Origin of the sequence: Micromonospora sp. NBRC 110009 (genome assembly GCF_030518795.1) — a bacterium.
Lineage (GTDB): Bacteria > Actinomycetota > Actinomycetes > Mycobacteriales > Micromonosporaceae > Micromonospora.
In genome coordinates, this window is the sequence record NZ_CP130427.1 from 4,742,491 (window position 1) to 4,857,833 (window position 115,343).

A 115,343-nucleotide genomic window follows, 5' to 3' on the forward strand; every position below is an offset into this window, starting at 1 on the left:
AACCGTTTCCTGCCGTTGACCTTCTTACCCGCGTCGTAACCACGCGTCTGCTGCCCGACGGTGTCGGCGCCCTTGACCGACTGCGAGTCGATGATCCCCGCCGACGGCTCCGGATTCCGCCCGTCCTGCACCCGCGCCTTGACCCGCAGCGTGGCCAGCAGGTTCTCGGTCACACCGGCGTCCTCCCAGCGCACGAAATACCAGTACACCGTCTGCCACGGCGGCAGATCCGCCGGCAGGTACCGCCACGGACACCCCGAGCGGACCACGTACAAGATCGCGTTGACGATCTCCCGACGAGGGTGCTTCTCCCGCCGCCCGTCCGTGCTGGGCTCCGGCAACAACCCTTCGATCAACGCCCACTGGGCATCGGTCAGGTCCGACGGGTAACCACGACGAGGCGACGACACCCAGACACCCTGCCCGCCCCGGCGGCCATCGTCACGCCGCCACACCGTCCACACCCGACCTTCTCAAACACGCACTGAGTCTGTACTTCTACGAGCTGCACGGCGTGGAGAAGTGCGCCCACTTCATCCATCGGGGGCAGGTGCTCGAGAGGTCGATGGGCCTGCGGGGCGCCTTCAGAGACCGCCCGCAGCACATTTTCGGGGTCGTGAGCGAACTGCTCCCGACGACGGTCATCTACCCGGCCAGCCTGGCCGGCTGGCTGTTCGTCGCGTTGGAAGGCCTTCACGGAGAGTGGCTCGGACTGCCGAGCCGACCGCTCGTCACGCTCGCGGCGCTCATCTTGGGCATTGCAGGTTCGGCGATCGCCGTGCGCGTCATGGAAAGAACCCGTCCCGCCCGCCGCAAGAGCCTCGAACTACGTGAGGCGGCAATGCCGCCGTCGTAGGGAACGTCATGGGCGCTGTTGCGTTGGCTAACTCGGGGTGAGGTGTTCGGATGGGTGAAGCTGCTGCGCGAATCTCGGCCGCCCACGCCGATACCGCCGATCTCACCCCGGCCGGCGACGACTGGGCGGTCGTGTCCGGCGTGCCGTGTCAGCACATCGCGCTGCCCTACCCGTGGGCCACCACCGGGCGCGTCCTGGCGTTGCCCGGTCCGCCCACCGCCGACCAGGTGACTCAGGTGGCCGCCTGGCTGCGCGCCAGATCACCGCAGTGGACGCTCATGGTCCGTGCCGAGGACGAGCACCAGGTCGCCGGCTTCCAGCGGTGGGACCTGATGCCCGTACTCGCCCTGCAAGGTCAGCCTCCATCGCGCCCGCGATCGGTGGCCGCCATCGGACCGGCCCGTGACCGCGACGAGTTCCTCGTCCCCTATGGAGCCGAACTGGCACCGCTGGTCACCGACGCCCACCTTGCCGCCGGACGGATGCATCACCTGGTAGCGCGGGTCGGCGGCGAACCAGTCGGCTGCGCGCGGGTGAGGCTCATGGCCGACACCGCGTACCTGGGAGCCATCACCCTGCTTCCCGCCCGGCAGTGCAAGGGACTCGGCACCGCGCTGACCATCGCCGCGGGAGAACTCGCCGCCAGGTACTCAGACCTGGTCTGGCTGCACTGCACCCCAGGTTCACGGGCCCTCTACGAACGGCTCGGGTACCGCCACGTCGACGACCATGCCCTACTCGTACCCGTACCAGGGACCTAGTTGGTGGATCGCGGGCCGACGCCCTACCTTCGTACGAGGGTGAAGCCGCCGGGCAGCACCACCGCCGTCACGGTGGTGCTCCGCGCGTAGGCGCGGCGCCGCAGAACGCCCGCTGCGTCGTACGTTTCGATCTCAGCGGCCCCCGAACCGGGAACGGTGACCGTCAGGGTCCGCGGCGCGTGAGCGGCACTGCGCAGCATTGCCGTTGTGTGCCCGCCGCCCCCAATGACGTACCGGGAGACCAGCGGTTCGAGCATGACCGCGTCCACGACGGCGTCGCCGCCGGTCGAGGTGGCGACCAGCTCGGTAGCGCCGGAAGGTAGCTCTCCGGATCCGGTCAGCGCCACGGGGAGCAGCGCCCCGGGCGCCGGTGAGGTGCCCTGGGCGCCGATCCGTCCATGTGGGACCCTGCCCAGGGCTTGGCCGGCGCCACGCGTCGGGGTCGACCATTCGGTGACGGCCGGGCTGCCGGGCCGCAGATCGACGACGGGAAGCACCAGCTGGGGCTGGGCGGCCGCGGGCACCTGCCAGTGGGTGCTCGCGCCGGTGGGCATCACGACGTAACTGCCGCCGCTGAAGGACGACTCTCCGGTCCACGCCGAGTCCGGGGTGACCACGGTTGCGCCGCCAGTGAGCACGGCCTGCTCGGCCTCCACCGTCGTCGTGCCGATCCGCTCCACGATGTGGCCCTGCCTGGCGAGCGCGGCCACGTCTGGTCGGGCGTCCAGCGCCAGCATGCTGAGCAGGCCATGGATCGTGGACTCCGCGCCGGAGTTGCGGTTGACCGTTCCGTCGCCGCCGATGCCGTCGACGGTGCGCCCGGTGGCAGGGTCGTACGTGGCTGTGCCGGCCCCGTTGGCACCGAAATACCAGGCGGCAGTGATTCCGGCAAGGTGACGGAATCCGGCACGGCCGGTGGAGTCGGCGACGGCGAGCAGCGACTGCACCCGAGAGTCCACCCCGTAGGCGATCTGCGACCGGTCCACCCGGGTGGGCAGCCGCCCGTTGTCCGGGCCACCAGAGGTGAGCAGCCACGGAGTGAACACGGCCGAGTCCGTGACCGCCGGCCGGATCAGCCGACGATCACCGAGGACCTGGCCCGCTCGCGCCAGCGCGGCGGGCATCTGCGACGCCCAGCCATGCCAGATCGACAGGGACAGCGCCCACGGGCGTACCGCGCCGAACGGCCACTCGCGGGCGTCGCCGTCGGAGAGAGCCGCGATGCCCTCGGCGAACTGGCGCAACGCGTGCCGAGCAGCTGTGGTGCCGCCCGCCTCCACGTACGCGGCCAACCCGAGGACGGCCTCCGCGGTGGCGTCCGCACCGTCCACGACAAGCCATGCTGGTGTCCGTTCGCCGTCGATCATCTGCCAGGTGCCGTACCGGACGAGCACTTGGCGCTGCAGCGCGGCGATGGCGAGGTCGAGCCGTTGCCGCAGGAACGACGCGAACTCCGGGTCGGCGGTGCGCCAGGCGGCGTACCCCTCGCCTAGGGCCCAGACGGTGCGCGCCAGCCAGTACGAGGGGCCGCTGTCGGACGGGTCGGGCAGTTCCTTCGGCTCCGCACTGGGGTTGAGCGTCCCGTCCGGCTGCATCCACAGCACGTCGTTGCCGGCGTTCGGCCCGGTCGCCGTCTGCAGGTATGTCAGCCCGCGCAGCAGCGCGTAGGAAGCGTCGCGGCTGGCGGCGGCGCCGGTCTGCCGCCAGTGCCGCAGGTATACGACGGCGGCGCGGGAAATGTCGTCGGCGTTGTAGGCGCCCTGGCCCCACGTGTTGGTGGCCGCGTCATACCGGCCACCGCCCACCCGGCGGAAGGTCCCGTCCGAATTCGGCTCGGCGTACGTCCAGAGCACCCCGATCTCGGGAGATTCGGCGAGCCGGTAGGTGGTATGTCCTTCCTGGGTGGGCGGGCTGACCCGGTCGCGAAGGAAGTCCAGGTGAGCCAGGTTGGTCAGGGGTTCCGCGGGGGCGTATCCGGCGACGCCGGCTTGCCGGGGGTGGGTGGTGGCGGCCTCAGCTGGTGCCGACGTCAGCAGGGGAGTGGTCAGGGCGAGGCTCCCCAGCAGCAGCGAGCGACGGTTCATGGCGGACTCCTCGGTCAAAACGGTTGGTGGGCTGGGGGAAGACCGGTCCCGCGGAGGCGATCGCCTCCGTTGCCTGGCCCCCGATGTGAACGGTGCGGTCCTCACGGGCGGAGCGGCGAGCGGCGACGGCGACCGACACTGCCGCGGATCCCTCGGCGACGCCGGCCGCGGGCCGTTCTCCGGTCCGGATGCAGCGAACGAAGTCGACCATCGCGGCCCGCACGCTCTCGGCGTAGACCTGCTGTTTGGCGGCTTCGCCCCCGAGGTCGATGGTGACCCGGCAGTGGTGCGGCAGCCGATGCTCGCGGCCCCGCTCCCGGGCCGCCTCCGGCCCGGCGTTGCGGTGCACGGTCACCTCGATGGTGGCGCGGGAGTTGAGCCGGTAACCGTCGACGGCGAGCAGTTCCCCGGTCCGGGCCGGCAGGCCCTGGACCAGCACCGCGCCGCTGTCGTCGGTCCACAGGTCGAGTGCGGCGTGCACCGGAATCCACCCGCTGATTCGCGCCTCGGCGACGCCGAAGTCGATTCGCATGAGCTGGCGCTCGCAGCGGTGGGCATGGCTGAAGCCGTGGGCGAAGGTCGCCAAGGCGCCGTCGGGGTGCCGCGTGGTCGCCACAGCGAGGTCAACGAGGTCTGTCCCTGGGCGTCGCCCGACCATGCCCTGGACCGCCTCGGGCGGTGCACCGATCAGTGCGATGGCCGCGTCGAAGAAGTGCACGCCGTGCTCGACGAAGATGCCGCCGCTGACCCTCTCGTCCCAGAACCAGTGGTCAGGGCCGAGGTCCTCGTCACTCGCGTCGTTCTCGAACGCCAGCCGCCGCACCGGGCCGAGCAGGTGCCCCCGCAGCCGCACCAGCGCACAAAGGATCGGGTTGTAGCGCAACACGTGATCGACGACCAGAGCGCGCCCGCTGGCGGTGACCGCGGCTTGCACCTCGGCGGCAGCGGCTTCGTCGGTGGCCAGCGGCTTCTCGCAGAATACGTGTCGACCGGCGCGCAGCGCAGCGAGGGCTAGCGCGGCGTGGGTCGCCGGCGGGCTGGCGATGACCACGGCGTCCACGTCGTCGGAGCCGATCAGGTCCCGCCAGTCGGTCAGCGGCCGGGCCGTCAGCGCGGTGGCCAGCTGGGTGGCCCGCTGGGCGTCCGGGTCGGCGACGGCGGTGAATCGAATGTCGGGCAGGTCATGTACGACGCCGGTGACGAACGCGGCGAACCGGCCGGCCCCGACGACCCCGATGCGCAGAGCTGTCGGCCCGGTCACGGCAGGTGCCCCGTCGGGTCGAGGTCGCTCATGGGCGGCGCTCCAGCCGGGCGACGCCGATCGTCGTGTCCGCCATTCCATAGAAGACGAAATGCACTCCGTCGACCTGCTCGATCGCGGTGGGAAAGACGACATTGGGCACCGTGCCGGTGCGTTCGGCTTCGGTCTCCGGCAAGAGGATCGGCTCGGCGGTGCGGGCGAGCACCCCACCGGGGTCGGCCGGGTCGAGCAGCATCGCCCCGGCACCGTACTCGACACGTTGCGCTGCGGGGTCGAAGCCCTGCGGGATGTGCCCGGTCACTCCGTGGTGGATGAGCAACCAGCCTTCCGGGACCCGCAGCGGTGGCGGACCGGCTCCGATCTTCAGCGCTTCAAAGGGGAACTGCGGCAGTGCGACGCACCGATGATCGCGGGGGCGAGCCAGCGCCGTGAGGTCAGCGTGCACCTCGTCGGCCGGAATGTAGGAGATCCAGATGCCGGGCCGCTCATCGGTGATTCCGGCCGGCAGGTGCACTCCCTCGCCCGGACGGAACCAGCCCAAGTCCCACATCGGCCGGTGAAGCAGGGCGTAGCAGGGCCGGCCGCCCGGGCCCGGCACCGGTTCCGGAAAGAAGACGGCATCCTTGTTGGGGAACAGGTTGAGGTCCGTGTCCAGGTCGGGTTGGTAGGCGAATTGCACCGGCCCCAGCCGCTGCCACGAACGTAGATCGGTGGAGACCGCTAGGGCCAGGCGGGGACCGAGAGGGCCGTACGCGACGTACGTCATCAGATGCCTGCCCAGACTGGGCACCCAGGTCGTGCGCGGATCCTCCACCCCGGCGTTGTGCAAGCCTCGTTCCCAGCCCTCGTCCGGTGCCAGGACGACACCCTGCCGGCGGACCCCGACCGGTATGCCGTCACGCAACTCGACCTCGGCCAGCCCGACCCGGGACACGTTGCCGGTGGCGACCAGCCGGGGCAGCAGATGCAGCCGACCGTCGGGAGTACGCCCACTCGCCGGATTGAGTACCCCCGCGGCTTCGAACGGCTCTTCGGGATCGGGCGCCATCACCACGCCGAGCCGGACCAAGGTGTACGGGACAGTGGTCGAGAGGTGTGGCATGTCAGCCCTTCACGCCGGAGCCGATGTCGGTGGAGACGAAGTGCCGCTGAAAGGCCACGAAGAGTCCGACCGCCGGCGCGGCCAGGACGCAGGCGCCCGCCAGGATGGCGCCGTACGGGTTGGCGGCCCGCGACGCCACATTGCTGATGTAGTTGGCCAGGGAGACCGCCAGTGGCTGCATGTGCGCCTCCTTGGTTATCAGGAACGGCCAGAGGAACTCGTTCCACGGCCCGATGAAAGTCAGCAGGACGGCAGTCAGCAGCGCCGGGCGTACCAGCGGGAGGGCGACCGACCAGAGGACCCGGAGTTCTCCGGCGCCGTCAATGCGGGCGGCGGCGAACAGGTCGTCGGGTAGTTGCAGGAAGAACTGCCGGAAGACGAAGACGGCGGTGGTGTTGATCGCGAACGGAAGGATCATGCCGAGATAGGAGTCGGCCAGCCCGTAGCCGCGCACGATCAGCACGTAGAGCGGAATGAGCAGCAGTTGGAACGGGATCACCTGGACCAACAGCACCAGGGCGAACAAGGTGCCCCGGCCCCGGAAATGCAGACGGGCCAGCGCGTAGCCGGCGAGCACGCCGAAGACCACGGTGCCGAGAATCACCCCACCGGTGAAGATGCCGGAGTTGACCAGCGAGCGCACCAGATCGACCCGGGAGTTGATGTCCCGGTAGTTGCCCAGGGTGAGCCCGGATGTGGCGAACACTCCGCCTACCGAGGTGTCGGGTTCGGACTGCAGGGAGCCGATCAGCATGTAGTAGAAGGGGAACAGGAACATGAGAGCGCCGGCGAACATGACGGCGTAACGGAGCAGCCTGGGCCATCGCATGCCAGCGCCCCGCTCGGCGGTCGATGATGTCACGTCAGTCCCTCTCGATCAGTCGGCGATTGACGGCCGAGATGATCAGCACCCCGATCACCAAGAGCACACCGATGGCCGCGGCGACGTCCGGCTCGCCCTGTTGGATGCCGCGCTGGTACATCACCAGGACCGGGGAGGCGGACGCCCCGTTCGGCCCACCGCCTCCGGTGAGCAGATAGGGCTCCGTGAACAGGTTGGCGCCGGTGATGGTGGCCAGGATGACCACGAGCGCGGTCGCCGGGCGGACCGCAGGCACGGTCACCGACCGGAACTGGTGCCACCGTGACGCACCATCGACCGCCGCCGACTCGTACAGCTCCTTCGGCACGTTCTGCAGCGCGGCGAGGTAGAGCAGGATGAAGAAGCCAAGCTGCTTCCACACCACGAACACCGCGATGACCGGCATGGCGAGGCTCTCGTTGACCAGCCACGACGGCTCGGGCGCCAACGAGCCGAGCAGGGTGTTGACCAGTCCGTTGGAGTTGAACAGGAAGAGCCACACGCCGACGACGGCGACGCTGGCGGTCACGTACGGGACGTAGAAGGCGACCCGGAGGAACGCTCGAGCATGGACGACCCGGTTCAGCGCGACCGCCAGCAGCAGGGCCAGCGCGGCCGTGAGCGGCACGTTGATAATCAGGAAAATCAGGATGTTGCCGAACGACTGGCGAACGGCCGGGTCGGTCAGCACGGCACGGTAGTTGGCCAGCCCGACGAACGGGCGGTCGACCACGGCGCCGGGCGCGGCGAAGAAGTAGTCGTGGAAGCTCATCCAGACCGCAAAGCCGAGCGGGTAGGCGAACACCACGGCGATGTATACGGCGTACGGCGCGGCCAGGACCATGCCCACCGGGTGGCGGCCGAGCACGGCCGCCACCCGGTTCCGCGAGACACGGAGCGGGCCGCCCACGGCGGAGGATGTGCCGCCGGTACGGGCCGCGGGCCCGGTCGGAGTGGCGGCGCCGGCGTGGGCGGTGGACATCAGGAACCGGCCGCGAGCTGGTCGACCTTCTGCGACGCGGCGGAGAAGGCATCGGGCACCGGCTTCTTACCGAAGATCACCGACTCCGAGTACGCGTCCCGGAACGCCTGCCAGATAGCCACAGAATTCGGCACGTTCGGCACCTCGACGGTGCGGGCCGCCTGCTCGGCAAACTGTTGGTAGGCGGGGTTCTTCGAGAAGTAGTCCGGGTAGACGGTCGGCAGGTCCTTGCGCAGCGGCATCTGGCCGGTCTTGTTCAGCAGCTCGCCGTCCTGCTCCTTGCTCGTGGCGAACTTGAGCACCTCCCAGGCGGTAGCTCGGTTCTTGCAGGCCGAGTACATGGCGACGTTCTTCGCATCGCTGAAGGTCTTGATCTGGTCGGCCGACTTTCCGGCCGAGGTCGGCACCGGCACGGCACCCCACTTGACCTTGCTGCCGTAGACCGCGATCGCCCACGGACCGACGATCGCCATGGCGGACTTGGCGTCGCCGAACGCGTCGCCGTTGTACGCCTCCTTCGGCGCGAGACCCTCGTCGTACAGCGTCTTCCAGAACTCCGCGACCTTCTGACCCTCCGGCGAGTTGAACGTGGCCTTGCCGTTTTCCACCAGTTGCTTGCCATCGGTCTCAGCGGCGTACAGCGGATAAAAGTCGAACCAGGGCTGGAAGAACTCGCTGGCCGGTGAGGGCCAGATCGCAGCCTGGGCGGCCTTCGACGACCTGATCTTTCGAGCGGCCGCGAGGAACTCGTCGTACGTGGACAGCGCTGGCTTTTCCGCGTCGAGGCCGGCCTTCGCGAAGATCTGCTTGTTGTAGAAGATCATGACGGGGTTGGACTTCCAGGGCAGCTGGTAGAACTTGCCGTCCGGGGACTTGTACTGGTCGGCCGTGTCGCCGGTGCGATCCGCGATGTATTGAGTGGCGCCCTCGAAGGAGTCCAGCGCGACCAGGCCACCCTGCTTCTGAAACTGGGGTACGGCCGCAGGGGCCGTGTTGAAGATCAGACACGGTGCGTTGCCGGCGGTGATTGCGGCGCCGATCACTTCCTCCGACGTCTTACCGGCCGGGAGCTCCTGTGCGGTGACCTTCTGGTCGGCGTGCTGCGCGTTCCACGCCTCGACCATGGCGTTGCCCCAGGCCAGCTCCTCCTTGTTGTTGGAGAGCCAGATGGTGATCGGGCCCTTGGCGGCGTTGGCCTTGTCTGCGTTACCGCCGCCACCGCCCCCGTCGCCGCAACCAGCGGTGACGGCGAGGGTGACGGTCAGGACGACTGCGGGGACGGTGCGTCTCATGTCTTCTCCAATCCGGGCGGGTGTGACGGCCGCACGCCGGTCTGGCGGCGCCGCCTGACGGGCTGGGGTGGTGGCGCTGTGGAGCTGCGTACGACCAGCTGCGCGGGAGGCGCCGGGATGTCGGCCCCGGGCCCGCCGTCGATCAGGTCGAGGAGGGCGTCTGCGGCCGCTCGGCCCCAGCCGAACGGGTCGGTGCGGACGGTGGTGAGCGGCGGAGTGACGTACCCGGCCAGTTCGGTGTTGTCGAACCCGGTGACCGACAGCTGACCGGGCACATCGATGCCGTACTCCAGCGCGACGGACAGTCCGGCGATGGCCATCAGATCGTTGGCGTAGACGACGGCGGTCGGCCGGTCGACCTGGTCGAGCAGCGCGCGCGTGGCCTGAGCTCCACCGGCCGCCGAGAAGTCCGCCTCCACCACCATGTCGGTGGGCAGACCGGCATCCGTGAGCGCGCGCTCCCAGGCGAGCCGGCGGACGGTTCCATGCAGGAAGTGGCGGGGTCCGGCAACGTGAGCGATGCGACGGTGCCCGAGCTCGACCAGATGGTTCACCGCGGCGGCGATTCCCGGGCGATCGTCGACCAGTAGAGCAGGGTAGCCGCTGGCCACGTCCGGTCGAGCGATCGTGACGGCCGGCATCTGGAGCTCTTGGAGGAGGGCGATCCGCCCGTCGCTTATCCGCAGGTCGAGGAGGAAGACCCCATCCACCCGTCCATCCGCCGCGAGGCGCCGATAGCTGGCCTCCTCGTCCGATTCCGGCACCATCTGCAGGACCAGGGCCTGTCCCCGGTCGGACAGGGTGCGCTCAACGCCGGCGATGAAGGCGGGGAAGAACGGGTCGGCGCCCAGCAACTCGGGGGGACGGGCGATCACCAGGCCGACCGCGAACGCGCGGGAGGCGGAGAGGGCGCGGGCCCGGTGGCTGGGCGTCCAACCGAGCGCCCGGGCGGCCTCGAGGATGCGGTTCCGGGTCTCCTCGGCCACGCCCGGCCGACCGTTGAGCGCGAACGACACCGCGCCTTTCGACACGCCGGCCGCGCGGGCGACATCGCGGATCGTCGGTCGACCTGGTCGTGCCACCCACGCCTCCTCGGCGACGATGCAATAACCAGAGTGTTGCGTGAACCGCTAAACCGGTTTGTCTACGTACGCTAGACCGGTTTAGCGCAGCCCACAACCGCACAGTCCAAAGCAGAAGATCGATCTCAATGGCACGGGCTGGAGCATGGGGGACTGCTGACGCAGGCGCAGTGGGCCGACCTCAACCCCTACCCCAGCGCTGGTTGGCCGTGATGTGCCGATCGGCTGATACTCGACGGGTGATCTATGCGGCAGCGGATGGACTTGGCCGGCGCCATGGTCTTCCCCGGTCTGACCCTGCCGGACCTCGCCGCTCACCTGCATGACGCCGATGACCCCGACGCCCACCGCTGGCCGCACGACGCCCGGCTGCTGCGTGCCCTCGTCGCCCGGCGAGAGGACCCGTCCGTACCCAGCGTCGGGTCGCTCGTTCCATGCCGCGGGGCAGATGGCCGACGTTAGGAACACTGTCCCCGCCTGACCGTATGGGTCCATGTCGGGCCCGGATCGGGGGAGCGCGTTGGGAGCAGGCGGATGTACTGAACGGCGTTGAACTGCACTCAACGGCACCGAACGACGCCCAACCGCATACGCCCCCACCTGCGGTCTTGCGTTTTCCCAGGTCAGGGTCGGTGCAGCGTCCTGCTTCACATGGAGTGCTCAGCCGTATTGAGAAGCCGTCGACGGCGCTCTATGCCGCCTGGTAGGGGAGTATCCGCAGGTCGCGGCGGTAAGGAGCTCCCAGACTACATGGCCTTGCATTTGGGAGCAGATTGGGTGCAGCTTGGCGAAGTGGTCACCGCATCCGAAGTGCTCACCGCGACCGGGCAAGGGACAGCGCGCTGACCTGCGGCGATGTGGGCGAGCGGGCCGGCGTGACCTCCCAGGGAAGACCGAAGAGGTCAGCCTTCGCCGCTCCCCGCCTGGCCGGTGCCGGCTGTCGTCGTGGAGCCCGCTGACGCCACTCAAGAGAGTCTGCCGCATCGGCGTACGGCTCTGGGGCCGGCCGTGTTGCTGGCGGTGTAGATCCCGGGGGTTGAGACTCGAATCCCACCAGCAGCCTCCTGGCCAGGGCTTCTTGCTTGGTGACCTCTTCGGCGCACCCGAAGTTGTCTTTAACGCGGACCTGGGCGAGGTGCTCGCCATGTATGCCGTCGGAGGCCGGCGTGGTGAAGCATCGCGGGCGGTGACGCTCATTGCAAGATCAGGACAAGGTGAGGGCGGGTGGTGACTGCTGGGCGTCGAGATCGGCGACAGCATGCGGGGCTGGCACAAGACGCACCATCGCGAACCCAGACAGCCCGGCGCGGCGGAGCTTTCAGGTGTTTCCGGGGTTTGGCTGAAGGGTTGAGGGGCTGTGGTGGACGGGGCGGGTCGGGATCGCCGAGGTGACCGGATCGGTGGCGGCCGGGTCCTCGCGTCGCAGGCGTGCTCGTGCTCGTGCGCGGCTTTCGTCTGGGCCCGTCATCGCCCGGGGACGTGGTCCGGTGTGTAGGCGGCGCGGAAGAAGCCACGGACCAGGGTTTCACCGATGCCCAGGTTGTGTTCGAACGTCGTCGGCTTTGTGGGGGCGCCGGTGTCGAAGCTGATGAAGGTGTCGTCGCGGCGGCCCCGGTTGGGGTCGTACACCTGCACCTTGATCCGGGTCCCGGTCACGCTGTAGCCGAAGGCCAATACCTGGTGGTTGAGGGCCAAGTCCCGGGGGTCTGTCGAGGCCACTGTGACGACTCCGAGCGGAACCGGCACGCCGCGATCGAGATCGGTCGAGATCTGTGGCCATTGGACTTTGATCGTGCGCCAGCAGACGCCGCGTTCGATGAGAACGCGGCGGCCGAACATCGTGAAGCTGCGGTCCCCGTCGGGCAGGCTCATCCACTGGTAGTACTGGACGATTCCGGCGGGCACATGCCAGGAATCGACCAGGCGACGGACGAGGAAACCGTAGAGCGGGTCGTCCGGCGCGGGTCGCTCGGGAGGCGTGGCCAAACCGGCGTGCCAGTAGTCCAACGCCGAAAAGACCATTCCCCCGCACAGGCCGGCGGAGGCGTCGCCGAGACGGATGGGGCCCAATGGGGTGGGCAGGACGACCGCCGGCTGCGTCGGCCACGCATTGACGAATGCGAAGCCGTCCCGTGATGGCAGAAAGCTCTCCAGCATCGGACTCTCCCAGGCGCCAGCGCCCGCCGGGGGCGCTGACCGACACTTCGGTCCCTTCAACGCTAGGCGGGGCAATCGATGGGAGCGGTCGCCACCGCGACAAGGTCGCCTTTCCGACCGCCGATACCGGACCTGGGTAGGCCTCTGGACCAGCAGCATGACGGCCTGGTCGCGGGCCGACGGCGCCCGCGCACGAACCGGGGGAAGGTCGTCGTGTTTGGGCGTGCGAGCTACGGGTGTAGCCACTTCCAATGGGCGACGCAGATGTGAGTCTCGAAGATGGTGCCCTTGGCACGTCGATCTCCGTGTACGACCTACCCGCACCTTGACCCAACCGGTACACGATGGTCGTTTAGGTTAGGGTGTGGCGGGCGGAGCAGAACGGATCCGACGCTGCCCGGCGAGCGGCCGGGTCCACCCCCGCTCACCTTCCGCACCCGGCTTGCATGTGCGAGCGGGTGAGTCGCGCATGGCGCGCAAACTTTGGAGCAGCTGTTGACTGATGTAACCGCGCATGACTCAAGTCCGTTCCGTGAAGCTTCGACAGCAGATGCGCCCTTCGACTACACACCTGCCGTCGACGTGAGTCCGGCTGCGATGATCCGTCTGCGCACCCCGTTCGATGCCGAGGGTGACGCCGACCGGAAGCCGGCGGCCGCGCCCATCGCCGCTCGCTAGGCCATCGCGACGCCACGAAGCCCAGCCGGCAAGGGCTACCACGCGCTTCTGCCTGCTGGGCTTCGAACACATGTGACCTGTCCTGAATGTGGCAGCCGAGCCCTCCTCGGAGATTGGCTTGGTCATGGGGACAGATTTGGCGAGTGGACCTTCTACGTCGGCGAGCTGGCCGTCTCGTTCAACAACTGGCCAGCGCTGAGCGAGACCTTCCTCGCCGAGTTGGGCAACCGGCTTGAAGCACGCTGGCGCGTCGTCTCTGAGCACCGATGAACAGAAGGCCAGCTCCCATAGCTGCTATTTGGCACACCGGCAGGACTTCCGGGAGCCCGCCGAGCACGTCGATCAACTGCGACACCGGACACCTCCGGCCAGCGCTCTCAACTGCCGTTGATAAAGCGCGGCGTCCGCGAGTGCGCTCGTCACCTCCGTACCCACCGTCGGGTTGCTCGCTTCCGTGCCGCGGGGCGGACGGCCCTGCGCAACGCAGACTGTCCCGCCTGACCGTCTGGGTCCACGAGGGGCCGGGATCGGGGGAGCACTTTGGGAGCAGTCGGGTGCACTGAACGGCGTTGAACTGCACTCAACGGCACCGAACGGCGTTCAACGGCACCCACCCCGACCTGCGGTCTTGCGTTTTCCCAGGTCAGAGCCCGCGGAGCGTCCTGCTTCACACCGGAGTGCTCAGCTATTTTTCGCTGCAGTCGACGGTGCTCTATGTTGCCTGGCAGGGAGTATGCGCAGGTCAGGGCCGTAAGGAGCCTCTAGGTGGCCCGGCCTTGCATGTGGGAGCAGATTGGGTGCACGTTGGCGAAGTGGTCACCGCGTTCGAAGTGCTCACCGACGCGGGACAGGGAGGACGAGGGCTTTGACCTGCGGTGATGCGGGCGAGCGGCCTGGTGTGACCTCCCAGAGAACACCGAAGAGGTCATGCTTCGCCGCTCCCCGATTGGCCAGTGTCGGTTGTCGTCTCGATCCCGCCGACGCCAGTCACCAGGGTCTCACCGCATCGACGGCGCCGGCGCAAGGGCTGCACGATGCGGGATCCGGCAGCGCAGGCGAGTGCGGACTAAGTGGATGCCGCGCAACCGGAAGAATTTTCTCTTTTCATTCATATTTTCATGCGAGTCTTAGCACCCTTCATCGCTCGACACATGCAGATGTCTCGACTGTCTTCGCGTGTCGCGCCCGGGCAAGGGAGGGAGAACGTCGTGAAACCAGCCAAGCAATGGCCGGCAGTTTCCGGCCTGGTGCTCACACTGGTGTTCGCCGGAGCGTCCGCCGCTGAAGCGAAACCGCCCGCAGGTGACCGGCTTGGTAACACCACCACCGTCGCTCGTACCCACGACGGTCGTGCGGTTACCAGCGCCGCCGTCGCGAATGAGATCGCCGCTTTCTGGACGCCGGAGCGTATGGCGGCGGCCGTCGATCTCGACTTCGCGAGGCCCGCGGGTGCGTCCGCGTCGCCGAGTGCGGCGCCGAAGCCCAGCGGGCCGTCGGGTTCCATCGCCCCGAAGGCACCGACCACCGCGGGCACCGATGAGGTGGGGACTCTGCTCAACGAGTCGCAGGCCGTCGGGAAGGTTTACTTCACCACCCCCGGCGGCGGTCTGGCTTCCTGCTCGGCCAGCACCGTCTCCAGTGGCAAGCGGCGCTTGGTCATGACCGCCGGGCACTGCGTGCACCAAGGCGCTGGCGGCACCTGGTACAGCAACTGGCAGTTCGTCCCCCGCTACCGCAGTGGGGCACGCCCGTTCGGCACGTGGGTCGCCTTGTCGCTGTCAACCCGCACCGCGTGGGCCAACAGCAGCAGCTTCAGCGAGGACATGGGCATCGCCGTCATGAACACCAACGGCTTCGGCCAGCGGATCGTTGACGTGGTCGGCGGCCAAGGTCTCCGCTGGAACTGGGGCTACAACGTCAACGTCACCGCCCTCGGCTACCCATCCAACCTCGGCGGCGGCGAAATCCAGTACTACTGCCAAAGCAGCACCTGGTGGGCCCACGACCAGGTCATCCGCATGTGGTGCAACATGACCTACGGCTCCAGCGGCGGACCCTGGCTCCAGGAATACAACGACACCAACGGCCTCGGCTACATCAACAGCGTCGTAAGCCACGGCGACAACCCGGGCAACGGCCAGTTCGACGGCCCCTACTTCGACAACGACATCAAAAGCCTCTACGACTTCGCGGAAAGCACCTCCCCGTAATCGGGCGTAGCTGCCGCTGGGCCCTGGCCACGGGGTGGTCAGGGCCCAGTCGATATAACCAGCAGAAGAGCAAGATCCCAGCCAGCCGCTAACCTGGCAAATCCTGCCCGTACGGCTCGACCGGGATCATCGAGGACGAGGACGAGGACGGCGGCTGACCGTCGCTACATCAACCAGCGCCAAGCGGCGGTGTGGGGCTGGTCGACCAGGCTCCACACCACCGCTCAGATCGTCCCCCTTCAGCCACATCAGCGCTGGCTGCTCGACTCCTCATCGGCGGCGAGCGTTGCGAGCATCTCGGCGCGCAGCTGCCGACGCACGGCCGGAGCCGCGGCGACGGCGGCCGCGAGCATCTCGGCCAGAATCCGGTGCCGGGGCAACATCCCGCCAAGATCCCGATGCAGCCCATCGACGGCAGCGTCCAGCGCCCCGGCGGCGGCTTCGGACACGTAGATGGTGTGCCGGGTCATGCCCGCCGGGGCCCGACGACCGCCCGTCGTTGGAGGCACGTCCGCGTCGTGTTGTCACCGGCTCAGGTGTCGTACAGCCCGTCCCATGGCTCGTGAAAACCGAGGCGATCTGGATACAGCTCCGCCCAGTCGACGTGGCTACCGTCACCTGCCCGGTCGCCGGACTCATCGACCAGCCCAAAGACGACGTCGTCGTGTTGGGTCTGGAACAGCTGAACTGCGATGTCGCCATACACCTTGCCGGACAGATCCGCGAGCAGTTCTTCGAGCGCGCTACCCAGCACGCCCCGATCCTCAACCCGCACAATCGTCGACCGCCGGTACGCACCATCTCGGTCGAAGAGGTGTACGTATGCGTGGTGACCGTATGCCGAAGCGAGAAACGACCCGCCGTCGTACCGGCCGATCGTACCCGTGCGGTAGTCGGGCTCGTGCGCGATGGGAATCAGCCTCGGTACAGGCACGTGCTCAACGTAACGCAAGACTCGGACTGCTCGGGTTGCGGATCTTCGAAGCCTGCGGTGCCAACATCAGCGACCTCGGAGAGAAACACGGCCACCGCGTCCTACGGGTTCACGGCAAGGGCGGCATGGCCGTCCTCGTCCCGCTGCCCGCCGTGGCCAGGGCCGATCTAGGGTCGGGCTCACCACAGACATCCCGCCCACCGAGCGTTGGCAGAGCGTCGAGAACCTGTCGGCGGAAGCGTCGTGGCCGGGGAGCTCGCCGAGATCGCGGCCTGCCGGATCGTCATTGCGACGGGTCACCATGAGGCCCGGTGCAGCCATCGCTGGATGCGGCCGCCCTGCCGCGAGTGTTCCGCGCCGGGTTGTGTGGACACGAGCTTGGGCTGCCCGGTTCTGGGCAGCCCAAGCGACATTCGGTCTCGCGTCAAGGGTGACGCAATAGGGGGAACCCGTTTTCCGTCAGCCGCGGCGGCTGAGCTGCACGCTGTGCTCCTCGTAGTCGGTGCCGCACTCGAACGGGCCGCAGGCGACCGCGAATGTCACGGACGCGCCCTTGCCGCCGGTGAACTTGGTCCCTGAGAACGGGTAGACCTCGACCGACCAGGGGTGGTCCGCGCCGTCACAGGTCACATCCATCCCGCCGTAGCCGACCACCTCGCCGCGCCCCACTCGCTGGTGCAACTCGACGTCGAGAAACGCGAAGTCGACGACGCCTCTGCAGTTGATCGTGCCGCGCACCGTCGCGGCGCCGGTACGCGAGTTGAAGCCCGCGGTGGGGTCGACCGTGACGTCGATGGTGGGCGGCGGCGGGGCCACGTCGACTGTCATCGCCAGCGATCCCCCGTTGCCGCTGCCGTCGCTCTGGTCGTCGATGACCAGGAGGTGGTAGGTGGTGCCCGCGGTCGTCGGGAAGCCCACGGCACCCGGTCCACATGCCACGATTTCGAACGCCCCCGGGGTGCCCGTCACGACGAGCACCCCGGCCGTGTAAGACGACTTGGAGACGTCCACGACAAGGGCGCCGTCGGCCGTCGGCGTCGTCGAGTACCACACGCTGGCGTCGGTGGCCGGTGCGCCACAGGTCGCGTTCGCGTTGGCGTCGTCCGCGTCGGTGGTCGCCCCGCTCGTGTCAGCCGTCGTGGTGAACGGCACCGAGCCGATGGCGATCGAGCCGCCGAAGGTGTCGTTGGCCGGCGCGGCGGCCTGTGCCGGACCCGCCCCAAACAGGACCGTGCCGGCGGTGAGCAGTGTCGCCCCGATCAGATGGGTGGATTTCCTGACTCGCATGCGGTTCCCCAATCCTTGGGCACTCCGGGTGCCCGCCATGGCCCGCCCCGTGCAGGCGCACATCCGATAGACGCGCGGAAAGGCCAGACAGGCTGCGCGGTGTCGCGTATCCGATCGAAGGCTCGCCCTCTACAGCAGGTAAACCCCCGTTCGGAGGCGCGCCGCAGGGTGGTGTCGGGCTGAGCCGCCGCCATGACGCCGGCCCAGCGGTCACCGCCGCCGATGACACAGCAGGGAATCCCTACAAACCAGTGCAGCATCCGGACATGCCGCGGATAGCGAAAGCCCGCTCTTGCCGAATACAGAGCGTACTCGGGGACCCGTGCCAGGTCGCACGACACCGAAGGTCGGCTCTGGTGCTCGAACGGCGCTACGGTTGAGGAGGCGGCCCGCCCCCTTCGGCGCCCTGTGGGGTTGCACGGACACAAGCAGAAAGAGCGCCGACCCATGATCCTCCCGAAGGTTCGGGACCCTCGCTTCATCACGCTTCGTCGCGGTGGGACCCTCACCGATTCGGATCATCATCTCCTCGCTCTTTGGGCGGCGTCGTGCGCGGAGCACGTCCTTCACCTGTTCGAGTCGGTTCAGCCCGAGGACCCACGACCACGGGAAGCGATCGAGCACGCCCGCGCCTGGGTGCGTGGTGAGGTCAAGATGGTGCAGGCTCGCGCGGCGGGCGGCCGTGCCATGGGCGCGGCCAGAGACCTGCGTGGGGCGGCGCGGCATGCCGCGTACGCTGCCGGCCAGGCCGGGGCCGTCGCACACGTGGCCGCGCACGAACTCGGTGCGGCCGCCTATGCGATCAAGGCCGCACGTGCTGCGGCCCCGGACGGCGAGAGCGATGCCGCAGGGCGACTCGAGTGCCGATGGCAGCGTGACCAACTCCCGGAGGCGATCCGCGAGCTCGTGCTCGATGACCAGCGGCTGCGGAACGAAATCTGCTGGTCGGTGTTTGACTGCTGAGCGGGCATCGGGGTGGGGGTGCGCGCCCCCCATCGAACATCCGCGTCCGCGATGAGCGCGCTACCCGACGTCATCGACCTGGTTGGCGCCGTTGGGGGACCTGCCGTGCTGACACCAGGACGTCGGGCCACGGACGAATGTAGGCCGCCGCCGGTCGTCAGGCCGGTTGCTGCTGCATGACCCAGATGGACAGGGGCTCGGTCAGGGTACGTACGACCTGCCATCCGGCACGGCGGTACACCTCGACGTTGGCCGGGTTGCTGGTCTCTAAAACCGCGGGCAGGCCGTCCGCGGCGGCTCGGCTCAGCCCAGCGTCCATGACAGCGTGACCCCACCGGCGACCGGCGCTGTCCGGGTGAGTGCCGAGGACACCGAGGTACCAGAACGGGGAGGTCGGTAGGGCGGCGTGCACGGCCCGGTCGTAGGCGCGGACGCGGGCGAGCGCGTCGGCGGGTAGGTGAGCGGAGAGGTCGTCGTCCGAGGACGCGTTCCCGGTTGTAGGAGGTTCCCAGATGGCGGTCGATGCGCCGCGCTCTATCGTCCAGATCGTCCCCTTCTGCACACGCTTGTCGAAGAGGTGCCCGAAGAAGGTGGCCGCATACAGCGGGTAGGTACCCTCGTCAGGGAAGAGATACCGCAGGACAGGATCCTTGGGGAACGAGGCGACCAATGAACTGACGACTCGCGCACGGTCCGCCACGGTCGCAACGGTGATTTCGGGGGGTCGCACAGCCTCGGACCTTATCCACTCCGCCGTATCACGCCGACCGGTTATCGACTTGGCCGGAGAGGACGGATTCGCTCGTGCCGCTGACCGCGCGTCACGCAGCGTCATGGTTGGACGACCAAGACGTCGCTCGGTCTTGCAGGTAAGCGGATGTTCAAGGGGCGATCTCCTATGCCGCCTGCACGGCGGAGTGAGGCATGACTGAAACCCGGAAGGTGTCCCGCCGTAGCCCGGCCGCCGAGATCTGACGCGTCATCGCCACTCCACCTGTGCGCGTGAATCGCCGGTCTCCGCTGTCGCGCGCGCATTAGTACGGTTGCTACATGGACGTACCCGGTTTCTCCCGGCAATCGCTGGCGCAACTGCCGATCATCGCCGTCGCCAGCGGCAAAGGCGGCGTGGGAAAGTCGAGCGTCGCGGTCGCGATCGGACGTGAGCTGGCTCGATCCGGCCGCAGGATCGGATTGGTCGACGCCGACATCGCCGGCCCCGACGTGCCGCGCATGCTCGGCCTGCGCCGCGACGTGCCGGCCCAGTCGGTCACCCTCGCGCGGTGGACGCGCGGCGGCCAGGTCGGCTCCGGGCTGGAAGCAATGGAGGTGGGCGGCCTCAAGGTCGCGTCCGTGGGCTTCCTCATGGCAGGCAACCAGGGGCTCCCGCTTGGGTCGGACCTGGGCGACCTCATGCTCGGCCGGTTGATCAAGGAAACGAACTGGGGTGATGTCGAGGCCCTCGTCGTGGATCTGCCGCCCGGCATCAGCTTCACGCAGCAGGGCGTGCTCTCTGGTGCCGGACGGGTGGGAACGATCCTGGTGGTGACGCCGGCCGAGGTCTCCCATCTGGACACGGGTCGGGCCCTCGGCACGCTCCGGGAGGTGCGGACGCCGGTGCTGGGCGGGGTGGAGAACATGGCGTACTTCGAATGCCTGCTGCGGCGAGAAGATCGAGCTGCACGCGCCGGCACCCGACGAGCGCACCATCTGGGCCAGCGGTGTCGAACGGCTCGCGCGGCTCCCGTTCCGGCCCGACGCGGTGATCGACGCCGCGGATCTCGCCCCCGTCCTCGAGGCGGTGGCGACGCACATCGCAGCGTGACCCGCTCCTGAGGCGCCATCCAGGAGATGGCGCCCGAGCGACGTTCCGACGCGGCCACTACGAACTCGCCGTCGACGCCTCGCCCGCGACGCGGGTCGCCGCTGCTTTCACCGAACTCGCCCAAGCGATCTGACCGAGGACCCGACCCGGGTTCAACACGTCCGCCGATCCGATAACGCAACGGCGCCCCTTTGCCTGCTCTCCATCACTGCTTGTAGCAGCAACGCCGATAAGCCGGAAGCCGCTCCGTCCTCGACATCGCCAGCTCCTGCCGCCAGTACGGCGTCGGATGCGGCTGCCAGCCCGACCGCTCAGGCCGCCAGCGAGGAGGCGGAGCTTCGCCAGGCGGTGGTGGCGTACTCGGACGCCTTCCTCGACGCGAAGCCTACGGCCGGCTACGAGCTGTTCGCGGCCAGGTGCAAGGAACGCGTGACCCTCAGCGAGTTCACCGGCATGCTGACGGCCGCCAAGCAGATGTACGGCAAAGGCGATGCCGATCGAGACCTTCGAGGCGCAGATTTCAGGGGATCTGGCCCGAGTGACCTACACCTATGACGTGCCTGCCCTGAACCAGAACAAGGAGCCGCGGGTGCGGGAAGACGGCAAGTGGAAGCAGGACGACTGCTGAGCCTTGCATCACGTTCGGCGCGGGGATAGCGGGGGGAGCAGAGGGACACCGGACCTGTACGCCGGTAAGGGAGGGCCGGCTGCGCGGCACGGGCGCGCACGAGTCCTGGCTAGTGGGACATCTCGTCCATTTGCTGCTCCCGCTGGCCTTGCCGCAGGCGCGGTTCGTTCCCCTGTTCAACCCCGAAAGCGGACAGGCGCCCGTAGGGCGCCCAGTTCAGCGCGTTGATGTAGGCCCGAGCGGCGTACAGAACGTCGTACCCGGCTGACATAGTGACCAGCGGCCTTATGACGGCGGCGCCGGCCATGAGGATGTGGGAGTTGCGAGGGTGGGGGAGTTTGATGACACCGACTGTGCCGCTGGATGTGATCCAGAGCGACCGGGCTGCCGGTGTGCTCCTCGCTGCGGCGTGCGGTGACGCGCTGGGCGTGCCGTACGAGTTCGGACCGCCGCTTCCGGCGAACGAGCAGCCTGAGATGCGCGGTGGGGGACTCGGCCCATACGCGCCGGGTGAGTACAGCGATGACACCCAGATGGCGATGTGCATCGCGGAGGTCTCCGCCACCGGGGCGGACCTGTGCCGCAGCGACTCCCTCGACCGCATCGCTGGCCACTTTCTCCGGTGGAAACGGGAGGGCGCCAGCGACATCGGTGCACAGACCCGCAGGGTCCTGGACGCGGTCTCGCACGTGAGCGGACCGGGCATTGCCGCGGCGATGCGAGACGCAGCCGCTGATCTGCACCGGCGGACTGGCCGCAGCGCCGGCAACGGGTCGCTGATGCGCACCGCGCCGGTTGCGCTGGCCTATCTCGGCGATCCGGAGGCGCTCGCGGAAGCCGCCCGCGCAGTCAGTGAGCTGACCCATTACGACCCCCTGGCCGCGGACGCGTGTGTGCTGTGGTGCGCCGGCATCCGCCGGGCGGTGCTCGACGGGACCTTCGACGGGGTACGCGAGGGTCTGGACCTGCTGCCCGCGCAACGCCGTGACCGATGGTCGGGCTGGTTGACCGAGGCGGAGTCCAAGCCGCCGGAGCAGTTCCGGCCCAACGGGTTCGTGGTCCCCGCGTTGCAAGCCGCCTGGTCGGCGATCACACACACCGACGTTCCGGACCACAACCCACGCCAGGGTAGTTTCCCCTGCCAGCAGCTCGAACGCGCTCTAACCGCGGCGGTCCGTGCCGGCGACGACACCGACACCGTCGCGGCGATCGCCGGCGCACTGCTCGGCGCCCGATGGGGCTCCTCCGCAGTGCCCCTGGCCTGGCAGCGCATCGTTCACGGCTGGCCGAACCGGCACGCCGCGGACCTGATCCGCCTGGCCGTGCTGACCGCCCGAGGCGGCACCACCGACCGCGGCGGATGGCCAGGCTGCGCCCGCGCGCCACGGCAACCGGTCGCGCCGTTGATGCTGGCGCACCCGCACGACCCGGGGGTGATCCTCGGCAACCTCCACACCGACCCGGCCGCGGCCCGCGCCGACGCGGTGGTCTCCCTGTGTCGCGTCGGCTGCGACGACTTCAACGACGTGCCCGTGGCCAACCGGGTGTCGGCGTGGCTGGTCGACCAGCCCGGCGCCAATGCGCAGCCGCACTTCGTCGTCGATCAGGCCGCCCGGATGGTCCTCGAATTGCGCAAGAAGGGCCACGTCGTGCTGCTGCACTGCGCCGCCGGTCAGAGTCGCACGCCCGCGGTCGCCGCCCGCTACACGACCTTGACCACCGGCGCACCGGCGCGCTCCGCGCTGGCTGAACTGCGCGCGCTGCTCGGCACGCACGGCTGGACACTCAACCCGGAACTACTGCAGGTCGTCGAGCAGCTGTGACCGATCACTCCCGCGGGCTTATGGTGGTCAAGCCCGCGCCGTCCGCCCTCAATCTCGCCGTGGCCGATACAGTGCCGCGGAGGTGCTGCCAGACCTGCTGCGTCGCCAGCGGCTCCGGGAAGTTCGAAACTCGGACGGCGCGTTTGCCCGGGTCGAACCCTCCTGCCCCGCTTGAACTGCTTTCACCGGGCGCTGACGGTCGCCGTCGACCCCTCGCTGCCGTCAGACTTGGGGATGTGCATGAGCCAACCCGAGCAATTCCTGCATATCACTTCGAGAGCGACGTCGATGGCGTCCGGCACCTGATCGTCGATGACAGCGATAGCGACTGCACTGGATGGCGCATCGAGGTGGGGGAGCGTGATGGCGAATACCAGTTCTCGTTCGAGCGGTCCGTCGTCTTCGGCGAAGGTGCCGGGGCCAACCTGACGCTTCTATGGCCTGTCAAGTCGTTGCAGCGGCTTCCATAAGTCGGAACATGTGTCGGGCGGTGTAGCGCTTGAGGCATCGGCGGATCTCGGCGTCGGACTTTTGCTGGGCGCGCCGGCGGGTCAGGTAGTGCTGGGTCGGTCCGTGGCCGTGGATCATGCGCCAATTCACGATGGTGTGCAGGGCTCGGTTGAGCTGGCGATCGCCGAAGCGGTTGAGCCGATGACGGGTGATGCGGCCGGAGGAGGCCTGTAGCGGGCTGACCCCGGCCAGGGCAGCAAAGGCGGCTTCGGAGCGGCACCGGCCGGGGTGGGACCAGGCGACGATCAAGTTTGCGGCGCTGACCGGACCAACGCCGGGTTCGGCCAGTAACGCGGGCATGATCGCGTCGACCAGACCGTTGAGTTGGCGCTCGTTGGCGCGGATCTCTCGGTCGAGCTGACGGATGCGTTGGGCCAGACTGCGTAGCGTCTGCCGCAGGATCTGCTCGGTGGGGGTGTGGCGGGCGTGGACGCGCAGCCGGGCGCATGTGGCTGTCTGCTGCGGCGTTGACTGTCGGCGCAGCGGCTCGCGTAGTTGGTCGGGTGCGGTCAGCAGCAATGCCTTGAACACGGGCGGCGGTGCGAGTTGCGTTGGCGTGTTCGCGGGCCACGAGCAGGATGCGTAATGCTTCCCGGTCGCCGTCGCTGCGAGGCTGGGCGTGATGTGCTGCGGCCAGGGCGGTGCGGGCGGCCAGAAGTGCATCGGACGGGTCCGACTTGCCGCCTGGCCGACGACCGGCCCGTTGCGGCCGACCAGCTTCGACAACTTGCTGTCCCGCGGCCAGGAGCGCCCGCAGCAGCCCGGCTCCGTGTGAACGGCAGCCTTCCACCGCCCAGGTCAACCGTGGGCCGGGCGCCTGGTGGGAGGACCAGGCGATCAGTTCGCTGTAGCCGTCCGGGCTCGCCTCGACGGTGACGGTGGCGATCTCCCGGCCAGTGTGATCGACCAGGCAGGCGGTGTGCGTGTCGGTGTGGGTGTCCACGCCGATGATGGCGTCGACCAATTCTGCGAGCATGGGCATTAGGCCGTTGCTCCTTCCCAGGGGCGGTGGTTGACGTTGGCACCGGCCTGGGTGGAGACACCTACGGCACATCTGTGATGAGCCACGCCGCATGGCGGGCAAGCTTCTGATCAGGCCAGACGGTGAGCCAGGCCGGTGCCGGCGATCAAAGACGACAGGTCAAGTGCAGGGCACATCGTGGACGGCCAGATGCGTTAGGAGTCAGCCCTGATCACCGGCACCGATCCTGGCAGCAGTCCACCCAGGACCACCACCGCGAGCCTCACAGATGGGTTATGGTCCTGCTCGAGAGGCATGGACAGTCGCCTTGGACTGGGATGCCGTGTCGACGGAGATCTGCCTGCCGGACGGCTCACGTCACCCGGTGCCCATGTCCATACCCTGACTCTGCGGAAGGTCCAAGACTCCGCCACTGGACTGATCTGTCGGCTCGGACTGGCATGGTAGAGGCATGTGCAGGAACATTCGCGTGCTCCACAACTTCGAACCGCCCGCGACCGGCGATGAAATCGAGGCCGCCGCCCTCCAGTACGTGCGCAAGGTCAGCGGAACGACACGGCCGTCCGCCGCCAACGCGGAGGCGTTCGACGAGGCGGTCCGCGCTGTCACGACGGCCACCCGAACGCTACTGGACAGCCTCGTGACGAAGGCGCCTCCCCGTGACCGCGAGGTGGAGGCCGCGAAGGCCAAGGCGCGCGCGGCCGAAAGGTATGGGCTTCCAGCGGCGGCCTCGGACTGACGGCTCCCGATCTCACGGGCCATGCTTGGTTAGGGCTTCCTGCTCAGTGACCTCTTCGGCGACACCGACAGGTCAAGCTGCCGCAGCTTGGTCATCCGTTCGGTCGCAGATGGACGGCCAGCGCACATCCTGGATCTCGCCCAGGTGCCATTGGGCCGGGCGGCCTCCAAGCGGAGGGCGCCCGGCGAGCCACTGGCCGGGTCCGGAAGTGTTCCTCCTAGATTTCCTGGCGTTGCTCCTGGCTGAGCACGCTGGAGAGGAACGCCCTGGTCCGTTCGTGCCCTGGGGCGGCCAGGAGTTCGCGGGGACGGCCCCGCTCGACGACCACGCCATCGGCGAAGAAGGTCAGCCAGTCGCCGACCTCCCTGGCGAAGGCGATCTCGTGGGTGACCACGACCATCGTCATCCCCTCGGCGGCGAGGCCCTTCATGACCTCCAGGACCTCGTCGACCAGCTCGGGGTCCAGCGCGGAGGTCGGCTCGTCGAACAGCATCAGCGCCGGGTTCATCGCCAGCGCCCTGGCGATGGCCACCCGCTGCTGCTGGCCGCCGGAGAGCTGGTGGGGACGCTTGTGTGCGTGGTCGGCCAGGCCCACGCGCTCCAGGTGCTCCATCGCCAATCTCCTAGCCCGGTCCGGCGGGATGTTCAGCACGTGGACGGGGCCGCAGCTGACGTTCTCCAGCGCGTTCTGGTGGGCGAACAGGTTGAAGCGTTGGAACACCATGCCGATGTTCCGGCGGAAGGTGGCGAACTCCTTGGGCGTCCAGGGGTGGTACCTGCCGTCGCGCAGGGTGTGGCCAACCTCCTCGTCGAGCACCCGCAGGCTTCCGCCCAGCACCGGCTCCAGGCCATTGATGCACCGCAGGAATGTGGACTTACCCGAGCCGGAGGGGCCGATGACGCAGCTCACCTCGCCAGAAGCCACGGTGAGGTCCACGCCGTTGAGCACCTGCACGTCGCCGTAGCTCATCCGGACACCCGAGGCCTGTACGACGGGGTTCACGCGGCCACCTTCGGCAGGATCCGTGCCGCCACGCCACCGCTGCGCACCAGCCGTACGGCGTCCGAGCCGAAGCGGCGTTCCAGCCTGCCCTGCAGGAAGGTCGCCACGGCGGTAATGAGCATGTACCACAGGCTCGCCACGATCAGCAGCTCCATAATCAGGTTGTTCGCCTTGTAGATCTGGCTCGCGTTGGTCATCAGATCGTGCCCGGCGACCACATAGACCAGTGAGGTGGTCTTCAGCATGGAGATGAACTCGTTGCCGGTCGGGGGGATGATGATGCGCAGCGCCTGCGGCAGCACGATGACCCGCATCCGCCTTGCGGGAGTCATGCCCAGCGCGAACGCCGCCTCGGTCTGCCCGCGATCGACGGCCTGGATTCCTGCGCGCACCGTCTCGGCGAAGTAGGCCGCCAGGTTCAGCCCCAGCCCCAGCATGGCCGAGGTGAAGCCGGTCATCACCTGGTTGGTGTCCCACTTGAGGCCGATCATGGTGAACGGGATCTTGAGCACCAGTTCGGGGAACAGGAACGCGAGGTTGTACCAGAAGATGAGCTGCACCAGCACCGGCGTGCCGCGGAAGAACCAGATGTAGAAGGTGGCCAGGCCGCCCAGCACCGGATTGTGCGACAGCCGCAGGATCGCGACCAGCACGCCGAGCACCAGCCCGAGGGCCGTCGCCAGCACCGAGATCTCAATGGTGACCCAGACCCCGTCCAGGATCCGGTTGGCGAACAGGTACTCGGCGACCTTGCCCCAGTCGAGGCGCGGGTTGGCCACGACCAGGTACGCCAGCCGACCGGCGATCGCCAACGCGACGGCCGCGGCCAGCCAGCGGCCCCAGTGCCAGGGACGCGCTACGGGGACCAGCAGGCCCGACGCGTCGGCGATCGGTTCGGTCCGCACGGTCACTTACCGCCATTGATCACGGCGGACTGGACGGCTAGCTTCTCCAGGTTCCACGCCGCCAACAGCTTGCCGTACTCCCCGTTCTGAATGAGTGAGTCCAGCGCGCCCTTGACGGAGTCGATCAGCTCCTTGTTGTCCGGCTTCATCCCGATGCCCCACGGGCTCTCGGTGCCCTCGAGCGCGATCGCCTCCATCGCGAGCTTGGGGTCGGCGGACTTGTGGGCGGCTACCACGTAGTCGGTGATGCTGGCCTGTGCCCGGCCGTTGCTCACCTGGAGCATGGCCTCCGAGTCGCCCGGAAACTTCAGGATGTTCACCGCGGGCTTGCCGCCCTTCTTGCAGTCGGCACCGTAGCTCTCGGCCAGGTCCATCGATGAGCCGTTGTCGACGACGGACACGGTCTTGCCGCACAGATCCCCGGGTCCCGCGATGGCGGCAGGATTGCCCTTCTTGACCAGCATCCCGGCGCCCGCTTGCACGTAGTCGACGAAAGTGACCTGGCCCTGCCGCTCCTGGTTGTCGGTCATCGAGGAGATGACGAAGTCGTAGCGGCCGGTGAGCACACCGGGAATCTGGGAGTTGAACTCCTCGTCGGTGATGGTCACCTTGACGCCGAGCTTCCTGGCGATCGCCCTGGCCAGCGCCGGGTCGAAGCCGATCGGCGTCTTGCCGTCGCTCGCGAACAGCTCCATCGGCGGGTAGCCGATGGAGGAGACGACCTTCAAACCGCCGGACTTCAGGCTCGCCGGCGCCTTGGCCGCGAGGTCCTTGTCGGGGGTGATGGCGTTGATGACGTCGGCCGCCTTCTCTTCGGCGGGAGCCTGGTCGAGGGTGACGGCGGGCATCTTGGCTGCCACGTCGGACGCGTTGCCGTCGTCCAGGCGCTGGGCACCGCAGGCCGCGGTGCCGGCGACCAGCGCGCCGGCAGCGAGCATGGTGAGGATTCGAGTTTTCAACGGGCGCTCCTTCAGGGTCGCTGCCAGCGGATTTCGCCGCCGCCGACGGTCGTCATGACCTTGGTGTGCAGCACCGCGTCCGGCGATTCCCGGTGGGGATCGGTATCCACGGCGATGAAGTCGGCGAGTTTGCCGGGCGCGAGGATGCCCTTGCGGTCTTCCTCGCCAGCGGCGTAGGCCGAGCCCAGGGTGTGGGCGGTGAGGGCCTCGGCCATGCTCAGCCGCTGCTCGGGTTGCCAGCCGCCGGCGGGGGTGCCGTCGGGGCGGGCTCGGGTCACGGCGGCGTACAGCGCGGCGAAGGGGTCGGGACTTTCGACGGGGGCGTCGGAGCCGAACGCCAGCGCGACGCCGACGTTCAGCATCCCGCGCCAGGCGTAGGAGGCCAGATCGTGGCCGGCCAGCAGGGAGTCGACCAGGTCGATGTCGCTGGTGCAGTGCACCGGCTGCATCGAGGCGACGACGCCCAGCCTGGCCATCCTGGTCAGGTCGGCGGGCCGCAGGTGCTGCGCGTGCTCGATGCGGTGGCGCAGCCCCGGCGTCCGGCCGAGCGCCTCGTAGGCGTCGATCACCAGGTGGTTGGCCTGGTCGCCGATGGCGTGTGTGGCCACTGCGATGCCGGCATCCGCGGCGCTGGCGAACAGCTTGACGAGGTCCTCGTACGGGGTGACCGCGATACCCACGTTGTCCTGCTCGCCGGCGAAGGACTTGCTCATGTGGCAGGTGTGCGAGCCGAGCGCCCCGTCGCTGAAGATCTTCACGGGCCCGGTGCGGAACCAGTCGTCGCCCTGCCCGGTGCGGCGGCCTTCGGCGATGGCCGCCTCCAGGTGGACCAGCGGGATCGCCTTGTGGACGCGCAGCTTCAGTTCGTCGGCGTCGCGTAGAGCCAGGTAGGCGGCCCGGCAGTCCTCGCCGTCGATGTCGTGGACGCTGGTCAGGCCGAGCGCGAGCAGTTCCTCCTGGGCGGCGCGCAGCAGGTCGCGCAGGTCGGGGGAGACCATGAGGTTGCGCAGCGGGTACGAGGCCGCCTCCCGCAGGATGCCGGTCGGCTCCCCGTTCGCGTCCCGGACGATCTCGCCGCCCACCGGGTCGGGAGTGCTCGCGTCGATGCCGGCCAGCCCCAGGGCCGCAGAGTTGGCCCACACGGTGTGGCCGTCCACGCTCGGCAACGCGACCGGCAGTTCGGGACAGACCGAGTCCAGCGCGTACCGGTCCGGCTGTGCCGGCGGATCCCAGGTGTTGCTGTTCCACCGGCCGCCGAACAGCCAGGCGCCCGGCCGCAGCCGCGCCGCGTGCGCGGCCACCATGGCGAGGGCGTCGTCCAGGCAGCGCACCTCACGCAGGTCCACGGCGCCCAGGCTCTGCGCGTACTGCGCGGTGTGGATGTGAGCGTCGTAGAGCCCGGGGAGCACCGCCGCTCCCTCCAGGTCGATCAGCTCCGCTTTCCGGCCCGCGGCCTCGCGCACCTCCGCTTCCCCGCCGACGGCCAGCAGGCGGTCGCCGTCCACGGCCATGGCCTCAGCCAAGGGGTTGCCGCTGTCTCCGGTATGGATGGCGGTGTTGCGGTACACGCGGATGCTCATGTGACTCTCACGGTCTCGAGGGGCGTTGGTCCATCACTGTAGGAATGGCGAAATAGAGAGGGAAGCGCTATAAACACGATGCTTTGCAGTCCTGAGAGCAAGGAAAACTGATGCTCAAGCCGGAACACCTGCGTACCCTCTGCGAGGTGATCCAGCTGGGGTCCTTCGCCGCCGCCGCCAACCGGCTCGGCTACACGTCGTCGGCCGTCTCCCAGCAGATAGCTACCCTGGAGCGGCAACTGGGCGTGAAGCTGTTCGACCGCTCGGCGCACAGCGTGGTGCCCACCAGCGCCGCCAGAGTGCTGGCCAGGCACGCGGAGACCGTGCTCACCGACATGGCGCGGATGGTCGCCACCGTTCAGGCGGTCCACCGCAACAGCGGCCGACAGTTCCACCTGGGCGTCTTTCCGAGCTTCGTCGACGTGCTCACCGGCGTGCTGCGGCGGATGGAGCCCCGGGAACGCGCCGGCATCAGGGTCACGGTTGCCGAGTCCTCCCAGCTCATTTCGCGGCTGGGTGCCGGCGGCGAGATTGACGCGGCGATCGTCTACCAGGTGGGGAACGCCGGCCTGTCGTGGCCGTCCGCGCTGGGCCAGCGCTGGATCGCCGAGGACCGCTACAAGGTCGTCCTCCCGCGTGACTGGGCCAGCGAACTGGCGCCCTACCGGGCCGAGCAACTCGTTGATCTGCCATGGATCATGCATCACCCCGGCAGCAGCGACGCCTCCGTCTTCGACGGAGTGTTCTCCCGTTGGAGCCTGCACCCCCGGGTGGCCGGGTACGCGGACGACTTCAAGGTCACGATGGCGATGGTCGAGGCGGGCGTCGGTGCGGCGCTCGTCCCCGACCTCGCGCTGCGAGCGTATGGCCCTGGCGTGGTGGTCGCCGACGTGCCGTGGCTGAACACGAGCCGCACCGTCTTCACCCTCGTCCGGCCCAACCGCGAGACCGACCGCCTGCTGACCCTGCTGGACGCGCTGGCCGTCTGACCTCGGCGCCGGTGCGCCCTTCGCCTTACGCTGTCGATGTCCTTCCCGAACTCGACGCGGCACAGCGAATCTGCCAGCATGTGCCCGATCACGAGGCGGCCGGACCACTCGTCGGGTCACCGCCGGCTGGCTCGACCAGCGCCGGGCAGGTGTCAGGAGGTCCTCGACCATGGAACGTGAGGCGGCGATCGCCAGGTCCGCCGAGGCGATACGCCTCCACAGCGGCTACAACATCCTCATCGAGTCCGGTGCCGAGCCAGTCATCGACCGGCTCGCGGGCCGCGACCTGCCGCTGACCGCCAGACCTGCTGAGCTGTCGGGCTGGACGTTCGTGGTCAAGGACATGATTGACGTCGCGGGGCTCCGCACGACACGCGGCTCCGCCCTGTACGGAAGCGAGGAGGCGCTGGCCACCGCACCGTGCGTCGAGCGGCTGGAGCGCGCCGGAGGGCTCCTTGTCGGCAAGGCGAACCAGCACGAGTTCGCCTGGGGCGTCACGAGCGAGAACCCTCACTGGGGCGACGTGCGCAACCCGCGCCATGAGCATCTGACTCCCGGTGGGTCGAGCGGCGGCACGGCGGCGGCGCTCGCGGCCGGGATCGCCCGGGTCGGCCTCGGCACGGACACCGGCGGCTCCGTGCGGATCCCAGCGGCCTGCTGTGGCGTGGTCGGACTGCGCCCGAGGGTCGGTGCCCTGTCCATCGAGGGAGTCGCGCCCGTCGCCCCGATGTTCGATGTGGTCGGGCCGATGGCCACCTCGGTCGCCGACTGTGCGCGCGTGTGGCGGGCGCTCTCCGGAGAGGTCACCCGGCGGCTGGACTCCCTGTCGGGCCTGGTTGTCGGCGTGGGCGAGGCGTGCAAGCAGGCCGGCGAATTCGCCCACCTGGGCGCCGAGCTCCGCGAGATCACCCTGCCGTACGACATCCTTCCGCCGTACTGGACGATCGTTGGTGCGCAGGCCCGGCGCACCCACGAGGCCACGTACCCGAGGAACGCCACGAGCTACAGCGAGGGCGTCCGACGGAAGCTGGACGACACTGCCGGGATCGGCCATCGGGAGTACCGCCGGGCCGTCGAGGAGCTGGCGGCCGTCCGAGCGAGGTTCTCGGCGGAGATGTCCGGCATCGACATCCTGGTCGCGCCGACGCTCGGCGGCCCGGCACCGCGGCTCGGGTGCGACGAGGCCGCCGTCCGCGGCGAGGTCGGCCGGATCACGGCCGTCGTGTCCGCGCTCGGCCTGCCCGCGCTGGCCATCGGAGACCTGCAATTGGTGGGCCGCTGCGAAGCCGACGTACTGCGGGTCGGCCTATGCCGGGAGGCCGGCGGCGGCGAGATCCCCGCGCCACGCTGAAACCGCGCGACCGCTCGGACGGCTGCCGTCAGGCGTGCGATGACAGGCTCCATGGGTCCACGGGGACGACGCCCGTGCAACGGCCGAAGGGGTCGAGGGCCCGCCCGTACAGCTTCGACTGCCGCAGGACGATCTGCCGGTCGGCGACGATCAGGTACGGGAACCGCTCCTCGAGGCGCACCACCAGCGGATGCAGGTCGGCGACCCCGTGCAGGCCCACGGTGAGGAGCATGTTGCGAGCCCCCGCGAGCGCCGCGCAGGTGCGCGTCTCCGGCCAGTCGAGCAGCGCCCGGCCCGTCTCCTCGAGGAGCCCGTCCGGCATCCGCAGCCACAGCACGGCGGAGGAGTGCCAGCCCGCGTGCGATCGCGCCAGGTCGCAGCGGAAGTCGATGTCGCTGGCCGCGACCAGCCGTGACAGCTTGCGCTGCACCGTGCGCTCGGACATACCGATGACGCCGGCGAGCTCAGCGTAGCCGGCGCGGCCGTCCGCGAGCAGGGCCTGGAACAGCAGCCGGTCGATATCGTCCATGCGGCTGGTGGACGCAGGCGGTATGGGCCGCCTAGCCAGTCGGTTCGCGGATCGAGGCGACAGGACGCGTAGCCGCCAGCGGCAGGAGGCCTCAAAGATGCGCGTCGCGACGTGGGTGCGCACCTTCGCCACGCCAGGCACCCGTGGCAGGTCCGTGAGCAGGTAGTCCGCCAGCGCCGGCATAGACGCGGCGACGGCGATCACGAACAGGTCGTGATCGGCGGCGACGTGCTGGACGGTGATGAGGTGTCCCGCCGTCGCAAGCGCGTCGGCGACCTCGACCGCCGTTCCGGCCTCGCAGTCGATCTCCAGGAACGCCATGCTCATCGCGTGCATCTGGCGCTGGCCCAGGGCGACGGTGGTCCACGCCTGCCCGGTGTTGGTCAGCCGCTGCCAGCGCCGCGACGCCGTCACCGGGTCCGCGCCGATCGCGGCCCCGACGTCCACCCAGCTCGCTCGCGGATTGATCTGAAGGGCGTCGATGAGTTCGAGGTCGGTCTCCGACAGCAGCGCCGGAGGCGTGACGCCGGAATCCTGCAAGCTCAGTCCTTCACTGTCGTATTGCTGCGTCTGGAGACGGGGATGACCTTATACCTCGATCCTTGTCCGGACGGCCGCCAGTGGCTCTCCGTCGGCCAGCTGTCCTCGCGCGCCGATTGCCCGTCTCCGGCTCATGACAGGAGGAGAGGACGCCGTGACTTGCTTCCGCGACTGCGACCTGGTGCTGGCCGGGGGACGGGTCGTCGACCCCGAATCCGGCCTGGACGCGGTAACGGACGTCGCGGTCAGCGGCGGTACGGTCGCGGCGGTCGGCGACACGTCGGGCTTCCGGCCGGCGCAGACGCTCGACGTGTCCGGTCACGTCGTCACCGCCGGATTCATCGACCTGCACAGCCACGCGCAGACCATCCCCTCCCTGCGGCTCCAGGCGCTGGACGGGGTCACCACCGCCTTGGAGCTGGAGTCCGGCGTGGGCGATGTGGCTCGGGCGCTCGCGACCGCGGCGGCGGAGGGCCGCCCGGTCAACTACGGCTACTCGGCCTCCTGGGCACGTTCCAGGATGAGTGCCCTGGACGGCGTGACGCCGAGCCACGGGCCTCTCGGCTTCGCGGCGGGCATCGGGGAGAGCACCGGCTGGCAGCGGCCCGCGGATCACGCCGAGGTCACGCGGATCGCGGGGCGCCTGGAGGAGGAGATCGGCGCGGGTGCGCTCGGCATCGGCGTACTGCTCGGATACGCCCCAGGGACCGGACGGGACGAATACCTGCGTGTGGCGAGCACGGCCGCACGCCTTGGCGTACCGACCTTCACGCACGCTCGCTTCAAGAACCGACACGAGCCCGAGTCAGCGCTGGAAGGCGTGGCCGAGGTCGTCGCGGCGGCGGCCGAGACCGGCGCGCACATGCACCTGTGTCACCTGAACTCCACCGCGCTGCGGGCCGTCGACGAGATCGCTGACCTGGTCAGCGGCGCACGCGCGCGCGGGCTCGCCATCACGACCGAGGCCTATCCGTACGGCGCAGGGATGACCGCCGTCGGGGCGCCTTTCCTGAGCCCGGACCGCCTACCCCGTCTCGGCCTGCGCACGTCAGACCTGGTCGTCGTGGCCACGGGCGAACGCCCCGCCGACGAGGACCGCCTCCTGCAGATTCGACGCGACATCCCTGGCGCGCTGGTCGTCGTCCACTACCTCGACGAGGGATCGGCACCGGACCTGGCCTTGATCCGTCGGGCGTTGCTGCTCGACGACACCGCCGTCGCCTCGGACGCCGTCCCCTTCATGGACGTGGACGGCACGCTCATCGACGGCGACCGTCCCATGCCGCCCGGCGCCCTCTCGCATCCCCGCAGCTCCGGCACCTTCTCGCGATTCCTGCGCACAATGGTGCGGGAGACCGCGACGTTGTCGCTGAGCGAGGCGTTGCGCCGCTGTTCACTGCTGCCCGCCACGTTCCTCCAGGCCGCCAGCCCGGCGATGGCGCGCAAGGGCCGCGTACAGGCGGGCCACGACGCCGACCTCGTGGTCTTCAACCTCGCCGAAGTCGCCGACCGGTCGACTTACCAGATCCCGGCGGCGTCGTCGATCGGGTTCAAACACGTGCTCGTCGGCGGGGAGCCCGTGGTACGCGACGGCGCCCTGGTGCCCTCCGCGCTGCCCGGCCGCGCCATCGTCGGCGGTGCCCGGTGAGCGCACCCAGGATGGTCGGCGTCCTGGGCGGCATGGGACCGGCGGCCACCGTCGACTTCTACGGCAAGCTCGTGGAGGAGACGGCCGCCACCTGCGATCAGGAGCACGTCCCCGTCGTCATCTGGGGCAACCCCCGCGTCCCCGACCGTTCCCTGAGCCTGCTGGGCGGCGAGGACCCCACCCCGTACTTGCGGCGCGGCATCGAGGCGCTAAAGCAGGCGGGGTGCGAGGTGCTCGCCGTGCCCTGCAACACCGCTCACGCCTTCGTCCCGCGGCTGGCAGACGTGGCCGGGCTGGAGCTGGTGAGCATCATCGAGGTCACCGCAGACGCCCTCGCTGCCGACGGCGTACGTAGGGCTGGTGTGCTGGCCACTACCGGAACCCGGCAGGCGGGCCTGTACGCGGACGCCCTGCGGCAGCGGGGCGTGACGGTGATCGAGCCCGACGAGCCCGGCCAGCGGCACGTCACGGCGGCCATCGGCGCCGTCAAGAGTGGCGGAGTCCGACCAGTCCACACGCGCGCGCTGGCGGAGGTCTCCCGTTCCCTGGCCGACCGCGGCGCGGAGCGGGTCGTCACCGCGTGCACCGAGCTCGTCCTCGCCCTGGACAGCTCCCGTGTCCCCGTCCCGGTGCTCGACCCCGCTCGCCTGTTGGCCCGCCGGGTCGCCGCCGTGGCGCTTGGCTGAGGAACAGCAGACAGCTCCACCGAGGGCATCTCACCGAACGGTAGATACCCGGTTTGCGACGACAGGACGCTCGTGGCAACGATGTCGTCCTCGACGCCTTGCTGCTGCGCGTGCACACCGAAACCGCGTGCCGTCGCGGCGGCGCCCTCGGCCGGCGCCTGGCTGACCTGGACACCCGACACGCCCCGTGGTTTGGTGCCGGGGCTGAAGAGCGCGGAGAAGGACTGGCCGCAGCGAAGCGACGGATCGCCCAACTCGAGATTGGGCTGCAGGCCACCCGCCGTGCGACCGAGCTGGCGTGGGAGGTGGTGGCCCCACGGCGCTACGAGGTGGGTCAAGGTAATGGCTGCCGAAGGCACTCCGGTCGAGGTGGCGTGTCGGGTGGTAGACGTGTCGACGTCGGACGACTACGAGTGGCTGACTCGATGTCGGCGTGTTCGGTCGGGGGATGCCTGGCTGACCGGCCTGATCACCGAGATGCATCAGCGGCGCAGCGGGTGAGCGCAGTCCCGTTCGAGGCGCCAAGTCGCAAGGATGCCGGAGAGGTCCGGCGCTAGGGGGGCCCTGACCAGGGCACCTGGCTTACTCGGCAGGGACAGGGTGACGCCACTCTCCCGGCAGATCCGGTCGAACATCACCTCCCCAACCACCTTGGTTGAAGCGGGCGGTGAACTGCTTGCCGTTGAATGTCGAGCAGCTCATCCGGAACGCCGTACTCCCACAGAGCGGGCGCCACGGCCACCGCCCCCACATCGAAGATCTTGGTCGATCCCGATGATCAGGCGGTGGCCGTTCCACGTCAACGTCAACACACCGAACCACCCGGCGGCCACCGGCACCATCCCGACTCGGGAGCTAAGCCCCAGGTCCGCGAGAACCCCGGCTCGGGCACAGCAGTCGCTCCTTACGCGCACATCGCAATCACGATGGCGGGTAAGCCTCCAACTCGTAGATGCGGGCCGTGGGATCAGTGGTCTGTGTCGGCGTGGTGACGGTGAGGCGGACGTAGCGGCCGAATGCGTCCACGTAGTGGGTACTGACGTTCGCCGTATTCGCGGTTACGGTGACAACCGTCCACCACTGTATGGCATCAGCGCTCATCTCAATGGTGAAGGCGCGGGTGTTGAACGACGCCGACTCGCCACCGGCGCCAGCATGACGCAGCACAAACTTCCTGATGTTCACAAGCGATCCGGGGGATGCGAGATCGACGCGCAGCCAGGTGCCGGCCCCCGTGGAGCACCACCTGTTCGACGTGCCGCCCGAGCTGCCGTTGACCGCCTTCTCCGGGCCTTCGGTCGGAGAGCACTGGCCGGCCGCGGTCGCGGGCTTGTTCAGCGCGAGATTGACTTCCGGCGGCAGCGACCCGACCTGGCCGTAGACCTCCAGCTCGTAGATGCGGGCCGCGGGATCAGTGGTCTGTGTCGGCGTGGTGACGTTGAGGCGGACGTAGCGGCCAGTTGCCCTCACGTCGTGGGTAGTGACGCTCGCCGTATTCGCGGCCACGGTGACGACCGTCGTCCACGTTGTGCCGTCAGCGCTCACCTGGATGTTGAAGGCGCGGGTGTTCCACGACGTCGGCTCCCCACCGGCGCCAGCATGACGCACCACAAACCGCCTGATGGTCGCGGTAGATCCGAGATCGACGCGCAGCCACTTGCTGGCCCCCTTGGAGCACCACTTGTTCGACGCGCCGCTCCAGCTACCGTTGACCGCCTTCTCCGGGCCTTCGGTCGCCGCGCACTGGCTGTCCGCGGTCGCGGGCTTGTTCAGCGCGAGATTGACCCCGCCGTAGACCTCCAACTCGTAGATGCGGGCCGAGGGATCGGTGGTCTGTGTCGGGGTGGTGACGTTGAGGCGGACGTAGCGGCCGGCTGCCGCCACATCGTGGGTGGTGACGCTCGCCGTGTTCCCGGTGACTGTGACGGCCGTCGTCCACGTTGTGCTGTCAGCGCTCACCTGGATGTTGTAGGCGCGGGTGTTGTACGACGTCGGCTCCCCACCGGCGCCAGCATGACGCACCACAAACTGCCTGATGTTCGTACTGGATCCGAGATCGACGCGCAGCCACTTGCTGGCCCCCTTGGAGCACCACTTGTCCGACGCGCCGTACCAGCCACCGTTGACCGCCTTCTCCGGGCCCTCGGTCGGCGCGCACTGGCTGTCCGCGGTCGCAGGCTTGTTCCACGCGAGATTGACGTCGGGCGTGGGCGGAATCGCCAAACAGGTCTCGGACACGGTGAAGTCGGCTACTGGTTCGCCCGTGATCTCGGCGCTGCCGCTGATGATCTGGGACCCGGCCGGCACCCTGGCCCGCGCCTGCCGGGTGCTAGGGATGATGTCACCGTCGGGTCCGGGAACGCTGATCGGGGGGAGTTGTTGGCCTTCCGGCGTCCAGAAGGTCAGGGTCAGCGCCGTGAACTCGCCCTGCTCGGGCAGTACCAGGCCGAAGGTCCAGACATCCAGGCCGACGAAGGGTCCATTTCCGAGCGCTTGGCAGTTCTGTGGGAAGCCTAACGCGGGGCGCCCCACCTGCTCCTGCCACAGGAAGATTTGAGTGCTGGGCTGGGCCAAAGCCGGTGTGGCGACCGACAGGCCGATCATGCAGACCAGTAACGCCGCGGCGAAACGGACTAAATTGGGTATACGCATAGGAATCACGATTGCCTTTATAGATGTCCGGTAGCAATTTTCCACAATTCGTGGTGCTGCCTATCGCGGGCAGCTAACGCGCAGGGCCGCATGCGGTCATGCCCGAAAAATGGTTATAAGGAGATATGCCTATCGCCTGCTGCGACGGCTGGCCGTTCTGCCCGAGCCGGGGCTGACTGTCCGGACGCAGGTCAGCGTCGTCGTGCCATCGGCGCAGGTCAAGGCCTCATTCCGGCCAGAAGCAGCATCTGAAACAACGCCGCTTTCGGTCAGGCGACAGGGAGCGGCTGAAGCGCGTTGCCCCGCATGGGATCCGCCAGATTTCCCGTGGCCAACGCCGCCGTTCCAGCAACTCGATCAGATCACTTTTGAGCACCAATGCGGATTAGCGGATCTGTTGCGGCTCGAGGACGAAGAGACGGATGCGCATCTAGCCTGACCTTGGCACCATCACGTCCAGTTCGTGCCGGCGAGCTGCCTCTCATGGCATCGTCATGTCGGGCGGGCCGGCGACCGGTCGACGCCGATGAGCGAGGAACTGCGTCAGCCGCGGAAGAAGGTCGCCGAGCTGAAGGTCGAGAAGGAGATCCTGCGCCGCATCCACTGCGCCCAAAGACACCGGCGATCCCGAGCCCTGCAGCAGGAACACATGAAACGGGTGCCGTGTCCGCGAAGAGGTCGCGGAGTTCTGCCGGCGGCGCGTCGGACGCCGGAGTTCACCCTGCAGGCACCCACGCTGCCCAGAAAAATGACGACCCAGGCCACACCGAGGCCTCCGACCCAACAGGCTCATTTCGAGTTTGGCACGCGGACGGATCCTGCGCGCGTCAGCAGCACTACCCGCACGCCCTGAAACTGCTGAGGAGCCGAAGCGGTGAACTGGCCGCGCAGTAGTGCTTTGCGTGGGTCGCTCAGTCCGTCGAACGGGTCACGGGAGGTCGTGGTGCTGACCAGCCAGAGCCGCTGCGTGTCGCCGAGGCAGGCCGACCAGTCGTCGCACTCGCGGCCGGAGAACGACCCGCGTACGGCCGCTGACACCTCCAGGAACACGTCGCGGGGCGCGTCGTCGTGGCGTAGCTCGTATCGGGTCGCCTTGCGGCCGAGGCCGGACAGTTCGCCGAACACGTCGTTGTAGGCGATACCGTCGCCAGGCTGCGCCTGGTCCCGGATGGCGAGGATCGCGCCTCGGTAGTCCGGCTGGCCGACCACCGGCGACCGGCGGACCTCGCGTTGGTCGGGGAGCCCGATGTAGGCGACCGTCGCCACTGCGGTAATGCCGATGATGACGGAGGCGACGGTCGTTGTGCGCCGGGCCGGCAACGCGATGACGAGGGCGTTGACGGTGACTGCGGCGAGCAGCGCCCATGCGGGCAGAGTGAACAGCAGGTAGCGGGCCAGGAGTAGGTGCAGCATGTCGAATGTCGCGTAGCAGAACGCTGGCGGCAGTACGGTCCAGGCCAGCAGGACGGCGAGGTTGAAGCGGTGTGCCCAGTGGAGCACGAGCGCGCCGACTGCGGCCGCGGCGAGCACGATGACGGCGATGGTCTGCGATGCGAACAGCGACTGCGGCAGGTCGAGAAGAGGCTTGGCCTTGATCCAGCTGATCTGCCCGGACTGCTGCGACGCCCTCGACAGTAGCGGTAGCGCCGCCACGACCAGGACGGTCACGGCGGCGAGGCCGCGCCACACCCGCAGGTTCTGGGCGCGGTGGGCGGCGCGCCAGAACAGCAGCCCGTGGGGCGCGAGGACCAGCAGCGCCACGAAGTTCAGCCATGCGAGCGCGGCCACGGTCACGCCGTACAGGAACCACCGCCCCCACCTCGGGCATTCAAGGGCGCGGAGCAGCAGGACGGTGGCGACGACAGCGACGGCGGTGACCGCGGCGTACGACCGGGCCTCCTGGGCATAGCGGGACACCGACGGGATGATCGCGAACAGCAGTCCGGCGGTGAGGCCGACCGGGGCGCTGAACAGCCGCCGGCCGAGCAGGGTGAGCACGCCGGCCGTGATGGCGGTGGCGGCGATGGAAGGGCCGCGCAGCGCGAGCGGAGAGTCCCCGAACGCAGCGATCCACGCGTGCATGAACACGTAGTAGAGCGCGTGGACAGTGTCCACCTTCTGCAGCAGCCTGACGAAGTCGTCGATCCCCAGAGTGCTCGCGTGCCAGGTGGCGTACTCGTCGTTCCACATCTGCCGATCGGCGGCGCCGACGACGCCCAGGGCGGTCGCGGTGATGCCCGCGGGCGTGGCGAGCAGCACAGTGCGCACAACGCCGAGGCGGCGGATCGAGCTGGCCTCGGGCCCGTCGAGCCCATCGGGCCGGATGCGGTCGATCAGGACGGTAGCGTCATCGCGTACAACGGGCCTGTCGAAGTTGACGGTGGCGTCGTTGAGCGGCTTGGGCCCATCGAACATGACAGTGGCGTCGGGGGCGCTGTTCCTCATTGGTGGGCCTCTCACGGTTGGCACGGCACGCGGCCGGCCGAAAGGGTGGCCTTGAACGCGGCGAGGTTGGCCGGATCGTCGTCGAATCGCCAGTCGGCGGTGCCGCCCTGGCCGCGCTTCCGTTGACTCCACACGAAGCCGGCGACGTCGGGGTTGGCGCGCAGCCACGGCCCGAAGGCGCGAATCCACGACAGCTTGGCGGGACCGTGCTGTGCGCCGGTCTCGGTGAGGATGATCGGCTTGTCGGTGGTGGCCCGGATCTGGGCGAAGGTCTTGGCGTAGGTCACCTCGGGGCTGTGTTCGCGGACGCCGTAGCCGGTGACGCCGACAAAGTCCACCCACTCGTTTCCCGGGTAGTAGGCGTCGACGGGGGTCTTGACAGCGCCGCGGAGGATGTTCGGCGACCACACCCACAGCACATTGGTGGCGCCGGCGTGGCGGAACAGGGCGACGACGTGTCGCCATGCCTGTGTGTACTCGGCGGGGGTGTTGCCTGCCACTGGGCCCCACGGGTACCACCGGCCGTTCATCTCGTGCGCGAACCGCAGCATGATGACGTCGCGGTACTGAACGACGGCGCGGGCGATCTTTAGGTACTCCCGGTCCCATTTGCCGTCGATCGTCGCGCGCAACGTGAAGTCCGGCTGGTCGGGGCCTTCGCCGGCCCGCCACGGCTCTAGCGACATCAGCGGCGTGCCCGGATTTTTCCGGATGTCCTCCACCGTCACTCCTGCGGCGACCGACACGAAGAACTGCACCCACGTCGGCCGACACCCGGTAGCGGCGTGGACCGCGTCGAGCGCATGTTTGGTGCGGTCTGCCATGTTGATCCCGAACACCGGCCCCGTGCCCAGCACGTCGCTGGTCTTGGCTACCACGGGTACTGGGGCGGCAGCTGCGGGCGACGCTGTTCTGGTCTCGACGTTCCGAGACCGGTCGCCCGGACTTGCATCATTCAAGTCAGGCCGGGTGCAGCCGGCGGCGACAGTCATGGCGGCCGCCGCGGCGACGGCGGTCAGGAGGGTCCTCCTCATGCTTTCACTCGCACGGGCGTCGCGGGCTGCGGCTGACGGGTCGGCTTGTTGCGACCAAGCGCCACTGCCGAACGGCCTGGGGCGGGGAGAGGCCGCCGTCGGCGCAGCCCTGCGTTGCCGAGGAGCAGCGGGACGGTGAAGTACATTGATGGCAGCGTGAGCAGTATCGACGCCCAGTACCGGTCGATGCCGTAGGTGGCGGCGCCGAGTGCGAGCCCGAGCCATAGCAGCAGGTGCACGGTCAGCAGCCACGTCCGGAGCAGGCGGAACACGCGCTTGGCGATTGGCGCGCCCTTCGCCGCCCCGGTCGGGACCCAGGCGGCGGTGCGTTCCCGCAGGAAGTCGAAGAGAGCCACGGTGTGGCAGAACCCGATGAGCAGCTGGATGCGTACGACCGCCGGTGTCCACCGGCCGTGCGTGACGACGGGCATCATGAATGCCCATACCACCACCGCGCCGACCAGCGGCAGGTAGTTGGCCGGCTTGATGTACTGGGGGAAGAACCACGCCATGAGCAGACCGGGGATCGGCACCGTGAACACCGCCAGTGATGTGGTGATGTAGTAGAGGAATCCGGTCCAGAAGCACAGCTTTTGCTTGACCGTCAGCGGCGAGCGGTGGAACCTGGGGTCGCCGAGCAGGCTCATCGATCCGGTGCACCAGCGGTACTGCTGCGGGGCGAACCCGTCGAAGTCGTCGGGGCACACGCCCTTCGCGAGATTCACCGGCACGTAGCGGGTGACGTAGCCGGCCTTTGCCATGTTCACTCCGGTGTGGACGTCCTCGCTGTGCCCGATCTGCGCGAAGCCGCCCCCGGCCATCAGCGCGGCGCGCCGGTAGATCGCGTTGGTGCCGACGCAGATCGCCGCGTCGACCGCGTCTCGGGCGGGCTGGATCCACCGGTAGAACAGCTCCTGGGTGGCCCCGGCCGCGCGCTGCAGCCAGTTGAAGTCCGGGTGCTTGACGTCGAAGTACTGCGGTGTCTGGACTATGCCGATCTTCGGGTCCTCGAAGTAGGGGGCGATTTCCAGAGTCATGTCCTCGCGCGGCGCGAAGTCGGCGTCGAAGACGTGAATCAGCTCCCCGTTGGAGTAGGCGAACCCGTAGGCGAGGTTCCCAGCCTTCTTCATGATGGGCCGATTGGGGCGTACCAGATAGCGGAACCCGTGCCTCTCTGCAAGCTCCCGCACGGCGAGCCGGTCAGAGTCGTCGAGGACGTACACCGTCATGACCCCGGGCCACCGGAGCCGCGAGACGTGCTGGTAGGTGTTGGCGAGGATCTGTAGGTCTTCGCCGGCCGTGGGTAGGAACACGTCGACCGACGGGTACCGGGCGGGCCGGTAGGCTGCGATACGGGCCCTGTGCTCGGCCAGGTTGCTGCGGCGCTTGCGAGTGCTGGACAGAAGGCTGATCGCGACCCCGCCGATCTGCACCGCGATGATCACGAATAGCGGGCTCGTCCACCACGTTTGGATGGCCATCCGGGTCATGCCGTACATCACGCCGGCGAACGCGAGGAACAGCACCGCGAAGATCCATCGCGACTGTGCGCCGTAGTACTGGCACTTTTCGGCCTCGGTGGGCGGCTGGGGGGCGTAGACCGCAACCTGGTCGGCCTTCGGCTGCTCATGCGGACGACGCGGGGGACGCGCAGCCCTTCCACGCGCCCGATGCCGAGTCCGTGGGGGCAGAGCAGGGCGCGACCTCTCAGCGACTGTCAATTCGGGCCCCTCAGGAACGACGAGGCGCTCGGGTTCCACCATGTCGTCCAGGCGGTGCGATGTGTCGGTTCGCTCCTGGACTTCATCAAGAGAGAACGGCACGCTTGTCAGCCCTCCTCAAGCCTCACGGCGTTGAATGGTCAGCAGTCCTGCCGCCCCGCCCGAGGTACAACCGATGTCGCGTGTACTGCGTTACCGGCTCGTCACTGATCTCTTTCATCAGACCGCCTCACCTCGTGTTGCGAAGGTGGCTGCCGGCGGGAGCGACACGGGGACAGGGCGGAGACCGGCTCACGTGCTCAAGAACAACAATCCAGGGCCCTAACCGGGATCTTGCGGGCGGTGACGCTGGCATCGGCCGTCCTCCGTGACCACCAGGTGCGGCTGTACCGCTCGGAGACTCCTGGCCTCTTAGGTGCGGTTCTGTGCAGCCCGGCTGGCCGGCCGAGCGGCATGGCGGCGGGCATGTTCTTGCCTTTCGGGTACCTGATCTTGTCTCAGGTCTTGAGGCTGGCCGGCAAATGCCTGCGTGGCGACCGGTCCAAGAACATCGGGATTCTCCTGGTGCGTCATCAGGTCGCGGTGCTGCGCCGGCAGGTCGCACGCGTGGACCTGCAGCCCACCGACGGAGCGGAGCTGTCAGCCCTTTCACAGCTGCGGCCTCGGTCCCGCTGGTCGACGTTCTTCGTCACCCTGCCACGTTGCTGCGGTGCCACCGGACTGGTCGCTTGGGAGTGGCCCTACCCTTAGCGACGACCCGGGCATCCACCGATCTTGCTCGGCGTTGACGAGCTGACGGCCGCGGGGCGGTTGGGCGGCCCGCACAGCCCAGCGGGCGGTGACCCAGCGGGGTTGCGTTCGCCGCCCGCTGTCGGCCCAGTCCTCCTGGTCCCACCACCTGAAGACCCTCAGGGGCGGTCCGACCCGAAACCCGACCTACGTCAGAGACGCCGGGCGGAGCCTCATCCAATGCGAGACCCCGCCGCACGGTATGCGGCGGGGTCTGCTCAGGTGCCGCTGCCGCACGATCCAGTCAGCAGCTAGGCGTCATGGCGACGACCTCAGGGCGTGAAGGTCACCACCGACCCGTTACCGAAGGCGTCGACGGTTGCGTACAGCTTGCCGTTGGCCCACTCGAGCGCGGCCGGGGTCGGCACTTCTGCAAAAGGCTCGGCACCGCCAGCAGAGACGGTGGAGATGCGGTTGCCCAACAGTTCCGCGACGTAGATTGTGCCGTCCGGGGCGACGGCGAGGTTCGTCGCGGTGAGGAAACCCCCGGCGAGCTTCGCGATGTGACCGGTGGCGAGGTTGACCGAGTAGACGGAACCTCGCGCGCCAAGGCTGGAATCCTCCGGGCCGCCGGGCAGGCTCGACACGTAGAGCAAACCGTCCGGACCGAGCTCGACGTCCGTGGGTACCGGCTCGAAGTTGTAGGTCTTGCCGACGGTGCATCCGGGCAGCCCGAGGCCGGCAGCAATCTCTGCGGTGATGACGAACGGCTGGGGAGGCAGCACCGCGACCGTGCTGATTCCGCCGTTGGGTGCGACGCGGACGATATCGTTGCCTGCCGCATCGCCGACGATGCGCGACCCGTCCGGCAGGATCGCGACGGAGTACGGATGGGACTCGACAATCCCGGGGTAGGGATCGCCGCCGATTTCCGCCGGCACCTGCTCCGCGCACCCCGGTGCGAGCCCCTGGAAGCCATAGCTGTTGACCTGGTCGGGGTTGACGGTGGCCTCGTACTCGCCGACGTTGCCGAGAGTCCGCACCTTCCCGCTGGCCACAACGCGCCTCACCTCGGCGAAGAAGCCGTCCTCACTCTCGCCACTGGTGGTGAAGGTCACCGTTCCCCGGCCGTCCGCGGCGACACCCGCGATCTCCGCGCCGGGCGTCGACACGAGGTCGGTCGTACCCTTCTTTCCGACCGCCGTCAGTTTCCCCGCGAAGGACTGGGAGACGTAGACCGTCCCGTCACTCCCCACCGCCAGTTGGAGCGGCCCGGCTAGACCGTCGACGATCGGGGCGGATGCGGTTGCGGCCGCCGCGGGCGTCGCCGAAGGCAACACCAACGCCATGGCCGCAACGGCCACGACGGCCGCGTGTGAACGTCTCGGTATCATGCTCGACCCCCTGTTGGACATGCTTTTCCCCCTGTGGCGCGCCCATCGCGCCGGGCAATTGTCACTGCACATCGGACCCGCGCTTCCGTATCGGTCCCGATTCGGACAGTGGCGACCTCAAGAAGGGCCGCAAGGAGGGATAGGACGCCGTCGGCAAGGTGCCTGTAGCTGGCCACCTAGGGCGGTGGCGATGCCGGTTCGGGTGGGCCCAGGGCGCGGGCCGCAGGGAAAATGGCCATAGCAGCGGCGGTTCCTGGGGTAGGTCAGCAGCTTTTACTTGAGGTGGCAGGTGAGCAGCCGCTTTGCTCGTTGCCTCTTCGGCGCGCCCGAAGTAGTCATCCCCTTGACGTCATTCCTTGAGTAGGCCTGCGGCAGAGTTGTTACGCGGAGCGACCTGCATCCACGGGGGACAAACAGCGTCGACAGGCATCCTCGCCAGGTCTAGCGTTTGAGCGGCCGAGGACGCGAGAGGGGCAAGACATGGCGGGGGCACGCAGTCTGACGCAGGCCGAGGCGCGGGAACGTGCTGAGCTGCTCGCGGTCGAGAGGTATGACATCGATGTCGATCTGACCCATCTGCTTGAGGGGGAGGAGTTCCGAGCGACCTCGACGATCACATTTCGAAGCCTGACGTCCGGCTCGGGGACCTTTGTCGACTGTGTCGCTGAGGTGGAAGAGGTCACGCTCAACGGCGAGCCGGTGGATCTGGACGCCGTCCGCGACGGACGCATCGCCTTGGCCGGCTTGAAGGAGCGGAACACTCTCGTCGTCTCGTCCGTACAGCGCCAGACCGGCCGCGGGTCGGGGGTGCACCGGGCGGTCGACCCGTCAGATGGCTTGGTCTACGTCTGGACGACCTTCGAGCCCGACGACGCCCGCCGAGCCTGGGCGTGCTTCGACCAGCCCGACCTAAAGGCGCCCTTCGCGATCACGGTCATCGCTCCGGCCGACTGGACGGTGCTGAGCAACTCTGGTGACCCCACGGTGAGTGAACCGTCAGACGGTGCCAGGACGTGGGCCTTTCCGGACACGCCGCCGATGTCGACGTACATCCCGGTCGTCAACGCCGGGCCGCTCCACGAGTTGCGCTCGCAGCGGGGCGGTTACGACCTCGGCCTCTACGCCCGCAGGTCGTTGGCGTCGATGCTTGAGCGGGACGCGGAAGAGCTGTTCGCCATCACGGCGGCGGGGCTCGCCTTTTACGGAAAGCGGTTCGAGTTGCCGCTTCCGCAGCGCCGCTACGACCAGGTGTTCATGCCCGAGTTCGGCGGCGCCATGGAGAACTACGGCTGCGTGACGTGGTCGGACGTCTTCGTCTACCGGGAGCCGCCCACGTTCGTGGAGCGGCAGCTGCGGGCCCAGATCCTGCTGCACGAGATGGCGCACATGTGGTTCGGCGACATGGTGACGATGCGCTGGTGGGACGACCTGTGGCTCAACGAGTCGTTCGCCGACTGGGCCTGTGCCTGGTCCGCGGCGAACGCCACGGAGTTCACCGACATCTGGACCACGTTCCTCGCCAACGACAAGCAGTCCGCCTACCTTGCCGACAGGGCGCCGACCACGCATCCGATCAGGCAGCGGATCACCGACACCGACGCGGCCGCCGCCAGCTTCGACGCGATCACCTACCCGAAGGGCGCGAGCGTACTCAAGCAGCTCGTCGCGTTCGTCGGCGAGGACCGGTTCGTCGAGGGCCTGCGGGCGTATTTCCGCAAGCACCTGTGGGGGAACGCCACGCTGGAGGACCTGTTCGCGGAACTCGAGAGCGTGAGCGGGCGCGACCTGGCGTCTTGGCGCAAGACCTGGCTGGAAACCTCGGGGACCGACCGGCTCACGCTGGAGAGGCACGGCGACATGGTGGCACTCCGCGCCGTCGGACCTGACCGGAGCGAGCCGCGGCCGCATGTGCTGCAGATCGGGCTGTACGACGGCCGGGACGATGCCTTCACCCTCCGCAGCTCTGTCTCGGTGGAGGTCCGTGGAGAGCTCACACCGCTCTCCCTCGACGAGGCGGATCTCCTTCTGCTCAACGACGACGATCTGACGTTCGCCTCCGCCCGGCCGGATCCGGCCACCCTCCGCACCCTGGTCGACCACTCCGGTCGACTCCCGACCGCGATGGCTCGCACGCTCGCGGTGACCACTGTCTGGGACATGCTCACCACCGGGGAGGTCACCACCGCGGACTTCGTGCGCTGCGCGACCGGAGCGCTGCTGCGGGAGTCGGCTGACGCGGTCGTGGAGCCGCTGTTGACGCTCGCGGTGAGGGCGGGGGAGTACTGGTCGCCCGACAGCGCCCGGGACGACCTGCTCGCCTCGATCGCGGACACCTGCCTCGCCCTGGCCTCGGAACCGGCCCGGGAGCAGGTTGCGATGCGGATGCTGGCCCGAACCGCCACCACGGCGCAGCAGTTGTCGCAGCTCGAGGAGCGGGCGACCACGCCGGACCTGAAGTGGCGAAGGTTGTCCCGGCTGGCCGAGCTCGGCAGGGTCCATCTGGCCGAGGTCGACGCCCTGGAACGGGAGGACCCCAATCCTGATGCCTGGGTCAAGGCCGTGTTGGTGCGGGCGGCACAGCCGACCCGGGAGGCCAAGCAGGCGGCCTGGGAGGCGCTGGTCGAGCAGCGGCGGGTGCCCGCGGGGATGATGTGGGAGGCCGGTCGTGCCTTCTGGCGCCCGTCGGCGGGAGAGGTCCTCCGTCCCTTCGTCGACGCCTACATCGCGGCGATGCCCTCCATGCACGAGGGCGGCATGCTCTGGGCAATGGTGCTGTCGTCGGCGATGTTCCCGGTGGTCGACGTGGACGAGTCGGCGGCCAACCAGCTCGAGGAAACGGCGAGCGGTGCAGGAGTCGGCGCCCTGGTGTCGAAGAGGGTGCGGGAGCGTGTTGACGAGCTGCGCCGGATGCTGAGGGCCCGACAGGAGTAGGGCGCCGAGCGCAGCGCAGGCTGTCAAGGTCGGACGTCTCTAGCCACGCCACAGCGTCGTGCTCGTCCGGCGCCGGCGGCAGGGCCGGTACGAACGCGAGTCCGTGCAGCACCCGGCGCGGATGCTTCGTCCACGCCGCCGATACGAAGGGCGAGCTGCAGACCGCCCTTCGTGATCACCCGTTGCGGACGCTGCGTTGAGAAGGTCTCGCAACGGTCGCGGCGCCGACGACCTCCGTGTAGGTGCGCTCCCGGGCCATCTGGTGGCCATAAATCCCGAAGGCGAAGATCACGGGCAGGGCCATGCTGCCCATCGACGTGACCTGGGCGATGCCGAGTGCCAGCGGGATCTGTAGGGCGAGCAGCCACGCCGGCAGCTTCGGGGTGAGGCCGCTGCGGAGCAGGGCGATGCCGAGCATCGTCGACCCGATCAGGGTCAGCAGCAGGCCGGGCAACGTGATCAGGAAAGCAGTCTCGAAAAACGCGTTGTAGGTGCCGAACTGGGTCCAGTAGTCGCAGAACACCCCGACGCAGGCCCACACGTAGCCGGTCAGCGCTACCCGCCAGGCCCACTTTTCGAAACCGACCGGGCGACGCCGCCGGTGCACGACGAACGCGCACAGGGTGAACGCCACGAACACGGGTAGCCAGATCTTCCCGTAGGTCAGGTAGACGGTGTCCGGGTTCGCCCAGTCGAGCAACGGCTTCAGCGCAGAGCGGGCCGGGTCCGACCACAGGCGGGTCAGCGGCAGCTCTAGGTCGCCCTTCCCATCGACGGTGTTGTGTCGCGCCAGCGCGTGCAGCTGTCCGGCCACCAGGCCGAACCACGCCATCACCCAGGCGAAGCGTCCAATCGTCCGTTGCCTCTCTACTGACTCCAACATGGATCCTCCTCAGCACGTGGTCGGCCCCCTGCCGACCGTCGTACCGAGACGCTAGGAAGGCGGGCACGCCGAAGTCGTCAGCGCTGGGCACGCACGTATGTCCACCCCAGGGTGGAGAACAGCTTCACCCAACGGTGGGCGCGTAAGGGGCTGGCCTGGTCATACGCTCAACCCGTGACCATTACATGGCGAACCCTCGCGCGAGACGCCGCACTGCCGGTGGCGCTCGCCGTGGTCGGTGTCGCCGAGATGGCGGCGTTGCGCCCTCGGCTGTGGGGGTACGGCGCCGTGCTCGAGGTCGTGGCCTGCATCCTGCTGGTCTTCCGACGGCGCAACCCGCTGGTGCTGGCGACGCTCGCCGCCGTGGTGCTGCTGGCGATTCCCTGGGTCGGCCCGCAGCTCGACGAGGCCAGCGTTCCGATCCCGATCTGGGCCCTGGCGGTGTTCTCGCTCGCCCGCTGGGTGCGCGACCTGCGCGGGTTGGTCGGCGTCGCGGTGATGGCGGCGGTGGTATTAGCCGACTACGCGTTCGTCGATCAGCGCCACCACAACTGGTCTGACGTGATCTTCGTGGCCGCGCTGATCGCGCCGCCGTACGTCCTGGGCCGGCTGACCCGAAGGCTGGCCGAGCAGAAGGGGCTGCTCGAGCACAACCAGGAATTGGTCAAGCGCGAGGCGGTGCGCGCCGAGCGGGACCGAATTGCCCGCGAGCTGCACGACGTGATCGCGCACTCCGTCAGCGCCATGGTGGTGCAGACCGCCGCCGCCCAGGACTTAGTCCGCAGCGACCCCGACCGCGCCGAACAGATCCTCGCGACGGTCGCCGCGACCGGGCGGCGCGCCCTGTCCGAGACCGGGAGGCTGCTGCACGTGATCCGTGACCACGCCGGCGAGCTGGGCCTGCAGCCGGCCCCGGGCCTGGCGGACCTGCCCGAGCTCGTCGAGCGGTTCCGCGCCGACGGCCTGAACGTCGCCGTCGACGTGGATGAGCCGCTGCCCGTGCTGCCGGTCGGCGTCGACGTCTCGGCGTACCGGATCGTCCAGGAGGCGCTGACCAACGCGCTGCGCTACGGCGCGGATCGGACCGCCGCCCTCCGCCTCTCCTGCACACCCACAGCTCTCACGATCCGCGCCTCGAATCCGAGCAACGGCAGCAACGGACTGGGAAGCGGGCTCGGGCTGCTCGGCATCGCCGAGCGCGTCTCGCTGCTCGGCGGCACCTTGTCGCACGGCACCGGCAGCGACGGCAGTTTCCAGCTCGACGCGACCCTCCCGGTGGCCACGCCATGACCAGCGTCGTCGTCGCCGACGATCAGGACCTCGTCCGCTCCGGCCTGGAGATGGTGCTCAGGGCCCGCGACATCGACGTGGTGGGGCTGGCCGCGGACGGCCGCGAGGCGGTGGAGACAGTACGACGCACGCGGCCAGATGTCGTGCTCATGGACATCCGGATGCCAGTGCTCGATGGCATCGCGGCCACCGCGCGGATCACCGACGCTGGCCTCCCGTCGCGGGTGCTGGTCCTGACGACGTACGACCTCGACGCGTACGTCTACGGCGCGCTCAAGGCCGGGGCCGCCGGCTTCCTGTTGAAGGCGACGCCACCAGACCGGCTCGTTGCGGGGGTGGAAACGGTCGCGGCGGGGGAGTCCCTGCTCGCGCCGTCACTGACCCGACGGCTGATCGAAGAGCATGTACGGCGTCCCCCGCCCGTGGACGGGGTGCCCACGCCGCTCGCGACCCTCACCGAGCGGGAACTGGAGGTGTTCACGCTGATCGCGCGGGGGTTGGCGAACGACGAGATCGCCGCGCACCTGGTGGTGGCGGACACGACGGTCAAGACACACGTAAACCGGATCCTAGCCAAGCTCGCGATGACCAGCCGGGTGCAGCTGGTCGTGCTGGCGTACGAGACCGGGCTCATACGCCCCGGAGACGGTGCCGCCCCGTGGGCAGCGTCCGAGAACCACCGTGGGCCTCGCTGAGAGTGGCACCACCGCCGCCGGATAGCCGCACAGGCCGGTCCGCTCATGTTGGCGCCCGTGGTGCCAGCGGGCCCCTACGTTGCTCCTCCCCTGGGGATGTCGGTCACGACATGCCGGTCGCGGCCGTGCTCTGAGAGCCGTCGTGGGCGCCGCTTCGAGCCTGACAGGCTCGGAGAAAGCGGCGGCCACGCGGTTTGGGTTAGTCAGTCGTGATAGCGGAGTTTCACTCGCTCGACTGGAAGCTGACGGTCACCCCGCAGAAGGGCACCCCACCGATTGGGGGAGCGGGTTGGGAGCAGCGTGGAGCATTCAACGGCGCACGAACTGCATCCGACAGCGCCGAACGGCGCTGAATTGCAGTGGCCCCGCGTGCGGTTCAGCGTTCCCGCAGGTTACAGGCGGTCGAGCGTCCTGCTTCACACGGAGTGTTCCGCGGGGGTCGTCGGGCCAAACAGGGCCCAATCCGCGACATGGTAGCCAGCGTCACCCGATGACCTTGGGCCCTCGCATTGGCGCACCATCCAACGGATGTGCAGCCGGGGCCTTCCCGAACGCCTGGCGCAGGTGGAGGGCGACCTCCTCTTGGGCGTGCGCGGCCTTGTCCAGCACCGCGGCAAGGCCGAAGAAGTCGTGCATCACTCCCCCGTAACGGACCGACGTGGCCCGCACGCCGGCGGCCTCCAAGCGGGCGCACCACTCGTCGCCCTGGCTCTGCAGCACGTCGCGGTCAGTGGTGACGATCAGTGTCGGCGGCAGACCGGCGAGGCCCTGCGCGGAGAGCGGGAGCAGATCGACCCTGGGGTCTTTCATGCTGTCGGTCACGCCACGGAAGGCGTGCATCATCATCCAGGACAGCAGTGGACGATTCAGCGGCCGGGCGTCTGCGGCGTCCCGCATGGATACGCCGTACTGGGCGGTGGTGGTCAGCGGGCAGACGAGCACCTGCGCCACGGGCAGTGGCTCACCGGCCTGCTTGAGCTGACCGCAGGTCGCGGCCGCCATGTTCGCCCCGACGCCCTCGCCACCGATGGCGATGCGTGACGGGTCGCCGCCGAGCCCGGTGGCGTTGGTCCGGAGCCACCGGTAGGTGGCCAGCACGTCCTCGTGGGCGGCCGGGAACACGTGCTCGGGAGCCTTGCGATACTCCGGCGACACCACGATCGCGCCCGTCCGGTTGACCAGGGCGCGGCAGGACGCGTCATAGTCGTCGTTCGTGAACAGGATCCAACCGCCACCGTGTACCCACATCACGACGGGCACCGGATCGGGGGTCTGGCCGAGCGGCTTGTAGACGCGTACGACCAGATCACCACCCGGGCCGGGCACGGTGACGTCCGCTGCCGATCCGACCTCCTCGGGGTCCGTCGGCCGCCCGTCCTGCTGCAGGATCTCCATCGCCGCGTCGGCGAGGCTCGGCTGCTGGCGGGCCTGCTCGAGGGTGAGGAGCTCGTACGGGGCCAGTACCAGTCGGGACCAGGTGTCGAGGATCCGCTGCGCCTGGGTGTCGAGCAGCCAGGAGGCGTCGGTCGACAGGACGTTGCTGCGGCCGGATACCCGGTCGCCTACCTTGTCCATGAACCCGGCGGCCATGTGCATGAGCCTGCGACGGCGTCCGGTGGGCGGGACGGTGGGATGCGAGCGGGCCGGGGCCGACCGCTTGGCGGCGAGGTACCGCTCGCCGAGCCGACCCATCTCCTCCGTGCCCACCGCCCGACGCAGCGCCGGCAGGAACTCCCGTTCCTCCTTCTCGATGTGGTGCCGGATACCGCCGATCAGCTTGTTCAGCGCCTGCTCGAATTTATGGCTGCCGGGGTCCGCATGGTCAAGCAGGACGAGCAGCCTCTTGAGGGCCTGGTGCTCGTCCCGCCCCTCCTCGGCGTCCGCGGCGGCGCCGATCTCGGCCAGCGCCGGATACAACACCTCCTCCTCGGCGTGGGCGTGCAGGGCGCGGCCGTAACTCACCTGGTCGACCAGCATGCGCCGGTCACCGCGTCCGGCCTCGAGGTGCTCGAAGAGGCGGTTCGCCACCACGTGGTCATCGGCGATCAGGTGGTCGAGGTCGCCCGGCAAGGTCGCGTACGGCAGCGTCATCGGACACCTCCTCCTCCACACTTACCGCAACCGGCACCGCCTTCGTGGCATAACCTGGCATGTCGCCAAGAACCCGAACGGGCGGGTCGACGCTGGTCAACGCACGTCCCAGCCAGGCGTTCGCGGCCGGCTCTACCCGCAGGGAACATGGGTCGGCCGCGTACGCTCACGCCTGTCTTCCCGTCAGCAGAGCCCGCGTGATCATCCGGCGCATGCGCCCTCCGAGGGGGTACGGACGGCCCGCGGCGAGCGCGGCCGACCCGGCTGACAGGGGAACTACCTGGTCGTCGCCGCCTGGAACGCTTCGCCGCACCACCGCCGCAGATCCCGCGACGCCTCGATCAGCCCCACCACGACCCACGCTCGCTCGCTGTCGGACCTCTCGCGGAGCGCGCGGAGATCGGCCCGCTGCCAGTCGAGTTCCCGATCCGAGAGCGAACGTTCCGCCCACCAGCTCAGAGCTTCCAGCCGGTTGTCGGCCAGCTCACGGTTGAGGAATTCCGCAGCCCACGTCCACTAACGAGGCGCCGGGGGAGAGGTCCAGCAGCTCGTAGCTGCGCTGTCGTAGACGCACCACGCCCGCCTCGGTCTCCGCGGCGTCGAGTCGCGCGATCAGCCCGGCAGTGGCATCCATCGTGCCTCCTCAGAGGCGCGCACCCGGAGAAGTGACGGCGGTGGTGTCCGGACCAGGAAGCCGGACACCACCGCAGCCCTTTAGCAGGGAGACGTCCCCGTTGCTAGTCGGATCCGCATAGTGGTGGCGCGCTTGCAGCGAGGCACAAGCCCCGATGCATCATCACGGTCAGCGCTGGGTCATCGGCCTTTGCCGCCGGTCCGTCCTGCTGAAACGATCGTGGCGCCGCTGGTCTGCCGGATCCAGTCGGCGATCCGATCCACCCGCGCCGTCGTCTCCTCTTGGGAGTGCGGGCACGACGGCCCGTCGGATTCAACTGAGACCAGCGTCTGCGTGCCGTACGTGTCTTCGGTGAAGTACGGAGCGCCGGAGTCCCAGAGGCATGCGCTGGTGTCAGCCGCGGGCGCGTAGCCGACCACCATGGCGGAGGAACCGGTAACTCGGGTGATCTTGAACTGGCCGGTCTGGAGGTGGGTTGCGGGCGTGGGGTTGACCGAACCGGTGGAACCCCAGCCGGTCATCCGCAGGATCGTGCGGGTCTTCGGGGAGCTGGCGCTGACCGACAGCGGCGTGATGTCCGCGATCGGTGTGGCGAGCTTGGCCAGCGCCACATCGTGTCGGGATGCCTGCCGCACCTCGACGACGTCGACGACATACCCGTTGGTGGCTGTCAGGTCCGTGCGTCCGACGGTCGCGGTGGTCGCGTACGGCACCGGTCCGCTGACTCTCCTGCCGGAGGTGTCATGGAAGCAGTGCCCGGCGGTGATGATCCACTGCGGTGCGACCAGAGCGCCGGAGCAGGCGCTGTCGTAGACGGTGCCGTCGGAGCGCGGGATGTTGGTCATGGTGAGCTTCGTTGAGAACTGGTATTGATCACCGGCCACGGGAGTGCCGTTTGCGATGGCGTTTGCCACGCCGGGCGCAGCCACGATGGCGGACAGTCCCACCGCTGCAAAGGCCAGGCTCTTTCGCCGGGTTCGGGCCCTGGCGAGGTCGGCCTGGCGCGGTGCCGTGTTCGCGGCGATGGCCGGCGGTAGCCCGATGGTGTTGGCGGTCAGCGCACTCCCCGCGGATGCGCTGACCAGCTTGCGGCGTCGTTGGCGGTGTAGAGACATGGAATCCTTACGCCAGAGGGACGCGCCGGATCGTTCCGGCCGGGACAGGAACCGATTCTGTCCATTTGCACAACGTTGAGCCGACGATCGTCGTTACGGACGCCCTTTGCCTTGCTGGCCGACCGGAAAATCGCGACCAGGCGGCTGGCTTGCAGGGCGGCCGAGCCTCGCGACCGGCGAACCAAGCCGTCAGCAGCCGCCTCGCCAGTAGGTCATAGATTCAGGACCCAGACGAGGCGCGGCCAACCCGACCAGTCGCCCGTTGCGGATACCTGGCAGCGAATCAAGATCAGGCGTCCTGAGACGAATGAGCGCTGACCCTTTTCCCCCCCGCCCGCGCCCATGCGGGACGGCGGCCTTCCCCTGCGCGATCGGAGGCGCTCATGAACGTTCTCGACCCGACCACCGTCTCGCGCCGAGGTTTCCTCGGCGGCGTCGCCAGTGCGACCCTCGCCGGGCTGGCTGCGCGGCCGTGACGATACCGACGCGATGAGTTGCTCCCGCAACGGTGAGGGCTCGGACTTGAGCCGCCTCCCGGTCCCTCACCACGCACGCACGCCACGTAGCGATTGCACACGGGGCTCGGATCTGTGTCGAAGGACACGAGCGCCGGCTTGCCGCCCCAACTGCGTGATCATGTAGCCTGACCTGCGTGAACACTGCGCCGTCGTTGGACCGGACCCCGCTGGCGGTCCGTGTCGTCGCCGCGCGCCGTATCTGCTGTTGTTGACGGTCTGACACCCCGGCCCGCGCCCGTGGCTGCCGCGCCACGCTGCCCGCGCGCCGTCATCAACGTCTGATCTTCCTCATTTACGAGCTTCAATCACTGCGTCCCGCGCTCGCGTGACGCAGGTTCCGTCTGCCTGGAGTAAGGACATGATCTCTCACCGCAGCCCCTCGGCTGGCCTACCCTTCGCACGCCGGTTGCGCCCGCTCGGCGCGCTCGCGGCCGCCACCACCCTCGCGGTGCTGCTCGCCGCTTGCGGCTCGTCGACGAGCCCCGGGGCGACGGGCGCCGCCGAACCCGACGCGACGATCACGGTCGGTTCGCTGAACGAGCCGACGACGCTCAATACGATCAAGGGCGGCAACACCGGCCACGCCCAGGTGCTGCTGCGCAACGTCGTCGAGGGGCTCACGGTGCTGACCGACGACGGCAAGGTCGAGCCGCTGCTGGCCAAGTCGTGGGACGTGTCGCCGGACGGCACGGTCTACACGTTCCACCTGCAGCCCGGCGTGGCCTTCTCCGACGGCACCCCAGTGAAGTCCAGCGACGTGGTGGCCGCGCTCAAGCGGGTGACGTCCGACGAGTCGACCAGCGCCCGCAAGAAGAACCTCTCGATCATGAAGACGATCGAGGCGCCGGAGGATGACACCGTCAAGGTCACCCTGTCGACGCGGTCGCAATCGTTCCTGTTCTACCTCACCAGCACCGGCGCGGCTGTCACCAAGCCCGACGCCGGCAACCCGGAGGCGACGGTGATCGGCACCGGCCCGTACACCCTGACCTCCTGGAAGCAGGGCGACTCCATCACCCTGACCCGCAACGACAAGTACTGGGGCACGAAGGCCAGCAACAAGCAGGTGGTGTACCGCTTCTTCAAGGACGCCACCGCCGAGAACAACGCGCTGCTCGCCGGCCAACTCGACCTGGTGACTCAGGTGTCCTCGCCGGATGTGCTCACCCAGTTCGAGAACCAGCCGCAGTTCTCCATCGTGGAAGGCACGTCGACGACGAAGGAACTGTTCAACTTCAACGATGCCATCGCCCCGTTCACCAACCCGGACGTACGGCACGCCATCCGGCAGGCCGTTGACCGCAAGGCGCTGCTGACGGCGGTGTGGGCCGACCGGGGCCAGGTCATCGGCTCCATGGTTCCGCCCACGGACCCCTGGTACGAGGACCTGAGCGGCATCGACGACCACGACGTGGCCGGCGCCAAGCAGTTGCTGGCCAAGGCCGGATACGCACGCGGTCTGTCCTTCACTGTCGACTACGTACCGTCGGACGCGATCAACATCATCGCGCAGGGGCTGAAGAGCCAGCTCGCCCAGGCCGGTATCACCATCACGCTGAACCCCGTTGACGACGCGACCTGGACCGACAAGGTCTACAAGAACCACAACTTCCAGGCCACCATCATGACCCACGTCAACCAGCGCGACCTGGTCTGGTACGGCGACCCGACGTTCTACTGGCAGTACGACAACCCGCAGGTGCAGAAGTGGGTCAAGGACTCCGAGACCGCCGCGACGCCCGACGAGCAGACCGCCCTGCTGAAGAAGGTGGCACGGCAGATCTCCGAGGACGCGGCGAGCGCCTGGCTGTTCCTCGACCCCGCCATCAAGGTCGCCAGCACCTCGGTCGCTGGCTACCAGAAGAACAACACCACGGACAGCTTCTATGTCGCGCCGATCACCAAGCGCTAGGCGATAAGCGGGTGCTCAGCTACCTCATCCGTCGGGTCGCCTGGCTGATCGGTTCGCTGTTCGTCGCGGGCTCGGCGGTGTTCTTCCTGCTCCGGGTCCTACCGGGTGACCCGGCCGTCACGCTGCTGGCGGTCGGGTCCTCCCCGGACCAGATCAATGCAATCCGGCACCAGCTCGGCACCGACCGGCCTGTGCTGACGCAGTACGGCCACTGGTTGGGCGACCTGGTGACCGGGAACCTCGGGGACAGCCTGTTCACCCAGATACCGGTGCTCGATCAGATCGCCGGCCGGCTTCCGGTCACCGTACCGCTGGCGCTGAGCGCGTTCGTGCTGTCGATCGTCGTGGCCGTACCGATCGGGGTGTTCGCCGCGGTACGGCGGCGGGGTCTGCTCGGGGTGGCGGTGTCGACGCTGGCGCAGTTGGGGATCGCGCTGCCCATCTTCTGGGTCGGGATCGTGGTGGTCTGGCTGGTCGCGGTGCAGTGGCGGGCGCTGCCGCCGGGCGGGTTTCCCCGCACCGGCTGGCAGGACCCGGCAGCCGCGATCCAGTCCCTGGTTCTACCGGTGGCGGCGCTGACCATCGCACAGGGGTCGGTGCTGGTGCGCTACGTACGCTCGGCGACGCTCGACGTGCTGAGCCAGGAGTACGTGCGCACCGCCCGCTCCCTCGGGTACAGCCTGCCGCGGGCGCTGTGGCGGCACGGACCCCGCAACGGCGCCGCAACCGTGGTCCAGATCCTGGGCATCCTGCTGGCCAGCTCACTGCTGGGCACCGTGGTCATCGAGAGCGTCTTCGCCCTGCCCGGCCTGGGCTCGCTGCTGTTGACCAGCGTCAAGGCCCGCGATCTGCCGATCGTGCAGGGCACCGTCTTCCTCATGACGGCGACCGTGCTGGTGATGGGGCTCGTCGTGGATGTCGTGCAGCGGCTGGTCGACCCGAGACTGAGAGCACGGACATGAGCACACCCTTGGTCGAAGCGGTCGAAACAATCGAGGCACTCGACACCGCTGCCCGGCGACGCCGAGGCTGGCGCTCGCCGTCGTTCGCGCTCGGCGCGGCGCTGCTGCTGGCGGTTCTCGCCCTGGCGCTGGTGTCGCTGGTCTGGTCCCCGTACGGGCTGGACCACACCGAACCGGCGGCCCGGCTGGCGGGCCCGTCCGCACGGCACTGGGCGGGCACCGATCGCCTGGGCCGTGACCAATTCACCCAACTGATGCTCGGCGCGCGTACCGCGGTGTGGATCGGGCTGGCCTCAGTCGCGGTGGCGTTCGTCATCGGCGCCCCGTTGGGCCTGCTCGCGGCGGCCGCCGGCCGGTTCGTCGAGAACGCCGTCGTCGGAGTGATCGACATCGTGATCGCCTTCCCGACCCTGCTGCTGGCGATGCTGCTGGTCACCGTGTACGGCGCGTCGACCGCAGTCGCGATCAGCGCGATCGGGATCGGCGTCTCCGCCGAGGTCGCCCGGCTGACCCGGATCTCGGCGAGCCGGGTGTTCACCCAGGACTACGTACTCGCGGCGCGTACCTGTGGCACCGGCCCACTGATGATCCTGGTCCGGCACGTCCTGCCCAACATCTGGCACACCCTGCTGGTGCAGGCCGCCCTCGCCTTCGGCGTCGCGGTCATCGCCGAGGCGTCGCTGTCGTACCTGGGGCTCGGCACTCCGCCGCCCGCGCCGTCGTGGGGCCGCATGCTCCAGGAGGCGCAGTCGACGGTGAGCGTGGCCCCGTGGAACGTCCTGCTGCCCGGCCTCGCAGTCGCCGTCACGGTCGTCGGGGTCAACCTGCTCGGTGACGGCCTGCGGGAAGTCCTCGACCCGCAGCTACGGCAGGAAAGGCAGGCAACGGACCGATGACCGTCCTGGAGACCACCGGGCTGACCATCACGCTCAACGGACAGCCGCTCGTTCGCGACGTCTCGTTCGGCCTCGACGCCCGCGACCGGGTCGGCCTCATCGGCGAATCCGGTTCGGGCAAATCGCTGACCGCGCTGGCGCTGCTGGGGCTGCTACCGCCGGGCATGCGCACGAGCGGCCGCCTCCTCATCGACGGCGAGGACCACCTCGGCGCGCCGGACCGGCAGTGGCGTCGGGTCCGCGGCCGCACCGTCAGCATGGTGTTCCAGGAGCCCCTGACCGCCCTGGACCCGCTGATGCCGGTCGGCCGCCAGATCGCCGGTCCGGTACGGCTGCACCAGGGCCTCAACCGCAGCGACGCCGAGCGCCGCGCGATCGAATGGTGCGACCGGGTGCACCTGCCTGACCCGGCCCGGCTGGCACGGGCCCTGCCGCACGAACTCTCCGGTGGCCAGCGACAGCGGGTGGCCCTGGCGATGGCCCTCGCCTGCCGGCCCCGGGTGCTCATCGCCGACGAGCCGACGACCGCACTCGACGTGACCGTACAGGCGCAGATCCTCACCCTGCTCGACGAGCTGATCGAGGAGACCGGGGTGGGCCTGCTGTTCATCAGCCACGACCTGCCGGTCGTCGCCGGACTGGCCCGCCATCTCCTGGTCATGCGCACGGGCCGGTTGGTCGAATCCGGCCCGGTCGACGACGTGCTGCGCCGGCCTCGCTCCGACTACGCCCGGCAGCTCGTCGCGAGCGCCGCCCGGGTGACCCGGCTGGCCCCGACCGTGCCCAGGGAGGACCGATGAGCGATCCGATTCTCAGCGGCCATCAGCTCACCCGATGGTTCCCGGGCCGTACCCACCCGGCGCTCGACGGGGTGGACGTCACCGTGCGCCCGGGGACCAGTCTCGGGATCGTCGGCGAGTCGGGCGCCGGGAAGTCGACCCTGCTGCGGCAGCTGCTCGGTGTGGACCGCCCGACCTCGGGCGAGATCCGCTTCGCCGGCCAGCCCCTCGACCGGGTTCAAAACCGCGCGTTCCGTCGGCAGGTCCAGGTCGTCTTCCAGGACCCCCGGTCGTCGCTGAACCCCCGCATGTCGGTCGCGTCGATCGTCGCCGAGCCGCTGCGCTCGCTGCGCATCGGTACGGACCGGGCGGCCCGCGCCGAGCGCGTCGCCGAGGTGCTCACCGCGGTAGGGCTGCGCCCGGAAGACGGACGGCGCTACCCGCACGAGTTCTCCGGCGGCCAGCGCCAGCGCATCGCCATCGCGCGGGCGCTCGCACCGGCCCCGCGGATCCTGCTCGCCGACGAGCCCGTCAGCGCCCTCGACGTCTCGGTCCGGCTGCAGATCATCGACCTGCTGAAGGATCTCGTTGACCGGCTCGGGCTCACGCTGGTGCTGGTCTCGCACGACCTGGCGATCGTCAGCCAGCTGTGCCAGGAGGTGCTCGTCATGCGCCACGGCCGCGTCGTCGAGCGCGGCGCGACTGCGGACGTGCTGACCAACCCCGCCGACGAGTACACCCGTGCCCTGCTGGCTGCCATCCCGCAGCTGCCTGTCGACCTGGTGGAGGAACTGTGACCTTTGTTGATCAGTGGCAGACCTGGCATGCCGACCGTGAAACGGCCGTGTCGGCGCCGGGCGGGGACCTCACGCTGACCGGCACTCACTGGCTAATGGGGCGCACCGAGATCGACGGGATTCCCGGCACCTGGTGGGCCGACGGAACCGACGTACGGGTGTCCGGTGCCGAAGGCCTGCTCGTTGGCGGCGTACCGACCGCCGAGGGCCTGCTGCGCCCCGACCAGCGACTCATGGTGGGCGATGTCGAACTGAAGATCATCCGCCGCGGCGCCGACGTGGCGGTACGGACCTACGACCCACATGCGCCGGCGGTGCGCCGGTTCGCCGGCATCGACGCGTTCGGCCCCGACCCCGCCTGGGTGGTGGCCGCCGAGTTCACCCCGGCCGACGCCGACCAGACGGTGCGCACCGAACACAGCCACTCCGACCGGCTGGTGGACTACCCGGTCGTCGGCACGTTCGCCTTCACCGTTGGCGGCCAGCACGCCGAGTTGGTCGCGCTGTACACCGGCCACGAGGGCGAAGCGCACCTCACCTTCCGGGACGCCACCAGTGGACGGGAGAGCTACGGCGCGGCCCGGTTCCTGTTTCTGCCCCTGCCGGCGGCAGCGGGCCCGGTCACGCTGGACTTCAACCGCGTCACCCTGCCGCCGTGTGCGTTCTCCGATGCCTTCATCTGTCCGCTGCCACCCCCGGGGAACGTGCTGCCGTTCGCCGTCCGGGCTGGCGAAAGGGCAGTGCTTTGATCAGCCAGCCGGCCAGGTGCTGATGGCGAAGCTCAGGTCAGGTCGCCGAGCCGCCGGCATTCCGGATCATCTGGCGCAGCACCTTCAGCGCGATGACGTGGTCGGCCGCCGGGTGGCTCGGACTTTACGACGCACGCTAGTAGGTCGGTCCTCCAGCGACGGTCACGTAGATGTCCTGGTCGTGAAGTTGTTCCAACCGAGGACTCCTGCCCGTCAGTCGATCGGTGTCACGGCCTTGCATCGAGGAATCGCCTGATTGCAGCCGCGACGGCTTGGTGGTCTTCGAGCATCGGTAGGTGCCCCGTATTCAGGTCGTTCTGCCAGGCGGCGCCGAGTCGCTGGGCGCATCGTTGTTGCAGCGCCATCGGCAGCTCATGGTCACCGGTGGTGCGCAGGTAACCGCGCCACCCGCTCCACGACCGGTGAGCGGTCCGGTCTCGATAGAGGGCGGGTGACTCGGGCGTGAAGTCGGCGATGATGCGGTCGGCGACCTCCTCGTCCAGACCATGGGCGAGGCCACGTCTGATCGCCGAGGCCGGCGGCCGGGTCCCGGCGAATCGCATCGCGGCACTGAGCACCCACCGGTTCGGCACCGGCATCGCCGAGATGAACGATCCTCCCGGCTGCGGGATGACGGCACTGATCGCCAGGAACGCGCTGACGCGTTCGGGCACGAGCCGGGCGACTTCGGCGCCGATCACACCACCGGCCGAGTGCGCGACGATCGCGTACCCACCCGGCGGTGCGGAGTCGATGACCGCCTGGGCGTAGTCGCGCAACCGGGCTCGGCCGCCCTGCGGTCGGGAAGCGACCCAGGTCTGCTGCCCTTCGCCGAGGTCGCGGCGGACGTCATCCCAGATCCAGGCGGGAAGCCCGGCGCCGCTGAGGAACATGATCGGTTCGCGTGAAGTGCTCATGGCACCATCGTCACCCCCAGCAATGTCACCGGTATGTCACTATTTATTGGATGAAGCGCACCGACCGTCTCTACGCCTTGCGTGAGGAACTGCGGCGCGCGGGGCCCGCCGGGCGCTCGGCGGAACGACTCGCCGAGGTCTTCGAGGTCAGCGTCCGCACCATCAAACGAGACATTTCGACTCTGCAACACGGCGGCTTCCCGGTCTGGGCTCGACCCGGACCCGGTGGCGGCTACGTCGTTGACGCCGCCGCGACCCTCCCGCCGGTGAACTTCACCGACGCCGAGGTCTCCGGCCTCGCCGCCGCCGTGGCCGCCCACCGCGGACAGCCCTTCGACAGCCACGCCCGTGCCGCCCTCGTCAAGGTGCTCAGCGTGATGGACACCCGCGCGCGAGAAGACGCCACCGCGTTGAACGGTCGTGTCTGGATCGACCACACCGACACACCCGGCGACGCCCGGACTCGACACGCGATCGAGCAGGCACTCCACGCACAACGCGTCCTCGTCGTGGATTACCGCGACCGGCATGGCACGCCTACCACCCGGCAACTCGATCCCGTGCTCCTGGCCCGCACCCGAGGACACTGGTACCTCGTCGGGCACTGCCACACTCGTCAAGCGATCCGCTGGCTCCGCCTCGACCGCGTGAGCGCCGCACGCCTGACCACCCAGCCCGCCACTCGTATCCCCATCGAAGCCGTTGGCACGCCGCCCACCACCGCCCAAGCCATCGCCGAACTGTGACGCCATCCACCATCGCCGACCACTCCGCTACTACGGTCGCCCGACTGACAAGCATGGATTTCGAGCTGAGCCATCCCAAGGCAGCACGGCCGTCGACGGGCCAGTAGTCGAGCCTACTGGGCGGGTTGCTCCGCGTACGGACGCCTCCGCTCCGCCCACCTCACGACGGGGGGCGTCACCAGACCCGCCACGACGAACACTCCGCCGAGCAGGAGCCAGCCGGGCACTCCCCAGGCGATGCAGCACAGCGCCAGCACGGAGGGAGCAAACACGTTCGCGAGGCCGGCTGCGAATCCGAACAGCCCCATGTACTGCCCTTGGGCGTGGGCGGGGGCGAGGCTGAATCGGAGTTCCAGTGAGCCCGCCGTGTGCCACAGTTCACCGATCGTATGAACAACGATGCCCATCACGATGCCGGCGAGGGCAAGCCACGAGGGAAGCCCTGCCGCTGCGGCCATCGCGGCCATGCCGATGAAGAACGCCATACCCGAACGGCGCAGGGCTTTCCCCGCGGCGACGTTGCCATCGACCCCTCGACTGGCCCTGACTTGGAGCAGTACCACCAGAGCGGTATTGACCAGCGCTGCTGCGCCGACCAGCCAACGGGGCGCGTCGGTGTGCCGGACGATCCAGAGCGGCAGGGCGAATAGCAGCACCTGGTGGTGAATCGACATGATGCCGTCAAGCACGGTGACGGCGAGATACCCGCGATCCTTCACCGCCTCCCAGCGGTTGGCCGTTGGCGGCACGGGGACGGGCGGTAGCGACGGCAGCGCCGAAATGATGCCGGCACTCGCCACGAAACTGAGCGCGTTACCCAGCACGAGGGCCAGGTAGGCCGGACGTGTGTCGAACTGCACGGCGAAGCCGGCAGCCACGGCAGCGCAACTCCCCGCGAGATTCGCGACCGAGCGTAGGTAGGCGCGGTACCTGGTCAGGCTGTCGCCGCCGACTCCGCGAACCAGCGGGCCGCGCGCCGCGCCCCCTGCTGACCTGGCGAGTTCACCCAGGCACAGCGCCACCAGGACCAGCCAGAACGACTGCACGAGCACCAGCGCCGCCATCGCCGCACCCTGAATGACGAGCGTCCAGAGGTAAACCTCTCGCGGCCCTCGCCGGTCGGCGAGATGCCCGACCGGCACACCAGCAAAAAGACCAACAGCAGCCGCGATGCCCATTCCTAGACCGACTTGAGCCAATGGGAGCCCGACGACGCGGGTGAAGAAAAGCGCGGCGCTGACCATAAAGACGCCACTGCCAATCATGTTGACGAACGTCGCCAGCGCGAGAATCTGCTGTGGACGCGTCTCGGGAATCAGTCCGCGTCGGACCAGCGTCGACCGTCCTCGCTCGTTGTCGCCGACCAATTCCGGTCCGGACGGTTGACCAGCTTTTTGGTCCTGTAGTGCCTGCACAGATCTGGGATCCTTCCCTTGGGCCAGCTCGGCGAATCTAGTGAGATTGCCTTGTGCTTGCCATCAGCATCCCGGCCGATACCGAACATGATGGGTCCCTGCTAGGTTTATTGGTGTCAAGCAGAGGGTGTCTGTCGCCCGCAGACCCGCTCCGCCGATGGCCGCGAGTCCGGCTGTCGAGGTGAGCAAACGATCGACCGGGCTCGCCAGAGCAGGTGGGCCCCGTAGCCGCGCCACGGCCGCCATCGGTTGGCACGCCGCGTGAGGCCGGCTGCGTCGGCGGGCAGCTCGTGCGCCCTGGCCGCCGATTGCAGGCCGGGGTCGGCGACGGGAAAGGCGTCCGGATCGCCGAGCGCGTGCAGCATGAGGCCTTCGACCTGGGCGGGCCCGAGACCGGGCACGGCGAGCAGGCCGCTGCGGATCGCCGCCCGGTCGGCGCCCTCGTCCAGGCATAGCTCGCCGGTGCCCAGGCGTTGCGCCAGCTCCCGCACCATTCCTGCCCGTGCCGCGGGTAGCGCGACGTCAGCGGCGGCGATGGCTGCGGGGTTCGGAAACGTGTGGGTCAGCCCGCCGTCGGGGCTGGGCAGCGGCTCGCCGAATGCAGCGGCCATGCTCTCCGCGTGCGGGCCGAGCACGGCACGCAGCGCAACCTCCGCACCGTCCACCGGGCCCGGTAACCGCAGACCGGGCACCGCTTTGGTCAGCGGCGCGAGGGCTGGGTCGGCGGCCAGCACGGGCAGGTAGCTCGCCGGGTCGGCGTCCAGGTCGAGCAGGCGTCGGCAGCGGGCCACGGCGGCGCCCAGGTCGGCCACGGTGGCCAGCCGGAACGTCGCATGCACGTGGTTGGGTGCCGGACGCAGCGTTACGGTCCCGGGCCCGCCGGGTAGCCGGAGGACCCGCCGGTATGCGCCGTCGGCGTACTCCTCGATGCCGGGCAGCGCGCGGGCCGCCAGCCAGCCGACCACCCCGTCCGGGTCGTACGGTGGCCGGACGGCCAGCCGCAGAGTGAGGCCGGCGGCCGGGTGTGGATGGCCGCGCCGGCGCACCGCCGCCCGCAGTTGCGACGGCGTGGCGTCGAAGACCTCCCGGAGTGTGTCGTTGAACTGCCGGATGCTGGCGAAGCCGGCCGCGAAGGCGACCTCGCCGAACGGCATCCCGGTAGTCTCGACAAGCAGCCGCGCCTGGTACGCCCGCTGCGAGCGAGCCAGTGCGAGCGGCGGGGCACCGACCGCCTCAACCAGCAGGCGGTGCAGATGCCGGACGCTGACCGCGAGCTGCCGCGCCAGCCCAGGTACCCCTTCGCGGTCCACCACACCGCCCGCGATCAGCCGCATCGCCCGACCGACGACGTCGGCCCGGGTGTTCCACTCCGGCGATCCGGGCACCGCGTCCGGGCGGCAGCGCTTGCAAGCGCGCAGCCCGGCGAGTTGGGCGGCAGCGGCGGTCCGGTAAAAGGTGACGTTGGCCGGCTTCGGGCAAACCGGCGAGGGGCAGCTCGGTCGGCAGTAGATCCCGGTGGTACGTACCCCGACAATGAACCAGCCGTCGAAGCGTGGGTCGCGGCTGCAGGTCGCCTGGTAGCACCGCTCGAAGTCGAGCTCCATCTCCGCGATCATGCCTGACCACCGGCGCCAGCCCTGTCGGGATCGAGTGTCATGCCGCCGGCGGGACGCGGTGCGCCGGCGGCTGCCAGGTCCCGGGCGAAGGCGAGGGCCGGCACCGCCATCAGCGCGCAGATCGCCAGCACAGTGACGGTAGCGCCGTCTCGCAGCGTCAGCGCGGCCAGCCCCGCACCCAACGGCGGAGTGGCCTGCATCAGCGTACGCAGCAACGCGAACAACCGCCCATGCGCGTCGGCCGGGGCGGCAGCCATCCGCAGCGTCTGCGCCCACGTGGTCATCGCCGCCGCACAACCACCCAGCCCGACCAGACCAACGACGGCAACCCACGGAGATGCCACCAGCACGCCGAGTACGGCCACCGCAGCCACCAGCGACGCCGACACCACGGAACGCGTCAACGACCCCCGCCAGGACCAGCGCAGCAGAGTCAGCGCGGCGAGCAACTCGCCCCCCGTCACCGCAGCCACCAGGTAGCCGTACCCACCAGCACCGAGCCCGTACTCGACCGCCCGCTCCGGCAACACCACCAGCAGGGCACCCTCGCCGATGTTGAACAACGCGAACATGACCGTGGTATCGCGCAGCACCGGTTCACGGGCCATCAACCGCAGCACCGGCCCGAGCCCGCCGCCACGCCGCGACACCGTGGCCCGCCCGGTGACGGCCCGCGCCGACCTGGCGCCTGTCCGCGTACCGACCAGACACAACGCGAAGATCACGTAGCTCAGCGCGTCGAAGGCCACCACGTACCCGGGCCCGACCGTGGCCACCGCGACACCGGCACCCACCGCGCCGACGAGGCCGGCGATCCCGAAACTGACCGACTCCAGGGCGTTGGCGGCCATCCGCTGCCCTGGCGGCACCAGCTCGGGAATCAGCGCCGGGAACCCGGCCAGGCTGGTCATCTTCAGCAGCCCGTACACCCCAGCGACCAGGTACAGCTGGACAGCGGTCAACCCCCCCCATACCGCGGCCAGCGGCACCGTGCCGAACACTGCCGCCCGCACCAGGCTGTCCGCGACGAGCAGCCACCGGCGGTCGTACCTGTCGAGGGCCCAGCCGGCGACCAGCCCACCGACCGCCACCGGCGCTGTGTAGAGCGCGGCAAGGGTCGCGACACTGCCCTGGGCCAAACCCAACGCGTACGCCACCAACGCGACCCAGCTCGCCGCATCTCCGGCCGCCGACACGGTGGCCCCGATCCACACCCGGCGGAATGCGGCGTTGCTCAGTGGGGACTCGCTCTTGTCGATCACGCATCCATGCTTCAGGCGCGCCGCCGGCCGACGCTGGCGGATATCAGCCAACTCGGTCCAGCCGGCTCAAGACACCAGTAGTAAGAACTCGGCGTGCCTACTGGGAATTCCCGATCCCGCTGTGACATTTCTTCACCACTCCGCATCTTCCCGCCATCGCTGCCACCTGCGCATACTCCAGGACCGCCGCCCTTGAACCACGGAAGGGCGATGGCCAATCGAATGGAGCTGATGGAAACGATGACGTCGCACACGGTCTCCGCGGCAGATGCCGGCACGTGGCTGCTCGGTGACCGCAAGGTCAACAGGATCGGTTTCGGCACCATGCGCCTGACCGGCAGCGGTGCCCTCCACCAGGGCACCCCCAGCGACCGCGGCCAGGCGATCGGCGTGCTGCGTCGCGCGGTCGAGCTCGGCGTGAACCACATCGACACCGCGGCGTTCTACTTCTCCCGGCTGCGCTCGGCCAACGAGCTGATCAACTCGGCGCTGGCGCCGTACCCGGACGATCTCGTCATCGTCACCAAGGTCGGCCCGGCCCGGGACGCCGCCGGCGAGTGGACCACCCCGGCGCGGCCCGACCAACTGCGCGGCCAGGTGGAGGAGAACCTGCGCCAGCTCGGCCGCGACCACCTCGACGTGGTCAACCTGCGTCTCATGGGCCAAGACTCCATCAGCGAGCACTTCGGGGCCCTCGCCGAGCTGCGCGACGCGGGACTCGTCCGGCACCTCGGCATCTCCGGCGCCCGCCCGCAGCACCTTGCCGAAGCCCAGGCGATCGCACCGGTGGTATGCGTCCAGAACCGCTACAGCATCGACACCCCCGGCGAGGACGAGATGCTCCGCGCATGCGCGGAGCGCGGCATCGCGTTCGTGCCCTTCTTCTCCATCGTCGGGGAGGGCCGCATGGCCGGGGCCACCCGGGCCGAGCACGACGAAGTCGCGGCCGTGGCCCGTACGCACGGCGTCTCAGCGGCGCAGGTACGCCTGGCCTGGATCCTGCAGAAGGGCGCCCATGTGCTGGCGATCCCCGGGACGGGCAACCCGGAACACCTCGTCGACAACGTGGCAGCGGGCGCACTCCGACTGACGGAGGAAGACCTCCAGCTCCTCGATGCGATTGCCCCCTCCGCATCCTGAGGTCGCTCTCGTCCGCCGTGCTCGAGGAAGAGCATGGCGGACGCCGGCGGCCGTCGCTGGGAGCGGGATCAGCTCGAACCGGCTGGCCGGTTGGTGGGACGCTGCCGATCCCATGGTCTGCGTCCTGGCGCGGCCCAGCTCGTCGCGGCCGTCCTTCTCAAGATCCTGTCGCCGCTGCTGATCCTTGTGCGGCTCTGAGGAATCGGGTTCCCCAGTCTCGAAGGTGGTCGGTGAATTCCGGGGGGCTTAGCACCTCGAATTCAGCGCCGATGTTGCCCAGTGCTTGGGTGGGCCAGTCCAGGCTGGCGGAGACCATAGTGAGACGGCAGTGTTGGCTGTCGATGGGTTCGATCGTGCCCCATTGCCCGGCCACCCGGCGGACGTGTTCGGCGGATGCGTGGACCACGGCCTGCACGGTGTGTGCTGGGGGGACGCCGGCGGAGGTGCGCACGAACTGGGCGGCGTCGCCGGCGGGAAGGGGGCGGGGACGGAACCTCGTTCCGGCGCTGCGCGGGTTGGTCAGTCGGTCGAGGCGGAAGCTGCGCCAGTCGTGTCGGGTCAGGTCGTAGGCGGCCAGGTACCAGCGGCCGCCGAGCGCGACAAGGCGGTGCGGTTCGACTTCTCGTTCGGTGTCTGGGCCGCCGCGTGCGGCGTAGCGGAATCGCAGCCGTTCCTCGTCCCGGCAGGCTTGGGCGATCACCGTGAGCACTTCGGCGGGCACGACCGGCCCCGCAGCCGTGGGCGAGATGGTCATTGCGCGTAAGGCGTTGACCCGGGCACGGAGACGCGGCGCGAGGACCTGTACCACTTTGGTCAGCGCGCGCACCGCCGCGTCTTCGATCCCGGCGATTCCGCTCTGGGTGGCCTCGCCCATGCCGACCGCCAGCGCGACGCCTTCCTCGTCGTCGAGCAGCAGCGGCGGCAGGACCGCACCGGGCGCCAACTGGTAACCGCCGTCGGTGCCTCGGGAGGCGTGCACCGGGTAGCCGAGTTCCCGCAGCCGGTCGACATCGCGGCGCAGGGTGCGTTCCGAGATCCCCAGGCGGTCGGCCAGATCGGTGCCGGACCAGTGGCGGTGAGTCTGCAGCAACGACAGCAGCCGCAGCGCTCGGGAACTGGTGTTGGCCATGTCGCGATCTTCGCACGGCTTCCGGTCAGAAAGTGACCGGAAGCCGGTCTAGCGTCATTCTCATGATCACTCGTGAGATTCAGCTGACCACCCAGATCGCCGGCGTACCCGGCCGGGAGCATTTCACCGTCGTCGAGACCGAGATCGACGGCGAGGTCGTCGTCCGCACCGACCACCTGGGACTGGCCGCCACGTACCTCGAGCTCATGCGCTCCGACTGCCACCTGCCGATCCCGGCCTGGCAGCCGGGTCAGCGCATCGGCGTCATGGCCATCGGCACGGTGCTGCGATCGGCCAGCCCGGATCTGCGGGAGGGCGACCTGGTCCAGTCGATGAGCGGCTGGAGTACGCATTCCGCCGGGCCGGCCGTCTCGTATGTCAAGCTGGACCGCGACGCGTACCCGGATCCGAGCTACCACCTCGGCCAGGGACCAACCGCGCACTACGGCATGGCAGACGTGGCCAAGGTCGGGCGTGGCGATGTCGTGTTCGTCTCCGGCGCGGCCGGCGGCGTCGGCTCCCTGGCCGCCCAGATCGCCCGCAATCTGGGCGCCTCGAAGGTCATCGGCAGCGCGGGCAGCCAAGCCAAGGCGGATTACCTGGTCCGCGACCTCGGTATCGACGCCGCATTCGACTACCACCAGCATCCGGTCGCAGCACTGAAGGAACTGGCACCCGACGGAATCACGGTCTTCTTCGACACCGTCGGCGGCACGCTCTACGCGGCCGCCCTCGAGGTCGCCAGGCCGGGAGCGCGGTTCGCGTTGTGCGGATCGCTGTCCACCCAACTGGGTGCGGCGGCCCAGCGATTCCCCGAACCCGACCAGGCCGCCGCCGCAGCCAAGGGGATCGAGCTGCTGCCCTTCTCCTGCTACCACACGCCCGACCAGATCGCCGCATGGCACACCCACTTCAGGGCCTGGCTCGACCAGGACAGGTTCGTCTTCCCGCAGACGGTCGTCGAGGCCGGGATCGACGCCGTGCCCGACGCCTTCCTGTCGCTGTTGCGAGGCGGCTACCGCGGCAACGTTTCGGTGCGGCTGGCATGACGCCGCTGTCGCGTCGCGCCCTCAACCGGGCACTGCTGCAGCGCCAATTCCTCCTCGGAACGCACCGACCAGGCGCCACTTGACGTGATCCGGCGTCTGGTCGCCCTGCAGGCACAGGAACCCAACTGGCCCTACCTCGGGCTGTGGAGCCGGATCCACGGGTTCACCCACGCCGACCTGACCACCCTGCTGGCCGACGGGCAGGCCGTGCGCTCGAGCCTCCTGCGCAGCACCCAGCACATAGCCGCAGCCGACGATTTCCGTCGGCTGCGGCCTCTGCTGCAGCCCGTCCTCGACCACACCGCGAACTCGCCGTACTTCCGGCGCAACAGCGGCCGGCTGCCTACCGAGGCGCTGTTGGCCGACGGACGCGCGCTGCTGGACGCCGGACCGCTCGCCCGTAAGGAACTCGCCCAACGCCTCGCCGCCCGCCACCCGGGCCGCGACGGCCGGATCCTCGCCGGCGAATTCGAACTACGCACCCCGCTCATCCACGATCCCACCACCGCGTCCTGGGGCAGCTGGGGCAACCGAGCTTCCATCACCGTCACCGTCCTTGCGGCCGTCACCATCGAACCCACGGCGATCCACGACCTGATCCGCCGCTACCTCGCCGCCTTCGGACCCGCCACGGTGGCCGACGTCCAGGCATGGAGCGGGCTAACCCGGCTCAACCAAGTCGTCGCGACCATGGGCATCGAACTACGCCACTACATCGGACCCGACGGCCAGACCCTGCTTGACCTGCCCGACGCGCACCTACCCGACCCGCACGTCCCAGCGCCCGTGCGACTGCTGCCCGCGTACGACAACGCCCTGCTGGGCCACGCCGACCGCACCCGCATCATCAGCGACGAAGACCGCAAACAGGTCATGCCCGGCCGGGCCCTGGTACACCCCACCATCCTCATCGACGGCTTCGTCCCTGGAACCTGGTCCTTCACCGGAGACGACATACGACTCGCCCCATTTCGGCCTCTGGCAACCGTCGAACAGCAAGCCGTCAACGACGAAGCGAACCGGATGCTGCCCTTCCTCAAGCACCGACGAGCGTCATAGCCCGCGCCCGATCAGGAGCAAAGTAGCCGTGAAGGTGCTGGAACGGGCTGGCTCCACGTGTCGGTCAGCGGGCGAGCTGGTCGCGGCGGCGAGTGAGGTAGGCCCGCTCCGCGGGGTTGCCGGCGAGACCGATGGCCCGGTCGTACGCCGCCCGCGACTCGCCGCCGCGCCCGAGTCGCCGCAGCAGGTCGGCGTGCGCGGCCTGGGCTCGGCCCGACCGTAGACGGACAGCAGGTACCTGGGCACCGCGCCCACTTCTCCCCAGAGCCGTTACGCCGGGTCTGCCCGGGACCTCGGAACCGGTGCACTTCCTGCGGCCAGTCGAGCGCGGTCGCGAGCCTGCCGGCCCAGTATCGCGCCGCCGCGTCGTCGGGCACGTCCACGACGGCGAAGCCGCCGAGGTGCTCCTTGGTCTCGACGTACGGGCCGTCGGTGACGAGGGGCTTGCCGTCAACCGGCTCGACACTGCACACCGCGGTGGACCGGTCGAGCCCCCCGTTGGTGAAGATCAGGACATCGTCGGCCTGCATCTCCTCGATCAACGCCCGGGCGGCCATGCCCTTTTCCCGCAACTCCTCCGCCGTGCGGTCGGGCACCCACTCATCGTTGAAGGTGATCAGGTACTCCGTCATGGTCGTCTCCTCTCAGTCCCGGACGAGGGCCTTTCCCGACTCCTCGTGTCCCGCGGCCCAGCCGGCCGCCGCACACTGGTTCCACGAACGGCTACGGCTTGATACGACACCATCCCGGAACTTGGCCTGCGCTGTTTGGGCATTCGTGGGACCGCCCTCTGAAGGTGCTCGGCGGCGCCCGATCCCGAGCATGCACTCCTGTCATCGCGATCTACACTCCGGCCTTGTGCCGACGAAGACGACGACGCCGAGCAAGTGTCCGATGTGTGCCCAGGACCTGGTCCTGGTGGATGCGGGGGCGCTCTTCTGGTGTCCTACCTGCCGGTGGAACTTGGACGTGTACGACCCTGCCCTGGCTCCGTGGCGCGGCACCAGGATCATCGGCCGGTGGGGGTTCCGGCGAGGGCTGGAGCTCGACCGGGCGGCGCATGAGGAGTTGCTGGCTGACCCGGATGTGGCCCCGGCGGGTACGTCGTCGGGTGAGGTCTGGCTGCTGGCGGTCTCCGTGGTGCTGGCCCTGCTGGGGATGGCCGCTGTGGGCTACCTCGGCTGGCTCGTCGTGGCCAGCGACCTGCCGCCGGGGGTCCGGCTGGCCCTGGCGATCCCCGCTGTGCTCGTCCTGCTGCTGGTCAAGCCCTCGTTCGGGCGGGTGCCCAAGTATGGCGTGATCAGCGAGCGCGAGGCCCCGCAGTTGCACCGTCTGGTGCGGGAGGTCGCCGATGCCGCGGGAACACCGGTTCCCGACGTCATCTGTGCAGACCTGAGTCTCAACGCCGGTGTCGCCCGGCTGGGCTGGCGTCAGCGGTCGGTGCTCGTCATCGGGATCCCCCTGTGGGTGATGCTGCCGCGGCCGGCCCGGGTTTCGCTCCTGGCCCACGAACTTGGCCACCTCGCCAACGGCGATCCGCTTCGAGTACGGAGGACCCTGCCGGCGCGGACGTTCGGCACCCGGGCAGTAGCGGCCACCGGTGGGCGGAACCCCTGGCGGCGGGCTGTCCGCGCGGCGAACTCGCTGGCCGAGCAACGAAGTGGGACGGTCGTCCTCCTCGGGATGGTCGTCCATGGAGTCCTCGCTCTGGCCAATGTCGCCGGCGCGACCGCACAGCTGCTCGTCGACAGCGTCGCGATGCCCGACAGCCGCCGCGCCGAGTACCGGGCCGATCTGATCGCCCGCCGGATCGCCGGCACCGGGCCCTTCCTCCGGTCCTCCGAGACGGTCCTGCTCGCTGGCCGGATCTGGCAGGACTTGTGGCATCTGGCGCCCCGCATCGACGGCGAGCAGCTCGAGCCGATGGCGGCCGAAGCCCGGCAACGCTTGGCTGCCCACCTACCGCTGGCCCGTCAGCTCAGCCGGCGAACCACCGACCTGTGGAGCACCCACCCGAGCGAAGACCAGCGAATGCGGCTGATCGAGGCCCTGCCTGGCGTCGACGGAGCCCTCTGCGTCGACGACAACCGTTGGGCCGAGATCGACATCGAACTCGCGCCTTGGCGCCGCGCCGCACACAACGCCCTCCTGGGAACCCGGGACCGTTTCTGAAGAGCCTGCGCCACCAGACGAGGAAATCCTCGGGTCAGGGGGCCGCTTCCACCACCTGGCGCTGGCTGCCGAGGTGCTCGATGCCCAGTTCCATCACGTCCCCAGGGCGCAGCCAGATCAGGGGATTGAAGCCCATGCCGACGCCGGGAGGGGTGCCGGTGTTGATCAGGTCGCCGGGCTCGAGAACCATGAACTGGCTCAGGTAGTGAACCAGGTAGGTGACGCCGAACAGCATCGTGGAGGTGGAGCCCGACTGGCGGCGGACCCCGTTGACGTCGAGCCACATGTCCAGCTTGTTGACGTCGTCGATCTCGTCCGGGGTGACGAGGCACGGGCCGCAGGGGTTGAACGTTTCCGCCGACTTCCCCTTGACCCACTGGCCGCCGCGCTCCATCTGGAAGGCGCGCTCGCTCACGTCGTTGACCAGTGAGCCTCCGCCAGCAAGATCGTGACGACCGTCGACAGTCGATGAACTTTTGACTCATGCAGCAAAAGTCAAGCTGCCGCCGAAGGAAACTTTCGTCCAACGGACTCTTTCTTTGGTGAAGGGCCAGATATAGAGTCACGCCGAACAAGCCAAAGAGTTCCTCGACCCGCCGAGCGGGATCCCCGGCGAGCACTGAGGCGCGGCTCGGAGCACGAGTCGCAACGACGCGACACGATCCCCCGTGCGGCGTACCTGCGGCCGTACCGGCGCACCGCGCCGACCACCTCACCGATCCCATCACACGGTTCTCGACCACACCGTTCCCGGACCGTCTCTTCGCGACGATCCGTTAGTCGGTCATGCCTTTGTGAGGAGGTTCCATGCGCAATGCCCTCGGCCGTCGCGTCACCGCGTTCGCCGGCCTGCTAGCGCTCACCGCCACCACGCTCGTGGGTCCCACGTCCGCAGCCGCTCCGGCGGTAGCGGCGCCTGCCCCGGCTAGCGACGGCGTCCAGTACCGGGTCCTGGTCTTCACGAAGTCCACGGACGGCGACCAGGCGGCGACCACCGCCGGCGTCGAAGCAATTAAGGAACTGGGCGAGCAGCTCCGGTTCAGCGTCCAGGCGACCAGCGATGCCCGCAAGTTCGATCCCGCGTACCTGAAGAAGTTCCGCGCGGTCGTCTTCCTCAACACCTCCGGCGATGTGCTGAACGCGGCCCAGCAGGCCGCGTTCGAGGCGTACTACAAGGCGGGCGGTGGTTTCGTCGGCATCGGCTCGGCGATCGAGGCCCAGCCCGGCTGGCAGTTCCTGTCCGACGTGCTCGGTACCCGCGCCACCGGCCGGACCGACGTCCAGCCCGGCACCATCAAGGTCGCCGACCGCGTTCACGACGCTTCGAAGAACCTGCCGGAGTACTGGACCCGCAGCGACGCCTGGTACAACTTCCAATCCAACGTCCGCGGCAAGAGCCACGTCCTCGCCACGGTCGTCGAGGACACCTTCGCGCAGCAGCCGTGGGGTGGCACGGTCACCGGCATCACCGGTGGCACCATGGGTGCCGACCACCCGGTCACCTGGTGCAAGGACTGGCAGGGCGGTCGCTCGTTCTACACCGCGCTCGGCAACACCGCCGCCGGCTTCGGCGAGACCAACCTGCGGTCCCACCTGGGCGGCGCGATCAAGTGGGCCGCGGGGCGGGCCGACCCGGTCTACTCCGACTGCGGCGCGACCGTGCTCGCCAACTACCAGCAGACCGCCGTCGCGCTCCCGCCGAACACCAACGAGCCGATCGGCTTCGACGTCCTGCCCGACAGCCGGGTTATCCAGACCGACCGCCGCGGCGGCGTCCGGCTGCACGACCCCAAGTCCAACACCACCACCGTGCTGGCCCAGATCCCGGTCTACACGGCCAGCGAGGACGGCCTGTACGGGCCGGGCATCGACAGCAACTTCGCGACCAACCACTGGGTCTACCTCTACTACGCGCCACCGACCGTCAAGGACGTGAAGCTGTCCACCGGTGCGATCGTCACGCAGACGACGCCGGCGGCGAACGCCCCGAACACGGGCGACTCGCCGGCTGTGTGGGACCCCTGGGTCGGTTACTTCCAGCTCTCCCGCTTCAAGTTCGTGGACGCGACGGCGGACACTCCGGCCCACCTCGACACGGCGTCCGAGCAGGAGATCATGCGAGTCCCGGTCAACCGCGGCGCCTGCTGCCACGTGGCCGGCGACATCGACTTCGACAAGCACGGCAACCTCTGGCTGGTGACCGGCGACGACACGCCGGCCGGCGGCGGCAACTCCGGTGGCTTCGCCCCGTTCAACGACCAGCTCACCGCGACCGGGCAGTACAACGCCCCGTTCGTGGACGCCCGGCGCTCCGCACAGAACACCAACGACCTGCGCGGCAAGGTCCTGCGGATCACGGTCAAGGGTGACAACATCGCCTCCGGCGAGGCCAACCACTTCGGCGGGGCGTACACGGTGCCGGCGGGCAACCTGTTCCCGGTCGGGGCGGAGAAGACCCGCCCGGAGATCTACGCGATGGGCTTCCGGAACCCGTTCCGGATCCAGGTGGACGAGAACGACGTCGCCTACATCACCGACTACTCACCCGACTCGCAGACGCCGCAGAACTTCCGGGGCCCGGCGGGCACCGGCCGGGTGGAGATTGTCCGCAAGCCGGCGAACTACGGGTGGCCGCTGTGCTACAAGACCGACCTGCCCTACTACCGGTGGGACTTCAACACCTCCACCCCACTCGACAACCCGGCTCAGACGTTCGAGTGTGACAACCCGACCCGTGGACCGCAGAACAACTCGCGCTGGAACCTGAACGGCGGGCCCACCGTCGAGCCGGGCCTGGAATACGGCCCGCCGATCACCAACCCGGACATCTGGTACTCGTACACGCCGGAGAACCGGGCGACCAACCCGATCGGTACGCCGTGCCTGGCGTACTACAACGGCTCGGGCGCCACGACCTGCCCGCGGCTGTTCCCGGAGCTGGGCACCGGCGGCGTGGGCCCGCAGGGCTCGGCGAAGTACCACTTCGACCCGAACAACGATGACCCGACGAAGCTGCCGCCGTACTACGACAACGCGGTCTTCGTCGGCGAGTTCACCCGGGACACGCTGCGCGAGGTACGGCTCGACTCACAGAACCGCATCTTCAAGATCAACAACCTGCTGGACTGCGGCGGCCTCAACGCGCGGCGGGTGCCGGATACCAGCAACCCGTTCGAGTGCGACAACCCGATGGACATGCAGTTCGACGGGAAGGGACACTTCTACCTCCTCGGCTACGGCGACGGCTTCTTCAACATCAACAACGACGCCGGCCTGTACCGGTGGGACTACGTCAAGGGCCAGCGCGCGCCGATCCCGGTGCTCGCCGCGTCCCCGACCAACGGGTCCGCGCCGCTGACCGTCCAGTTCTCCAGCGCCGGCTCGCGCGACCCCGACCCGAGTGACTCGATCCGGTTCGAGTGGGACTTCAACGGCGACGGCGTCGTCGACTCCACCGACCCGGACCCGCAGTTCACCTACACCACGTCCGGCCAGTACACGGCGCGGCTGACCGTGCTGGACTCCAGCGGAAAGACGGCGTCCGCCAACACCACCATCACGGTGGGCAACACCGCCCCCAAGGTCACCATCAACACCCCGGTCGAGGGCGGCCTGTTCGCCTTCGGCGACAGCATCCCGTTCTCGGTGACGGTCACCGATCCGGAGGACGGCACGATCGACTGCAGCCGCGTCGCGGTGACGTTCGTGCTCGGCCACGACACCCACGGGCACGCCGAGCAGACCGTCAACGGCTGCACGGGGGTCCTGCCGACCGACGCCAACGACGTGTCACACGGCGGCAACGTCTTCGGCGTCATCAGCGCCTCCTACACGGACCTGGGCGGTCCGGGCGGGGTGCCGGCGCTGACCACGGTGAGCCAGACCAACGTCCGCCAGAAGCGGCAGGAGGTCGAGTTCGCCGTCGAGGAGTCCGGGACGAACGTCGCCACGACGAACGATCCGGCGGGCGGCAGCCAGCACCGCGGCAGCCTTGGCAGCGGCGACTGGATCGCGCTCAACGGCCCGTTCAATCTGCAGAACATCAACTCGCTCACGTTCCGGGTGGCGAGCACGTCGACGCTGGTGCCGGCGGGCAGCCCGATGGCGGCCGTCGAGGTCCACCTCGACGCGGTGAGCGGGCCGATCCTCACCACGGCGGCGCTCACCTCGACCGGTGACACGGCGACCTGGCAGAGCCAGACCTTCCCGATCGTGGATCCGGGTGGCCTGCACAAGGTCTACCTCGTGTTCCGGTCGGTGTCCGGCGGTCAGACCGGCGGCAACCTGTTCAACCTCAACTGGGCCGAGTTCGGCGGACAGGGAGTGAGCGGCTCCTAGTGCCACCGCGCACGGGTGCGCCGCGCCGCCACGCGGCGCACCCGCCGCCCCCGCTTCGATCGATCCTTTTCGAGAGAGGGACCACAATGGCCTTTGACAGCAGAATCAGCAGGCGACGGCTCATGGCCGGCGCAGGTGCGGCCGCGGCCGCCGTGTTCAGCCCGCTCGGCCCGGCATCGGTGTTCTCACCCAGCGCGGCGAGTGCCGGAAACGGGCGGCTCATCCCGGACGGCAAGCTGGGCACCATCACCTACACCCAGCGGGACGTGCCCACCCGGGTCGGCATCGCGGCGAGTGCGGCGCTCGGCGTCTCACCGACGATGGGCTACCTGGGCGGACCGGAGTTCCCCGAGAACCCCGCCGACCTCGGCCCGCTGGTGCCGCTGCCCGGCGGCTGGCTGGAGCTGTTCGCGTTCCTGGCCGGCTGCGGTTTCAAGCAGATCGAGTTCGCCGGCTACGGGCAGAACGCCGCGAACCCCGGCGGCGCCGCACCCAACCCCGCGCCGGGCGGAGTGACCACGGCCGAGTCGCGGGCGGCGTACCTGGCGTACGCGCGCACGCTGCGCGGCTTCCTCGACGCATACGGGCTGCAGGCGATCGGCAACCACGGGTTCGTCCCGAACACGTGGTACGGCCCGAACAGCCCCGGCGGCACCATGTCGACGCAGGACTACGACCGGCTGCAGACCGAGTTGGAGTTCGCGGCGATCCTCGGCATGCCCTACATGGGCACCGGAAGTGACCCGACGAGCGCCAACAACCGCAACATCGAGCCGTGGACGGTCGCGGGGGAGAAGTGGGAGGCCTTGAACCGGATCAGCCTCCAGTGGGGCATCCACATGTACACCCACAACCACTCGCCGGCGTACAACTTCCTCCAGGACGGTCCGCTGGTCACCGTCACCGAGGACCGGGTCACGGGCGCGCCGATTGCGCCGACCGTGGTACGCGCCGAGTCCGGCAAGCGGCTCATGCAGCACTACCTCGATGTCACGAGCCCCGACCTGGTCGTCGTCGAGATGGACGTCTACTGGTCCCACGTCGCGCAGCACCAGTGGCGGTGGCGCTACGACGAAAACGGCAAGCGGGTGGAGGACATCTTCGACCCGACCGCCCAGGTGGCGAAGCAGACGACGCGCTACGCGCTGTTCCACGCCAAGGACGGCGACGCCACTTCGCAGCCCGACGGGGTGGGCGACGGCTACACCATGATCCCCTTCGGCGACCCGCGGAGCGACATCGACTACCAGGGGTTCTACAAGAACATCGGCGCCAAGGGCTACCACAACTCCAACTACGAGCAGGACAACGCCCCGGGCGGCAACGCTGACCCCGGCCAGTCGCTCCGGTTCTCGAAGATCAGCGCCGCCAACATGGGCGCCATTCGGGGCTGAGCCGGCGGCTCAGGGCCCCGCTCGCGCCGCCCGGCGCGAGCGGGGCAACCTGAATGTCCCGGCCCTTTCCCCGTCAGGAATGCCCCGCGAACGGCGTTCGGAGCCACGGGCTCGGATCGGGGTAACTCCGTGGGACCTCATGGGCCGGGCGGAGCCTTCGGAACGGCGAGGACGGCGGCCATGCCGGAAGCCGCCCTGCCCGCGTGACGGTCATCAGCAGGCACGGGGCGAGCCGGGACGCACCGTTGCCAACCTACGGGGGGCGGAGACTTGGTGCGAGTTAACGCTGGATCGCGGCTTCAGGACAGAGTGCTCACGCGCTTGCGTGACGCTGGCCCTCAGTCTCAGCTGGAATTGGCCGAGCACTTCGACGTGTCACGCTCGGCGATCGCTGCTGAGGTTGGTCGCCTCATCGGGCTCCGCCTCGTCGAGGAGGTCGAGCCGGTTGCGTCGCGCGGGGGCCGTCGGCCGGCCATCATCGATCTTGCGGGCGGCGTCCGGTTCGTCGGCATCGCGATCGGTGCGACCTCCGTCTCCGCCGCCGTAACCGACGGCTGTCTGCAGGTGCTCGCCTTCGAGCGCCTGCAGTGCGACGTGCGTCAGGGCCCGGAACCCGTGCTCGAACTCGCGACCGAACTGAGCCGTAAGCTGCTCCGGCAGTTGGGTGTGCAGCAGCCCCTGGGCGTCGGCGTCGGCGTGCCCGGCCCGGTGGACTTCTCCCGCGGAATTCTGGTGTCGCCACCGATCATGCCCGGGTGGGGCGGTTACCCGGTCCGTGACTTCCTGGCCCAGGAGTTCGGCTGCCCGGCCGTGATGGACAACGACGTCAATGTCATGGCCCTGGGCGAACAGCACGCCGGTGTGGCCGGCAAGGCCGAGAACCTCCTGTTCGTCAAGATCGGTACTGGCATCGGCTGTGGCATCGTGGCGAACGGAGACCTGTATCGCGGCATGAATGGCTGCGCCGGGGACATGGGCCACGTTCCGATCGCGGACTCTGAGGCCCACTGCGGATGCGGCAACACGGGCTGCCTGGAAGCGTCCTTCAGCGGCGCCGCACTGAGCCGCGACGCACTTGCCGCAGCCCGATCGGGCAGCTCACCCTTGCTATGGGAACTTCTCGACCGCCACGGAACGCTGACGGCTGTGGAGGTGGGTCGAGCGGCCCGCGCTGGGGACGCCGCGTCGGTGAAGCTGGTACGCGACGGAGGACGACGCGTGGGTCAGGTCCTGGCGGGCGTGGTGTCATTCTTCAACCCGGAGCTCATCGTGCTTGGCGGCGGACTCACGTTGCTGAGCCACGTCCTGCTCGCCGAGATCCGCGCCGTGATCTACCGCCGCTCGCTGCCCCTCGCCACGAGAAGCCTGCCCATCATGGTGAGCCAGGTGGGCCAGCAAGGCGGAGTCATAGGCGCAGCCAGACTCGTCAGTGAAGAGGTCTACCGCTTCTCCCGCTGACGGGCTTGCCAGTGAGGCTCGCAAGGAGACTGACCCGGCCACCTACCGCCTTGCACGCGGAGCGCTGGTGAGGTCTCCGTGGGAGCGGCGCCGCCCGGGTTGGACCATGCCGTCCCAAAGGCGGCCCGACCGTCGGACGTCTGTGGGCGCGTTCGCCTGCGGTCCCCGGGCCAGCTTCGTGGTGGAGAACGGCCGGCCGGGCGTCCAGGTGGACGTCGCCTGACCGGCTCCGGCCCCGGCCTGACGCCCGGTCCTCAGCCCAGGGCGGTCAGGCGGGCTTCCGACCCGCCTGGCCGCCAGGTCGAGCAACGCGTGCGCGCGGCCAAGCAGCAAATCGTCGACCTCAGCGGTCGCGCGACTCCGGTGCGCCCCAGCCGTCAGCAACGGGCAGGCCGGCCCGCCGACGGGCCATGATGGCGGCGCCGACCTGCGCGGCCTGGGCACCGAAGGCGGAGCGCAGCACCGGGGGCGGGGTCCGCCAGGCGAGGGCCGCGCGTAGAGCGTCGCGTACCGGGTCGAAGAAGAGCGCGCCCGCGTCGGCGAGCCCACCGCCGAGAACGATGCGGGCCGGGTCGAGAGTCAGGGTGAGGGTGGCCAGGGCGGTCCCCAGCGCCTGGGTGGCGTCGTTCCAGACGGCGCCGGCGACCGGATCGGTGGCTACCGCGTCGGCGATGGCTCGGCTGTCCATCCCCGGGGTTCCGCCGAGTCGGGCATAGCGGCGGGCCAGCCCGCCGGCGGAGGCGTACACCTCCAGGCATCCCCGCTGCCCGCAACTGCACGGCTCCCCGCCGGGGTAGACCGGCATGTGGCCGACCTCGCCGGCCGAGCCGGTCGCGCCCGGCACCGGCGCGCCGTGCACCACCACCGCCGCCGCGATGCCGGTGCCCAGCGGTAGCAGCAGGAAGTTGTCCAGCCCATTGGCCGCTCCGGCCACCGCCTCGGCCACGCCGGCCGCCCGCGCGTCGTGCCCGACCGCCACCGGTAGTCCGAGGTCATCCCAGACGAGAGCGCGCAGCGGCACGTCGCGGAACCGGAGGTTCGCGGCGTACCGCACCACCCCGGCAGTCTCGTCGACGAGGCCCGGCGTGACCACGCCGATGGCGGCGGGTGTGGTGCCGAGGGCGAGCGCGTCGTCGCGCAACTGGAGGCACAGGGACCGCACCTCCTTGACCGGGTCGTCGTCCGCCCGCGACGGCACGGTCAGCGAATGCCGGAACGTCCCGTCCTCGCCGACCACGGCCCCCTTGATGGTGGTCCCCCCGACGTCGACGGCGAGGACGCACCGGTCTTCGGGCTGCGTCACGCGATCACCCGGTCACCACGGCGAGGTCCGCGGTGAAGTCGCGGTCCAGGGGAAACACCGGCCGTGCCACCTTCTGGTACGGCAGCCGCGCGAGGTCCTGGTCGACGCCGCCCGGTGTGAGCGCGAGCAGCCAGTCGCCGGCCGCGTCGAACAGTTCGGGTTCGAGATAGCCGATCTTCACCACGACGAGATCCACCTCGTCGACCTTGACGCCCAGCCGGGCATAGGAGTCCAGCAGGCGGTACTGCATCCGTCGGGAGGTGACGAAGACGCTCAGCCCACCGACCCGGACGCTGACGCACCGCCCGCCGTCGGGATCGTCGGCGACCGCCTCCAGGATCCCGTCGAGCGGCAGCGGCCCCGGGTCCCGGGAGTCGATCCGACCGCCGACGGTCACCCGGACCGGCGAGCCGAGCGGCTGGTCGGCGATCTGCGCGACGGCCTGCGGGTCGACCAGCGAGGCGAACACGGCACGGCGTGAGCCGTCGCGGATCTCGGGGCGGGTCAGCATCCGTTCGAGGGCGAAGGTGACGTCGTCGGCGCCGCCGGCGCCTGGGTTGTCGCCGGAGTCGCTGACGAAGAAGGGTCGCCGGGCCGGATCGGCGACCGCGGCCAGGGCGGTGTCGAGGCACTCGTCCATCGAGCCGGTGGGGGCGACGAAGGCGAACTCGTCGCGGGCCGCCCAGAAGTGGCCGCCGAGCTCGCGGGCCGCAGCGGCGGTGGTGGCGGCGTCGGTGCCGGTGACCACGACCGCGCCCCGGCAGCGCGGCTGGTCGGCCCAGGCGAACCCGATCCAGATCGCCGCGTCGACGATGCCGTCCCGGGCCTCGACCTCGGGGATCCGCGCGTAGAGTCCCCGAGCCGGCTCCTCGCGGGTGCTGGTCATCTCGCCCGGTAGCAGGATCGGCACGTGGACTAGAGCCTTGTGCGGGCGCTCCTGCCGGTGCAGCGCCTCGATCAGGTTCCGGGCGGCGCGCTCACGGGTCTCCCAGACGTCGACGTGCGGGGCGGTTCGGTAGCAGGTGAGCAGGTCGCAGGCGTCGAAGAGCACCTGCGAGACGTTGCCGTGCAGATCCATCGCCGCGGAGATGAACGGCTCCGTCCCGATCACCGACCGGACGGCGGTGACCAGGTCGCCCTCCGCGTCGTCCCGTCCGACGACGCTCATCGCCCCGTGGATGTCCAGCAGCATGCCGTCCAGCGGGCCGGTGGCGGCGAGCTTCTCCACCATCTCCGTGGCCCACGCCTCGTACGTCGCCGCGTCCACCGCCCCACCGGGCAGGGCGCGGGCGTGCACGAGCGGGATCCACTCGACGTCGACCGCCCAGGGCTGGGCGGGGGAGAGCCAGTCGTATCGCGCCAGCAGCGCATCGCCCCGGGTGACCTCGAAGTCGTCGGCGGTGCTCAGGTGGGGCGAGAACGTGCTGGATTCGATGTGGATGCCGCCGATGGCGACGCGGAGGGGACGGGGCACGGGTGTTGCTCCTCAGGAGAGTCGTACGTCGGCCGTCGTGCGCAGCAGGTGCCCGAGGCCGACCAGGGCGGCATCCGGGCCCGCGACGCTGGCTTCGATGGTCAGGGACTGGGTCATGGACGGCAGGCAGCGCTCGTAGAGCATCCCCCGGGTCGCGGCCACGTAGACGTCCAGGCTGGACAGCGCCCCGCCGATGACGACGGCGTCGGGGTTGAGGAAGTTGACCAGGCCGGAGAGGGCCACCCCGAGCAGCCGGCCGGCGTGGCGGACCATGGTCACCACGGCCGGGTCGGCGTCGCTGACCGCCGCCATGATCTCCCGGACGGTGGTCGCCGAGGAACCTCGCTCGACCAACTGGCGGGCCAGTGCGGCACCGCTGGCAACGGTTTCCAGGCAGCCGCTGCTGCCACAGGAACAGCTCTGCTCGCCGCTGTCCTCCACGCGTACGTGGGTCACATCGCCGCTGAGGCCGCGCCCGCCGCGGTAGATCTGTCCGTCGCTGACCAGGCAGGCGCCGATGCCGGTGCCGGCCTTGACGTAGATCATGTCGCCGGATTCCTGGTCGCGGGTGACGTACTCGCCGATCGCCGCCGCCTTGGCGTCGTTCTCGACGGCCACCGGCACCTGAAAGCGTTCGGCGAGGTGCGCCTTCGCGTCGACGCCGCTCCACCCCGGCATCCGGGCCGGGCCGATCACCCGCCCACGGGGGAACTCGACCGGGCCCGGCAGGGCGACGCCCACCCCGAGCAGCGGCTGGCCGGGCGCCGCCGCTGCCTGGAGCCGCGCGAAGGTCGCCGCGACGACGTCGAGCACCTCTTCGGGGCCGGCGGCGATGTCGATCGCCACCTCCTCGGTGGTGCGCAGCCCGCCGCCGGGGGCGCACAACCCCACCCGGGCGTGCTTGCCGCCGAATTCGGCGACGGCGAGGACGCCCTTGGTCTCCCGCAGGCGCAGGATCCGGGGCCGCCGTCCGCCGGTGGACCGACCCACCCCCTCCTCCAGGATCACGCCCTCCTCGAGCAGCCGGCGGACCACGGTGGTGACGGTCGAGGGGGCGACCTGCAACGCCTCGATGAGGTCGGCGCGCGAGGTGGCCGTGCCGCTGGCCAGCAGGTCGAGTGTCTGGTCGCGCAGGGTGGCGGAGATCGGTGGTTCCAAGATGTCTCTCCTTGTTCGGGCGGTCCTCCGGCGCCCCAAAGTGTCGCAGTGCCAAAGCCCGGTTGCGCTCCGGAGTCCACGCGAAGAGCATCGTTCGATGCTTCGCCGAGTTCGATCGTACCCCGACTAAAGTCGCCGAATAAAGAGGTTAATTTTCGTTGACTCGGCACTTCGGCGCGGATACATTCTCCGCGTCGACGACTAGGAGCAGCACCAGGCGGCTGGACGCGCGCAGCGCCGCCGGCGCCCGGAGACGCGGGCACCTGCAGATCAATCGAGGAGATTCATGAGGAGCAGATTTCCCCGGCGCGCCCTCCGCGGCGCGGTGGCGGTAGCCAGCGCGGTCGCCCTCGGAGCGGGCCTGGTCGCCTGCGGCGGCGGCAGCGGCTCGTCGAAGGCCGGCGGTAGTCAGGGCAAGGACACCGTGACCGTCGCCTTCCGCACCCCCAACTGGATCCTGCCGATCTCGGCACCCGGCTTCACCCAGGGCGAGAACGCCATCTTCGGCCAGGCGCTGTACCGGTCTCTCTACCAGTACAAGCTGGACGGCACGGCGCAGTACAACATCGACCCGCAGCGCTCGATGGCCGAGCCGCCGGTGGTGAGCAACGGCGGCAGGACGCTGACCATCACGCTGAAGGACAACACCTGGTCCGACGGCAAGCCCGTCACCACCAAGGACATCCAGTTCTGGTACGACCTGGTCACCGCGAACAAGGACAAGTGGGCGTCCTACCGGGCCGGCGGCCTCCCGGACAACATCGCCCAGTGGTCGGTGAAGGACGACAAGACCTTCTCGCTCACCACCACGAAGGTCTACAACACCGCCTGGTTCGTCGACAACCAGCTCAACAAGATCACCCCGATGCCGGAGCACGCCTGGGACAAGGACTCCGCCACCGCGGCCGTGAGCAACCTGGCCAGCACGCCGGAGGGCGCGAAGAAGGTCTTCGCCTTCCTCACCGCCGCCGCGAAGGACCCCAAGACGTACGACTCCAACGAGCTGTGGAAGGTCACAAGCGGCCCGTGGAAGCTGGCGAAGTACGTGCCGAACGGCGAGGTCACCCTCGCCGCGCAGCCGAACTACTCCGGCGTGGACAAGCCGAAGCTGGCCAAGGTCGTGCTCCGGCCGTTCACCGGCGACGACGCCGAGTTCAACGTGCTGCGCGCCGGTGACATCGACTACGGGTACGTGCCGGCGGCCAACCTGTCCCAGGAGAGCTACCTCAAGTCCAAGGGCTACGCCGTCTCTCCGTGGTACGGCTGGTCTGTCACCTACCTGCAGCTGAACTTCAACAACCCGAAGACCGGGGTGCTGTTCAAGCAGCCGTACCTGCGGCAGTCGCTGCAGATGCTCATCGACCAGCCGACGATCAGCAAGGTGGTCTGGTCTGGCACGGCCGCACCGACCTGCGGCCCGGTACCGGCCAAGCCGGGCACCAACGGTGCCGACGCCGCGGGCTGCGCGTACTCCTTCGACCCGGCCAAGGCCAAGGAGCAGCTGGAGAGCCACGGCTGGAAGGTGACCCCGGACGGGCAGACCACCTGCCAGTCGCCGGGCACCGGGCCGAACCAGTGTGGCGACGGCATCGCCGCCGGCACGGCGCTGAACTTCACCGTGACCAGCCAGACCGGCTTCGCCGCCACGACCAAGATGTTCGCCGAGATCAAGTCGCAGATGGCCAAGCTCGGCATCCAGCTGACCATCAAGGAGGTGCCCGACTCGGTCGCCGTCACCCCGGCCTGCAAGCCGACGGATGCCACCTGCTCGTGGGACATGTCCTTCTTCGGCTCGCAGGGCAGCTGGTACTACCCGGCCTTCGCCAGCGGCGAGCGGCTCTTCGCCACCGGCGCCCCGGTGAACCTGGGCAGCTACAGCAACCCCGAGGCCGACAAGCTCATCGAGGCCACCCAGTTCTCCGGCGACGAGAGCACGCTCAAGGCGTACAACGACTTCCTCGCCAAGGACCTGCCGGTGCTCTGGATGCCGAACCCGGTGTTCCAGGTCTCGGCGTACCGGTCCGGTCTGCAGGGGGTCGAGCCGCAGGACCCGATGAACTTCATGTACTTCCAGGACTGGTCCTGGAAGTGACCGATCACTGATCGTCCCGGCCCCGGCGGCGCCCACCGCGCCGCCGGGGCCCCGACCGGGGAGGAGGCACGGCCCAGGTGGTCCGGTACCTCATCACGCGCTTGGGCCAGGCCCTCGTTGTCGTCGTGCTCGTCACGGTGATCGCGTTCCTCATCCTGCACCTGCTGCCCGGGGGCGCGGCTCGGGCCACCCTCGGCAAGGAGGCGACGCTGGAGCAGCTGGCGGCGTTCAACCACGACATGGGCTACGACCGGCCCTGGATCCAGCAGTACGGCATGTACGTGCAGCGCCTGCTGCACGGCGATCTCGGCTACTCGTACCAGCTGAACCAGTCGGTCGTCGAGGCGATCAGCCAGCGGCTGCCGAAGACCATGGTGCTGTCGCTGCTGTCGACCGTGCTCGCCATCGTGCTGGCGATCCCGCTCGGGGTGATCCAGGCGGTACGCCGCAACCGCTGGCCCGACTACACCATCACCTCGCTGTCGCTGCTGGCGTACGCCACGCCCATCTTCTTCATGGGCCTCATGATGATCATCCTCTTCTCGCAGGTCTGGCCGATCCTGCCGCCGGAGGCGCCGCAGGGGTTCACGGTGGCGGAGGTGCTGGCCGACCCGGCCGGGCTGGTCCTACCCACGGTCACGCTCGCCATCGTCACCATCGCGGTCTACTCGCGGTACGTCCGCTCCGCCATGGTCGACAACCTCAACGAGAACTACGTCCGGACCGCCCGCAGCAAGGGCCTCTCCGAGCGGCGGGTGGTGCTGCGGCACACGCTGCGCAACGGGTTGTTCCCGGTCATCGCGCTGCTCGGGATGTACCTGCCCGCGCTGTTCAGCGGGGCGTTGGTCGTCGAGTCGCTGTTCAACTTCCCCGGTATGGGGCAGCTGTTCTGGCAGGCGGCGCTGAAGCGTGACTTCCCGATCCTGCTCGGGGTCACCGTCATCATCTCGATCGCGACGGTCGTCGGCGCGCTGGTCGCCGACCTGCTCTACGCCGCCGTCGATCCCCGGGTCCGACTCCAGCGGAGCGCGTCATGACCACACTCTCCGAGGCGGTCCGCCCAGGTACCGCCCCCGACCAGCCGGCCGACACGGCCGAGGCGCCGGTGCGCGGCCTCTGGCGGCAGGGGCTGGTCGTCTTCTGCGAGAACCGGCTCGCCCTGGTGGGCCTGGGCCTGTTCGTCCTGCTGGCCGGGGTCTGCTTCCTCGGCCCGCTCTTCTACCACACCGACCAGGTGCACACGGACCTCACCGCCGTACACCTGGCCCCGGGTCAGCAGGGGCATCCGCTCGGCACCGACGGGGTCGGCTACGACCAGTTGGGGCGGCTCATGCTCGGCGGCCAGACCTCGATCATCGTCGGGCTCGCGGCCGGGATCCTCGCCACCGCCCTGGGCACGCTCTGGGGCGCCGTCGCCGGCTTCGCCGGCGGCTGGATGGACTCGGCGATGATGCGGGTGGTCGACGCGATGATGTCGATCCCGTCGCTGTTCCTCTTCATGCTGCTCGCCGCCATCGTCACCCCGAGCGTGCCGATGCTCATCCTCATCATCGGCGCCTTCGCCTGGCTGGGGCCGGCCCGGCTGGTCCGGGGTGAGGCACTGACCCTGCGGTCCCGCGAGTACGTCCAGGCCATGCGGGGGATGGGTGGCACGGGCGGCCGGGCGGTGCGCCGGCACATCGTGCCGAACGCCATCGGAACGGTGATCGTCAACGCGACCTTCCAGGTCGCCGACGCGATCCTCTACGTCGCGTACCTGTCCTTCCTCGGCCTCGGCGTCCCCCCGCCGGCGGCGAACTGGGGCGGGATGCTCTCGGACGGCCTGGCGGACACCTACAGCGGCCACTGGTGGCTGCTGTACCCGCCCGGCATCGCCATCATCCTCATCGTCCTCGCGTTCAACTTCATCGGCGACGGGCTGAGGGACGCCTTCGAGGTCCGCCTCCGGCGGCGGTAGCAGGAGCAGAGAAATGAGCGAATCGACCGTCCGGCACTCCTCGGTGGCCCGCGAGCCGGCAGCGGGCCGGCCCCTGCTGGAACTGCGCGATCTCGACACCGACATCGCGCTGCGCCGCGGGACGGTGCACGCCCTCGACGGGGTCAGCCTCCAGGTCATGCCGGGGGAGACCCTCGGCGTCGTGGGTGAGTCCGGCAGCGGCAAGACGATGACTGCGCTGTCGATCATGGGTCTGCTGCCGCCGGGCGGCCGGGTGTCCGGGGGACAGATCCTCTTCGAGGGCCGGGACCTGCGATCGCTGCCCGCCGACGAGGTACGCCGGATCCGTGGTGTCCGGATGGGCATGGTCTTCCAGGACCCGCTCACCTCACTCAACCCGACCATGCGGATCGGGTTCCAGGTCGGCGAACCGCTCCGGGTGCACGAGCGGGTCGGCCGGGCGGAGGCCCGGGAGCGGACCATCGAGATCCTGCGTCGGGTCGGGATGCCGCGCCCGGACCGGATCGTCGACAACTACCCGCACGAGTTGTCCGGCGGGATGCGGCAGCGGGTCGCGATCGCGATGGCACTGGTCTGCTCACCGCGCCTGCTCATCGCCGACGAACCGACCACCGCGCTGGACGTCACCACCCAGCGGCAGATCCTCGAACTCATCGACGACCTGCGGGACGAGTTCGGGATGGCCGTCATCCTGGTCACCCACGACCTCGGGGTGATCGCCGGCCGCGCCGACCGGGTCGCCGTCATGTACGCCGGACGGGTGGTGGAGACCGCCCCTACCGACCAGTTGTTCCGCTCGCCCCAGCACCGCTACACCGAGGCGCTGATGGAGGCGCTCCCCGAGTCGGCGACCCGGGAGTCCGGTCCGCACGCCCGGCTCTACAGCATCCCGGGACTGCCGCCGGACCTGTCCCGGCCCCTGACCGGCTGCCGGTTCGCGCCCCGCTGCCGGCACGTCACCGACGAGTGCCGGACCACCGACGTGACCCTGTCGGCCGGCGAGCACCAGCACGCCTGTCTGCACCCGGTGCCCGCGGCGCCCACCGCACCGGTCACCCTGCCGAACCCGGTACGGGTCGAGCCGGCGCCGGAGCCGGTCGGCGCGACGGCCGGACCGGGCGAACCGGCGGCGACCCCGGTCCTGTCGGTACGGGCGCTGGTGAAGAACTACGCGGCGCACGGCCGCGGCCTGTTGCGCCGGGCCGCCGGGCAGGTGAGCGCCGTCGCGGATGTCTCCTTCGACGTCGGCCCGGGAGAGACGTTCGGGCTGGTCGGCGAGTCCGGCTGCGGCAAGTCCACCGTGGGCCGGCTGGCCGTCGGGCTGGAGCGGCCGACCGCCGGACAGATCATGTTGGACGGTACGGACATCGCCGGGCTGGCCGGGCGGGAGCGCCGCCGGATGCACCGGCAGGTCCAGCTGATGTTCCAGGACAGCTACGCCGCGATGAACCCGCGGATGCGCGTCGACGCCATCCTCGCCGAACCGCTCGAGATCCAGAAGGTGGGCGACTCGGCGGCGCGGCGGGCGCGGATCGCGACGCTGCTCGACCAGGTGGGGCTGTCGCGGCGGGTCCTGGAGCGCTACCCCCACGAGTTCTCCGGCGGCCAGCTGCAGCGCATCGGGCTGGCCCGGTCGCTGGCCCTGCAACCCCGGCTGATCGTCGGCGACGAGCCGGTGAGCGCGCTGGACGTGTCGATCCAGGCGCAGGTCCTCAACCTCATGCGGGACCTGCAGCGCGAGCTCGGTCTGGCGTACGTCTTCATCAGCCACGACCTGTCCGTCGTCGACTACATGGCAGACCGGATCGGCGTCATGTACTTCGGCAAGCTCGTCGAGGTCGGGCCCGCGCGGGACGTGGTCCGGGCCGCCCGGCATCCGTACACGCAGGCGCTCATCGACGCTGTTCCGTCCGTCACTCCGAACGCCGCGGCGGCGCGCGACGGCGTCACCATCCGAGGCGAGCTGCCCAGCGCGCTGAACCCGCCCACCGGCTGCCGGTTCCGGACCCGCTGCCCCCTGGCCCAGGAAATCTGCGAGACCGAGCCGCCGCTGACCGGCGTCGCGCACCAGGTGGCCTGCCACTTCCCGCTGCGTCCGGAGTCGAGCGAGGCGCCCGCGCGGGCCGGGGCGGCCGCATGACCACGGTGGAGATCTGCGTGAGTGACGTGCCGACCGCGCTGGTGGCCGAGGCCGCCGGAGCCGACCGGCTGGAGCTCTGCGCCGACCTCGGCCAGGGGGGCACCACCCCGAGCCTGGGGACGGTCGAGGTCGCCCTGCGGACGTTGCGCGGCGTGGGGATACGGGTCATGGTCCGTCCCCGGGGCGGCGACTTCCGGGTGAGCGAGATCGAGGAGCAGGTCATGCTCGCCGACATCGAGGCCATCCGCAGCCTGCCCAATCCGCACGGCCTCGCGGTCGGGGTGGTGGTCGGCGCCGTCACCGCCGACGGCCGCCTCGATCTGGAGGTGCTGGGGCGCCTGATCGAGGCGGCGGGGCCGCTGCCGGTGACGGTGCACAAGGCCTTCGACGAGGTCGGCGACCAGCTGAGGGCAATCGAGGAAATCATCGGCCTCGGGGCCGACGCGGTGCTCACCTCAGGCGCGGCGCCCACCGCGCTGGCCGGCGCCACGCGGATCGCTGCCCTGCGGCAGCGGGCCGGCGACCGGTTGCGGGTCATCGCCGGCGGCGGCATCCGATCGCACAACGTCCGGCAGGTGCTCGCGGAGACCGGAGCGCGGGAGGTACACCTGCGGGCACCGGTGCAGCGCGATGGACGCGAGGCCACGGACGGCAACGAGATACGCAGGGTTGTCGACGCCACGCGTGCCCAGAGGAACAGTTCTCTCCGTACCGATTAGGAAACGTTGGTGAGCAGAGGTGGCTCCCTTGTAATGGCGCTGCGACATTCAACGCCTCTGACTTGAGGGGGTTGATTTCACGGCCTTCCTGGCGGACGGGATCCCAGACCTCCGGGACTCGTTCGATCCGGTCCGAAGCAGCGCGAACAGGAGTACTCATGGCTGAAGTGATGCAACAGGTCCCGCCCCCACAGTCATTGCCCCCGTCGCTGCCATCGCCTCGCCCGGATCGACAGTCGCAATCCGCACCGCAGCACGAGAGATCCGGCCAGGTGCCGTCACCGGCACCCGAGGAAGCACGAGCGGCGACGTGCCGGTACTGCCAACAACCGCTGTTCCAGGACTCGTTGTGGGGGTGGATGCACGACGGTGACCGGTACCTGTGCCAGGACCTGGCTACGGGGGAGCTGCTGTGTCAACCCGCAACGCCTGCCTAGGCGCCCTCGCGGAGCAGGTGTCGACGCCTGGGCCTGCGTCACCGTAAGCAGAGTCGCAGGCTGGAGCACGACGGTGGCAACCACCCTCACCACGCCGGCTTCCGCCGCCGTCAGCCACATGAGACGGCCTCCGTCGTCCGTCGCGGTCGGGACCTCGCAGTCGTCACCGCTGCACGGTGCTGGGGCCCGCCATACGCTGGTCGCATGCGTCGCGGTCCGCTCTCCGTCGCCCTGGCCGTCGCGCTCGTCGCCGCGGTGACCGGCTGTGGCGGCGACGAGGAGTACGCACCGCTACGGCACCCCTTCCGGGGAGCGACTCTGCTCGTGGACGACGACAGCCCGGCCGCGCACTGGCGGGACGACCACGACGCGCGGTGGCTGGACTCGATCGCCGACACTCCACAGGCCCGCTGGCTGACCGGTCCGGCCGACCTTACCGACCTGCGCCCGTACCTCGAGGCCGCCCGGGCCCGGGGTGCCCTGCCGGTGCTGGTGCTCTATTACGTTCCGAACCGGGACTGCGCCGGGCGGGACGGCGGCGGCGCCGCGGACGCCGAGGCGTACGCCCGGTTCATCGGCCGCACCGTCGCGGTCCTCGGCAGCAGCCGGGCAGCCGTCGTGCTGGAGCCGGACGCGGTGGCCGCCGAGTGCTTCGACGACGCCCGTGGGGTCCTGCTGGCGGACGCCACCCGCCGGCTGGCCGACGCCGGACAGCACGTTTATCTGGACGCGGGACATCCTCGTTGGCGTACCCCGGAGGAGATGGCCGGGCGGCTGCGCCGGTCCGGCGTCGCCCGGGCGGAGGGGTTCGCGGTGAACGTGGCCAACCGGCAGTCGACCGCGGACAGTCACCGGTGGGGGTTGCGCCTGTCGGAGCTGGTCGGCGACCGGGAGATGCTCATCGACACCTCCCGTGACGGCCTACCCGCGCCTCCCGACGACCAATGGTGCAACCCGCCCCGGCAGGCCCTCGGTCAGCCACCGACCACGCGGCCCGGGCTGGCCCGGGTGGCGGCACTGCTCTGGATCAAGAATCCGGGCGAGTCGGACGGGCCGTGCGGCCGGGGCGAGCCGGTGGCGGGGGTCTTCTGGCCGGCGCAGGCCCGCACCCTGATCGCGAACTCGCCGTGGCTGCCGCCCGCCGCCCGTCGGACGGCGGCTGGCGCCACCGTGCCGGTCAGCTGACCGGCTGCGCGTGCCCGGCTTGAAAGACAAGCCCTTGGGGTACAAGAGCCGGATGCCAGAAGTGGGGGATCTCGTCGGCGGCCGCTATCGGCTGACCGATCGGATCGCCGCCGGCGGCATGGGTGAGGTGTGGCGCGCCGTCGATCAGACGCTGAAGCGCACCGTGGCCGTCAAGCTGCTGCACCCCCGAGCCATGACAGAGGCGAGTGCCCGTGAGCGTTTCCGGCGAGAGGCGCGGGCAATGGCGGCGCTACGCCACCCCGGTGTCGCGGAGGTCTATGACTACGGCGAAGCCGCCCTGCCTGGCGCATCCGGTCTCGCCTACATCGTCATGGCGTATGTGCAGGGTAAGCCGTTGTCGGAGCGGATCGCTGAGGCCGGTCGGCTCAGCACCGCCGAGACACTGTCGATCGTCGCGCAGACCGCCCGCGCCCTGCAGGCTGCTCACGATGTCAACGTGGTCCATCGTGACGTCAAGCCGAGCAACCTCATCATTGAGCCGGATGGGCGCGTTGTCCTCGTCGACTTCGGTATCGCGCTGTCGGCAGGCGCAACAGACTTGACCGCGGCGAACCAGGTTGTCGGCACCGCCCTCTACATGGCGCCGGAGCAACTGTCCAAGAACGGCGTAAGCCCGGCGGTGGACATCTACGCACTCGGCGCCGTGGCGTACCACTGCCTCGCCGGTGAACCCCCGTTTCCCGGTGACCACCCGGTCGCGGTGGCGCTGCGGCGCCTTGAGGAGGAGCCGCCCCCGCTGCCCCATGATGTCCCGCCGGCCGCCCGCGACCTGGTCGCCACCGCCATGGCCAGGGACGCTGATCAGCGAATTCCGACCGCTGCGGCCATGGCCGTCACCGCAGAGGCCATCGCTGCGTCCGCCGCCGAGCGCACGGGTCCGGTGCTCGCGGCGCCGGCCGTCCGGCAAGCTGTCGTACCCCCGTCTCGCCGGTCATCGGAGGTCCCTGGGCCGCCTGGGCGAGCATTGGGCCGACGTGCGATCGCCGGCATTGCCCTCGCGCTTCTGGCCACGGCGGCAGCCACCGTGGTGCTCGCCGATCGCGCAGGATGGACGCCTGGTCCCTCCGGGGTGCCAACGCCCTCCGTTGTCCGGTCAAATCCGGGTTCCGTGGGCGGCGAACCTCCGCACAGTCCGGCAACAGGGCGAGGCACATCCGCTAACCCCGACCTGACCACGCCCGCTACCCGAGCGTCCGAACCTGCGCCCGGGGGCCCCTCACCGTCACGCAACAACCGGCCCGATGCGACTGCCCCGGCGACGTCACGGGCCCCTTCCAGCAAACCGTCGGCGGAACCTACTGGAGGGCCGACCTCGGAGACGGGCACCTCGTCCGCCTCGCCGTTATCGCAGCCAACCACTTGATCATGCCGCTGCCCTGCCTCGCGGCCCATCCTGGTCAGCGTCGGCCCGGAGCTGAGTTTCCTGGACGGGTCCGGGACGGTGTCCGTCCCGGACCGCGCCAGGAGCCGATCGGCAGCCTCGGTGCTGGGCTCAGGTGGTCAGGTAGAGCCACACGGTTCCGACGGATCCCGCACCGTTCGGCACCGCGAGGTCGTCCTTGCCGTCCCCGTTGAAGTCGGCGCTGGTGGGGATACCCGGGTCCCCGTCGACGGGCAGTTCCAGTGGCTCCTGGAACGTGCCGTCGCCGTTGCCGAGCAGCACGAACACCACCGACGACACGGCGAAGGCCAGGTCCTGTCGACCGTCGCCGTCGAAATCTCCGCTGGTCGACGTCTCCGCCCAGCGCACCGGCACGGTACGTAGGTCGTCGAAGGTACCGTCGCCGTTACCGACCATCAGCCAGGCGCTGTCGGAGAAGCTGTCGGTGCGAGCGACGACGATGTCGGGGATGCCGTCGGAGGTGAAGTCGTCGACCACCACGTTGCTGGTCGAGTTGATCACGTCGATGCGCTGCACCGGGTCGAAGGTCCCGCCAGCCCTGCCGAGCGAGATCAGCACGTCGCTCGAGAACGGTGCGGTGGCGACGAGATCGGCTACGCCGTCGCGATTGAGGTCGGCGGTCCGCAGGTCGGCGAGGGAACCGTACGCGGCATCGAGGATCTGGCCGGGTACGAAGTCGCCGCGGCCGTTGCCTGACAGCACGTGGATCTGTGACCGGCTGGAGAGGGTGACGGCCAGGTCGGTGTCGCCGTCGCCGTCGAAGTCTTCGGCGACGATTCCCCATGGTCCGCTGGACCCGCCCAGGTCGAGGTGCTGAGTTGTCTTGAACCGGCCGTCACCTCGGCCGATCGCGATGGAGAGGCTGTGGCCGTTGGTGCCCTCGCCGTTGTTGGCGGTGACCAGATCGGGGCGGCGGTCGCCGTTGATGTCGGCGACTGCGACGGTGAGCGGACGGCTCCCGGTACTGACCTCCGGCATCGACCGCAACTCACCTTCACCGGTGCTGATCAGAATCGACACGGTGTTACCGAGTTGGTTGACGACCGCCATGTCTTGCCTGCCGTCGCGATTGAGATCGCCGACGGCGATGGAGAACGGCGAATAGCCGGCCGGATAGTCGATTCGCGGTCCGAAACTGGCGGTCGCCGCCGAGGCGGCCGGCGGGACCACTGCGACGGCCAACGCGGTGACCAGCAGCGGCATACCGATGGTACGGATACGCATAGGGACCCTCTCTTCGGGTGGCGATGCGCGCGCATCGATGGCCCCCGAAGTCTTGCCGGCCGAGGGTTAAGAGATCCCTAAGCATGTGCTAAACGGACAAGGTCAGCTGAGCGGCTGTGGCTGGGGCGTTGCGACCTCCCCGGTGCGGCGTAGCTTCTGCCATTTGAGGCGTCCTCCGCTGAGCGCCGTGATGGTGGAGTGCAGCAGCACCAGGTACATGACCTGCCGATAGAGGAACTGTTGTAGTGGTAGGGCCCACAGCGGACGGAGCGGCTCGCGGTCGAGGCGGAACGCCAGGATCGCGGTGATGACCTGGGCGGCCATGACGCCCAGCCAGGCGAAGACTGTCTCGTACCGGTTGAGGAAGAACAGGCCGTACACGGCGAAGATGTCCACGACCGGGGCGAGCAGTGGCAGTAGCACCGAGAAGAGGGCGATGAACGGCAGCCCGCGCCGACCGAACCGGCCGGACGGCCCGGTGTCGGCGAGGGCTCGGCGGTGTCGCCAGAGTGCCTGCATGGTGCCGTAGCTCCAGCGGTAGCGCTGGCGCCACAGGTCCGGCAGCCTGCTGGGTGCCTCGGTGCGGGCGATTGCCCCCTCTTCGTAAACCACCCGCCAGCCGGCCCGGTGGATGCCCATGGTCAGGTCGGTGTCTTCGGCCAACGTGGCGCGGCTGAGACCGCCCGCGGCGAGGACGGCCTCTCGCCGGAACGCGCCCAGAGCGCCGGGGACGGTCGGCATGCAGTGCAGGGTGTCGTAAAGCCGCCGGTCGAGGCTGAAGCCGATGACGTACTCGATGTGCTGCCAGCGGCCGAGAAGCCGCCGCCGGTTGCCGACCTTGACGTTGCCGGCCACAGCGCCGACGCGCGGGTCAGCGAAGGGCTGCACCAGGCGGTGGATCGCGTCCGGCTCCACGACGGTGTCGGCGTCGACCATGACAAGCAGGTCGTTGCGGGCCAGCGCCACTCCGGCGTTGAGGGCTGCGGCCTTGCCGCCGCCAGGGACGCGCGCCACTCGCACGTTCGGCAGTCCCAGCCCCTCCACCTGCCTCGCGGTGTCGTCGTCGGACTCGTCGTCGACGACCAACACTTCGATCTCGGGATGGGTGCCGGTGGCCAGGGAGCGGACCGCCGCCGCGATCGTGGTCCGCTCGTTGTAGGCCGGCACGATGATCGTGACCGGGTCGTTGACCTCTCCACCCCAGGACCAGGTGGGCGCCCGGCGGTGGCGGGCGTGCCTGAGCGCATACCCGAACAGCAGCAGTGTGCGAGCCAGGGTGAGCAGGCCGACCACGATGAGGATCAGCCACAGCAGGTAGACGGTTGCGTCGGCGATGTGTACTCCCCACACCAGCAGCGCGCCACGAGCCTTGTCGACGGTGTCCAGCTGGGCGGCGTCGGCGGGCGACCAGTTCAGCCCCTGCGAGATGGTGGTGAACCGGTAGCCGCGCGCCTGCATCTGTGGGATGAAGCGGTCCAGGGCGGCGATGGTCTGCGACCGGTCGCCGCCGCTGTCGTGCATGAGGACGACCGCGCCCCGGTTCCCCTTCGGCGTGGCGTTGCGGATGATCGTGTCCGGGCCGGGACGTGCCCAGTCCTCGCTGTCGGTGTCGTTGAACACCGACACGTACCCCCACCGACCGGTTTCCTGCACCACCCGCCAGTTGGCGTCGTCCAGCGAGTCGACGCCGCTGGAGTACGGCAGCCGGGCGAGGACGGTGGTGACACCGGTGGTGTATGCGACAGCGGCCTGAGTTTGCGAATATTCCAGCTTTCGCCGCCAGGGCGGCAGGTCGGTCATCTCGGGGTGGGTGAAAGTGTGGATGCCCAGCTCGTGACCCTCGCGGGTCATCCGCTTCGCCAACTCCGGGTACCGGCTGACCTGGGAGCCGATGACGAAGAAGGTTGCCGGCACATGGTGCCGGCTCAGCACGTCCAGCACCTTGGGTGTCCACCGCGGATCCGGCCCGTCGTCGAAGGTCAACGCGATCGTCCGCGCCGGCATCCGGCGGGCGGCCAGCTGGCCGTTGCGTGGATCGACGACCGTGCCGCCGTCGCGCACCGCCGCTGGCACCGCGTTCGTTCTGGCCGGACCGCCGGCCCTGTGGTCCGGCGTGAAACGGGCGTTCGCGTACGCGCCGATGGCGAGCAGATTGAGCAGGATGAACGTCGCCACGGCCGCCAGCATCCACCGGCGGCGATTGCGCCGACGCTGTCGCCGCTCTCCCGGGGTCAGGGCGGATCGGCGCGGCGACGCCACGTCGTCGCTGCCCGCCACCTGCTGGTGCCCACGCCAGATGCCCATCAGAACGGAGACCCGAACACATCCAGACCCTGTATCACCCAGAACGCGAGAATCAGCATCAGGGCGAGCACGACCAGGGCGTACGCGATCATTCGCAGCCGGCGACCGCGACGTCCCGAGCCGTCCACGAAGATCGCGGCCGTCACATCCGGCGACTGCAGGATCTCAGTGGCAGGGTCAACAGGTTCAGCGGTAGCGGCTGGCTTCACCCGCGCGACGGCACGAGGGCTGGAGGTGGCGACCCCGCGCGCATCGATACGACGGTTGCTCGGAACCCTGGCAGTCGCGCGTCCCAGCACGGACGGGCGGATCGGCCGCGCTCGTCCGACGTGGCGCTTGTTCGACTTCTCCACGGTGGAGACAAGTACCCCTGCGCGTTGGTCAAGTACCGCTGACCTGGGAGATCATCCTCTCCATGGGTCGGTGCACGGCGGGGTTTGCGGTGTTGTGGACGCGGTGAAGGCCGCCGGGAAGCGTCCGGCGGCCTACACCCCTGCGTGGTAGCGCAGCCAGCCGCCTAGGTTGACGATGGGCGGGGGCAGAGGCAGAACGGGTGTCCTGCTGGGTCGGCCAGGACGCGGAAGCGCGCCAGATCTGGTTGCCCGGCCAACCTCGTCGCGCCCAGTGCGACGATCGCCCGCTCTGCCTCCTCCAGCTCGTCGGCGCGCAGGTGCAGGTGGAACTGCATGGACGAGGCGGGGTCGGGCCAGGCTGGCGGTTGGTGGCCCGGCGCCAACTGGAAGGACAGGTGCAGTGGCGCGTCCTCACTCGGCCCGATGGAGTACCAGTCCGGGGAGGCGTACACGATTGGCCAGCCGGTGACCGCGCTGTAGAAGGCCGCCAGGGCGGCCGGGTCGGGGCATTCCAGGGCGATGCCGCTGAGTTGGGCGATGCCTGTCACCCGGCAAGCCTAGGCGACGCTGCCGAAACTGGGGTGAGTCGAACCGAGAGGACCGAGCCCGGGACGCGCGTCCCTGACCCCTTACGAGCCCGCGTGGGACCGGGTCTCGGGAAGCCGGAAGCAGCGGGACCGCGCGCCGGCACCAGTTGACGGCAGCCGACAGCTTGAGTCCGCACCCCCCGGCGGGGGTCAGAGCTACGCCTCGGCCCAACCGGCCTCAACGGTCGGGGTCGAAGGCGCCGTCGAATTCGAAGACCGGGTTGGGAACATCGCGGCCGTGGGTGTCGGTGAGGGTGGCCTGGCCGACGAGTTTCGACGGCCCCCCGGCGACATAGGTGGCGTCGGCCTTGACCTGCACCTCGAACTTGCCGTCCTGTGGTTGCCCGTGGTCGTCGGTGAAGTGAATCATGCAGACCCAGTCGGGACCGGGGCCGACGTCGGGGACCTTGGGACCGCCCCGGTCGCACGAAGTGGAGGGGTCGATGCTTCCGACGGTGACGCTGTCCTCGCCGAGTAATTCGTCCCGCTGGACGTAGAGGTTGGCGAAGGCGGGCCCGATGGCCCGTTCGAGGCGCGCCTTGGTGACGTCGGGCTGGCCGCATCCGGCCAGTGCCCCTGAGGCGGCGACGGCGAGGCCGATGGCCAGCGCGATGGTGCGGGTACGGGTCATGTCAGCCTCCGGTGATGTCGCGGCGACGCAGGTAGAGGTAGGCGAGCGTCAGGCAGGCGATGAGCCACCCGGCGCTGACGGCGACGCCCGTGACGATCGGTGCGTGGAAGGGCTGCGCGGTGAGCATGCCGTGCCAGGTTTCGAACGGTGTGGTGAGCAGCAGCCGGCGGCCCTTGTTCAGTCCGCCGAGGCTGCTGAGCAGTTGCATGATCATCCCGAGGACGACCGGCGTGGCGACGCCGATGGTGGGGTTGCGGGTGGTCACCGATAGCAGGATCGCCAGGGCGGTGAACCCGAGGACCGGTGCGACAGCGGTGGCCCAGCTGGCGATGACCAGCGGTAGGGCGTGGCCGGCGGAGATGAGTTGGCCGCTGAGCCCGGGCAGGGGTTGGGTGCCGACGACGAGCAGGCTGGTGGTGATGGCGCTGGCCGCGAGCAGCACCAGCACGAGGAGGTTGAAGCAGATCGCGGTGAGCGTCTTGGCCCAGAAGACCTGGGAGCGGCTGACCGAGCGGGTGAGGATGGTCTTCCAGGTGCCGTGCTGGTCCTCGTTGGCGAAGATGTCGCCGGCGACGAGTGCGGCGAGCAGGGGCAGCACCCATTGGTGGGCGAAGGCGAGCACGAACAGCGGTACGGCGTAGCCGCTGGTGTGGATGTGCCGGCCGTAGATGGTGTCCTTGGGCGGGAGCTGGGTGTTGAAGATCAGCACGACCGCGATCGGGACGACGATCGCGCCGATGAGCAGGGCGCGGCTGCGGGCCTGAGCAGCCAGCTTGGATACCTCCCAGCGCACCACCGTGGCGATGCCGGGCCGGCGACGCGTGGTGGGGGTGCCGACGGGTGCGGCGGTGGTGGTCATCGTCGGGCTCCTTCGGGCGTGCCGAGGTCGGCGGTCGCTCCGGAGGCGGATTCGGTGAGCATGAAGAACAGCGCCTCCAGTGGCGTCTCGTCGCGGGCGAGGCCGCGCAGCGCGATGCCGGTGTCGACGATGTCGGCGACCAGCGCGTCGACATCCTTCTGGGGTGCACGGACATTCAGCCCGCCGTCGGCGGTGCTGACCTCCAGCCCGCGGGCCCGGGCCAGCTCGGCGGCCTGGTCGTCGTCCGTGGTGGTGATTCGGTGCGCCTGCTCGGGCGCCAGCTCCCGCAGGGCGGCGATGGAGCCGTGGTGCACCACCGAGCCGGACTTCATGATGGTCACGTTGTCGCAGATCTGCTCGACCTCGGCCATGTCGTGGCTGGAGAGCAGGACGGTGAGGCCGGTGTCGGCGAGACGCCGGACCAGGGCGCGCATGTCCCGGATGCCGGCGGGATCGAGGCCGTTGGCCGGCTCGTCCAGGACGAGCAGCTGGGGGTCTCGCAGCAGGGCGGAGGCGACGCCGAGGCGCTGCCGCATGCCGAAGGAGTAGCCGCGAACCTTGTCGTGCTGCCGGGCGGTCAGCCCGACGACGTCCAGCACCTCGTCGATGCGATCGGCTGCGTCGCCCCCGTCGAGGCCGGCGAGCAGACGCAGGTTCCGCCGACCGGACAGGGCCGGGTAGAACTTCGGGCTCTCGATGAACCCGGCCACCGCAGACAGGGAGTTGACGCCGTGGCGCTGCCAGGAACGCCCGAACACCTCCAACGTGCCGCTGTCCGGGCGGATCAACCCGAACAACATCCGCAGGAAGGTCGTCTTACCGGCCCCGTTGGGCCCCAGCACTCCGTACACCTCGCCTTGGGCGACCTGCACGGTGATGTCGTCGACCGCGGTCAGTGACCCGTAGGTCTTGGTGAGGTGGACGGCGTCGACCGCCAGCACATCGCTCATGGCCCGGACGCTAGAGATCGCACATGAAGCCAGCGTGAAACCGGGCGGGGGTCAGCGCCGTGCACGCCTTCGAATCAGTCGCCATCCGGCGTAGGCGAGCACGGCGACAGCCCCGATGGCGAGCACGTACCACTGGTAGCGGTGCAGATCCGCCACGACGGCGCGGATGTGGTCCCCGGCGACATAGCCGGCGGTCGCCCACACGCCGACCCAGGCGGCGGCGCCGAGGGCGTTGTAGAGGACGAACCGGCGCCACGGCATGCCGGTTGCGCCGGCGATGATGCCGTTGAACTGACGCAGGCCCTCGACGAACCGGGCGACCACCACGATCTTCGGCCCGTGCCGGCTCATCACCGCCTCCAACCCCGCGAACCGCTCCGGCGTCAGGCGCACGTACCGGCCGTAACGCAGAAAGATCCGCCGCCCGCCGGTACGACCGAGCAGGTAGCCGACGCTGTCCCCGATCACCGCGGCCAGGAACGCCGTCATCGTGACGCCAATGATGGCCAGTTCGCCGTGCGCGGCGTATCCGGCGCCGGCGATGATCGCCGTCTCGCCCGGTGCAGGGATGCCCAAGCTTTCCACCCCGACGAGCAGGGCGAGGCCCAGGTAGCCGTACCGCACGACCAGGCTGGTGAGGGCGGCCGTCACAGCCTTGCCGCGGCGGCTTCGTCGGCCACCCCGCCGCCGGACCGCAACAGGGGTCGCAGTCGGGTCTGGTCCAGCCGGTCCAGGCCGGCGCCGATCGGGCGGCGGGCGATCAGGTAGCCGAGGAGGGTCACGCCGGCGCCGACCCCGAAGCCGGCCAGCACGTCGGCCGGGTAGTGGGCGCCGATGTAGATCCGGGCGAACCCCATCACCGCGGCGGCGGCCACGGCCAGCAGGCCGAGCCGCCAGCTGACCAGCAGCAGGCCGGCCGCGACGGCGCCGGCCATGGTGGCGTGATCCGAGGGGAAGGACGGGTCCCCGCTCCGGTCGGCAAGCACCAGGATGCCGGGCAGCGCCGTGTAGGGGCGGGGCTCGTGCACGGCGGCCACGATCAGCTGGTTTCCCGCCACCGCGAGCAGCATGCCGACCGGCGCCCACACCGCGGCCGGCAGCCCGGTGCCGCGCTGCCGGGCGGTCCACCAGCCGGCCAGCAGCAGGGCGGCGAAGAGTGCCACGCCGTACTTCGCGTAGTCGACCAGCGGGGCGTGCAACCATGGCGTCGCCCGGGCCAGGTCGTTGATCTCCAGGAAGAGCCGGGTGTTCATGCTGTCCCCTCCGCCGTGCCGGTTTGAGATGCCGACGGTAGGCAGCGGGACATGAAGGCCAGATGAAGATCATCGACTGTGTGCTGAACTGGTGACCGAGGGCAGCCGACGGCAGGAGGCGGGGTGCGGGTCCTGGTGGTGGAGGACGAGCGGCGGCTTGCCGGCCTGCTCGCCCAGGGGCTGCGCGAAGCCGGACACGCCGTCGACATCCGGCACAACGGCTCCGAGGGGCTGCTCGCCGCCGCCACCGGCCTGTATGACGCGGTGGTGCTCGATGTCATGCTGCCCGGCCTGGACGGCACGGCGGTCTGCCGGACCCTGCGTCAGCAGGGCAACCAGGTGCCGGTGCTGATGCTCACCGCCCGCGGCGAGGTCCCCGACCGGGTCGCCGGCCTGGACGCGGGCGCGGATGACTACCTGGCCAAGCCGTTCTCCTTCGATGAACTCCTCGCCCGGCTGCGCGCGCTGCACCGCCGCTCCGCCGGCCCTCCGCCGGCCGAGGTCCGCGCCGGGGACCTGCTACTCGACCCCGCCCGGCGGCGGGTGTTCCGCGGCGACACCGAGATCGACCTGTCCGCGCGGGAGTTCGACATCCTCGCGCTGCTGATGGCCCGGGCCGGGCAGTGCCTGACCCGATACCAGATTCTCGACGAGGTGTGGGACGGCGAAACGGACATCCGCTCCAACGTCATCGACGTTCACATCGCCACTCTCCGCGGCAAGGTCGACAAGCCGTTCGGCCGGCATGCCATCGAGACCCTGCGCGGCGTCGGCTACCGGCTCCGCCCCGACGGCGGCTGACATGCCACTCCGACCCCGGTCCTGGGCTACTCGGTGGAGCCGACTGCCGCTGCGCGTCCGGCTGGTCGCCGGATTCGCCGCCGCCATGCTCGTGGTCCTCACCGGCGCGGGCGGGTTCGTCTACCTGCGGGTGCGCTACGCCCTCGACCTGCGGCTCGACCAGGACCTGGCCACCCAATCGGCGCAACTGACCGACGCGGCCCGCGCCGGCAGGCCGCTGCCGACCGTCGCCCGTACCGGAGCGGGGGAGTACTGGCAGCTCCTCGACGCCACCAACCAGGTGCTCGCCACCAGCCCGGGCCTGCCCGCCGGGTCCCTGCTCACCCCCGCCCAGCTCGAGCAGTCCCTTCGCCAGCCGGTACGAGCCGACCGGGGCAGCCTGCTGCCCATCAGCGCCCGCCCCCTGCGTTTGTACGCCACCCCCGTGCGGGCCGGCACCATGCCGGCGGCGGGGGAGCCCGCCGTCACGGTCGCCGCGGTCCGTCGCGACCAACGCGACGAAGCGCTGCGCGAGCTCATCGGCCAGCTCGCCCTGGCCAACCTCGCCGCTCTCGCCGTCGCCTCCCTGGTCGGCTACCGGCTCGCCCGAGCCGCACTTGCCCCCGTCGAGCGCTACCGCAGCGAAGCCGCCCGGATCGCCGCCGGAGCCACCGGGGTACGCCTCGCCGTCCCGGCCACCGACGACGAGGTGGCCCGCCTCGGCCGCACTCTCAATGACATGCTCACCGCGCTGGAAACGGCGTTGGAGCGGGAACGCCAGTTCATCAATGACGCCAGCCACGAACTGCGCACGCCACTGACCCTGCTCGCCACCGAACTGGAGTTGGCCCTGCGCCGCCCACGCACGGCCGCCGAACTGGAACAGACCGTACGCAGCGCCGCCGCCGACACCGCCGACCTCATCGCCCTCGCCGACGCCCTGCTCACCGTCGGCGCCCAACCCGCCCAGGACGACAATGCACCCGCCGTCGACGTCACCGTCCTGCTCGCCAACCTGGTCCAGCGCTACCGGACCAGCGCCGGCCTCGACCCCGACGTACTGCGGTGCTACACCGAGCCGGACCTGACCACTCACGGGGATGCCACGCGCCTGAGCCGGGTCGTCACCAACCTGCTCGACAACGCCATCCGCTACGGCGCCCCTCCGATCACCGTCAGCGCCACCCAGGTCGACGGCCTGATCCGGATCATGGTCCACGACACCGGCACGGGCATCGATCCGGCCTTTCTGCCCCACGCTGCCGAGCGCTTCCGCCGTGCCGACACCGCCCGCACCTCGCCCGGTGCCGGCCTCGGCCTGGCCATCGTCGAGGCGATCGTCCGCGCCCACCACGGCGAACTGCGCATCTGCTCCGCCGGCGCCCACCACCGAATCGATGCCCGCGTTGACGTGCCATGCGAGCACCCCGCCGGCGGCACCACGGTCACCGTAATGCTGTCCGGACCCTCCTCCTAGACCGACCGCTGCCCCTGTCTCAAGAACGACGAGTGCACGGATCTGCGGTGAATCGACATCGAGCTGGCTGCCGAGCGCGGAGCGCAGTAGGCGGCCACCGCGCCGGATGGTCCATCCCCTGACTCCATGATCCACTCCGCGGCGACGGTGCCCGTCCCGTACGTGACCAGGACGGGCACCGTCGCCGTTACCGAGGCGGGTCGCTCAGGCGCCCGAGCCCCGGATGGTGACGTCGTGGCTGGTGTAGGCGTATGCGTAGGTCGCGTCGCCGTCGAAGCGGATGTGGTAGGTGTACTGGCCGCCCACCGGGGGCGTGTCGGTGATGGTGAACGAGCCGTCAGGGGCGAGCGGCACCAGCGGCAGGTCGGCCCCGACGGAACCGCTCTTGTTGGTGTAGACCCGGTACACCACGATCGATCCGGAGGCCGGCGTGGGCACGTTGCCGGCGGTACTCATCTGACCGGTGAGCGTGAGCGGCTTCTTGGCGCTCCCTGTTGTCGGGCCGGTCACGATCAGCGAGGTGGGGTGCTGGGCGACGTCGACCGCGGTCGTGGTCTTCGACCAGCGGAAGGCGGGGCTACCGTCCCAGATGGCGGTGTAGGTGACGCGGCCGCCGACCGGCGGGGTGTCGGTGGCGGTGAAGGTGCCGTCCTCGGCGGTGGTCACGCCGGGCAGGGTGGCGGTGGTGCCGTCGGGCAGCGTGCGGGTGATCTCGATCGGCTGTGCGCCCGGCGCGGAGCCGTCGGGGAAGGCGAGCCGGCCGGCCATGGTGAACGGGTCCAGCGCGGTCGCCGCGGTGGTGGCCGACAGGCTCAGCGTGGACGCCGCCAGGAAGGCGCCCTCCACGCGCCACAGGTAGTACCGGTTGTACGGCCAGTCGTTCAGCAGGGCGTAGAGGTCGTCGCCCAGCACGGAGAGGCTGCCGGTGACCAGGTCGCCCTTGTAGGTCATCTGGGCCTGCAAGGTCTTCGCCCCCGTGGCGGCGTCGTACACCCCGGCGTAGGGGCCGTAGTTCGAGCCGTAGAAGGCGGTGGCGACGTGTGCGCCGTTCGGGCTGAGCGCGATCGCGCCCGGTGAGCCCGGGTAATCGGCCTTCGAGCCGTAGCTGCGGACCTTGGTCAGGGTCCTGGTATCCCAGACGTCGAAGCCGGAGGTGGCGAAGACCGAGATGGCCTCGGTGCCGTCGGGCGTGATGGTGAGGTCGGTCAGGTTGGACAGGTCGTTGTCGGCGCCGTCGATGACGCCCCGCAGCGTCGCCGGGGTGGTGCTGACGTCGTACACCCGGGGGCTGGCGGGGTTGATCCCCGCCTCGGCGGTGAAGACCGTGTTGCCGGCGCCGGCCACCAGGGGCGCGCCGTACATCCGGGTGGCGACCTGGACGGGCGTGGGCGCCGCCGTGGACAGGTCGAGGCCGAGGACGCCGCCGACAAAGTCGTTCTTGATGCCGTAGCCCACCCAGAGCTGGTCGCCGTCGAGAGACAGGTTCGCCGGCGACGGGTACCCGGCCAGGTTGATCCGTCGGACGACGGTGAGGTTGGCCGCGTCGATCTCGGCGATCTCGTTCGAGCCGGAGAGCGCCGCGTAGACCCGGCTGCCGTCGGGCGTGACGGCCAGGCCGGTCGGGCTGGCCAGGCCGGTGATGCTGCCGGTGAGCGCGCCGTGGGCGTCGGCGACCACGATCCGGTCGTTCGCGGAGACGAAGACCCGGCCGCCGGCCGCGGCCGTGTCGACGACGCCGGTGACGCCTTGGATCAGGGTGGCGGTGTCCCTGGCGGCGGCGGGTGCGGTGGCGGCGACGAGGCCGGCTGCTGCGGCCATCGTCGATGCCAGGACTGAGCCGATCACTGTGCGGAATCGCACGTGCGGTCCCCTTTCGGTGGTAACCCCGTGATGCCGCGGCGGCCGGCGGAGCCGGTGCCGGGCTTCGCGACAAGATCGTCGCGTCATCGGATTAGGCGGCCGTCCAGCCAGCACCGTTACACAATGGATCAAAATATCCGTCAATGAGTGACACTCGCTTGCTGGACCGCCAGGTGCCAGGGTCGGCAGGACGAGACGTCCGGGTCGACAAAGGCGGTCTGTCGGACCTGGTACCTAACGTCGTCGTCATGGACATTCGGGATCGCGTCGCGATTGTCACCGGCGCCGGGGCCGGCACCGGTCGAGTGATCGCGGAACACCTGGCTGGGTTCGGCGCGGTCGTCGTGGCAACCGACGTCGATAAGGAGTCGGCCATGACGGTCAGTGACGGCATACGCAAGAACGGGGGTCGAAGCAGCTTCGTCGCCGCAGATCTCCTCGACGATGCCGGCCTCGACGCCATCGTGTTGTGCGCCCAGCGGCTGTCCGGCCCGCACATCCTGGTCAACAACGCGGGCGGCTGGGGTAACGCCGAGCAGGCGTTTCCCGATGCCACGCCTGATCAATGGCGGGCAGTACTCGAGCTGAACCTCGGTGCCCCGATGGCGCTTACGCAGCGCTGTCTGCCGCCGATGGCACGGCTCGGAGGTGGGGCCGTGGTCAACATCGCCTCCAGCGCCGGCCGCGGCGGTGGTCCGTACGCTTCACCGGAGTACGGCGCAGCCAAGGCCGGCCTGATCCGATTCACCACCTCACTCGCCGACCTGCCGACCACGCACAACGTGCGCGTCAACTGTGTGGTCCCGAATTGGATCGGCCTGGACCGCGCGTACGCCCAACTGGCCGCCATGACGGCAGCCCAGAGGGCCGAGGCCCCGCCGCTGATCCCGCCCGAGGACGTCGCTGCCGCGGTGACCGACTTCATGGTCGACGAATCGCTGACCGGCCGGGTCGCCATCCTGGAAGGCGGACAGCCTCGAACTCTCCTCGACGTGTCCTGACCGCGACACGCTCGCCGGAGAGAGTTCTGGCCGGGCTCAGAGCCAGGGTGGTGGACCCTCGAAGGCGAAAGTGTGCACGTCGAACAGTACGGCCGCTTCCACGCCCAGCGCCGGCCCGCCCTGGCGGGCGGCCCAGGTGAGGAACGGCCCGGGTTCGGGGCCGGCCACGCCCAGGCCCTTGGTGTACTCAGCGTGCGCGGCCAGCGAGGCGATCCCGCGTCGTAAGGGCTCACCGGTGACGTCGACGCCGTGGGTGGGTCGCTCGGCGCCGGCGAAGCAGACGTAGCGCACGCCGGCCCAGGGTGACAGCCCCTCGTCCACCAGTTCTGGGAAGATCCACCGGTTGCCCGCGTCGCGGCCGGAGTCCAGTGTGGCCAGTCCCACCGCCCGGTGGTCGGCCTGGTTGGTCATACCGCCCACCATGCGGATGGTGAAGGCGCCCGAGACGATGACGTCGGGCCGGTGTCGGCGGATTGCCCGCACGATGTCGCGGCGCAGGTCTGGGCCGTACTCGACGACGCCGTCGCGGTGGTCGAGGAACTCCACGACGTCCACGCCGACCTCCCGGGCCGCGGCGCGCTGCTCCTCCTCGCGCAACGGCCCGACCTGGTCCGGGTGCATGGCGTCGATCCCGGCCTCGCCCCGGGTAGCCAGCAGATAGGTGACCTGCTTGCCCTGTGCGGTCCAGCGGGCAATCGCCGAGGCCGCGCCGTACTCGATGTCGTCCGGGTGTGCGGCCACCGCAAGGCACCGCTCCCAGTCCTCCGGCAACGCCCGTAGACGCTCATCCACGGTTCACACCGTAGCCGCCTCTCCGCCGATCCGGCACCGCCGTGTCGGCAACACCGACATCCTTCGAGCAGCCGATAATGGGCGGGTGGATCCCGGTCGGCTCCACCCGCAGGCGCGGGCGGCGATGCAAGTCCAGCAGCGCGTTCCACTCACCCGGGCGACGCTGCCGGCAGCACGGCTCAGCATGGTCCAGGCGACTCCCGCCGAGGTGGGCAGCGCACCGGCGATCCGGTCCGTGGTGACCGTCGACGCCGGCGGCGTGCCCGCCCGCCTCTACCGCGACGGCGATCACGACGCGATGCCGGTAGTGCTCTATGCGCACGGTGGGGGCTGGGTGATGGGCGGCGTCGACACCCACGACGGGCTGTGCCGGCACCTGGCGGCCGCGTCCGGCTGGGCCGTGCTCTCCGTGGACTACCGGCTCGCCCCCGAGCATCCGTACCCGGCCGCGGTGGACGACATGGCGTGCGCGCTCACCTGGCTGCGCGGGTCCGGGGCGGCTCGGCACGGCCTCGACCCGGGTCGGATCGCGGTGGCCGGTGACTCTTCGGGAGGGCACCTTGCGGCGGTGACGGCTCGGCGTGCCCGGGATGCGGGGATCCGGCTCGCGGGACAGATCCTCATCTGCCCGGTCATCGACCCGGCGGCCGACTATCCGGCCCTGGACGAGTACGGCCTGGACCGGGAGGAGATGCGGTTCTTCTGGGACGCGTTCGCCCCACCCGGCGTGGACCGTACCCAGCCGGATCTGGACCCACTGCGGGCCGACCTCACCGGCCTGCCCCCCGCCGTGGTCATCACCGCCGAACTCGACCTCCTGTCCGCCGAGGGGGAACAGTACGCGGCCGGGCTGCTGGCGGCCGGCGTTCCCGTTACCGCAGCCCGGTACCAGGGGCTCATTCACAACTTCCCGCGGAAGCTGGCCCTGTTCGACGCCGCCCACGTCGCCCTGGCCCAGTTGGCCGCCGTGCTGCACCGCTGGCGACAGGGCCAGTAGGGCCAGGCGGGTGGAGCAGTTGGCGAGCGTGTCCTGAGCGGCTGCTGTTTCTGCAGACGGATGGAGGTCCCGGCCGAGCTTGGCGATCAGGCCTGCGTCGACGGTGTGCGGGTCTAGAATGAAGCAAAACTTGATTCATTCCAGAAGAGTGGACTATGTTCATCACATGACGTCCGACTTCGAGACACGGTTACGTGCGGTCTCGTTGCGCGTGACCCGGCCCCGGTTGGCGGTGCTCGCAGCGCTGCGCGACCACCCGCACGTCGACACCGACACGGTGATCGCCCTGGTCCGGGCGGATCATCCCAGGATCTCCCACCAGGCGGTGTACGACGTGCTGCGTGCGCTCACCGACGCCGGTCTGGTGCGGCGGATCCAGCCTGCCCGGGCGACCGCCCGCTACGAGTCGCGGGTGGGGGACAACCACCACCACGTCGTGTGCCGCTCCTGCGGTGCGATCGCCGACGTCGACTGCGCTGTCGGCCATGCTCCCTGTCTCACCGCCTCAGATGATCACGGGTTCGTGGTCGACGAGGCGGAGGTCGTCTACTGGGGCACCTGCCCCGACTGCGCGACCGACCGCATCTCCCAGTGAACCGCCAGTTCGGAAGGAAGCAGATGAGCGACACTCAGGACAACGCGCCCGTCAGCGCGCAGGGCGTAGACCAGAAGGCGGCGGCCGGCTGCCCGGTCGCGCACGACTCCGTGACCGCGCACGGCAGCGAGAGCGAGAACCCGGCGATCGACTCGCCGACTTCGAAGATCGGCGGTCGTCCGCGCACCAACCGCGACTGGTGGCCCAACCAGCTCGACCTGTCGGTGCTGCACGCCCAGTCGCCCAAGGGCAACCCGCTGGGGGAGAGCTTCAGCTACGCCAAGGAGTTCGCCAAGCTCGACGTCGAGGCGCTCAAGCAGGACATCATCCAGGTCCTCACGACCTCGCAGGACTGGTGGCCGGCCGACTTCGGCCACTACGGCGGCCTGATGATCCGGATGAGCTGGCACGCCGCGGGCACGTACCGGATCAACGACGGTCGCGGCGGGGCCGGCGACGGTGCTCAGCGGTTCGCCCCGCTCAACAGCTGGCCGGACAACGCCAACCTCGACAAGGCCCGCCGCCTGCTGTGGCCGGTCAAGCAGAAGTACGGCCAGAAGATCTCGTGGGCCGACCTGCTCGTGCTCGCCGGCAACGTCGCCCTGGAGTCGATGGGCTTCAAGACGTTCGGCTTCGGCTTCGGCCGCGAGGACGTCTGGGAGCCCGAGGAGATCTTCTGGGGGCCGGAGGACACCTGGCTCGGCGACGAGCGCTATGTCTCCGAGAAGGAGATGTCGGTCGGCGTCGGGGCGACCGAAATGGGTCTCATCTACGTCAACCCGGAGGGCCCCCGCGGCAACGCGGACCCGGCTGCGGCGGCGCACTTCATCCGCGAGACCTTCGCCCGGATGGCGATGAACGACGAGGAAACGGTCGCCCTCATCGCCGGTGGCCACACCTTCGGCAAGACCCACGGCGCGGGCGTCGCCGACGACCACGTGGGTCCGGAGCCCGAGGGGGCCCCGCTGGAGGCGCAGGGCCTGGGCTGGCTGAGCACCCACGGCAGCGGCAAGGGCGGGGACACGATCACCAGTGGCCTCGAGGTGACGTGGACCGACCGGCCGACGCAGTGGAGCAACCGCTTCTTCGAGATCCTCTTCGGCTACGAGTGGGAGCTCACCACGAGCCCCGGCGGCGCGAAGCAGTGGGTCGCCAAGGACGCCGAGGCGATCATCCCGGACGCCCACGACCCGTCGAAGAAGCACAAGCCGACGATGCTCACGACCGACCTGTCGCTGCGCGTCGACCCGGCGTACGAGAAGATCTCGCGTCGTTTCCTGGAGAACCCCGACGAGTTCGCGCTGGCGTTCGCCAAGGCCTGGTTCAAGCTGCTGCACCGCGACATGGGCCCGGTCAGCCGCTTCCTCGGGCCCTGGGTGCCGGAGCCCCAGCTGTGGCAGGACCCGGTGCCGGCCGTCGACCACGAGCTCGTGGGTGACGCCGACGTCGCCGCCCTCAAGGCGAAGGTCCTGGAGTCCGGCCTCACGACCGCCCAGCTGGTCTCCACCGCCTGGGCCTCCGCCGCCAGCTTCCGCTCCACGGACAAGCGCGGCGGCGCCAACGGCGCCCGGATCCGTCTCGAGCCGCAGCGCAGCTGGGAGGTCAACCAGCCCGAGCAGCTCGCGAACGTCCTGAACGTCCTCGAGGGCGTTCAGCGGGAGTTCAACGAGGCCGGCGGCGCGAAGATCTCGCTCGCCGACCTGATCGTGCTGGCCGGTTCGGCCGCCGTCGAGAAGGCGGCGCGCGACGCCGGCGTCGAGGTGACCGTGCCGTTCCGGCCGGGCCGCACCGACGCCACTCAGGAGCAGACCGACGTCGAGTCCTTCCGCGTCCTCGAGCCGCGCGCCGACGGGTTCCGCAACTACCTGCGTCCCGGCGAGAAGACCCAGCCGGAGGTGCTGCTCGTCGACCGTGCCTTCATGCTCAACCTGACCGCGCCCGAGACGACCGTCCTCGTCGGCGGCCTGCGCTCCCTCGGGGCCAACGTCGGCGGCACCCGGCACGGCGTTCTCACCGATCGGCCCGGCGTGCTCACCAACGACTTCTTCACCAACCTGCTGTCCCCGGGCACCCGGTGGAAGGCGTCGGAGTCCGAGGAGCACGTGTACGAGATTCGCGACCTGGCCACCGATGAGGTGAAATGGACCGCCACCGCGGTCGACCTCATCTTCGGCTCCAACTCCCAGCTGCGGGCCCTCGCGGAGGTCTACGCCAGCCAGGACGCCCGCGAGAAGTTCGTGGCCGACTTCGTCGCAGCCTGGACCAAGGTGATGGAGCTCGACCGGTTCGACCTCGCCTGACCCGGCTTCAACCGACGAGCCCGGTCGATCCACCAGGATCGGCCGGGCTCGTTCGCCATTGGATGGCGGCGCACGTCCAGGCCGAGAGGCCCGCGCAGCGGCTCGCTCGTCCCGGCGTCGGGCCGGGACGCGAGTCCGGGAAGAGTTTCAGGCCTTGTGATGAGGACGCGACGCGAACTGCTTGCTCAACGGGGAGCGCGGCGGTCCGCCGCGGCGTACGAGGCGGCTGCGGTGAGCGCGGAGACGGCCAGCACCGCGGGCCAGGCGCCGATGCGCTTGGCCAGCGGGTGCGACAGGCCGAAGGCTCCGAGGTAGGTCGCGGCCAGCGCCGCGGTCACGGCCGGGCTCGTCCGCCGGGCCCACTCGCGTCCGGCCAGCACACCGCCCGCCGCGAGGACCAGGCCGCCGAGGGGACGGTTACCGGTCCGGCGGGCGAGCTGCCACCCGCCGATGAGGGAGCCCGCGGTGGTCGCTGCGGTAGGGAGGCCCATTCTGCGACCGTACACTGCTGGTGGATGGCCGGCGTCCGAAGCGCATGCTGATCAGTGATTGGTCGACCGGCCTTCCGGCAGGCAGCTGCGGAAGTCCCAGGGGCCGCCACGGCCGTGCTGCGCGGCCCGCGTTCTTCCCAACCGTCAGGCGGATCCAGGATCGACGGTGGGGGCGTCTCGGATGGCGAGTGCGGCCTGGATGAGCGCGGCGTGGGTCAGCGTCTGAGGGTAGTTGCCCAGGTGGGCGCCGGTCGCCGGGTCCAGCTCTTCGGCGTAGAGGCCGAGTGGGCTGGCGTGGTCGAGCATGCTCTGGAACAGCGCTATGGCCTCGGGGCGCCGCCCGGTGCGGGCGAGGGCCTGGACGAGCCAGAATGAGCAGGGCAGGAACGCCCCTTCGGTGCCGGGGAAGCCGTCCCGTCCGGGCGGGTAGCGGTAAAGGAGCGGACCGCCGGCGGAAAGCTTGTCCCGAATGGCGTCGATGGTGCCCCGCATCCGGGGCGACGCGACGTTCTCCATGTCGAGCAGCGGCAGGACGAGCAGGGCCGCGTCGAGGTCCGGGGAGCCGTAGCCGCGGACGTAGCTGGCCACCGTTGGATCGAAGCCGCGGGTCCGGATCTCGGCGGCAATGGCATCTCGGGCCTGCTCCCAGCGCCGACGTTGGCGGTCCGGCAGTGGGTGAGTGTCGGCGATCCGCAGGGCACGGTCCAGGGCGAGCCAGCCCATCAGCTTGGAATGTACGTGTTGGGCGGGTGCACGGATCTCCCAGATGCCGGCGTCGGGCTCCTGCCAGCACCGGGCGACCACGTCGGCGAAGCCACGCACCGCCCGCCACGTCTCGGCATAGAGGCGCTGCCCCGCCTGCGCGAACGCCCAGGCGGCGTCGATCACCCAGCCATAGCCGTCGAGCTGGTGTTGCCTCGCGGCGCCGTTGCCGATCCGTACCGGGACGCTGTCGAGATAGCCGGGCCAGCCGGGCAGGTCCCGTTCGGCTGGTACGTGGCGGCCGTGCACGGTGAACAGTGCCGGCAGGCGTGGCCGCTGCAGTCGGCTGGCGTACAGCAGCCACGCGAGGAAACCGTGGGCCTCGTCGGGTTTGCCGACGCTGAGGAAGGCACTGACGGCGATGCTGGCGTCACGGGGCCAGACATAGCGGTAGTCCCAGTTGCGTACCCCGCCGGGATCCTCGGGCAATGACGTCGTGGGTGCCGCCACCGGAGCCCCCGAGGGCGAGTAGGTCAACAGTCGCAGGGTCAGCAGGCTTCGTACGACGTGCTCCCGAAAGGGTAGCGATTCGTCGATCTCGGCGGTCCAGGCCCGCCATCGGTTCTCGTCCTCGATGAGCAGGTCCCAGGCCGCTGCCGGCTCGACGTGGATCAGCGGCTCGCGGTGGGCCACGGCCAGCACCAGGATGACCGGACTTCCTGGCCTGACCGTGACCGAGGTCGGCCGACCCGGTTCGATGGCGAGCTCGGGTGCGCTGTCCAGCGAGACCGCGAGCGACCCCCACTCACACAGGGTCCGACGTCGGTGGACGCGGGGCCGGCGGTGCCGTACGCCGAGGCGGGGGTCGAACTCGACGACTGCCTCGACCGCTGCCTCCTCGGCCGACAGCCGCCGCACGACCAGTGTCGTGGGCAGCAGACGGCCGTCGACCTCGGCCACCATGCCCTCGGTGAGGACGAGGCGGCCCTTGCCCACCGCCCAGGTTGTCTCCAACGTGGCGGTGTGCTGCCGGTAACGACGTTCGACGACCGTGGCCGGCCCGGCCGGGCCGACCCGGAACGTTCCCGCCTCCGGGCCCCCGACCAGCCGGCCGAACAGGGGCTCGCCGTCGAAGCGGGGCACGCAGAGCCAGTCGATCGCGCCGTCGTTGG

Annotated in this window: 94 protein-coding genes and 5 pseudogenes (2 of these 99 only partly in view); 45 read left to right on the forward strand and 54 right to left on the reverse strand. The window is 69.5% G+C overall.

Going from position 1 to position 115,343, the window contains the following annotated elements; translation table 11 throughout:
* Nucleotides 1–410, reverse strand: partial view of an IS5 family transposase gene (locus Q2K19_RS22500; protein WP_302763482.1) — the start only. The gene continues 427 nt to the left of window position 1, outside the view; the window shows 410 of its 837 coding nt (coding positions 1–410); its start codon is at nucleotides 408–410; its stop codon lies beyond the left edge, outside the window.
* Between the two features lie 206 nt (nucleotides 411–616).
* Here Q2K19_RS22500 and Q2K19_RS22505 point away from each other — a divergent pair, with 206 nt between their 5' ends.
* Nucleotides 617–856 carry a hypothetical protein gene (locus Q2K19_RS22505; RefSeq protein WP_302763483.1) on the forward strand — a complete coding sequence of 80 codons (240 nt, stop codon included), beginning with the start codon at nucleotides 617–619 and terminating at the stop codon, nucleotides 854–856.
* Between the two features lie 50 nt (nucleotides 857–906).
* Nucleotides 907–1,617 (forward strand): GNAT family N-acetyltransferase, encoded by a 711-nt coding sequence (locus tag Q2K19_RS22510; protein WP_302763484.1) that lies wholly within the window; start codon nucleotides 907–909, stop codon nucleotides 1,615–1,617.
* A 23-nt stretch (nucleotides 1,618–1,640) separates the two neighbouring features.
* On the opposite strand, the gene Q2K19_RS22515 is transcribed toward Q2K19_RS22510, so the two are convergent.
* From Q2K19_RS22515 to Q2K19_RS22550, 8 genes are all read right to left on the reverse strand, one after another.
* The gene (locus Q2K19_RS22515; RefSeq protein WP_302763485.1) at nucleotides 1,641–3,701 is read right to left on the reverse strand and encodes a hypothetical protein; all 2,061 of its coding nucleotides are present in this window, start codon (nucleotides 3,699–3,701) and stop codon (nucleotides 1,641–1,643) included.
* Nucleotides 3,631–4,962 (reverse strand): Gfo/Idh/MocA family protein, encoded by a 1,332-nt coding sequence (locus tag Q2K19_RS22520; protein ID WP_302763486.1) that lies wholly within the window; start codon nucleotides 4,960–4,962, stop codon nucleotides 3,631–3,633. Before Q2K19_RS22520 ends, Q2K19_RS22515 begins: the two co-directional genes overlap by 71 nt.
* A 28-nt stretch (nucleotides 4,963–4,990) precedes the next feature.
* On the reverse strand, nucleotides 4,991–6,031 hold the full coding sequence (locus tag Q2K19_RS22525) for a glycoside hydrolase family 130 protein (protein ID WP_302763487.1): 1,041 nt from the start codon (nucleotides 6,029–6,031) through the stop codon (nucleotides 4,991–4,993).
* A 34-nt stretch (nucleotides 6,032–6,065) separates the two neighbouring features.
* The gene (locus Q2K19_RS22530; protein WP_302763488.1) at nucleotides 6,066–6,893 is read right to left on the reverse strand and encodes a carbohydrate ABC transporter permease; all 828 of its coding nucleotides are present in this window, start codon (nucleotides 6,891–6,893) and stop codon (nucleotides 6,066–6,068) included.
* 34 nt (nucleotides 6,894–6,927) lie between these two features.
* The gene (locus tag Q2K19_RS22535; protein WP_302763489.1) at nucleotides 6,928–7,908 is read right to left on the reverse strand and encodes a carbohydrate ABC transporter permease; all 981 of its coding nucleotides are present in this window, start codon (nucleotides 7,906–7,908) and stop codon (nucleotides 6,928–6,930) included.
* Nucleotides 7,908–9,200, reverse strand: coding sequence for an extracellular solute-binding protein (locus tag Q2K19_RS22540; protein WP_302763491.1), 1,293 nt, complete (start codon nucleotides 9,198–9,200; stop codon nucleotides 7,908–7,910). The genes Q2K19_RS22535 and Q2K19_RS22540 overlap by 1 nt, the downstream gene beginning before the upstream one ends.
* The gene (locus Q2K19_RS22545) at nucleotides 9,197–10,282 is read right to left on the reverse strand and encodes a LacI family DNA-binding transcriptional regulator (RefSeq protein WP_302763493.1); all 1,086 of its coding nucleotides are present in this window, start codon (nucleotides 10,280–10,282) and stop codon (nucleotides 9,197–9,199) included. Before Q2K19_RS22545 ends, Q2K19_RS22540 begins: the two co-directional genes overlap by 4 nt.
* A gap of 1,464 nt (nucleotides 10,283–11,746) precedes the next feature.
* Complete coding sequence (locus tag Q2K19_RS22550) at nucleotides 11,747–12,439, reverse strand: hypothetical protein (protein ID WP_302763494.1); 693 nt, start codon at nucleotides 12,437–12,439, stop codon at nucleotides 11,747–11,749.
* A 1,835-nt stretch (nucleotides 12,440–14,274) separates the two neighbouring features.
* On the opposite strand from Q2K19_RS22550, the gene Q2K19_RS22555 reads away from it, so the two are divergent.
* Nucleotides 14,275–15,327: a trypsin-like serine peptidase gene (locus Q2K19_RS22555; protein ID WP_446839790.1), complete on the forward strand. Its 1,053-nt coding sequence runs from the start codon at nucleotides 14,275–14,277 to the stop codon at nucleotides 15,325–15,327.
* A 248-nt stretch (nucleotides 15,328–15,575) separates the two neighbouring features.
* On the opposite strand, the gene Q2K19_RS22560 is transcribed toward Q2K19_RS22555, so the two are convergent.
* The 3 genes from Q2K19_RS22560 to Q2K19_RS22570 all read right to left on the reverse strand — a co-directional run bounded on the left by Q2K19_RS22560 (nucleotide 15,576) and on the right by Q2K19_RS22570 (nucleotide 17,548).
* Nucleotides 15,576–15,797, reverse strand: coding sequence for a hypothetical protein (locus tag Q2K19_RS22560; protein ID WP_302763496.1), 222 nt, complete (start codon nucleotides 15,795–15,797; stop codon nucleotides 15,576–15,578).
* A 62-nt stretch (nucleotides 15,798–15,859) separates the two neighbouring features.
* A complete protein-coding gene (locus Q2K19_RS22565; protein WP_302763498.1) occupies nucleotides 15,860–16,261 on the reverse strand; it encodes a hypothetical protein in 402 nt (133 codons plus the stop codon).
* A 459-nt stretch (nucleotides 16,262–16,720) separates the two neighbouring features.
* Nucleotides 16,721–17,548 (reverse strand): hypothetical protein, encoded by an 828-nt coding sequence (locus tag Q2K19_RS22570; protein WP_302763500.1) that lies wholly within the window; start codon nucleotides 17,546–17,548, stop codon nucleotides 16,721–16,723.
* Nucleotides 17,549–17,995: 447 nt separating this feature from the next.
* On the opposite strand from Q2K19_RS22570, the gene Q2K19_RS22575 reads away from it, so the two are divergent.
* On the forward strand, nucleotides 17,996–18,511 hold the full coding sequence (locus Q2K19_RS22575; RefSeq protein ID WP_302763503.1) for a putative immunity protein: 516 nt from the start codon (nucleotides 17,996–17,998) through the stop codon (nucleotides 18,509–18,511).
* Between the two features lie 157 nt (nucleotides 18,512–18,668).
* Here Q2K19_RS22575 and Q2K19_RS22580 read toward each other — a convergent pair whose 3' ends face one another.
* Nucleotides 18,669–19,211, reverse strand: a complete 543-nt coding sequence (locus Q2K19_RS22580) for a GNAT family N-acetyltransferase (RefSeq protein WP_446839610.1) — start codon at nucleotides 19,209–19,211, stop codon at nucleotides 18,669–18,671.
* A gap of 350 nt (nucleotides 19,212–19,561) precedes the next feature.
* Here Q2K19_RS22580 and Q2K19_RS22585 point away from each other — a divergent pair, with 350 nt between their 5' ends.
* The 4 genes and pseudogenes from Q2K19_RS22585 to Q2K19_RS22600 all read left to right on the forward strand — a co-directional run bounded on the left by Q2K19_RS22585 (nucleotide 19,562) and on the right by Q2K19_RS22600 (nucleotide 22,784).
* Nucleotides 19,562–20,344 carry a P-loop NTPase gene (locus Q2K19_RS22585; RefSeq protein ID WP_302763506.1) on the forward strand — a complete coding sequence of 261 codons (783 nt, stop codon included), beginning with the start codon at nucleotides 19,562–19,564 and terminating at the stop codon, nucleotides 20,342–20,344.
* A 35-nt stretch (nucleotides 20,345–20,379) separates the two neighbouring features.
* Nucleotides 20,380–20,466, forward strand: a pseudogene (locus tag Q2K19_RS22590) (IS6 family transposase); the annotation flags it as partial.
* 357 nt (nucleotides 20,467–20,823) lie between these two features.
* Nucleotides 20,824–20,961: a hypothetical protein gene (locus Q2K19_RS22595; protein ID WP_302763508.1), complete on the forward strand. Its 138-nt coding sequence runs from the start codon at nucleotides 20,824–20,826 to the stop codon at nucleotides 20,959–20,961.
* A gap of 341 nt (nucleotides 20,962–21,302) precedes the next feature.
* Nucleotides 21,303–22,784 carry an ADP-ribosylglycohydrolase family protein gene (locus tag Q2K19_RS22600; RefSeq protein ID WP_302763510.1) on the forward strand — a complete coding sequence of 494 codons (1,482 nt, stop codon included), beginning with the start codon at nucleotides 21,303–21,305 and terminating at the stop codon, nucleotides 22,782–22,784.
* Between the two features lie 444 nt (nucleotides 22,785–23,228).
* Here the strand turns inward: Q2K19_RS22600 and Q2K19_RS33390 are convergent, their stop codons facing one another.
* Together Q2K19_RS33390 and Q2K19_RS22610 are read right to left on the reverse strand one after the other, a co-directional pair.
* Nucleotides 23,229–23,957, reverse strand: a complete 729-nt coding sequence (locus Q2K19_RS33390; protein ID WP_368046157.1) for a transposase — start codon at nucleotides 23,955–23,957, stop codon at nucleotides 23,229–23,231.
* Nucleotides 23,884–24,369: pseudogene (locus Q2K19_RS22610) on the reverse strand (IS110 family transposase); the annotation flags it as partial. The pseudogene Q2K19_RS22610 and the gene Q2K19_RS33390, both read right to left, overlap by 74 nt.
* A 358-nt stretch (nucleotides 24,370–24,727) precedes the next feature.
* Between Q2K19_RS22610 and Q2K19_RS22615 the strand changes: the two are divergent.
* Nucleotides 24,728–25,015 (forward strand): DUF2277 domain-containing protein, encoded by a 288-nt coding sequence (locus Q2K19_RS22615; protein ID WP_302763512.1) that lies wholly within the window; start codon nucleotides 24,728–24,730, stop codon nucleotides 25,013–25,015.
* A 217-nt stretch (nucleotides 25,016–25,232) separates the two neighbouring features.
* Here the strand turns inward: Q2K19_RS22615 and Q2K19_RS22620 are convergent, their stop codons facing one another.
* Genes Q2K19_RS22620 through Q2K19_RS22635 form a run of 4 tightly spaced genes read right to left on the reverse strand, consistent with a single transcriptional unit; the run spans nucleotide 25,233 to nucleotide 29,462 of the window.
* The gene (locus Q2K19_RS22620) at nucleotides 25,233–26,018 is read right to left on the reverse strand and encodes an amino acid ABC transporter ATP-binding protein (RefSeq protein ID WP_302763513.1); all 786 of its coding nucleotides are present in this window, start codon (nucleotides 26,016–26,018) and stop codon (nucleotides 25,233–25,235) included.
* Nucleotides 26,015–26,923 carry an amino acid ABC transporter permease gene (locus Q2K19_RS22625; protein ID WP_302763514.1) on the reverse strand — a complete coding sequence of 303 codons (909 nt, stop codon included), beginning with the start codon at nucleotides 26,921–26,923 and terminating at the stop codon, nucleotides 26,015–26,017. The genes Q2K19_RS22620 and Q2K19_RS22625 overlap by 4 nt, the downstream gene beginning before the upstream one ends.
* Before the next feature lie 2 nt (nucleotides 26,924–26,925).
* Nucleotides 26,926–27,861 (reverse strand): ABC transporter substrate-binding protein, encoded by a 936-nt coding sequence (locus tag Q2K19_RS22630; RefSeq protein ID WP_302763517.1) that lies wholly within the window; start codon nucleotides 27,859–27,861, stop codon nucleotides 26,926–26,928.
* 32 nt (nucleotides 27,862–27,893) lie between these two features.
* On the reverse strand, nucleotides 27,894–29,462 hold the full coding sequence (locus Q2K19_RS22635) for an amidohydrolase (protein WP_302763519.1): 1,569 nt from the start codon (nucleotides 29,460–29,462) through the stop codon (nucleotides 27,894–27,896).
* 110 nt (nucleotides 29,463–29,572) lie between these two features.
* On the opposite strand from Q2K19_RS22635, the gene Q2K19_RS22640 reads away from it, so the two are divergent.
* Together Q2K19_RS22640 and Q2K19_RS22645 are read left to right on the forward strand one after the other, a co-directional pair.
* Nucleotides 29,573–30,451 carry a LysR family transcriptional regulator gene (locus Q2K19_RS22640; protein ID WP_302763520.1) on the forward strand — a complete coding sequence of 293 codons (879 nt, stop codon included), beginning with the start codon at nucleotides 29,573–29,575 and terminating at the stop codon, nucleotides 30,449–30,451.
* 169 nt (nucleotides 30,452–30,620) lie between these two features.
* Complete coding sequence (locus Q2K19_RS22645; protein WP_302763521.1) at nucleotides 30,621–31,802, forward strand: amidase; 1,182 nt, start codon at nucleotides 30,621–30,623, stop codon at nucleotides 31,800–31,802.
* Between the two features lie 28 nt (nucleotides 31,803–31,830).
* On the opposite strand, the gene Q2K19_RS22650 is transcribed toward Q2K19_RS22645, so the two are convergent.
* The gene (locus Q2K19_RS22650; RefSeq protein ID WP_302763522.1) at nucleotides 31,831–32,871 is read right to left on the reverse strand and encodes an Lrp/AsnC family transcriptional regulator; all 1,041 of its coding nucleotides are present in this window, start codon (nucleotides 32,869–32,871) and stop codon (nucleotides 31,831–31,833) included.
* Between the two features lie 133 nt (nucleotides 32,872–33,004).
* On the opposite strand from Q2K19_RS22650, the gene Q2K19_RS22655 reads away from it, so the two are divergent.
* Together Q2K19_RS22655 and cuyB are read left to right on the forward strand one after the other, a co-directional pair.
* Nucleotides 33,005–34,519 (forward strand): amidohydrolase family protein, encoded by a 1,515-nt coding sequence (locus Q2K19_RS22655; RefSeq protein ID WP_302763523.1) that lies wholly within the window; start codon nucleotides 33,005–33,007, stop codon nucleotides 34,517–34,519.
* Complete coding sequence (cuyB, locus tag Q2K19_RS22660) at nucleotides 34,516–35,205, forward strand: cysteate racemase (RefSeq protein WP_302763524.1); 690 nt, start codon at nucleotides 34,516–34,518, stop codon at nucleotides 35,203–35,205. The genes Q2K19_RS22655 and cuyB overlap by 4 nt, the downstream gene beginning before the upstream one ends.
* A gap of 969 nt (nucleotides 35,206–36,174) precedes the next feature.
* Here the strand turns inward: cuyB and Q2K19_RS22665 are convergent.
* From Q2K19_RS22665 to Q2K19_RS22685, 5 genes and pseudogenes are all read right to left on the reverse strand, one after another.
* Nucleotides 36,175–37,434, reverse strand: a pseudogene (locus Q2K19_RS22665) (discoidin domain-containing protein); the annotation flags it as partial.
* Between the two features lie 904 nt (nucleotides 37,435–38,338).
* Nucleotides 38,339–38,506: a hypothetical protein gene (locus Q2K19_RS22670; protein WP_302763525.1), complete on the reverse strand. Its 168-nt coding sequence runs from the start codon at nucleotides 38,504–38,506 to the stop codon at nucleotides 38,339–38,341.
* A 140-nt stretch (nucleotides 38,507–38,646) separates the two neighbouring features.
* Nucleotides 38,647–40,302, reverse strand: coding sequence for a glycosyltransferase family 39 protein (locus tag Q2K19_RS22675; protein WP_302763526.1), 1,656 nt, complete (start codon nucleotides 40,300–40,302; stop codon nucleotides 38,647–38,649).
* A gap of 11 nt (nucleotides 40,303–40,313) precedes the next feature.
* Nucleotides 40,314–41,180 (reverse strand): glycoside hydrolase family 26 protein, encoded by an 867-nt coding sequence (locus Q2K19_RS22680; RefSeq protein ID WP_302763528.1) that lies wholly within the window; start codon nucleotides 41,178–41,180, stop codon nucleotides 40,314–40,316.
* A gap of 152 nt (nucleotides 41,181–41,332) precedes the next feature.
* The gene (locus Q2K19_RS22685) at nucleotides 41,333–42,862 is read right to left on the reverse strand and encodes a glycosyltransferase family 2 protein (RefSeq protein ID WP_302763530.1); all 1,530 of its coding nucleotides are present in this window, start codon (nucleotides 42,860–42,862) and stop codon (nucleotides 41,333–41,335) included.
* A gap of 537 nt (nucleotides 42,863–43,399) precedes the next feature.
* Here Q2K19_RS22685 and Q2K19_RS22690 point away from each other — a divergent pair.
* Nucleotides 43,400–43,807, forward strand: coding sequence for a hypothetical protein (locus Q2K19_RS22690; protein WP_302763532.1), 408 nt, complete (start codon nucleotides 43,400–43,402; stop codon nucleotides 43,805–43,807).
* A 311-nt stretch (nucleotides 43,808–44,118) separates the two neighbouring features.
* Here the strand turns inward: Q2K19_RS22690 and Q2K19_RS22695 are convergent, their stop codons facing one another.
* On the reverse strand, nucleotides 44,119–45,150 hold the full coding sequence (locus tag Q2K19_RS22695; protein WP_302763534.1) for a ScyD/ScyE family protein: 1,032 nt from the start codon (nucleotides 45,148–45,150) through the stop codon (nucleotides 44,119–44,121).
* Between the two features lie 510 nt (nucleotides 45,151–45,660).
* On the opposite strand from Q2K19_RS22695, the gene pepN reads away from it, so the two are divergent.
* A complete protein-coding gene (pepN, locus tag Q2K19_RS22700) occupies nucleotides 45,661–48,111 on the forward strand; it encodes an aminopeptidase N (protein ID WP_302763536.1) in 2,451 nt (816 codons plus the stop codon).
* 175 nt (nucleotides 48,112–48,286) lie between these two features.
* Here the strand turns inward: pepN and Q2K19_RS22705 are convergent, their stop codons facing one another.
* Nucleotides 48,287–48,994 carry a hypothetical protein gene (locus tag Q2K19_RS22705; protein ID WP_302763538.1) on the reverse strand — a complete coding sequence of 236 codons (708 nt, stop codon included), beginning with the start codon at nucleotides 48,992–48,994 and terminating at the stop codon, nucleotides 48,287–48,289.
* A gap of 174 nt (nucleotides 48,995–49,168) precedes the next feature.
* Between Q2K19_RS22705 and Q2K19_RS22710 the strand changes: the two genes are divergently transcribed.
* Nucleotides 49,169–50,284, forward strand: coding sequence for a sensor histidine kinase (locus Q2K19_RS22710; protein WP_302763540.1), 1,116 nt, complete (start codon nucleotides 49,169–49,171; stop codon nucleotides 50,282–50,284).
* Nucleotides 50,281–50,979, forward strand: a complete 699-nt coding sequence (locus Q2K19_RS22715) for a response regulator (RefSeq protein ID WP_302763541.1) — start codon at nucleotides 50,281–50,283, stop codon at nucleotides 50,977–50,979. The genes Q2K19_RS22710 and Q2K19_RS22715 overlap by 4 nt, the downstream gene beginning before the upstream one ends.
* Before the next feature lie 483 nt (nucleotides 50,980–51,462).
* Here the strand turns inward: Q2K19_RS22715 and Q2K19_RS22720 are convergent, their stop codons facing one another.
* The 3 genes from Q2K19_RS22720 to Q2K19_RS22730 form a co-directional block, all read right to left on the reverse strand.
* Nucleotides 51,463–53,070: an alpha/beta hydrolase fold domain-containing protein gene (locus Q2K19_RS22720; protein ID WP_302763542.1), complete on the reverse strand. Its 1,608-nt coding sequence runs from the start codon at nucleotides 53,068–53,070 to the stop codon at nucleotides 51,463–51,465.
* 484 nt (nucleotides 53,071–53,554) lie between these two features.
* The gene (locus Q2K19_RS22725; protein ID WP_302763543.1) at nucleotides 53,555–53,704 is read right to left on the reverse strand and encodes a hypothetical protein; all 150 of its coding nucleotides are present in this window, start codon (nucleotides 53,702–53,704) and stop codon (nucleotides 53,555–53,557) included.
* Between the two features lie 179 nt (nucleotides 53,705–53,883).
* Nucleotides 53,884–54,819, reverse strand: coding sequence for a S1 family peptidase (locus Q2K19_RS22730; RefSeq protein WP_302763544.1), 936 nt, complete (start codon nucleotides 54,817–54,819; stop codon nucleotides 53,884–53,886).
* 383 nt (nucleotides 54,820–55,202) lie between these two features.
* On the opposite strand from Q2K19_RS22730, the gene Q2K19_RS22735 reads away from it, so the two are divergent.
* The 7 genes from Q2K19_RS22735 (at nucleotide 55,203) to Q2K19_RS22765 (ending at nucleotide 61,432) form a co-directional block, all read left to right on the forward strand.
* The gene (locus Q2K19_RS22735) at nucleotides 55,203–55,295 is read left to right on the forward strand and encodes a twin-arginine translocation signal domain-containing protein (RefSeq protein ID WP_302763546.1); all 93 of its coding nucleotides are present in this window, start codon (nucleotides 55,203–55,205) and stop codon (nucleotides 55,293–55,295) included.
* Nucleotides 55,296–55,695: 400 nt separating this feature from the next.
* Complete coding sequence (locus Q2K19_RS22740) at nucleotides 55,696–57,249, forward strand: ABC transporter substrate-binding protein (protein WP_302763547.1); 1,554 nt, start codon at nucleotides 55,696–55,698, stop codon at nucleotides 57,247–57,249.
* A gap of 11 nt (nucleotides 57,250–57,260) precedes the next feature.
* On the forward strand, nucleotides 57,261–58,211 hold the full coding sequence (locus tag Q2K19_RS22745) for an ABC transporter permease (RefSeq protein WP_302763549.1): 951 nt from the start codon (nucleotides 57,261–57,263) through the stop codon (nucleotides 58,209–58,211).
* On the forward strand, nucleotides 58,208–59,107 hold the full coding sequence (locus Q2K19_RS22750; protein WP_302763551.1) for an ABC transporter permease: 900 nt from the start codon (nucleotides 58,208–58,210) through the stop codon (nucleotides 59,105–59,107). Before Q2K19_RS22745 ends, Q2K19_RS22750 begins: the two co-directional genes overlap by 4 nt.
* A complete protein-coding gene (locus Q2K19_RS22755) occupies nucleotides 59,104–59,907 on the forward strand; it encodes an ATP-binding cassette domain-containing protein (protein WP_302763554.1) in 804 nt (267 codons plus the stop codon). The genes Q2K19_RS22750 and Q2K19_RS22755 overlap by 4 nt, the downstream gene beginning before the upstream one ends.
* Nucleotides 59,904–60,683 (forward strand): ATP-binding cassette domain-containing protein, encoded by a 780-nt coding sequence (locus Q2K19_RS22760; RefSeq protein ID WP_302763555.1) that lies wholly within the window; start codon nucleotides 59,904–59,906, stop codon nucleotides 60,681–60,683. The genes Q2K19_RS22755 and Q2K19_RS22760 overlap by 4 nt, the downstream gene beginning before the upstream one ends.
* Nucleotides 60,680–61,432, forward strand: a complete 753-nt coding sequence (locus Q2K19_RS22765) for a DUF1684 domain-containing protein (protein ID WP_302763556.1) — start codon at nucleotides 60,680–60,682, stop codon at nucleotides 61,430–61,432. The genes Q2K19_RS22760 and Q2K19_RS22765 overlap by 4 nt, the downstream gene beginning before the upstream one ends.
* A 227-nt stretch (nucleotides 61,433–61,659) precedes the next feature.
* Here the strand turns inward: Q2K19_RS22765 and Q2K19_RS22770 are convergent, their stop codons facing one another.
* Nucleotides 61,660–62,349, reverse strand: coding sequence for an alpha/beta fold hydrolase (locus Q2K19_RS22770; RefSeq protein ID WP_302763558.1), 690 nt, complete (start codon nucleotides 62,347–62,349; stop codon nucleotides 61,660–61,662).
* A 50-nt stretch (nucleotides 62,350–62,399) separates the two neighbouring features.
* On the opposite strand from Q2K19_RS22770, the gene Q2K19_RS22775 reads away from it, so the two are divergent.
* Entirely contained in the window at nucleotides 62,400–63,095 is a 696-nt protein-coding gene (locus tag Q2K19_RS22775; RefSeq protein WP_302763559.1) for a helix-turn-helix transcriptional regulator, read from the forward strand.
* Between the two features lie 113 nt (nucleotides 63,096–63,208).
* Here the strand turns inward: Q2K19_RS22775 and Q2K19_RS22780 are convergent, their stop codons facing one another.
* From Q2K19_RS22780 to Q2K19_RS22790, 3 genes are all read right to left on the reverse strand, one after another.
* On the reverse strand, nucleotides 63,209–64,510 hold the full coding sequence (locus Q2K19_RS22780; RefSeq protein ID WP_302763560.1) for an MFS transporter: 1,302 nt from the start codon (nucleotides 64,508–64,510) through the stop codon (nucleotides 63,209–63,211).
* 116 nt (nucleotides 64,511–64,626) lie between these two features.
* On the reverse strand, nucleotides 64,627–66,114 hold the full coding sequence (locus tag Q2K19_RS22785) for a DNA-3-methyladenine glycosylase 2 family protein (RefSeq protein ID WP_302763562.1): 1,488 nt from the start codon (nucleotides 66,112–66,114) through the stop codon (nucleotides 64,627–64,629).
* Nucleotides 66,115–66,122: 8 nt separating this feature from the next.
* Nucleotides 66,123–67,388: an MFS transporter gene (locus Q2K19_RS22790; RefSeq protein WP_302763563.1), complete on the reverse strand. Its 1,266-nt coding sequence runs from the start codon at nucleotides 67,386–67,388 to the stop codon at nucleotides 66,123–66,125.
* Nucleotides 67,389–67,628: 240 nt separating this feature from the next.
* Between Q2K19_RS22790 and Q2K19_RS22795 the strand changes: the two genes are divergently transcribed.
* Nucleotides 67,629–68,528, forward strand: a complete 900-nt coding sequence (locus tag Q2K19_RS22795; RefSeq protein WP_302772713.1) for an oxidoreductase — start codon at nucleotides 67,629–67,631, stop codon at nucleotides 68,526–68,528.
* Nucleotides 68,529–68,685: 157 nt separating this feature from the next.
* Here Q2K19_RS22795 and Q2K19_RS22800 read toward each other — a convergent pair whose 3' ends face one another.
* Complete coding sequence (locus Q2K19_RS22800; RefSeq protein ID WP_302763564.1) at nucleotides 68,686–69,657, reverse strand: helix-turn-helix transcriptional regulator; 972 nt, start codon at nucleotides 69,655–69,657, stop codon at nucleotides 68,686–68,688.
* A gap of 32 nt (nucleotides 69,658–69,689) precedes the next feature.
* On the opposite strand from Q2K19_RS22800, the gene Q2K19_RS22805 reads away from it, so the two are divergent.
* Together Q2K19_RS22805 and Q2K19_RS22810 are read left to right on the forward strand one after the other, a co-directional pair.
* Nucleotides 69,690–70,706, forward strand: a complete 1,017-nt coding sequence (locus Q2K19_RS22805; RefSeq protein ID WP_302763565.1) for an MDR family NADP-dependent oxidoreductase — start codon at nucleotides 69,690–69,692, stop codon at nucleotides 70,704–70,706.
* A gap of 84 nt (nucleotides 70,707–70,790) precedes the next feature.
* Nucleotides 70,791–71,765 (forward strand): winged helix DNA-binding domain-containing protein, encoded by a 975-nt coding sequence (locus Q2K19_RS22810; protein WP_302763566.1) that lies wholly within the window; start codon nucleotides 70,791–70,793, stop codon nucleotides 71,763–71,765.
* A 64-nt stretch (nucleotides 71,766–71,829) separates the two neighbouring features.
* Here the strand turns inward: Q2K19_RS22810 and Q2K19_RS22815 are convergent.
* A pseudogene (locus tag Q2K19_RS22815) lies at nucleotides 71,830–71,967 on the reverse strand (RNA polymerase sigma factor); the annotation flags it as partial.
* Nucleotides 71,968–72,163: 196 nt separating this feature from the next.
* A pseudogene (locus Q2K19_RS33395) lies at nucleotides 72,164–72,397 on the reverse strand (YciI family protein); the annotation flags it as partial.
* Between the two features lie 226 nt (nucleotides 72,398–72,623).
* Between Q2K19_RS33395 and Q2K19_RS22825 the strand changes: the two are divergent.
* Nucleotides 72,624–73,937, forward strand: a complete 1,314-nt coding sequence (locus Q2K19_RS22825; protein ID WP_302763567.1) for a M48 family metallopeptidase — start codon at nucleotides 72,624–72,626, stop codon at nucleotides 73,935–73,937.
* Nucleotides 73,938–73,971: 34 nt separating this feature from the next.
* Here Q2K19_RS22825 and Q2K19_RS22830 read toward each other — a convergent pair whose 3' ends face one another.
* Complete coding sequence (locus Q2K19_RS22830; RefSeq protein WP_302772714.1) at nucleotides 73,972–74,364, reverse strand: fumarylacetoacetate hydrolase family protein; 393 nt, start codon at nucleotides 74,362–74,364, stop codon at nucleotides 73,972–73,974.
* A gap of 380 nt (nucleotides 74,365–74,744) precedes the next feature.
* Between Q2K19_RS22830 and Q2K19_RS22835 the strand changes: the two genes are divergently transcribed.
* The 3 genes from Q2K19_RS22835 (at nucleotide 74,745) to Q2K19_RS22845 (ending at nucleotide 81,127) form a co-directional block, all read left to right on the forward strand.
* A complete protein-coding gene (locus Q2K19_RS22835; protein WP_302763568.1) occupies nucleotides 74,745–78,275 on the forward strand; it encodes a ThuA domain-containing protein in 3,531 nt (1,176 codons plus the stop codon).
* A 122-nt stretch (nucleotides 78,276–78,397) separates the two neighbouring features.
* Nucleotides 78,398–79,669: a sugar phosphate isomerase/epimerase family protein gene (locus tag Q2K19_RS22840; RefSeq protein ID WP_302763570.1), complete on the forward strand. Its 1,272-nt coding sequence runs from the start codon at nucleotides 78,398–78,400 to the stop codon at nucleotides 79,667–79,669.
* A gap of 354 nt (nucleotides 79,670–80,023) precedes the next feature.
* Nucleotides 80,024–81,127, forward strand: a complete 1,104-nt coding sequence (locus tag Q2K19_RS22845; protein WP_302763571.1) for an ROK family protein — start codon at nucleotides 80,024–80,026, stop codon at nucleotides 81,125–81,127.
* A 343-nt stretch (nucleotides 81,128–81,470) separates the two neighbouring features.
* Here the strand turns inward: Q2K19_RS22845 and Q2K19_RS22850 are convergent, their stop codons facing one another.
* From Q2K19_RS22850 to Q2K19_RS22860, 3 genes are read right to left on the reverse strand one after another with little or no spacing between them, the layout of a single operon-like run.
* Nucleotides 81,471–82,430, reverse strand: a complete 960-nt coding sequence (locus tag Q2K19_RS22850; RefSeq protein WP_302763572.1) for an ROK family protein — start codon at nucleotides 82,428–82,430, stop codon at nucleotides 81,471–81,473.
* 4 nt (nucleotides 82,431–82,434) lie between these two features.
* Nucleotides 82,435–83,904 carry a M81 family metallopeptidase gene (locus Q2K19_RS22855; RefSeq protein ID WP_302763574.1) on the reverse strand — a complete coding sequence of 490 codons (1,470 nt, stop codon included), beginning with the start codon at nucleotides 83,902–83,904 and terminating at the stop codon, nucleotides 82,435–82,437.
* A 12-nt stretch (nucleotides 83,905–83,916) separates the two neighbouring features.
* Nucleotides 83,917–85,062, reverse strand: a complete 1,146-nt coding sequence (locus Q2K19_RS22860) for an ROK family transcriptional regulator (protein WP_302763575.1) — start codon at nucleotides 85,060–85,062, stop codon at nucleotides 83,917–83,919.
* Nucleotides 85,063–85,348: 286 nt separating this feature from the next.
* Here Q2K19_RS22860 and Q2K19_RS22865 point away from each other — a divergent pair, with 286 nt between their 5' ends.
* The 7 genes from Q2K19_RS22865 to Q2K19_RS22895 all read left to right on the forward strand — a co-directional run bounded on the left by Q2K19_RS22865 (nucleotide 85,349) and on the right by Q2K19_RS22895 (nucleotide 94,976).
* Complete coding sequence (locus Q2K19_RS22865; RefSeq protein ID WP_302763576.1) at nucleotides 85,349–87,154, forward strand: peptide ABC transporter substrate-binding protein; 1,806 nt, start codon at nucleotides 85,349–85,351, stop codon at nucleotides 87,152–87,154.
* 77 nt (nucleotides 87,155–87,231) lie between these two features.
* Entirely contained in the window at nucleotides 87,232–88,191 is a 960-nt protein-coding gene (locus Q2K19_RS22870; RefSeq protein ID WP_302763577.1) for an ABC transporter permease, read from the forward strand.
* The gene (locus Q2K19_RS22875; protein ID WP_302763579.1) at nucleotides 88,188–89,111 is read left to right on the forward strand and encodes an ABC transporter permease; all 924 of its coding nucleotides are present in this window, start codon (nucleotides 88,188–88,190) and stop codon (nucleotides 89,109–89,111) included. The genes Q2K19_RS22870 and Q2K19_RS22875 overlap by 4 nt, the downstream gene beginning before the upstream one ends.
* Before the next feature lie 13 nt (nucleotides 89,112–89,124).
* On the forward strand, nucleotides 89,125–91,251 hold the full coding sequence (locus Q2K19_RS22880; RefSeq protein WP_302763580.1) for an ABC transporter ATP-binding protein: 2,127 nt from the start codon (nucleotides 89,125–89,127) through the stop codon (nucleotides 91,249–91,251).
* A complete protein-coding gene (locus Q2K19_RS22885) occupies nucleotides 91,248–91,970 on the forward strand; it encodes a copper homeostasis protein CutC (protein ID WP_302763581.1) in 723 nt (240 codons plus the stop codon). Before Q2K19_RS22880 ends, Q2K19_RS22885 begins: the two co-directional genes overlap by 4 nt.
* 641 nt (nucleotides 91,971–92,611) lie before the next feature.
* Nucleotides 92,612–93,592, forward strand: coding sequence for a glycoside hydrolase family 6 protein (locus Q2K19_RS22890; protein ID WP_302763582.1), 981 nt, complete (start codon nucleotides 92,612–92,614; stop codon nucleotides 93,590–93,592).
* Nucleotides 93,593–93,611: 19 nt separating this feature from the next.
* Nucleotides 93,612–94,976 carry a serine/threonine-protein kinase gene (locus tag Q2K19_RS22895; RefSeq protein ID WP_302763583.1) on the forward strand — a complete coding sequence of 455 codons (1,365 nt, stop codon included), beginning with the start codon at nucleotides 93,612–93,614 and terminating at the stop codon, nucleotides 94,974–94,976.
* 129 nt (nucleotides 94,977–95,105) lie between these two features.
* Here Q2K19_RS22895 and Q2K19_RS22900 read toward each other — a convergent pair whose 3' ends face one another.
* The 9 genes from Q2K19_RS22900 to Q2K19_RS22940 form a co-directional block, all read right to left on the reverse strand.
* Nucleotides 95,106–96,239 carry an FG-GAP repeat domain-containing protein gene (locus Q2K19_RS22900; protein ID WP_302763584.1) on the reverse strand — a complete coding sequence of 378 codons (1,134 nt, stop codon included), beginning with the start codon at nucleotides 96,237–96,239 and terminating at the stop codon, nucleotides 95,106–95,108.
* Between the two features lie 102 nt (nucleotides 96,240–96,341).
* On the reverse strand, nucleotides 96,342–98,543 hold the full coding sequence (locus tag Q2K19_RS22905; RefSeq protein ID WP_302763586.1) for a bifunctional polysaccharide deacetylase/glycosyltransferase family 2 protein: 2,202 nt from the start codon (nucleotides 98,541–98,543) through the stop codon (nucleotides 96,342–96,344).
* Nucleotides 98,543–98,896 (reverse strand): hypothetical protein, encoded by a 354-nt coding sequence (locus Q2K19_RS22910; protein WP_302763587.1) that lies wholly within the window; start codon nucleotides 98,894–98,896, stop codon nucleotides 98,543–98,545. The genes Q2K19_RS22905 and Q2K19_RS22910 overlap by 1 nt, the downstream gene beginning before the upstream one ends.
* A 164-nt stretch (nucleotides 98,897–99,060) precedes the next feature.
* Nucleotides 99,061–99,444 (reverse strand): VOC family protein, encoded by a 384-nt coding sequence (locus tag Q2K19_RS22915; RefSeq protein ID WP_302763588.1) that lies wholly within the window; start codon nucleotides 99,442–99,444, stop codon nucleotides 99,061–99,063.
* A 217-nt stretch (nucleotides 99,445–99,661) separates the two neighbouring features.
* Nucleotides 99,662–100,114 carry a hypothetical protein gene (locus Q2K19_RS22920; RefSeq protein ID WP_302763589.1) on the reverse strand — a complete coding sequence of 151 codons (453 nt, stop codon included), beginning with the start codon at nucleotides 100,112–100,114 and terminating at the stop codon, nucleotides 99,662–99,664.
* 1 nt (nucleotide 100,115) lies between these two features.
* The gene (locus tag Q2K19_RS22925) at nucleotides 100,116–100,973 is read right to left on the reverse strand and encodes an ABC transporter permease (RefSeq protein ID WP_302763590.1); all 858 of its coding nucleotides are present in this window, start codon (nucleotides 100,971–100,973) and stop codon (nucleotides 100,116–100,118) included.
* Nucleotides 100,970–101,923 carry an ABC transporter ATP-binding protein gene (locus tag Q2K19_RS22930; protein ID WP_302763591.1) on the reverse strand — a complete coding sequence of 318 codons (954 nt, stop codon included), beginning with the start codon at nucleotides 101,921–101,923 and terminating at the stop codon, nucleotides 100,970–100,972. Before Q2K19_RS22930 ends, Q2K19_RS22925 begins: the two co-directional genes overlap by 4 nt.
* A 51-nt stretch (nucleotides 101,924–101,974) precedes the next feature.
* Nucleotides 101,975–102,574: a DedA family protein gene (locus tag Q2K19_RS22935; protein WP_302763592.1), complete on the reverse strand. Its 600-nt coding sequence runs from the start codon at nucleotides 102,572–102,574 to the stop codon at nucleotides 101,975–101,977.
* On the reverse strand, nucleotides 102,571–103,176 hold the full coding sequence (locus Q2K19_RS22940; protein WP_302763594.1) for a phosphatase PAP2 family protein: 606 nt from the start codon (nucleotides 103,174–103,176) through the stop codon (nucleotides 102,571–102,573). The genes Q2K19_RS22935 and Q2K19_RS22940 overlap by 4 nt, the downstream gene beginning before the upstream one ends.
* A gap of 123 nt (nucleotides 103,177–103,299) precedes the next feature.
* Here Q2K19_RS22940 and Q2K19_RS22945 point away from each other — a divergent pair, with 123 nt between their 5' ends.
* Together Q2K19_RS22945 and Q2K19_RS22950 are read left to right on the forward strand one after the other, a co-directional pair.
* Nucleotides 103,300–103,977, forward strand: a complete 678-nt coding sequence (locus Q2K19_RS22945; protein ID WP_302763596.1) for a response regulator transcription factor — start codon at nucleotides 103,300–103,302, stop codon at nucleotides 103,975–103,977.
* Between the two features lies 1 nt (nucleotide 103,978).
* On the forward strand, nucleotides 103,979–105,433 hold the full coding sequence (locus Q2K19_RS22950) for a sensor histidine kinase (RefSeq protein ID WP_302763597.1): 1,455 nt from the start codon (nucleotides 103,979–103,981) through the stop codon (nucleotides 105,431–105,433).
* A gap of 204 nt (nucleotides 105,434–105,637) precedes the next feature.
* Here the strand turns inward: Q2K19_RS22950 and Q2K19_RS22955 are convergent, their stop codons facing one another.
* Nucleotides 105,638–107,251 (reverse strand): YncE family protein, encoded by a 1,614-nt coding sequence (locus tag Q2K19_RS22955; RefSeq protein WP_302763598.1) that lies wholly within the window; start codon nucleotides 107,249–107,251, stop codon nucleotides 105,638–105,640.
* A gap of 290 nt (nucleotides 107,252–107,541) precedes the next feature.
* Here Q2K19_RS22955 and Q2K19_RS22960 point away from each other — a divergent pair, with 290 nt between their 5' ends.
* Nucleotides 107,542–108,294: an SDR family NAD(P)-dependent oxidoreductase gene (locus Q2K19_RS22960; RefSeq protein ID WP_302763600.1), complete on the forward strand. Its 753-nt coding sequence runs from the start codon at nucleotides 107,542–107,544 to the stop codon at nucleotides 108,292–108,294.
* A 36-nt stretch (nucleotides 108,295–108,330) separates the two neighbouring features.
* Here Q2K19_RS22960 and Q2K19_RS22965 read toward each other — a convergent pair whose 3' ends face one another.
* The gene (locus Q2K19_RS22965; protein WP_302763602.1) at nucleotides 108,331–109,086 is read right to left on the reverse strand and encodes a PIG-L deacetylase family protein; all 756 of its coding nucleotides are present in this window, start codon (nucleotides 109,084–109,086) and stop codon (nucleotides 108,331–108,333) included.
* Nucleotides 109,087–109,171: 85 nt separating this feature from the next.
* Here Q2K19_RS22965 and Q2K19_RS22970 point away from each other — a divergent pair, with 85 nt between their 5' ends.
* The 3 genes from Q2K19_RS22970 (at nucleotide 109,172) to katG (ending at nucleotide 112,978) form a co-directional block, all read left to right on the forward strand.
* The gene (locus Q2K19_RS22970; protein WP_302763603.1) at nucleotides 109,172–110,083 is read left to right on the forward strand and encodes an alpha/beta hydrolase; all 912 of its coding nucleotides are present in this window, start codon (nucleotides 109,172–109,174) and stop codon (nucleotides 110,081–110,083) included.
* A gap of 166 nt (nucleotides 110,084–110,249) precedes the next feature.
* A complete protein-coding gene (locus Q2K19_RS22975; RefSeq protein ID WP_302763605.1) occupies nucleotides 110,250–110,678 on the forward strand; it encodes a Fur family transcriptional regulator in 429 nt (142 codons plus the stop codon).
* Nucleotides 110,679–110,701: 23 nt separating this feature from the next.
* On the forward strand, nucleotides 110,702–112,978 hold the full coding sequence (gene katG, locus Q2K19_RS22980; protein WP_302763606.1) for a catalase/peroxidase HPI: 2,277 nt from the start codon (nucleotides 110,702–110,704) through the stop codon (nucleotides 112,976–112,978).
* Nucleotides 112,979–113,163: 185 nt separating this feature from the next.
* Here the strand turns inward: katG and Q2K19_RS22985 are convergent, their stop codons facing one another.
* Together Q2K19_RS22985 and Q2K19_RS22990 are read right to left on the reverse strand one after the other, a co-directional pair.
* Entirely contained in the window at nucleotides 113,164–113,469 is a 306-nt protein-coding gene (locus Q2K19_RS22985; RefSeq protein ID WP_302763607.1) for a hypothetical protein, read from the reverse strand.
* A gap of 144 nt (nucleotides 113,470–113,613) precedes the next feature.
* Nucleotides 113,614–115,343, reverse strand: partial view of a glycoside hydrolase family 15 protein gene (locus Q2K19_RS22990; protein WP_302763608.1) — the 3' portion only. It continues 94 nt past the right edge of the window; 1,730 of the gene's 1,824 nt are visible here — the last part of the coding sequence; the start codon falls outside the window, past its right edge; its stop codon occupies nucleotides 113,614–113,616.

Coding starts and splice junctions, on each gene's coding strand:
- Q2K19_RS22510 (WP_302763484.1), top strand. CDS start 907: ATGGGTGAAGCTGCTGCGCGAATCTCGGCCGCCCACGCCGATACCGCC.
- Q2K19_RS22515 (WP_302763485.1), bottom strand. CDS start 3,701: ATGAACCGTCGCTCGCTGCTGCTGGGGAGCCTCGCCCTGACCACTCCC.
- Q2K19_RS22530 (WP_302763488.1), bottom strand. CDS start 6,893: ATGCGATGGCCCAGGCTGCTCCGTTACGCCGTCATGTTCGCCGGCGCT.
- Q2K19_RS22535 (WP_302763489.1), bottom strand. CDS start 7,908: ATGTCCACCGCCCACGCCGGCGCCGCCACTCCGACCGGGCCCGCGGCC.
- Q2K19_RS22540 (WP_302763491.1), bottom strand. CDS start 9,200: ATGAGACGCACCGTCCCCGCAGTCGTCCTGACCGTCACCCTCGCCGTC.
- Q2K19_RS22550 (WP_302763494.1), bottom strand. CDS start 12,439: ATGCTGGAGAGCTTTCTGCCATCACGGGACGGCTTCGCATTCGTCAAT.
- Q2K19_RS22555 (WP_446839790.1), top strand. CDS start 14,275: ATGTCTCGACTGTCTTCGCGTGTCGCGCCCGGGCAAGGGAGGGAGAAC.
- Q2K19_RS22560 (WP_302763496.1), bottom strand. CDS start 15,797: ATGACCCGGCACACCATCTACGTGTCCGAAGCCGCCGCCGGGGCGCTG.
- Q2K19_RS22570 (WP_302763500.1), bottom strand. CDS start 17,548: ATGCGAGTCAGGAAATCCACCCATCTGATCGGGGCGACACTGCTCACC.
- Q2K19_RS22575 (WP_302763503.1), top strand. CDS start 17,996: ATGATCCTCCCGAAGGTTCGGGACCCTCGCTTCATCACGCTTCGTCGC.
- Q2K19_RS22585 (WP_302763506.1), top strand. CDS start 19,562: ATGGACGTACCCGGTTTCTCCCGGCAATCGCTGGCGCAACTGCCGATC.
- Q2K19_RS22595 (WP_302763508.1), top strand. CDS start 20,824: ATGCCGATCGAGACCTTCGAGGCGCAGATTTCAGGGGATCTGGCCCGA.
- Q2K19_RS22600 (WP_302763510.1), top strand. CDS start 21,303: ATGACACCGACTGTGCCGCTGGATGTGATCCAGAGCGACCGGGCTGCC.
- Q2K19_RS33390 (WP_368046157.1), bottom strand. CDS start 23,957: ATGCACTTCTGGCCGCCCGCACCGCCCTGGCCGCAGCACATCACGCCC.
- Q2K19_RS22615 (WP_302763512.1), top strand. CDS start 24,728: ATGTGCAGGAACATTCGCGTGCTCCACAACTTCGAACCGCCCGCGACC.
- Q2K19_RS22630 (WP_302763517.1), bottom strand. CDS start 27,861: ATGCTCGCTGCCGGCGCGCTGGTCGCCGGCACCGCGGCCTGCGGTGCC.
- Q2K19_RS22635 (WP_302763519.1), bottom strand. CDS start 29,462: ATGAGCATCCGCGTGTACCGCAACACCGCCATCCATACCGGAGACAGC.
- Q2K19_RS22640 (WP_302763520.1), top strand. CDS start 29,573: ATGCTCAAGCCGGAACACCTGCGTACCCTCTGCGAGGTGATCCAGCTG.
- Q2K19_RS22645 (WP_302763521.1), top strand. CDS start 30,621: ATGGAACGTGAGGCGGCGATCGCCAGGTCCGCCGAGGCGATACGCCTC.
- Q2K19_RS22655 (WP_302763523.1), top strand. CDS start 33,005: ATGACAGGAGGAGAGGACGCCGTGACTTGCTTCCGCGACTGCGACCTG.
- Q2K19_RS22675 (WP_302763526.1), bottom strand. CDS start 40,302: ATGAGGAACAGCGCCCCCGACGCCACTGTCATGTTCGATGGGCCCAAG.
- pepN (WP_302763536.1), top strand. CDS start 45,661: ATGGCGGGGGCACGCAGTCTGACGCAGGCCGAGGCGCGGGAACGTGCT.
- Q2K19_RS22705 (WP_302763538.1), bottom strand. CDS start 48,994: ATGTTGGAGTCAGTAGAGAGGCAACGGACGATTGGACGCTTCGCCTGG.
- Q2K19_RS22715 (WP_302763541.1), top strand. CDS start 50,281: ATGACCAGCGTCGTCGTCGCCGACGATCAGGACCTCGTCCGCTCCGGC.
- Q2K19_RS22720 (WP_302763542.1), bottom strand. CDS start 53,070: ATGACGCTGCCGTACGCGACCTTGCCGGGCGACCTCGACCACCTGATC.
- Q2K19_RS22725 (WP_302763543.1), bottom strand. CDS start 53,704: ATGGATGCCACTGCCGGGCTGATCGCGCGACTCGACGCCGCGGAGACC.
- Q2K19_RS22730 (WP_302763544.1), bottom strand. CDS start 54,819: ATGTCTCTACACCGCCAACGACGCCGCAAGCTGGTCAGCGCATCCGCG.
- Q2K19_RS22735 (WP_302763546.1), top strand. CDS start 55,203: ATGAACGTTCTCGACCCGACCACCGTCTCGCGCCGAGGTTTCCTCGGC.
- Q2K19_RS22740 (WP_302763547.1), top strand. CDS start 55,696: ATGATCTCTCACCGCAGCCCCTCGGCTGGCCTACCCTTCGCACGCCGG.
- Q2K19_RS22750 (WP_302763551.1), top strand. CDS start 58,208: ATGAGCACACCCTTGGTCGAAGCGGTCGAAACAATCGAGGCACTCGAC.
- Q2K19_RS22755 (WP_302763554.1), top strand. CDS start 59,104: ATGACCGTCCTGGAGACCACCGGGCTGACCATCACGCTCAACGGACAG.
- Q2K19_RS22760 (WP_302763555.1), top strand. CDS start 59,904: ATGAGCGATCCGATTCTCAGCGGCCATCAGCTCACCCGATGGTTCCCG.
- Q2K19_RS22770 (WP_302763558.1), bottom strand. CDS start 62,349: ATGAGCACTTCACGCGAACCGATCATGTTCCTCAGCGGCGCCGGGCTT.
- Q2K19_RS22775 (WP_302763559.1), top strand. CDS start 62,400: ATGAAGCGCACCGACCGTCTCTACGCCTTGCGTGAGGAACTGCGGCGC.
- Q2K19_RS22785 (WP_302763562.1), bottom strand. CDS start 66,114: ATGGAGCTCGACTTCGAGCGGTGCTACCAGGCGACCTGCAGCCGCGAC.
- Q2K19_RS22795 (WP_302772713.1), top strand. CDS start 67,629: ATGACGTCGCACACGGTCTCCGCGGCAGATGCCGGCACGTGGCTGCTC.
- Q2K19_RS22800 (WP_302763564.1), bottom strand. CDS start 69,657: ATGGCCAACACCAGTTCCCGAGCGCTGCGGCTGCTGTCGTTGCTGCAG.
- Q2K19_RS22835 (WP_302763568.1), top strand. CDS start 74,745: ATGCGCAATGCCCTCGGCCGTCGCGTCACCGCGTTCGCCGGCCTGCTA.
- Q2K19_RS22840 (WP_302763570.1), top strand. CDS start 78,398: ATGGCCGGCGCAGGTGCGGCCGCGGCCGCCGTGTTCAGCCCGCTCGGC.
- Q2K19_RS22865 (WP_302763576.1), top strand. CDS start 85,349: ATGAGGAGCAGATTTCCCCGGCGCGCCCTCCGCGGCGCGGTGGCGGTA.
- Q2K19_RS22875 (WP_302763579.1), top strand. CDS start 88,188: ATGACCACACTCTCCGAGGCGGTCCGCCCAGGTACCGCCCCCGACCAG.
- Q2K19_RS22880 (WP_302763580.1), top strand. CDS start 89,125: ATGAGCGAATCGACCGTCCGGCACTCCTCGGTGGCCCGCGAGCCGGCA.
- Q2K19_RS22885 (WP_302763581.1), top strand. CDS start 91,248: ATGACCACGGTGGAGATCTGCGTGAGTGACGTGCCGACCGCGCTGGTG.
- Q2K19_RS22890 (WP_302763582.1), top strand. CDS start 92,612: ATGCGTCGCGGTCCGCTCTCCGTCGCCCTGGCCGTCGCGCTCGTCGCC.
- Q2K19_RS22900 (WP_302763584.1), bottom strand. CDS start 96,239: ATGCGTATCCGTACCATCGGTATGCCGCTGCTGGTCACCGCGTTGGCC.
- Q2K19_RS22905 (WP_302763586.1), bottom strand. CDS start 98,543: ATGGGCATCTGGCGTGGGCACCAGCAGGTGGCGGGCAGCGACGACGTG.
- Q2K19_RS22920 (WP_302763589.1), bottom strand. CDS start 100,114: ATGACCCGTACCCGCACCATCGCGCTGGCCATCGGCCTCGCCGTCGCC.
- Q2K19_RS22925 (WP_302763590.1), bottom strand. CDS start 100,973: ATGACCACCACCGCCGCACCCGTCGGCACCCCCACCACGCGTCGCCGG.
- Q2K19_RS22930 (WP_302763591.1), bottom strand. CDS start 101,923: ATGAGCGATGTGCTGGCGGTCGACGCCGTCCACCTCACCAAGACCTAC.
- Q2K19_RS22940 (WP_302763594.1), bottom strand. CDS start 103,176: ATGAACACCCGGCTCTTCCTGGAGATCAACGACCTGGCCCGGGCGACG.
- Q2K19_RS22950 (WP_302763597.1), top strand. CDS start 103,979: ATGCCACTCCGACCCCGGTCCTGGGCTACTCGGTGGAGCCGACTGCCG.
- Q2K19_RS22955 (WP_302763598.1), bottom strand. CDS start 107,251: ATGGCCGCAGCAGCCGGCCTCGTCGCCGCCACCGCACCCGCCGCCGCC.
- Q2K19_RS22960 (WP_302763600.1), top strand. CDS start 107,542: ATGGACATTCGGGATCGCGTCGCGATTGTCACCGGCGCCGGGGCCGGC.
- Q2K19_RS22975 (WP_302763605.1), top strand. CDS start 110,250: ATGACGTCCGACTTCGAGACACGGTTACGTGCGGTCTCGTTGCGCGTG.
- katG (WP_302763606.1), top strand. CDS start 110,702: ATGAGCGACACTCAGGACAACGCGCCCGTCAGCGCGCAGGGCGTAGAC.
- Q2K19_RS22985 (WP_302763607.1), bottom strand. CDS start 113,469: ATGGGCCTCCCTACCGCAGCGACCACCGCGGGCTCCCTCATCGGCGGG.